At 37.3% G+C, this 95,416-nt stretch carries 88 protein-coding genes, 2 pseudogenes and 1 riboswitch (1 of these 91 only partly in view); of the genes and pseudogenes, 57 read left to right on the top strand and 33 right to left on the bottom strand.

Going from position 1 to position 95,416, the window contains the following annotated elements:
- The 10 genes and pseudogenes from BR30_RS0132020 to BR30_RS0131980 form a co-directional block, all read left to right on the top strand.
- A partial coding sequence (locus BR30_RS0132020) for an amino acid permease (RefSeq protein WP_026568613.1) occupies positions 1-639 on the top strand: 639 nt, incomplete at its 5' end.
- 138 nt (positions 640-777) lie between these two features.
- Entirely contained in the window at positions 778-1,227 is a 450-nt protein-coding gene (gene hutP, locus BR30_RS0132015) for a hut operon transcriptional regulator HutP (protein ID WP_026568612.1), read from the top strand.
- Positions 1,228-1,339: 112 nt separating this feature from the next.
- Complete coding sequence (hutH, locus tag BR30_RS0132010; RefSeq protein WP_026568611.1) at positions 1,340-2,872, top strand: histidine ammonia-lyase; 1,533 nt, start codon at positions 1,340-1,342, stop codon at positions 2,870-2,872.
- A gap of 234 nt (positions 2,873-3,106) precedes the next feature.
- Complete coding sequence (locus tag BR30_RS0132005) at positions 3,107-3,289, top strand: YolD-like family protein (RefSeq protein WP_026568610.1); 183 nt, start codon at positions 3,107-3,109, stop codon at positions 3,287-3,289.
- A 73-nt stretch (positions 3,290-3,362) separates the two neighbouring features.
- Positions 3,363-4,661 carry a Glu/Leu/Phe/Val family dehydrogenase gene (locus tag BR30_RS0132000; protein ID WP_051633873.1) on the top strand — a complete coding sequence of 433 codons (1,299 nt, stop codon included), beginning with the start codon at positions 3,363-3,365 and terminating at the stop codon, positions 4,659-4,661.
- Positions 4,662-4,708: 47 nt separating this feature from the next.
- Entirely contained in the window at positions 4,709-4,840 is a 132-nt protein-coding gene (locus tag BR30_RS38635) for a hypothetical protein (protein ID WP_269320669.1), read from the top strand.
- A gap of 314 nt (positions 4,841-5,154) precedes the next feature.
- A complete protein-coding gene (gene hutU / locus BR30_RS0131990; RefSeq protein ID WP_026568608.1) occupies positions 5,155-6,828 on the top strand; it encodes a urocanate hydratase in 1,674 nt (557 codons plus the stop codon).
- A 26-nt stretch (positions 6,829-6,854) separates the two neighbouring features.
- Positions 6,855-8,153, top strand: coding sequence for an imidazolonepropionase (hutI, locus tag BR30_RS0131985; protein ID WP_026568607.1), 1,299 nt, complete (start codon positions 6,855-6,857; stop codon positions 8,151-8,153).
- 65 nt (positions 8,154-8,218) lie between these two features.
- Positions 8,219-8,331: pseudogene (locus BR30_RS37175) on the top strand (aromatic amino acid lyase); the annotation flags it as partial.
- 38 nt (positions 8,332-8,369) lie between these two features.
- Entirely contained in the window at positions 8,370-8,987 is a 618-nt protein-coding gene (locus BR30_RS0131980; RefSeq protein WP_081825660.1) for a HutD/Ves family protein, read from the top strand.
- A gap of 234 nt (positions 8,988-9,221) precedes the next feature.
- Here the strand turns inward: BR30_RS0131980 and BR30_RS0131975 are convergent, their stop codons facing one another.
- On the bottom strand, positions 9,222-11,267 hold the full coding sequence (locus BR30_RS0131975) for a sigma-54 interaction domain-containing protein (RefSeq protein ID WP_026568605.1): 2,046 nt from the start codon (positions 11,265-11,267) through the stop codon (positions 9,222-9,224).
- Positions 11,268-11,541: 274 nt separating this feature from the next.
- On the opposite strand from BR30_RS0131975, the gene BR30_RS0131970 reads away from it, so the two are divergent.
- The 3 genes from BR30_RS0131970 (at position 11,542) to BR30_RS38310 (ending at position 14,877) form a co-directional block, all read left to right on the top strand.
- Positions 11,542-12,954 (top strand): YfcC family protein, encoded by a 1,413-nt coding sequence (locus tag BR30_RS0131970; RefSeq protein ID WP_026568604.1) that lies wholly within the window; start codon positions 11,542-11,544, stop codon positions 12,952-12,954.
- A gap of 36 nt (positions 12,955-12,990) precedes the next feature.
- Positions 12,991-14,163, top strand: coding sequence for a beta-aspartyl-peptidase (gene iadA / locus BR30_RS0131965; RefSeq protein ID WP_026568603.1), 1,173 nt, complete (start codon positions 12,991-12,993; stop codon positions 14,161-14,163).
- 441 nt (positions 14,164-14,604) lie between these two features.
- The gene (locus BR30_RS38310; protein ID WP_155929008.1) at positions 14,605-14,877 is read left to right on the top strand and encodes a hypothetical protein; all 273 of its coding nucleotides are present in this window, start codon (positions 14,605-14,607) and stop codon (positions 14,875-14,877) included.
- Positions 14,878-15,191: 314 nt separating this feature from the next.
- Here the strand turns inward: BR30_RS38310 and BR30_RS0131955 are convergent, their stop codons facing one another.
- Positions 15,192-16,607 carry an FMN-binding glutamate synthase family protein gene (locus tag BR30_RS0131955; RefSeq protein WP_026568601.1) on the bottom strand — a complete coding sequence of 472 codons (1,416 nt, stop codon included), beginning with the start codon at positions 16,605-16,607 and terminating at the stop codon, positions 15,192-15,194.
- Between the two features lie 2 nt (positions 16,608-16,609).
- Positions 16,610-18,022 (bottom strand): FMN-binding glutamate synthase family protein, encoded by a 1,413-nt coding sequence (locus BR30_RS0131950; protein WP_026568600.1) that lies wholly within the window; start codon positions 18,020-18,022, stop codon positions 16,610-16,612.
- A gap of 183 nt (positions 18,023-18,205) precedes the next feature.
- Here BR30_RS0131950 and BR30_RS0131945 point away from each other — a divergent pair, with 183 nt between their 5' ends.
- Positions 18,206-18,952 (top strand): YqjF family protein, encoded by a 747-nt coding sequence (locus BR30_RS0131945; protein WP_026568599.1) that lies wholly within the window; start codon positions 18,206-18,208, stop codon positions 18,950-18,952.
- Positions 18,953-19,065: 113 nt separating this feature from the next.
- Positions 19,066-19,572 carry a hypothetical protein gene (locus BR30_RS0131940; protein WP_026568598.1) on the top strand — a complete coding sequence of 169 codons (507 nt, stop codon included), beginning with the start codon at positions 19,066-19,068 and terminating at the stop codon, positions 19,570-19,572.
- A gap of 199 nt (positions 19,573-19,771) precedes the next feature.
- Positions 19,772-19,852: riboswitch (glycine riboswitch) on the top strand.
- Between the two features lie 284 nt (positions 19,853-20,136).
- Here BR30_RS0131940 and BR30_RS0131935 read toward each other — a convergent pair.
- From BR30_RS0131935 to BR30_RS0131910, 6 genes are all read right to left on the bottom strand, one after another.
- Complete coding sequence (locus tag BR30_RS0131935) at positions 20,137-21,087, bottom strand: isopenicillin N synthase family dioxygenase (RefSeq protein WP_026568597.1); 951 nt, start codon at positions 21,085-21,087, stop codon at positions 20,137-20,139.
- Between the two features lie 200 nt (positions 21,088-21,287).
- Positions 21,288-22,247 carry a DUF4822 domain-containing protein gene (locus BR30_RS0131930; RefSeq protein WP_026568596.1) on the bottom strand — a complete coding sequence of 320 codons (960 nt, stop codon included), beginning with the start codon at positions 22,245-22,247 and terminating at the stop codon, positions 21,288-21,290.
- Between the two features lie 106 nt (positions 22,248-22,353).
- Positions 22,354-23,061, bottom strand: a complete 708-nt coding sequence (locus tag BR30_RS0131925; RefSeq protein ID WP_026568595.1) for an ankyrin repeat domain-containing protein — start codon at positions 23,059-23,061, stop codon at positions 22,354-22,356.
- Between the two features lie 169 nt (positions 23,062-23,230).
- Positions 23,231-23,917, bottom strand: coding sequence for a response regulator transcription factor (locus tag BR30_RS0131920; RefSeq protein WP_026568594.1), 687 nt, complete (start codon positions 23,915-23,917; stop codon positions 23,231-23,233).
- Complete coding sequence (locus BR30_RS0131915) at positions 23,914-25,365, bottom strand: sensor histidine kinase (RefSeq protein ID WP_026568593.1); 1,452 nt, start codon at positions 25,363-25,365, stop codon at positions 23,914-23,916. Before BR30_RS0131915 ends, BR30_RS0131920 begins: the two co-directional genes overlap by 4 nt.
- Positions 25,366-25,759: 394 nt before the next feature.
- Entirely contained in the window at positions 25,760-27,136 is a 1,377-nt protein-coding gene (locus BR30_RS0131910; protein WP_026568592.1) for a M28 family peptidase, read from the bottom strand.
- 667 nt (positions 27,137-27,803) lie between these two features.
- Here BR30_RS0131910 and BR30_RS0131905 point away from each other — a divergent pair.
- From BR30_RS0131905 to BR30_RS0131895, 4 genes are all read left to right on the top strand, one after another.
- Positions 27,804-28,031, top strand: a complete 228-nt coding sequence (locus tag BR30_RS0131905; protein WP_026568591.1) for an HTH-like domain-containing protein — start codon at positions 27,804-27,806, stop codon at positions 28,029-28,031.
- A gap of 133 nt (positions 28,032-28,164) precedes the next feature.
- A complete protein-coding gene (locus BR30_RS38970; protein WP_442853014.1) occupies positions 28,165-28,422 on the top strand; it encodes a hypothetical protein in 258 nt (85 codons plus the stop codon).
- Positions 28,423-28,426: 4 nt separating this feature from the next.
- The gene (locus BR30_RS37585) at positions 28,427-30,253 is read left to right on the top strand and encodes an AAA family ATPase (RefSeq protein ID WP_051633872.1); all 1,827 of its coding nucleotides are present in this window, start codon (positions 28,427-28,429) and stop codon (positions 30,251-30,253) included.
- Positions 30,225-32,690 carry a restriction endonuclease-like protein gene (locus BR30_RS0131895; protein ID WP_026568590.1) on the top strand — a complete coding sequence of 822 codons (2,466 nt, stop codon included), beginning with the start codon at positions 30,225-30,227 and terminating at the stop codon, positions 32,688-32,690. The genes BR30_RS37585 and BR30_RS0131895 overlap by 29 nt, the downstream gene beginning before the upstream one ends.
- Positions 32,691-32,817: 127 nt before the next feature.
- Here the strand turns inward: BR30_RS0131895 and BR30_RS35025 are convergent, their stop codons facing one another.
- Entirely contained in the window at positions 32,818-33,063 is a 246-nt protein-coding gene (locus BR30_RS35025) for a signal peptidase II (protein ID WP_269320670.1), read from the bottom strand.
- Positions 33,064-33,095: 32 nt separating this feature from the next.
- Positions 33,096-33,704 carry a TetR/AcrR family transcriptional regulator gene (locus BR30_RS0131885; protein ID WP_026568589.1) on the bottom strand — a complete coding sequence of 203 codons (609 nt, stop codon included), beginning with the start codon at positions 33,702-33,704 and terminating at the stop codon, positions 33,096-33,098.
- Positions 33,705-33,901: 197 nt separating this feature from the next.
- Between BR30_RS0131885 and BR30_RS0131880 the strand changes: the two genes are divergently transcribed.
- The 3 genes from BR30_RS0131880 (at position 33,902) to BR30_RS0131870 (ending at position 36,330) form a co-directional block, all read left to right on the top strand.
- Positions 33,902-34,639 carry an SDR family NAD(P)-dependent oxidoreductase gene (locus BR30_RS0131880; RefSeq protein WP_026568588.1) on the top strand — a complete coding sequence of 246 codons (738 nt, stop codon included), beginning with the start codon at positions 33,902-33,904 and terminating at the stop codon, positions 34,637-34,639.
- A gap of 137 nt (positions 34,640-34,776) precedes the next feature.
- Positions 34,777-35,562 carry an SDR family oxidoreductase gene (locus BR30_RS0131875; RefSeq protein ID WP_026568587.1) on the top strand — a complete coding sequence of 262 codons (786 nt, stop codon included), beginning with the start codon at positions 34,777-34,779 and terminating at the stop codon, positions 35,560-35,562.
- Between the two features lie 321 nt (positions 35,563-35,883).
- Positions 35,884-36,330 (top strand): carboxymuconolactone decarboxylase family protein, encoded by a 447-nt coding sequence (locus BR30_RS0131870; RefSeq protein WP_026568586.1) that lies wholly within the window; start codon positions 35,884-35,886, stop codon positions 36,328-36,330.
- A gap of 217 nt (positions 36,331-36,547) precedes the next feature.
- Here BR30_RS0131870 and BR30_RS0131860 read toward each other — a convergent pair whose 3' ends face one another.
- From BR30_RS0131860 to BR30_RS0131835, 6 genes are all read right to left on the bottom strand, one after another.
- Entirely contained in the window at positions 36,548-37,051 is a 504-nt protein-coding gene (locus tag BR30_RS0131860) for an Rrf2 family transcriptional regulator (RefSeq protein ID WP_026568585.1), read from the bottom strand.
- A gap of 345 nt (positions 37,052-37,396) precedes the next feature.
- Positions 37,397-38,395, bottom strand: coding sequence for an NADP-dependent oxidoreductase (locus tag BR30_RS0131855; RefSeq protein WP_026568584.1), 999 nt, complete (start codon positions 38,393-38,395; stop codon positions 37,397-37,399).
- Between the two features lie 41 nt (positions 38,396-38,436).
- Positions 38,437-38,772, bottom strand: coding sequence for an ArsR/SmtB family transcription factor (locus BR30_RS0131850; RefSeq protein ID WP_026568583.1), 336 nt, complete (start codon positions 38,770-38,772; stop codon positions 38,437-38,439).
- Between the two features lie 356 nt (positions 38,773-39,128).
- Positions 39,129-40,490 (bottom strand): MFS transporter, encoded by a 1,362-nt coding sequence (locus BR30_RS0131845; protein ID WP_026568582.1) that lies wholly within the window; start codon positions 40,488-40,490, stop codon positions 39,129-39,131.
- Between the two features lie 36 nt (positions 40,491-40,526).
- A complete protein-coding gene (locus BR30_RS0131840) occupies positions 40,527-42,056 on the bottom strand; it encodes an FGGY-family carbohydrate kinase (RefSeq protein WP_026568581.1) in 1,530 nt (509 codons plus the stop codon).
- A 30-nt stretch (positions 42,057-42,086) separates the two neighbouring features.
- Positions 42,087-42,863 (bottom strand): SDR family oxidoreductase, encoded by a 777-nt coding sequence (locus BR30_RS0131835; protein WP_026568580.1) that lies wholly within the window; start codon positions 42,861-42,863, stop codon positions 42,087-42,089.
- A 219-nt stretch (positions 42,864-43,082) separates the two neighbouring features.
- Here BR30_RS0131835 and BR30_RS0131830 point away from each other — a divergent pair, with 219 nt between their 5' ends.
- Together BR30_RS0131830 and BR30_RS0131825 are read left to right on the top strand one after the other, a co-directional pair.
- Complete coding sequence (locus tag BR30_RS0131830; protein WP_026568579.1) at positions 43,083-44,207, top strand: ROK family transcriptional regulator; 1,125 nt, start codon at positions 43,083-43,085, stop codon at positions 44,205-44,207.
- 207 nt (positions 44,208-44,414) lie between these two features.
- Positions 44,415-45,647: an aminopeptidase gene (locus BR30_RS0131825; protein WP_026568578.1), complete on the top strand. Its 1,233-nt coding sequence runs from the start codon at positions 44,415-44,417 to the stop codon at positions 45,645-45,647.
- Positions 45,648-45,712: 65 nt separating this feature from the next.
- Here BR30_RS0131825 and BR30_RS0131820 read toward each other — a convergent pair whose 3' ends face one another.
- On the bottom strand, positions 45,713-46,585 hold the full coding sequence (locus tag BR30_RS0131820; protein ID WP_026568577.1) for an AraC family transcriptional regulator: 873 nt from the start codon (positions 46,583-46,585) through the stop codon (positions 45,713-45,715).
- 176 nt (positions 46,586-46,761) lie between these two features.
- Between BR30_RS0131820 and BR30_RS0131815 the strand changes: the two genes are divergently transcribed.
- A complete protein-coding gene (locus BR30_RS0131815) occupies positions 46,762-47,733 on the top strand; it encodes an NAD(P)-dependent alcohol dehydrogenase (RefSeq protein WP_026568576.1) in 972 nt (323 codons plus the stop codon).
- A gap of 394 nt (positions 47,734-48,127) precedes the next feature.
- Here BR30_RS0131815 and BR30_RS0131810 read toward each other — a convergent pair whose 3' ends face one another.
- Positions 48,128-48,625: a hypothetical protein gene (locus tag BR30_RS0131810; protein ID WP_026568575.1), complete on the bottom strand. Its 498-nt coding sequence runs from the start codon at positions 48,623-48,625 to the stop codon at positions 48,128-48,130.
- The gene (locus tag BR30_RS0131805) at positions 48,626-49,096 is read right to left on the bottom strand and encodes a hypothetical protein (protein ID WP_026568574.1); all 471 of its coding nucleotides are present in this window, start codon (positions 49,094-49,096) and stop codon (positions 48,626-48,628) included.
- A 308-nt stretch (positions 49,097-49,404) separates the two neighbouring features.
- Here BR30_RS0131805 and BR30_RS0131800 point away from each other — a divergent pair, with 308 nt between their 5' ends.
- Complete coding sequence (locus BR30_RS0131800; protein ID WP_051633871.1) at positions 49,405-49,776, top strand: hypothetical protein; 372 nt, start codon at positions 49,405-49,407, stop codon at positions 49,774-49,776.
- Between the two features lie 66 nt (positions 49,777-49,842).
- Here the strand turns inward: BR30_RS0131800 and BR30_RS38305 are convergent, their stop codons facing one another.
- From BR30_RS38305 to BR30_RS38630, 6 genes and pseudogenes are all read right to left on the bottom strand, one after another.
- A complete protein-coding gene (locus tag BR30_RS38305; RefSeq protein WP_035446459.1) occupies positions 49,843-50,310 on the bottom strand; it encodes a hypothetical protein in 468 nt (155 codons plus the stop codon).
- A 149-nt stretch (positions 50,311-50,459) separates the two neighbouring features.
- Positions 50,460-50,825: pseudogene (locus BR30_RS37580) on the bottom strand (CPBP family glutamic-type intramembrane protease); the annotation flags it as partial.
- Positions 50,826-50,852: 27 nt separating this feature from the next.
- On the bottom strand, positions 50,853-51,290 hold the full coding sequence (locus BR30_RS37575; protein WP_197032451.1) for a hypothetical protein: 438 nt from the start codon (positions 51,288-51,290) through the stop codon (positions 50,853-50,855).
- A gap of 203 nt (positions 51,291-51,493) precedes the next feature.
- Positions 51,494-52,024, bottom strand: a complete 531-nt coding sequence (locus tag BR30_RS0131785) for a YfiT family bacillithiol transferase (RefSeq protein ID WP_026568571.1) — start codon at positions 52,022-52,024, stop codon at positions 51,494-51,496.
- A gap of 179 nt (positions 52,025-52,203) precedes the next feature.
- Positions 52,204-52,659, bottom strand: coding sequence for a GNAT family N-acetyltransferase (locus tag BR30_RS0131780; protein ID WP_035446478.1), 456 nt, complete (start codon positions 52,657-52,659; stop codon positions 52,204-52,206).
- A 355-nt stretch (positions 52,660-53,014) separates the two neighbouring features.
- Positions 53,015-53,137, bottom strand: coding sequence for a hypothetical protein (locus BR30_RS38630; protein ID WP_269320668.1), 123 nt, complete (start codon positions 53,135-53,137; stop codon positions 53,015-53,017).
- A gap of 334 nt (positions 53,138-53,471) precedes the next feature.
- Here BR30_RS38630 and BR30_RS0131770 point away from each other — a divergent pair, with 334 nt between their 5' ends.
- The gene (locus tag BR30_RS0131770) at positions 53,472-53,963 is read left to right on the top strand and encodes a CBO0543 family protein (RefSeq protein ID WP_035446458.1); all 492 of its coding nucleotides are present in this window, start codon (positions 53,472-53,474) and stop codon (positions 53,961-53,963) included.
- A 10-nt stretch (positions 53,964-53,973) separates the two neighbouring features.
- On the opposite strand, the gene BR30_RS0131765 is transcribed toward BR30_RS0131770, so the two are convergent.
- Entirely contained in the window at positions 53,974-54,813 is an 840-nt protein-coding gene (locus BR30_RS0131765; protein ID WP_197032450.1) for a MerR family transcriptional regulator, read from the bottom strand.
- A 130-nt stretch (positions 54,814-54,943) separates the two neighbouring features.
- Here BR30_RS0131765 and BR30_RS0131760 point away from each other — a divergent pair, with 130 nt between their 5' ends.
- The 4 genes from BR30_RS0131760 to speB all read left to right on the top strand — a co-directional run bounded on the left by BR30_RS0131760 (position 54,944) and on the right by speB (position 60,186).
- Positions 54,944-56,332 (top strand): APC family permease, encoded by a 1,389-nt coding sequence (locus BR30_RS0131760; RefSeq protein ID WP_026568567.1) that lies wholly within the window; start codon positions 54,944-54,946, stop codon positions 56,330-56,332.
- A gap of 26 nt (positions 56,333-56,358) precedes the next feature.
- Complete coding sequence (locus BR30_RS0131755) at positions 56,359-57,831, top strand: aldehyde dehydrogenase family protein (RefSeq protein WP_026568566.1); 1,473 nt, start codon at positions 56,359-56,361, stop codon at positions 57,829-57,831.
- A gap of 56 nt (positions 57,832-57,887) precedes the next feature.
- A complete protein-coding gene (locus tag BR30_RS0131750) occupies positions 57,888-59,072 on the top strand; it encodes an iron-containing alcohol dehydrogenase (RefSeq protein ID WP_026568565.1) in 1,185 nt (394 codons plus the stop codon).
- 115 nt (positions 59,073-59,187) lie between these two features.
- Positions 59,188-60,186, top strand: a complete 999-nt coding sequence (gene speB, locus BR30_RS0131745) for an agmatinase (RefSeq protein WP_026568564.1) — start codon at positions 59,188-59,190, stop codon at positions 60,184-60,186.
- A 143-nt stretch (positions 60,187-60,329) separates the two neighbouring features.
- Here speB and BR30_RS0131740 read toward each other — a convergent pair whose 3' ends face one another.
- Positions 60,330-60,875: a cupin domain-containing protein gene (locus BR30_RS0131740; RefSeq protein WP_026568563.1), complete on the bottom strand. Its 546-nt coding sequence runs from the start codon at positions 60,873-60,875 to the stop codon at positions 60,330-60,332.
- Between the two features lie 162 nt (positions 60,876-61,037).
- Here BR30_RS0131740 and BR30_RS0131735 point away from each other — a divergent pair, with 162 nt between their 5' ends.
- Positions 61,038-62,393, top strand: coding sequence for a D-serine ammonia-lyase (locus BR30_RS0131735; protein ID WP_026568562.1), 1,356 nt, complete (start codon positions 61,038-61,040; stop codon positions 62,391-62,393).
- Positions 62,394-62,615: 222 nt separating this feature from the next.
- Here BR30_RS0131735 and BR30_RS0131730 read toward each other — a convergent pair whose 3' ends face one another.
- The gene (locus BR30_RS0131730; protein WP_026568561.1) at positions 62,616-63,227 is read right to left on the bottom strand and encodes an FMN-binding negative transcriptional regulator; all 612 of its coding nucleotides are present in this window, start codon (positions 63,225-63,227) and stop codon (positions 62,616-62,618) included.
- Between the two features lie 124 nt (positions 63,228-63,351).
- Here BR30_RS0131730 and pdxR point away from each other — a divergent pair, with 124 nt between their 5' ends.
- From pdxR to BR30_RS0131710, 4 genes are all read left to right on the top strand, one after another.
- A complete protein-coding gene (pdxR, locus tag BR30_RS0131725) occupies positions 63,352-64,731 on the top strand; it encodes a MocR-like pyridoxine biosynthesis transcription factor PdxR (protein ID WP_026568560.1) in 1,380 nt (459 codons plus the stop codon).
- A gap of 87 nt (positions 64,732-64,818) precedes the next feature.
- The gene (locus tag BR30_RS0131720; protein ID WP_026568559.1) at positions 64,819-65,451 is read left to right on the top strand and encodes an MOSC domain-containing protein; all 633 of its coding nucleotides are present in this window, start codon (positions 64,819-64,821) and stop codon (positions 65,449-65,451) included.
- A 207-nt stretch (positions 65,452-65,658) separates the two neighbouring features.
- Entirely contained in the window at positions 65,659-66,222 is a 564-nt protein-coding gene (locus BR30_RS0131715; RefSeq protein ID WP_026568558.1) for a CBO0543 family protein, read from the top strand.
- A gap of 247 nt (positions 66,223-66,469) precedes the next feature.
- The gene (locus BR30_RS0131710; protein ID WP_231507882.1) at positions 66,470-67,114 is read left to right on the top strand and encodes a TerC family protein; all 645 of its coding nucleotides are present in this window, start codon (positions 66,470-66,472) and stop codon (positions 67,112-67,114) included.
- 107 nt (positions 67,115-67,221) lie between these two features.
- Here the strand turns inward: BR30_RS0131710 and BR30_RS0131705 are convergent, their stop codons facing one another.
- Positions 67,222-68,229 carry a DUF3231 family protein gene (locus tag BR30_RS0131705; protein ID WP_026568556.1) on the bottom strand — a complete coding sequence of 336 codons (1,008 nt, stop codon included), beginning with the start codon at positions 68,227-68,229 and terminating at the stop codon, positions 67,222-67,224.
- A 213-nt stretch (positions 68,230-68,442) separates the two neighbouring features.
- Between BR30_RS0131705 and BR30_RS0131700 the strand changes: the two genes are divergently transcribed.
- Both BR30_RS0131700 and BR30_RS35010 read left to right on the top strand, forming a co-directional pair.
- Positions 68,443-69,660 (top strand): eIF2A family protein, encoded by a 1,218-nt coding sequence (locus BR30_RS0131700; RefSeq protein ID WP_155929006.1) that lies wholly within the window; start codon positions 68,443-68,445, stop codon positions 69,658-69,660.
- A gap of 113 nt (positions 69,661-69,773) precedes the next feature.
- Positions 69,774-70,526, top strand: a complete 753-nt coding sequence (locus BR30_RS35010) for a GntR family transcriptional regulator (protein WP_231507881.1) — start codon at positions 69,774-69,776, stop codon at positions 70,524-70,526.
- Positions 70,527-70,586: 60 nt separating this feature from the next.
- On the opposite strand, the gene BR30_RS38765 is transcribed toward BR30_RS35010, so the two are convergent.
- Positions 70,587-70,685 (bottom strand): hypothetical protein, encoded by a 99-nt coding sequence (locus tag BR30_RS38765; protein ID WP_331280821.1) that lies wholly within the window; start codon positions 70,683-70,685, stop codon positions 70,587-70,589.
- 131 nt (positions 70,686-70,816) lie between these two features.
- Between BR30_RS38765 and BR30_RS0131690 the strand changes: the two genes are divergently transcribed.
- The 19 genes from BR30_RS0131690 to BR30_RS0131590 all read left to right on the top strand — a co-directional run bounded on the left by BR30_RS0131690 (position 70,817) and on the right by BR30_RS0131590 (position 94,352).
- Complete coding sequence (locus BR30_RS0131690; RefSeq protein ID WP_026568554.1) at positions 70,817-71,572, top strand: DeoR/GlpR family DNA-binding transcription regulator; 756 nt, start codon at positions 70,817-70,819, stop codon at positions 71,570-71,572.
- A gap of 125 nt (positions 71,573-71,697) precedes the next feature.
- Positions 71,698-72,453 carry a DeoR/GlpR family DNA-binding transcription regulator gene (locus BR30_RS0131685; protein ID WP_026568553.1) on the top strand — a complete coding sequence of 252 codons (756 nt, stop codon included), beginning with the start codon at positions 71,698-71,700 and terminating at the stop codon, positions 72,451-72,453.
- Between the two features lie 376 nt (positions 72,454-72,829).
- A complete protein-coding gene (locus tag BR30_RS0131680) occupies positions 72,830-73,693 on the top strand; it encodes a sugar phosphate isomerase/epimerase family protein (RefSeq protein WP_026568552.1) in 864 nt (287 codons plus the stop codon).
- 299 nt (positions 73,694-73,992) lie between these two features.
- The gene (locus BR30_RS0131675; protein ID WP_026568551.1) at positions 73,993-74,382 is read left to right on the top strand and encodes a tautomerase family protein; all 390 of its coding nucleotides are present in this window, start codon (positions 73,993-73,995) and stop codon (positions 74,380-74,382) included.
- A gap of 223 nt (positions 74,383-74,605) precedes the next feature.
- Positions 74,606-76,081, top strand: coding sequence for a CoA-acylating methylmalonate-semialdehyde dehydrogenase (locus BR30_RS0131670; RefSeq protein ID WP_026568550.1), 1,476 nt, complete (start codon positions 74,606-74,608; stop codon positions 76,079-76,081).
- 81 nt (positions 76,082-76,162) lie between these two features.
- Positions 76,163-76,981 carry a 5-deoxy-glucuronate isomerase gene (gene iolB / locus BR30_RS0131665; RefSeq protein WP_026568549.1) on the top strand — a complete coding sequence of 273 codons (819 nt, stop codon included), beginning with the start codon at positions 76,163-76,165 and terminating at the stop codon, positions 76,979-76,981.
- Between the two features lie 17 nt (positions 76,982-76,998).
- Positions 76,999-77,997 carry a 5-dehydro-2-deoxygluconokinase gene (gene iolC / locus BR30_RS0131660; protein ID WP_026568548.1) on the top strand — a complete coding sequence of 333 codons (999 nt, stop codon included), beginning with the start codon at positions 76,999-77,001 and terminating at the stop codon, positions 77,995-77,997.
- Between the two features lie 14 nt (positions 77,998-78,011).
- The gene (iolD, locus tag BR30_RS0131655) at positions 78,012-79,922 is read left to right on the top strand and encodes a 3D-(3,5/4)-trihydroxycyclohexane-1,2-dione acylhydrolase (decyclizing) (protein WP_026568547.1); all 1,911 of its coding nucleotides are present in this window, start codon (positions 78,012-78,014) and stop codon (positions 79,920-79,922) included.
- A 93-nt stretch (positions 79,923-80,015) separates the two neighbouring features.
- Positions 80,016-80,882: a class II fructose-1,6-bisphosphate aldolase gene (gene fba / locus BR30_RS0131650; protein ID WP_035446476.1), complete on the top strand. Its 867-nt coding sequence runs from the start codon at positions 80,016-80,018 to the stop codon at positions 80,880-80,882.
- Between the two features lie 663 nt (positions 80,883-81,545).
- On the top strand, positions 81,546-82,751 hold the full coding sequence (locus BR30_RS0131645; protein ID WP_026568545.1) for an MFS transporter: 1,206 nt from the start codon (positions 81,546-81,548) through the stop codon (positions 82,749-82,751).
- Between the two features lie 371 nt (positions 82,752-83,122).
- Positions 83,123-84,031, top strand: coding sequence for an AraC family transcriptional regulator (locus BR30_RS0131635; protein WP_026568544.1), 909 nt, complete (start codon positions 83,123-83,125; stop codon positions 84,029-84,031).
- A gap of 321 nt (positions 84,032-84,352) precedes the next feature.
- Positions 84,353-85,294, top strand: coding sequence for a sugar phosphate isomerase/epimerase family protein (locus BR30_RS0131625; RefSeq protein WP_026568543.1), 942 nt, complete (start codon positions 84,353-84,355; stop codon positions 85,292-85,294).
- Positions 85,295-85,352: 58 nt separating this feature from the next.
- The gene (locus tag BR30_RS0131620) at positions 85,353-86,552 is read left to right on the top strand and encodes a Gfo/Idh/MocA family protein (RefSeq protein WP_026568542.1); all 1,200 of its coding nucleotides are present in this window, start codon (positions 85,353-85,355) and stop codon (positions 86,550-86,552) included.
- Positions 86,553-86,773: 221 nt separating this feature from the next.
- A complete protein-coding gene (locus BR30_RS0131615; RefSeq protein ID WP_026568541.1) occupies positions 86,774-88,195 on the top strand; it encodes a sugar porter family MFS transporter in 1,422 nt (473 codons plus the stop codon).
- A gap of 370 nt (positions 88,196-88,565) precedes the next feature.
- Positions 88,566-89,594 (top strand): LacI family DNA-binding transcriptional regulator, encoded by a 1,029-nt coding sequence (locus BR30_RS0131610; protein WP_026568540.1) that lies wholly within the window; start codon positions 88,566-88,568, stop codon positions 89,592-89,594.
- A gap of 293 nt (positions 89,595-89,887) precedes the next feature.
- The gene (locus BR30_RS0131605) at positions 89,888-91,318 is read left to right on the top strand and encodes a sugar porter family MFS transporter (RefSeq protein ID WP_026568539.1); all 1,431 of its coding nucleotides are present in this window, start codon (positions 89,888-89,890) and stop codon (positions 91,316-91,318) included.
- Positions 91,319-91,352: 34 nt separating this feature from the next.
- Positions 91,353-92,375 carry a Gfo/Idh/MocA family protein gene (locus BR30_RS0131600; protein ID WP_026568538.1) on the top strand — a complete coding sequence of 341 codons (1,023 nt, stop codon included), beginning with the start codon at positions 91,353-91,355 and terminating at the stop codon, positions 92,373-92,375.
- 30 nt (positions 92,376-92,405) lie between these two features.
- A complete protein-coding gene (locus BR30_RS0131595) occupies positions 92,406-93,347 on the top strand; it encodes a sugar phosphate isomerase/epimerase family protein (protein WP_026568537.1) in 942 nt (313 codons plus the stop codon).
- A 96-nt stretch (positions 93,348-93,443) separates the two neighbouring features.
- Complete coding sequence (locus tag BR30_RS0131590; RefSeq protein ID WP_026568536.1) at positions 93,444-94,352, top strand: AraC family transcriptional regulator; 909 nt, start codon at positions 93,444-93,446, stop codon at positions 94,350-94,352.
- 76 nt (positions 94,353-94,428) lie between these two features.
- Here BR30_RS0131590 and BR30_RS37165 read toward each other — a convergent pair whose 3' ends face one another.
- Together BR30_RS37165 and BR30_RS0131580 are read right to left on the bottom strand one after the other, a co-directional pair.
- Positions 94,429-94,599, bottom strand: a complete 171-nt coding sequence (locus BR30_RS37165; RefSeq protein ID WP_155929004.1) for a hypothetical protein — start codon at positions 94,597-94,599, stop codon at positions 94,429-94,431.
- A 254-nt stretch (positions 94,600-94,853) separates the two neighbouring features.
- Positions 94,854-95,416, bottom strand: the 3' portion of a protein-coding gene (locus BR30_RS0131580; RefSeq protein WP_026568535.1) for a sugar phosphate isomerase/epimerase family protein. The gene runs 301 nt beyond the window's last position; only the last 563 of its 864 coding nucleotides appear in the window; the start codon falls outside the window, past its right edge — the gene reads right to left on this strand; its stop codon occupies positions 94,854-94,856.

The following is a 95,416-nucleotide window of genomic DNA, read 5'->3' as shown; positions in this document are numbered from 1 at the left end:
GATTTACAGAATATTGCAGTGAGTCCGTTTACTTTAGTATTTGAAAATGCAGGTCTTGCCTTTGCGGCTGCTGCCATGAATGCAGTAATCCTTACTTCCGTTCTGTCAGCAGGAAATTCCACTTTATACGCCGCTTCGCGCGTCCTTTGGGTATTGGCGGAAGAAGGAAAAGCTCCGTCATTCTTGAAAAAAGTAAATAAAGGTGGCGTTCCGATAAACGCATTATACATATCAACCCTTGTTGGGATGCTGTGCTTTCTTACCTCCCTTTTTGGTGATGGAACTGTATATTCTTGGTTATTAAACGCTGCTGGCTTAGCTGGTTATATCTCTTGGTTAAGTATTTCGGTTACACATTATCGATTCCGTAAAGCTTATGTTGCACAAGGAAGAGATTTCAAAGACCTGCCCTATAAAGCAAAGTGGTTCCCATTAGGTCCAATTTTAGCGACAGTATTATGTTTAATCGCCATGCTTGGAACAAATTACGGGGCATTTATTGGCTCAAAGGTTGACTGGTATGGTGTATTGGTTTCTTATATTGGACTACCTCTATTCCTAATAGGTTATTTAGGCTATAAAAGTATTAACAAAACAAAAATGGTTCCATTAAAAGAGGCGGATTTCCGCAGAGATTAAGTATTTATTATTGATCTATTTTTTGGAAGAATATATAAATAAAATATGAGAAAAATTTTATTGACTCAACTATATGAATACGTTTAAGATAGAACCAAGTTATTAGTTGATTTAGAAAATTAAAAAAGAGGTAACAGCATGACTAAGGAGTTCGACAGAAGAATCGGGCAACAGGCAATCATGTACGCGTTTGCAGAAGCAGAGGAAGAGGCCTCATTAGCAAGTAAGTTAGCGCTAATGAATTGGCGTTATGGAAAAGGAAAGGTCGGATCAATGGAGTTGCAAAAAATCGTAGCAGCCATTGAGACATCAGCGAAAAGGCAAGAAATAGTCAACCCTGATCTTTATCGAGAAATTCATGCGCTGTATCATGCGATTATTGAAGCGCTTCAGGGAGTGACACGTGGTCAAGTAGAGCTTGGCGGTATGCTGAGAACAGCAGGGCTTCGGTTTGCAATACTTCGAGGCCAGCCGTTTGAAAACAAGGCAGAAGGCGAATGGATTGCTGTTGCAGTGTATGGAACAATTGGAGCACCGGTTCGTGGGCTTGAACATGAAGCGATTGGATTGGGTATTAACCACATTTAAATAATTAAAAGCCTATAGTTATTAGTTAAACAGGGGGCTGTATTGACGACGGGATACGTCTATCAATACAGCCCCCTTTTGGTTGTAAAAAAAATTATAAGGGGTGTAAGAAATGATTGTATTAACAGGTCAAAGTTTAACATTAAAACAAATGAAGGACGTTTTATACGGTAATCAGGAGGTAAGCGCTTCAGAAAACAGTTTGGAGGCTGCCAGAAAGAGCCGGGAAGCAGTTGAAAGAATTGTTTCAGAATCAAAAGTAGTCTATGGGATTACAACTGGTTTTGGAAAATTTAGTGATGTCCTTATAAATAAAGAACATGTTCAAGATCTTCAGCTTAATTTAATTCGTTCCCATGCTTGCGGAGTAGGTGAGCCCTTCCCAGAGATTGTCTCAAAAGCAATGGTTCTTCTTCGCGCTAACGCACTTTTAAAAGGCTATTCCGGAATTAGGCCGCTTGTTATCGAAAGGTTACTAGACCTAGTAAATAAAGATATTATTCCTGTGATACCGCAGCAAGGTTCCCTTGGCGCAAGTGGAGATTTGGCACCGCTTTCCCACTTAGCGTTAGTGCTTATCGGGGAAGGGGAAGTATTTTATAAAGGAAATCGAATGGATTCACTTGAAGCCTTTCAACAAGAAGGGATTTTCCCTGTAATACTTGAAGCAAAAGAAGGCCTTGCCCTTATCAATGGAACCCAAGCAATGACAGCAATGGGAGTTGTAGGCTATCTAGAGGCAGAACAACTTGCATTCCAAAGTGAGTTAATTTCCTCTATGACCATTGAAGGTTTAACTGGAATTATTGATGCCTTTGCAGAAGAAGTTCATATCGCTAGAGGTTATCAACAGCAAATTGATGTAGCAGCACGAATCCGCGGTTACTTAAGTGATAGTTTATTGACGACGATGCAAGGTGAATTGAGGGTACAGGATGCTTATTCACTCCGTTGTATCCCGCAAGTACATGGGGCATCATGGCAGACACTTGATTATGTAAAAGAAAAATTAGAGATTGAGATGAATGCAGCAACGGATAATCCATTAATTTTTGATGATGGAGAAAAAGTAATTTCCGGTGGTAACTTTCATGGTCAGCCAATCGCTTTTGCAATGGATTTTATGAAAATTGCTGTTGCAGAAATGGCCAGTATATCTGAAAGACGGATTGAACGATTAATCAATCCACAGTTAAATGATTTACCGCCATTCTTAAGCCCTGAGCAAGGCTTGCAATCAGGGGCTATGATCATGCAATATGTTGCAGCTTCTCTGGTTTCAGAAAACAAAACGTTGGCACATCCAGCAAGTGTTGATTCAATCCCATCATCCGCAAATCAAGAAGACCATGTAAGCATGGGAACAATCGCTTCAAGGCATGCACATCAAATTATTCAAAATACAAGAAGAGTTCTGGCCATTGAGATGATTTGTGCGATGCAGGCGGTTGAATACCGTGGAACGGATAAGATGGCTTCATTTACAAAAGCTTTATATTCGAAAGCAAGAAAGCTTATCCCAAGCATTACGCAAGATCGTGTGTTCTCAAAAGATATTGAGGCGGCAGCAAGCTGGTTATATCAAATCGACTGGAAATCATTTGTAGAAAAAACTTACATGTTAGATAAAGAGGAAATTTCTTAACAGTAAACAAGTTGATAGAGTTGTTTTCAGACCAACATCTCTCAAAATCATCCATATTTAGGATATGGAGTGAATAGCTATAGTGGTTACTAAGCTCTCCTCCTGTTCAAATTTTTAATGTCATTCCGGAGCATTGTTTGCTCCGGTGACTATTTTCTTACTGGAAATTACAGAACTTATAAGACCTAAGGATCAAATTATTTTTATTTATGCTTCGGTGAGAGGGTATAACAGATGTTTTTAAAAGAGTTAACAAAAAAAGAATATATTACAATTACTTACTATGAGAATAGTTCATTACTAACATGCAATGGCCGTGTATGTCTAATTGATATACAGAAACAAGCGCTTTTATTAAAAGACAGACAGCAAAAAAATCTCTCCATTCGTTTATCCGATATTAGAAAAATTCATTAAACATTACCTTTTTTTGCACTAAATAATACATTGGTACAATCAATTCAAACAACTTATATAAGAGGTGTATCGAATGAAAGTGGCAGTTGATATAAATAGCGAACGAGTTCAAAAACAAGATGGCTCGCAAAGTGATACATTGGGTTTATTAAGTTCCACTCAATCTATTATAAAAAAGGCAGTTGGAAAATTAGGGTATAGCGAGGAAATGTATGAGTTATTAAAAGAACCGCTTAGAATCCTCACGGTACGTATCCCCGTCCGAATGGATGACGGTTCCACTAAAATTTTTATTGGATACCGTTCTCAACATAACGACGCTGTTGGTCCTACAAAAGGGGGAATACGTTTTCATCCGGAGGTAAGTGAAGAGGAAGTAAAAGCATTGTCCATGTGGATGAGTTTAAAATGCGGTATTGTTGATCTTCCATACGGTGGTGGGAAAGGCGGAATTATATGTGACCCGCGTAGCATGTCGTTTCTTGAATTAGAACGTTTAAGTCGAGGATACGTGCGTGCTATTAGCCAAATTGTCGGGCCAACGAAAGATATTCCTGCACCAGATGTCTATACAAATCCGCAAATTATGGCATGGATGATGGATGAGTATAGCCGAATTCAAGAATTTGATTCACCAGGATTTATTACAGGAAAACCGATTGTGCTTGGAGGTTCTCAAGGACGTGAAACGGCAACGGCTGCAGGAGTAACGATTTGCATCGAAGAGGCAGCAAAACGAAGAGGGATTCCAATAAAGGGTGCACGCGTTATTATCCAAGGGTTTGGGAATGCAGGAAGTTATCTGGCAAAATTTATGAAAGATGCAGGAGCAAAAGTGATTGGTATTTCGGATGCATATGGTGCGCTTTATGATCCGGAAGGGCTTGATATTGATTATTTACTTGATCGGCGCGATAGTTTTGGTACAGTAACAAATTTATTTACAAACGTTATTACGAATCAGGAGTTACTTGAAAAAGAATGTGAAATTCTTGTTCCTGCAGCGATTTCTAATCAAATTACAGGCGAGAATGCAAATGAGATTAAGGCTAAAATTATTGTTGAAGCCGCGAATGGACCAACATCACTTGAGGCCACACACATATTAACAAATCGTAACGTATTACTTGTACCGGACGTACTTGCAAGCTCTGGTGGTGTAACTGTTTCATATTTTGAATGGGTACAAAACAACCAAGGTTTTTATTGGTCAGAAGAAGAAGTAGCCCAAAAGTTACGTGATAAAATTGTCGATTCCTTTGAAAAGGTTTTCTCCACGGCCCAACAATACCAAGTAGATATGCGCTTGGCTGCATATATGGTTGGAATAAGAAAAATTGCAGAAGCATCCCAATATCGTGGATGGGTCTAAATATATGATCTATTATTTAATAACAGAATTAATTGGAGGAAATTTTTATGTGGGTCATTACTCTCTATTCAAAAACAAATATTACTATGTTTGAATTTGAAACAGAAGTTGAAGCAAGAGGAGCTTTCGAAAATATGGAAGGTTCCAGGATTCTTTCTGAGATTGTTTATCTTTACTAATCATGGTATAGCCTCTGGGTGTTTTTTTATCGATTGAAGCCATACTTCAGCCCCTAAGGCTAAAAAGAAATCACAAGTTTTTTCCCTATGAAGTTTTAATTTAAAGGGAATGAAGGATTCTTTTCAAAAGTCTTTTTATTTGAAATATAAAAAAAATGAACATATCTAAAAATACTGCTATTTTAGATAAAGATATTTTATATGAACACCCCCAATTTCAAAAAAATTTATACGTTTTCTACTTTTTCATTTGTATTTTTCAGAAGATTATATTTTTATAATTAAGTCATAGTTAAGCAAAGGGAGTGGAAACAATGGAAACAAAAACATCTGAAAAAAGAATCATTAAAAATTATAAAGGCACTGAACTACATGCAAAAGGCTGGATACAAGAGGCTGCACTTCGTATGCTTTATAACAACCTTGACCAAGAAGTAGCAGAAAGACCAGAAGATCTTGTTGTCTACGGCGGAATTGGAAAAGCAGCTCGTAACTGGGAATCTTTTGATGCAATTGTGAAAACGCTTTTAGAACTAGAAGATGATGAAACACTTTTAGTTCAATCAGGCAAGCCAGTGGTCGTTTGGAAATCTCACAAAGATGCACCGCGCGTATTGCTTGCTAACTCAAATCTCGTACCAGCTTGGGCAAACTGGGAGCACTTCCACGAGCTTGATAAAAAAGGCTTGATGATGTACGGGCAAATGACAGCAGGAAGCTGGATCTACATCGGCAGCCAAGGTATTGTTCAAGGTACGTATGAAACATTTGCTGAGCTTGCTCGTCAAGAGTTTGGCGGTTCATTAAAACACACCATCACATTAACAGCTGGTCTTGGCGGAATGGGCGGCGCGCAGCCACTTGCCGTTACCATGAATGACGGTGTATGCATTGCCATCGATGTAGATGAGTGGAGAATTGACCGTCGGATCGAAACAAGATACCTTGATGTAAAAACAAAAGATCTTGATGAAGCGTTAAAATTAGCGTTCGAAGCGAAAAAAGAAGGAAAAGCACTTTCAATTGGACTTCTTGGCAATGCGGCAGAAATTTTACCATTAATGATTGAAAAAGGCTTCAACCCTGATGTGTTAACAGACCAAACTTCAGCACATGACCCACTTAACGGATATGTACCAGTTGGTTATTCATTAGAGGAAGCTGCGAAATTAAGAGAAGAAGATCCAACATTATATGTGAAGCTTTCTAAACAAAGCATGGCAACACATGTAAAAGCAATGTTAACCATGCAGCAAAAAGGTGCTATTACATTTGACTACGGTAACAATATCCGTCAGGTAGCAAAAGACGAAGGCGTAGAAAATGCATTTGATTTCCCTGGATTCGTTCCTGCTTATATCCGTCCATTATTCTGTGAAGGTAAAGGACCTTTCCGCTGGGCAGCATTATCCGGAGATCCAGAAGATATCCGCAAAATTGATGAAGCATTACTTCGTGTTTATAAAGATGATGAGCATCTTTGCAAATGGGTTCGTATGGCACAAGAAAGAATTGCGTTCCAAGGTCTTCCTGCACGTATTTGCTGGCTGGGGTATGGTGAGAGAGCCCGCTTTGGTAAAATCATTAACGACATGGTTGCTTCAGGTGAAGTTTCAGCGCCAATCGTTATTGGCCGTGACCACTTAGACGCTGGTTCTGTTGCTTCTCCAAACCGTGAAACAGAAAGCATGAAAGACGGCAGTGATGCAGTTTCTGACTGGCCAATTCTTAATGCTATGATCAACGCAGTAGGCGGCGCAAGCTGGATTTCCTTACACCATGGTGGCGGAGTAGGTATGGGATATTCTCAACACTCTGGTATGGTAATCGTTGCCGATGGTACGAAAGAAGCGGAAGCACGTTTAGAGCGCGTATTAACAACTGACCCTGGTATGGGTGTAGTTCGTCATGCTGATGCAGGTTATGACATTGCAATTAAGACTGCAAAAGAAAAAGGCATCAAAATGCCAATGCTAAAGGAAGACTAAGACCAGATTGAAAGGATTTGAAACGAATGAGTAAAGCACTTTTTATTAGAAATGCTGCTCAGCTCGTTACTTTACAGGGGAGCTCAACAGCTCCCCTTGTTAAGGGTGCGATGTCTGAGCTGAATATAATTGAGAACGGCAGCGTTTGGATTGAAGATGGAGTGATTCAAGCGGTTGGAACGGATGCAGAATTAGCGGCAAAGTATGCAGCGGGTTTGGGAGAAGCAGAGGTTGTAGATGCAACCGGCAAACTAGTGACACCAGGCCTTGTTGATCCACATACACATGTTGTGTTTGCCGGAAGCCGTGAAAACGAATTTAATATGCGTCTTCAAGGTGCTACTTATATGGAAATCATGAATGCCGGCGGCGGGATTCATGCTACAACAAGAGCAACGCAGGCAGCCAGCCATGAACAGCTTTTTGCAGAAAGCTATATGCGCTTAAATCAATTCTTGCGTCACGGCGTTACAACAGTAGAAGCAAAAAGCGGATACGGGATGGAATGGGAAACAGAATTAAAGCAGCTTGAAGTGGCAAAAGAATTGAATGAAAAACATGTAATTGATCTTGTTCCAACATTTATGGGCGCGCATGCGGTACCAAAAGAATATAAGGAAAATCCGGAAGAATTTGTTGATTTATTAATTAATGAAATGATTCCAAAAGTAGCTGAACTTGGGCTTGCGGAATTCAATGATGTTTTTTGTGAATATGGCGTATTTACTCCTGAACAATCTCGGAGAATTCTTGAAGCAGGTAAGCGTCATGGTTTACTTGCAAAAATTCACGCAGATGAAATTGAACCATATGAAGGTGCAGAATTAGCAGCTGAGGTAGGAGCAGTATCTGCCGATCACTTATTAAAGGCATCAGAAAAAGGCATGAAAGCTATGGCAGAAAAAGGCGTTGTAGGTGTGTTACTTCCAGGAACAGCTTACTTTTTAATGGCTGAGTCTGCCAATGGCCGTAAAATGATTGATTTAGGTGTGCCTGTGGCCTTGTCAACGGATTGTAATCCGGGTTCCTCGCCGACAGTGTCACTTCCGTTTATTATGAGCCTTGGCTGTTTGAAAATGGGGATGACTCCCGCCGAGGTTATTACGGCAACAACGATTAATGCGGCGCATGCGATCAATCGCGGCAAAGAAATCGGCAGCTTGGAAGTGGGCAAAAAAGGGGATATCACCATCTTTAATGTTCCAAATTATATGAAGCTCCAATACTCTTATGGTGTCAATCATGTGGATACTGTTGTGAAAAACGGTGCTGTGGTTGTCAAGGGTAATCAGTTACATGAAGAGCTTTCTTTATCCAACCATTAATCCTCCAAGTTTTACGTGGGAAGGCCGGAACCTGGTATAAAGATGGAAAAATTTAAGCCGAGCAAGGCTTGCAATCAGGGGCTATCATCATGCAGTTGTATCTCTTGTATCAGAAAACAAAACTTTGGCACACTCGGCAAGTGCAGATTCAATTCCATCCTCAGCGAACAAAGAAGATAGGTTCCAGGTACCTTCGACTTAATTAAATTGGTAGATATGTGGAGTGGAAATATGACTTATTCAATAAAATTTGCAAAAAAAAATGAACAACCTACGAATTTATGGTCCGGTGGAAAAACAACACAACTGGCCATTTATCCTGAAGATGCGGATTATAGTAAACGGAATTTCCAATGGCGCATTAGTACTGCTGATGTCGAAGTAGAAGAATCCCTATTTACGCATCTACCAGGAATCCAAAGAGTAATAATGATAATTGATGGTGAAATGTATCTTGAGCATGAAGGAAAGCATTCGGTGGTTTTGAAGCCTTTTGAGCAAGATCGCTTTGATGGTGGATGGACAACAAGAAGCAAAGGGATGGTTAAGGATTTTAATTTAATGTTATCAGAGGGGTGCGATGGAGGGCTTACCTGTATTCAGTTTAATAAGGATATTCAGGATTTAATGGTGGATGCGACAGGAACGACCGAGGTTTTTTATTGTGTTGAAGGAATGGTAAAAGTTGAAATAGATAAAGAAGAGCCTTTATTTTTCGAAAAAGGTGATACATTGATTATTATGAGGGAGAATTTATCTGAAGAAATGAGTATTAAGTTTTGTAATAAAATTAAAAAAGAGGTTTCTATTATTAGAGCAAGTATTGTTAATTAATACCAGGAAGCCTAATTCTCAGGACGGTAGCTTATCTAGAATAAGGATAGCGTCTTTCTTAATGTGAAGGGCTAGATTGTTGAACAAGGCATAATGCACTAAAGGGAGCTATTGTGAAGTGAAAAAAGCTCAATTTCTCGTTTATAACACTGAGAAATTGGGCTTTTAATATTGGATAATTTCCGTGCTAATTATATCATTTTCATTCAAAAGCAAAATGCAGGAATGATTTCTTTAGGAATACACTGCATGCTTTGACTTAAGAAAATATAAATACTCTATTCCGGCAACTGTTATCTTCGTGCCGCCCCGTCCTCTGCCTTTGACGACAAATCCTTCACTTTCTAAAATATCCAAGCGGAGGCGAATCTGCTGAGGGGACAAGACAAAGTCTGTTTCTTTGCTTTGACTTGAAATCAACTCTCTGCTTGCTACTTTTCCCTTTTCATTGCATTGCTTGATTACTTCTAAGATGAAAGCGCGCTCCTTCATTTCCAGCATACTTTCACATGTAGAATATTCGGACAATACACCGTCTTTCGCTTGTCCCAACAAGGATGGAAGATCTCTTTTCGTCACGACATTTCCTTCACAAACCGTCAACATGTAATCAAGTGTGCTTTTTAGTTCTCGTATATTTCCAGGCCATTCATATTGCATGAAATACTCCAGAACGTCTTGTTCAGTCTTTACCCACTTCCCGCTTTTTGTGATGAAATGTTTAATCAAAAGTGGAATATCCGTTCTTCTCTCAATGAGTGGTGGAATGCGGAGATTAAGTACATTCAGCCGGTAAAATAAGTCTGATCTGAATGAACTGTCCCGTATCTTTCCTTGAAGATCTTTATTCGTTGCGGTAATCACTCGAACATTAATAGGTATAATTCTTCCACCACCGATTCTGCGAATTTCCCCCTCCTGTAGAACGCGCAGCAAATGTGATTGAACTGTAAGACTTATGTCACCAATTTCATCTAAAAAGATAGTCCCGTTGTCCGCCAATTCAAATAAACCTTTCTTGCCTCCCCTTTGTGCTCCTGTAAATGTCCCTTCTTCGTAGCCGAACAATTCGCTTTCAAGCAGGCTTTCTGTTAATGCGCTGCAGTTTACAGCCAGAAACGGCCCGTTTTTCCGCAATGAATGCTCATGAATCGCATGCGCAAACAGTTCTTTTCCTGTTCCTGTCTCTCCCTGAATTAAAATCGGATGCTCCGACAAGGCAAGTTTCTTGGCGATCCTCTTCCGATCTTTCATTACATCATGCTCGCCGATAATATCATCAAATCCGTATTTTGTATGAAATCCTTTATTACGCATTTCTCTTTGCGCTGTCTTTTCAATTTCAAAAGCTTGATGCACACTCTTGAAAGTTGCGATAATTGTATTTTCTTTCATCATTTGCACTCGAAAAATTACGACACCTACGCCATCTATGTCAAAGAACTTGCTTTCATCCTTACCGTTCATGATGAAATCGGTGATATCCCGGCAATTTATCACATGTTCTATATCCTTATTAACTGTATTTTGCGCTACAACATGAAACAATGCAGCAAGCCGATGATTGAATACTGTAATCCGACCTTCCTGGTTGACGACCAATATTCCATCATCGATAGTTCCTACCACATTTTGGATGTGTTCGCTCATTTGCCTCGCATCACGCTCTGCATATAGCAGTTTACGTTGTAATTCAATAATATTGCTAATATATCTTTCTGAAATCTTCGAGGATATATCCTTGTTCAAACCGCAGCATTCTACAACTTCCAGAATTGTTGTCATATCAAAAAGACGCACACCTATGTCAATTACTTCTTTTATATAAGAGGGACAAAGATGTGTTTCTCCTGGTGAAACGGCAATTTCAACATTCTCATAAAACAAGTTACCTTTCCGAAAAGGGATAAATTGAACATGATTGATACCAAGTTGATATAAGGATTCAATAAGCATGGTAGTTGTATCATCATCATCATTCACCAGCAGAACTGCTGAACCTTCTGGTATACTTAAAAGTTTGTCAATATGGTCATGATGAACTGTTCTCTTTCCTACAATTATTTTCTTGGCATTCACGTTAGAAATCCTGTTTGTTCTATTATAAGAAATATCTGATGAATACAAGATAATTGTATCTTCCAGATACTGCGGTAATCCATCATCAACAGCATGGCTTCTAATATGAATATAGTCTCCAATTAATTGTTCCATTTGTTCCTGCAAGGCTTGCCTTGTTTTTGCACTTCCCGCTATAAGTGTAAGTGAGGATTTTGACATAAAAACACCTACTCGCCTTTAAATTGGTTCTATTATATCACCAAAAAAGACCGATAAAAACCAAAAATCTAATCTAACCATAAAAATTTACTTATACATCAATATACTCATTTTGGCACAGTTCTTGCATATTTAAATCAATGAATGCCTCGAGGATTAGAAAAGGAGGGAAACAGCAGAATACGAGAAAAAAAGAAAATAGTCTATATGAGGTATTTATTTTGTAAGCGTTTTAGTTTTATCCATTTATATTAAATACAAAGGAGAGACATACATGAGCCAGCTACAAGAAAAGGTTGTTTCGCTTGGAAAAAAAGAGAGAAAAATCAATATTTTTGTATTGCTATTCGCCATTCTTGCAATATCAACTCTATTAACTTATATTTTGCCGGCAGGAGACTATACACGAATTGAAGCAGATGGACGGACAACTGTAGACCCCAATTCTTTTAAATGGATAAAATCGGCACCGGTCGGATTGTTCGATATGATAAAAGCTGTTCATACAGGAATGGTAGATGCCGGCAATATTATCTTTTTCTTATTAATTATTGGAGGATTTTTCGGTGTTTTAAGAGCAACCGGTACGGTTGACGGGCTGATTGCCACAATGGCTCGAAAGTTGTCGACGCGTGAAAAGCTTTTAATTCCTGTCGTGATGCTGGTTTTCGCCGCAGGTGGTTCATTAATGGGGATGGCGGAAGAAACGCTGGCTTATGTTCCTCTTGTTATTCCGCTAGCGTTGGCACTGGGATTTGATACAATTACAGGAACTGCCATCGTCATAGTAGGAGCATTGTCAGGGTTTACGACTGCCATAATGAATCCCTTCACAGTAGGAATCGCCCAAGGGGTCGCAGAATTACCGTTGTTCTCAGGGATGGGGTACCGCCTTGTTTTATTTGTTATCGTCTATCTTGTTTCTGTTTTATTTGTCTATCGTCACGCAATGAAGGTAAAGAACAATCCTTCTATAGGCATCTACGGAAAATATACAAAAGAAGAAGCAAGCCATCTACTGCAATCAAGTGCGAAGTTAACAACTAGACATAAGCTTATCCTGGGTGCTTTTTTAATTAACTACATCGTCTTGGCGTTTGGTGTCATCAAGTTCCAATGGTACATTACAGAAATTGCAGCCTTATTCGTTATATTAACAATCGTAATTGGAATCATCGGAAAACTGTCAGCAAATCATATTGTCAACTCCTTTACCAAAGGCTCTGCTTCCTTGATTAGCGGAGCTTTGATAATCGGCGTATCACGCGCCATTCTTGTTATATTGAATGAGGGACATATCGTTGACCCTCTCCTGCATCTAGTATCTGAATCTATCAAGCATATTCCGGCTTATTTAAGCGTTGCCGGCATGTACAACTTCCAGGCTCTTATCCATTTTGTTCTAGCGTCCGGTACCGGTCATGCGATGCTAACAATGCCGATTATGGTTCCGCTAGCAGACTTATTAGATATTACACGCCAAACTGCAGTGTTGTCTTTCTCTTTTGCAGACGGAATCGGAAATATGATTTTCCCGACCGCTACCACCTTAATGGCGAGCTTGGCCATTGCAGGCATTCCTTGGACAAAGTGGGCGAAGTGGATTCTGCCGCTGGTGCTCATTCAATATCTCATCGGATTAATAGCTGTTATCACAGCTCACTTCATCGGATATGGTCCATTCTAATAGATGACAAAAAGTATTGACAGGAGGAAAAACGAATTGCTTACCTTAATCAAAAATGGCGAAGTATATGCACCCAATTACCTAGGACGGAAAGACATATTAATTGCAGACGATAAAATCGCATTCATAGATGACAGAATCGCGATTCCTGACCACTTTGCTCCTATTCAAATCATTGATGCGGCAAATCTTTTGGTTGTTCCGGGATTTATAGATTCACATGTCCATATTATTGGTGGAGGCGGCGAGGGCGGATTCAAAACCCGCACTCCCGAGCTGATGCTCACTGATATTACAACTGCAGGTATTACAACACTAGTCGGCTTGCTTGGTACGGACGGGACAACTCGTAAAATGGAAAGTCTGCTTGCCAAGGCGAGGGCGCTTGAAGAAGAGGGTGTTTCCTGCTTCATTCATACAGGCTCCTATCAAGTGCCAGTAAAAACACTGACGGGTAAAATCGAAGACGATATTATTTTAATCGACAAAATTATCGGTGTTGGAGAGATTGCAATCTCCGACCATAGATCATCAGAACCCACATTTGAGGAACTGGCTAAAGTCGCAGCTGCGGCACGCAATGGCGGTATCCTGTCAGGAAAAGCTGGCATATTAGAAGTTCATGTAGGGGACGGAGATGAAAAGCTTTCATTACTGCATGAAATTGCAGAAAAAACCAACATTCCGATTCGGCAGCTCCATCCTACACATATCAACCGAAATGAAGAATTATTCAGGGCAGGTATTGATTATGCGAAACGAGGAGGATACGTAGACTTTACTACAAGTACCATTCCTCAGTTTTTGGAAGAAGGCGAAGTGAAGTGCAGCAAGGCATTAAGTATGATGCTTAAAGAAGGGGTTCCAATTGGACGCATCACCTTCTCTTCAGACGGGCAGGCCAGCCTTCCCTGCTTTGACAGCAATGGGGAGTGTGTAGGCCTTCAAGTCGGAAAAGTATCATCTCTATATCACGAAGTACGCGATTCTGTTTTAGAGGAAGACATCCCGCTGGAAACGGCATTGGAGGTCATCACCACGAATCCTGCACATGTGCTAAAGCTTTCAAGAAAAGGCAGCATCCAAACCGGGAAGGATGCTGATATAGTATTGTTGGAAAAAGAAACGTTGGACATTCACAGTGTCATTGCAAAAGGTAAGCTTATGGTAGAAAACAAAGTTCCAATAATGAAGGGAACATTTGAATAAAGGAAGGTTCCGGTGCAAAGAAAATGATACTAAAAACTAGCCTCTTGAATTTCTTGTGGGATTCAAAGGTCATCATATATCTTCAAAGAAGAAGGTGCCTGTTTTGTCCATGATGAATACCATTCAATGTAATATACGAATAAAAAAGACTTTTAGGAGAAAGCGAGCTTCCTATTAATGCGTATTATGGTATTTAAATATGATAGCAATGGAAAATTTCCCGAAGTCCATATTTGAATATTATAATACGATACAAGTTACTTAAGAAAAGTACGCGTTTCTGCATAAGTGGAGACGCTTTTTCTTCCTCAAATAAAGTGAAACAATAGCAAGTGTGTTTAAGATTTTTAAGGATAAGTCAAGTAAGATTTAAAGGACGGTTCTTGATGAAAAATCATTTAAAGGTAAATGGAAAGCTTCTTCAAACAAGTTTTTTCACAATTGAAGGAGAGTCAAAAAGACTGGATCACGACGGAACTTTATAAACTTTACCACGATAAGATGAAAGAAAGACGTAAAACAAGGAAACTCGCTCCTGACTACCGCGATACAGTTAAATCGTCTCTATATGAACATATTCAGAATAAAGAAATATGGATTCTTTATGGCGAGAAAAAAAATGCATTTAGTAAAACCACAAAGATAGTAAAATCTTTTAAGAAACAATTTCCTAAGTTGAGTGAGGAAATTGGAACCGAGCACGCTAAAAAATAAAATGCAAGTCATTATTAAGCAAAAGGGCGCGATTATGTAATAACTCTTAGATTTAAACGACTTTATTTTTATATTTTTAAGTACATTGAAGTTTTTTACATCAAAAATTAAACAAATTTGTTATAACCCTGTCCTAACTCAGAACGGGGGTTATAAGTATTTGGAGTTTTAAAATTAAATAACTTTATTGTCACATTACACAATGTTTAAAAGGATTTTTTCAAAATAAAAACGGACTGCTGAGCAGCTCATTTTTATTTGTTTTGTTTCCATCTACAGAAATGATAAATTTTAACAATGAACTTGAATCGAGCCTATTTCTCAAGTTGTTTGTCTTCCCATGGTCTAAAGGAAAACGGAATTCCAACCATTTTAGCCGTTAATTCATCATAGGAAACTAAATCCTTTTTTGACAACTCTTTTAATGAGCGTTTTCCTATTGCTCTTAATGCCATTTTCATTTCTTCTACACTAGCTGTTAAGAATTTTTCCGCTGTTTTTTCCCCTTTTTCAGTTTTAAATTGATCCTTGAACTTGCCATCATACCATATAGCTTGTGTAGGAGGCTCAAATGGGAGGGCATTCAATACTTGATCATGAGCGAGAGCAAATAACATGGCAGAGCCTAAATATACAGCGTCAGCTCCGAGTGCAAGCACTTTTAAAAAATGACCGGGTACTAAAAGTCCTCCTGAAACGATTAAACTAATCTTTCCCTTCATCTTTCTTTTTTCTAGATGATTCACAGCTCTAACTACCGCATGTAATGTGGGGATTCCAAAGTCATCAAATAATATTGGCGGTGCACCGTGCATGGCTGCTTGGCCGCCGTCAATGGCTATAAAATCAATTCCCATAATGATTAAATGGTCAATATCTTCTTCGATTTTTCCACCTGCGCCAATTTTGGCTCCAATAGGAACTCCGCCTGATCTTACGCGAAGCTCCTCCACAAGTAGTTTTATGTCTATTAACGTTTGATTTTCATAAAAGTTTTCATAAATGACCGCTTCCTCATTTTCCTTAAGTCCCATTATTTCGCGGGCACGACCTGTTAAATTTTGTGGAGGGATTTTCTTTCCCATTCCCGCTAATGCACCTTGGCCTAATTTAATTTCTATCATGTCTGCACGTTTAAATAAATGTTCTTCCTTTGCCCAGTCTGTTTTAGAAAATTGTAAAATATACTTTCCAGCAGCGTCTAATTCTTCGGGTAAGATTCCACCTTGCCCTGAATTAATCGCCGTTCCGGTCTTTTTAGCTGCTTTTGCTAAAGATAGCCTTGCTTGTTCACTAAGTGAAATCCCGTAACCCATGCCACTAATCATAAGAGGAATTTTTATATTCATTGGTTTTTTTGCTTTTGGCCCAATGGTAACAGATATATCTACATCTTCCTCACCATTGACCGGAAATGGTGAGGTCTGTGCAGGGATAAAGGTAATGGGATCCAAATTCGGCCATTTTTTAGAAGAGCCGCCAAGAGGACGATCCAGGACAGTCCCTGTTTCTGCCCGCAGGCTATTTTCTAGCATATTCTGAATGCCCATATGCCGAAGACCTGGGATCAGTTCGATAATATTTTCTTGATAACTGTCAGATAAAATAATTTTTCCGGTCTTTTTCACCATGAGTTTCATCATCCAGCGCCAGCAGACGAGCATAAATATCAACACGACAAATAAAAGGGTCACCATTGTAAAAGTCAGATAAAATAATATGTTCGGCATAGTCATTTCTCCAATTGTTTGTCTTCCCATGGTTCAAAGGAAAATGGAATTCCAACCATTTTGGCGGTCAATTCATCGTAGGAAACCAAATCCTTTTTAGATAACTCTTTTAAAGAGCGTTTTCCCATTGCCCTTAATGCCATTTTTATTTCTTCTATACTTGCAGTTAGAAATTTCTCCGCCGATTTTACTCCTTCTTCAATCTTAAATTGATCCTTGAATTTCCCTTGATTCCAAACAACTTGTGTGGGTGGTTCAAACGGCATGGCATTTAATGATTGAGGGTGTGAGACGGTAAATAACATAGCGGATCCTACATAGACTGCATCGGCTCCGAGGGCGAGCACTTTTAAAAAATGGCCGGGTACTAGTAGCCCGCCAGAGGCAATTAAACTAATTTTTCCCTTCATGCCTCTCATTTCTAAATGATTAGCAGCCCTGACAATCGCATGCAGAGTTGGGATTCCAACGTCATCAGATAAAATAGGAGCGGCACCGAGTGTTGCTGCTTGTCCTCCATCAACCGCAATATAATCAACACCTATGTAGATTAAATGATCAATATCTTCTTCAATTTTTCCGCCAGCCCCTATTTTTGCCCCAATGGGAACTCCACCTGTAATTCTCCGAAGCTCATCAGCAAGTTCTTTCAAATCATCAAGCGTTTGGTCTTCAACAAAATTATCATAAATCACGGCATCTTCATTTTCCTCTAACCCCATCAATTCACGGGCACGACCCGTTAAATTTTTAGGAGAAATTTTCCCACCTGTCCCAAATAAGGCTCCCTGGCCAAGCTTTATTTCAATCATATCGGCCCGCTTAATTAAATCTTCTTCCTTTGCCCAGTTTGTTTTGGAGAACTGTAAAATATATTTTCCGCCTATATTTATTTCCTCAGGTAAGACGGCCCCTTCACCAGAATTAATGGCGGTTCCAACATTATTAGCAGCATTAGCTAAGGAGAGTCTCACTTCTTCACTGAGTGCGATTCCATAGGCCATTCCGCTGATCATTAACGGGATTTTTATTTTCATTGGTTTTTTTGCATTTGGACCAATGGTTACCTGTACATCTACATCTTCTTCACCGTCAATCGGAAAAGGTGTTGTTTGGGCAGGGATAAAAGTGATCGGATCTAAATGCGGCCATTTTTTTGAAGATCCCATCGGGCGGTGGAGGACGTCGCCTGTTTCTGCACGCAGGCTATTTTCAAGCATATTTTGAATGCCCATATGCCTGAGTCCCGGCATCAGCTCCATCACATTTTCTTGATAACTGTCAGATAAAATAATTTTTCCCATATGCTTCACCATCAGTTTCATGAACCAACGCCATCCAAAAAGCATGAATATAAAAGTGGTGAAAATAATTGCTACCATTCCAAAAGTTAAGTAATAAAAAATATTCTCCATAGTTATTGCTCCACATTCCGCATAGTTAATAATAAAACCAACTAATCTTAGTATAGTCAAAAAAAGGAAAATATTATAAATCAAGATAGTATTTTTAAAATGTTGAGATTTTATGTATATAAAATTGTATTAAATTATCAATTTGCTCCAAACTATATACATATAAAAACAGGGGGATTTTTTATGAATGTAATGAATGATATTGGTCATCGAACTTGGCCATTACCATCAAAATACTGGATTATGCGACAAACTTGGAGAAATGTATTGTTTTTACATTGGCCAATTCCACTTAATTTACTACGGCCGCATATTCCTTCTTCTTTACAAATTGATACATTTAATGGCTCCGCATGGTTAGGTGTCATTGTATTTGTTTTAGAGGGAATCTTTCCCCGTGGATTATCTTCCATTTCTCTTACACCCAAATTTCCAGAAATAAATGTAAGGACTTATGTTACATGCGATGGAAAACCCGGTATTTATTTTTTATCTATTGATGTTGAGAACTGGGCTTCATTAAAGATTGCAAAAAGATGGTTTCATTTACCCTATTATTCGGCACAAATTTCTTTTCGAAAAGAAGGACAATCCTTTCATTTTCATACCAGTCGGAATGGTAATTTTAATACTCCTATATCATTTAAGGGGAAATACGTTCCGGTATCGGAGATTTATTTTCCAAAGGAAGGAACGCTAGACCATTGGCTCACTGAGCGGTATTGCCTCTATAGTTCGAATAATGGAGTCAACATTTATTGCGGTGAAATACACCATCTGCCTTGGCCCTTGCAAAAAGCAGAAATAGAGATAGTCGAAAATACTCTTTTTTCTCCATTTCATTTTGAACTTTCTCAAGTTAATCCGATCGCTCATTTCTCCACCGGGGTTGATTCGCTAGTGTGGAATATTAAGAAAAAACGAATCTAGTAAAACACAAGTCAAGTGGAAAAGTATTCACTCATGTATATTTCGGTTAGTCAGGATAAATTATATATTTATGGAAATTATTACTGTGAAATATCAATTTGAGGGGGAACTCAATGGTTAAGTATAAAACGAAAGTCGCATTCTCTTTAGCCACATTAATTCTACCTTGGCTAACCGTCCCTTTTATGGGGAAACGAAATTTTTTTAGGTTTTTGCCTGTTGCAAGTTTTACCAATTTGTTTTTAAGTGTATTTAGTCTTATCTGTTATAGAAAAAAATGGTGGATAACTAAAAATCCACTATCACCTGGACCAATAGATTTTACATATATATTAGGGCCTTATTTTGTAGCAACGCTTTGGATATTTAAATTAACATTTGGGAATTTCCCAAAGTACTTAATGACAAATATGGTATTGGATCTTATTAACGCTTTTCCTATGCCTTACATTGGGAATAAAGTTGGAGTTGTCAAATTTTTAAAGATGAAAAACTCTGCTTGGTATTTTATATGTGTATTTTTGGCGATTATTATCTATGGCTTTCAGTACGTTGTGGAACAATCAATTAAGAAAGCAGCTAGTTTGAAAAACACAGAGTTATCAAGTAATAAAAATTAAGATGAGGTCTAAAGAGCTACTTTAGATAAAGTTTCAAGATCATCCCTGAAAAGGAATGCAGCAAATAAGTGATTTTATTTTTGTTTTCGTTGTTGACACAGAATACTATTAAAATTAGAAATTATTCGACAATAGTTAAACTCAATCAAAAAAATAAATAATTTAGCAAGCTATGATGGCTATGGATCCCACTAAAGCAGGAGCAGCTTCTGGAGAGACCGAAGGAATACCGCGGCGCCGAAGGGTTCTCAATCTCAGGCAAAAGGACAGAAGAGTACTGAATATTTATTTGTTATGCTGGCAATCGTTAGCGTAACAGATATTATTTGTTATTCTTATGACCTAAGAGATTGGAGGACATCCAATCTCTTTTTTTATGGAGCTTACTATTTTGCTCATCGTTTCACATGGAACATTTTTAATTGATTTGAGGGGTATTTGGATCAAAAAGAATTAAAGAGGAATTTGGAAAATCGACACGTTCAACTGTTCGCCATTGGAAAAGGATGCTTGAATGCATCCTTTTTTGTGGAGTGTGTAAGTTAAGTCAGTGCCAATGGGTTCTTATTTCTTAATTAAGCCGATTTCAACCAATCTCTCATACAAGAAATCACCAGCAGTAATGGCTGGATATTTTTCTGGATTATCTTCTGAAATGCAAGATGGAATCGTTTCTAGTAAGCAAGTGCTGTATGGATGAACGAAGAATGGCATAGAATAACGAGCTGTATTTTCTCCTTCAGGATTCACTACACGATGTGTTGTAGCTGGAATCACTTCATTGGTAATGCGAGATAACATATCCCCCGCATCGACAATAATTTGCCCAGGCTTAGCTTTGACGGGCATCCATTCTCCTTCACGTGTTAACAGTTCTAATCCAGATGCAGTGGATTCCACTAATAAAGTAATCAGGTTAATATCCTCATGCTCAGCTGCACGAATGGCATTTGGATCCATTGATTCCTCTAATGCAGGATAATGAATGGTACGTAGGATGCTATTTCCATCCTTAATCATATCTGAAAAGAAATTAGGCCGAAGATCAAAGTGCATGGAAAGAGCTTCTAGCATATTACGTGCCACTCGTTCTAATTCACGATAGAAGTTTACGGCGTGTTGCTTAAGTTCCGGAACTTCTTCTGGCCAAATATTAGTAGAATACTGGCTAGTAAGTGGATGTCCAACAGGTAATTCTTGCCCAACATGCCAGAACTCTTTTAAATCACCAACTGTACGATTTTTCGCATGTTCTTTACCAAAACCTGTATAGCCTCGTTGACCACCATTAATTCCTTCATATTGCTGCTTCGTTTCAGTATCTAGGCTAAATAATTTTTGCCATAATTCATAGTTTTTATCGATTAGCTTAGGGTCAACCCCATGGCCTTCTAAAATAATAAAACCCGTTTCTTTCAAACCTGCAGCAAATTCTTCTGCGAATGCGGCACGTTGTACTGAATTCCCGTACGTGAAATGCTTTAAGTCTAAGGTACGAATGATTGGATTTGTCATATGTGTATGTCTCCCATCTGTTGTGTAAGCGTTACCAAACTATTAAAAGGTAACATATTAAACATGACAATACAATAGAAAAAATTAGAGAACTAAGGTGGTCCTGGTTATTATTTCCTTACTTTTAAAGAAAACAAAAAGGGAACGGTGAAAACCATTCCCTTTTTGACTACATGCTGATTCCTGCTTAAAGTACTTAATTACTTAGAGAATTTTAGTTTAATATTACCATTATAAGGTATATGCTCAACAGTTATGGTAATATCTTTACCATCTTTATCTTTACCTTTTCTTTTGTAGGTGAATTTATTTTCATTAAGCTCTGTTAATTCAAGAACGGCACCATACTTCATCCCTAGGGAAACATGGGCTCTTATCTTATTTCCATGTACGACATCGAAATAGCCGTAATCACCGCGGCTTTCACCAGTCTTAGCATCAAAAAATTCATATTTATTTGTCTTATCATCGTATTTGGCAAGACCTAAATAATTAGAATTATAACTGGATACATCGTTGCCATTTTCATCTAATGCCACTGTTCCTTGCCATAGGGTGCCTGCTAAAATTTTATCCCCATCAATGTTTGTCACTACTTCTCCTGTAGTCGATTCCAACTTCTTATCCGGATCAGTAAAGGAAAGTTCTGTTTCTTTATAAGGAATATGATCAACAAATACCTCTACATCGTTACCATTAGCATCTTTACCCATTCTTTTATAGGTAAACATATCTTTATTTAGCTCTGTTATTTTAACAACAGCTTGGTAACCCATCGATTCTGAAATTAATACTCTAACCTTCCCATCGTTGGTGATAAAGAAAGTTCCTTTATCGCCACGACTTACTTTTGTGGCTTTATCAAAAAATTCATATCTCGATGTTTCATCGTCATATTTCGCGAGACCAATAAAGTTTGCGTTATATTTTGTTAAGTCATGATTATCTTTATCATATACCTTTGTTCCTTGCCAGTTTGTATTGCTTAGTATACTAGCCATTTCCTGCCCTTTGGTTACCTTATTTTCTTTTTTACTGTGTTTAGCTTTTTGTTCTTGCTTCTGTTCACTTTGATTTGCTTGTGCAATGGTGTTACAACCTGTTAGTAATAATGTGAACCCGAGTAGTATTGATGAAAAAGTTTTTACTTTTTTGTTCATTTTGTAGTCTCCTTATTTCATTATTGTAGTGTAATTAATAGTAGTATCTATTATTTTATAGTATAAATACGGCTTATTTTTACTTATTGAGGCTTATCCGATCTTGTTATTTCGCTCGTGCTTTTAACAAAATTCGTTCAATCTCTTTAAATCCTTTTGCTCGTGCGTGTTGTAAAGGTGTCACATTCTTATTATCAGGAATGTTGACATCTGCCCCATGATCTATTAGCAATTGCACTGTTTGCTGCTGTTTTTCGTCACCATTACCCAAAATAATCGCTTCTAGTAAAGCTGTCCAACCTAGATTATTTACATGATTAATATCAATATCAGTACTGGTAAGAAGTTCTTTAATAACATCCACATATCCATGTTCAGAGGCAGGGATTAAAGCAGTTCCTCCATACCGGTTAGTCACAGATGGGTCGGCACCTGCTACAATCGTAAGTTTAAGAATATCTATATATCCTTCTGCACCAGCATACAGGAAGGGGTTATTTTTCATGTTGTCCTGGATGTTGACATCTGCCCCAGCGTCAATTAGGATTTTTGCATTCTCTACATCATGGTTATAAGTCGCAATCATCGTGGCAGTTCGCCCTTGGGAGTCCTGTGAATTAATATCAATACCTTCCTCAATTAATCTTCTTATGGTGTCCGTTTCTTTGTGTTCTGCAGCTTGAAATAGTTGTTGATTCACTTCTATCTCTCCTTTTCTCTCATTTTGCTGTTTATTTGGATCTCCAGCGTTTTCAGAGACACATCCCTGAAGAATGAAGATACATCCAATGAATATCGTCAGCCACCTCCACATCACAAGCTCACCAGCCTATCGTTAATCTTTACTTAAGTTATGTTAATGCTTAATCTTAAACTCCCTCTAAATAATTTCTTAAAAAAAGATAAACTTTTTAAGAAAATTTCTTAATATCCATAAAAAATACCGCCACCTATGTGACGGTTACTAATACAGCTTATTTAATTTACACATTAAATCGATACCCGGCTCCCCAAACAGTTTCCAAGAATTTCGGATGTGAAGGATCCCTTTCAATTTTCCCTCGTATTTTCCTGATATGAACTGTCACTGTTGAAACATCTGCTGCCGATTCTAACTCCCATATATTTTCATATAGCTGTTCTTTGCTTAATACTTGATTTGGATGCATTACAAGAAACACAAACAAATCGAATTCTTTAGTTGTGAACGGAATTTCTTCTCCGTTCATATGAACTTTGCGCGCTGACTTATCAATGGATATTCCATGAACGAAAATGGTAGTTGATTTAGCTTGATTTCCTGCTAATCGTTCAAAGCGCTCTAAATGTGCTTTCACCCTAGCTACCAGTTCACTTGGACTAAAAGGTTTGGTAATATAATCGTCTGCCCCTAAACCGAGACCTCGAATTTTATCAATCTCGTCTTTTTTAGCGGATACAAACAAAATAGGAATATTTTTAACAGCGCGTATTTGTTTACATATCTCAAACCCATTTACACCTGGGAGCATGACATCCAAAATAATTAAATCATAATGATTTTGAAGAGCTTGTAGGAGACCTGAATCACCATCATGATGAATTTCAACATTAAAATGATTAATTTCTAGATAGTCTCTTTGCAGTTCTGAAATACTAACATCGTCTTCAATAAGCAATATCTTTTTCACAATACATCTCCTTTCTTCTTTAAGGAAAAGAAGATACTTGTACCTTTACCTAGCTCGCTTGTAGCCCACATTTCTCCGCCATGCTCTTGAATTATATGTTTTGTGATTGCAAGTCCTAAGCCACTTCCGCCGGTCTGAGAATTTCTAGATTGTTCTGCCCGGTAAAAACGATCAAAAATGTATGGTAAAGCAGCAGGCTCTATCCCTTGTCCATTATCCTTTACTTGAACAGTTACGTCATAAATTCCTTCATTTAGAGAAATGGTAATGTTCTTTTGGTCCTTATTCATATATTTTACACAATTGCTAATTAGGTTGGCCAATACGCGTTTTAATTTCTCCCTATCTGCTATTACATTTATCGGTTTGTCCATAAGATGAAGATCAATTTCGATCCCTTGTTGGAGTAAATCAAGATTAAGGTCTTCTACGTAGTCTCTCATATATTTATCCAATTCGACGGTTTCAAAAGTAAAGGGCTCTTTTTTTAGATCCAGCTTGGAAAATAAGAACAGTTCATCTATCAATGAATCCATATATCTAGCTTTTTGGTACACAGTTGATAAGTACTTGTCCATCTTCTGTGGAGTATTAGCTACGCCATCTTTTATCCCCTCAACATATCCAATAATTGAAGTAATAGGAGTCTTCAAATCATGCGAAATATTGGACAATAGTTCTTTTCGATTTTCCTCATACTGAATCTGGAGATTTACGGACTCTTTTAATTTAATTCTCATATCCTCAAACGTTTTATTTAATTGTCCGATTTCATCATTCGAAGCGGCTTTGATTTCAAAATTTAGATCTCCTGACTTTATTCTCTCTGCACCTTCTCTAAGAATTGAAATAGGCTTGATGATGCTTCGTGAAACTAGATAGTTCAAAAGTCCAATAATCATTATAAACAGAACTAGCAATAGGCCGAATAAAATTGGAAACAACTCCCGCGTCAATTCGGCATAGGAGCTTACTTTTCTTAAGACAAAGATACTTCCTTTACTATTATCCGGAAAATAGAAATCAAACTTCACATACGTAAAAAAGAAATCTTCAATTTTAATCGTATCTCGTGTGTTAATATTCGTTGCTTCAAATCCGGGAAGAGATTTAAGTAATGCATGCTGATCAAGAGTGGGGGAAGCGTACTCTATGTTTTGATTTTTTCTTACGACAATTTTGATGCCTTGTTGGTCAATCTTTTTCAGGTTCTCTTGAATTAGAAGCTGCGTAGGGTTATTCTTAGCCAACAGCTTTAAATCAAGAAACACACTTTCCTCTATTGGAGTTAATGGCTTTTGAACATAGGATTTTTTGTAAAAATGCTCGATGGATTTAACATCACCTGTTATCGAAAAAATAAGTAAAAAACCGGCTGCTAAAAATAAAATGATGGAAACAAGAATGACTCCTACGTAGGAAAGCAGAAACCTCATTTTAATTGACACCCAATTCACCCCCAAATGCTAACTCTCGCTCACACGTAAACAGAATTTTTAACCTATGTGTGAGAAAATCCTCTAACAAGTGAACCATACCACGAAATTCTTAAAACTTTCTAAAATTTTTCTAAAATATCCTTAAACATTATTCTGCCCAAAAGAGGATAATCGATAGGGAATGGGTTATTCATTAAGCTGTAAAGTTGGAAAATTTCTGCATCCTCAAGTTCAAATTGATTAATAATAAAACAAAATTATTAATTCATGGAGGATTGGAACACATTGACTTTCAATGGATTAAATCAAACCTACCTAATAATGAGTGACAGGCACTTTACTTACGCCTATAGAAAAAACGCTTGAATCCTTTTTTGATTCAAGCGTTTTTTCTATTTTTTTATTAATCTACTGGGCGGTTTTCGAAATCATAGTTTACTGATGCTGGAGCCACATGTGCTCGATCGAGAGCTGGTGTATCCGGGCGAACAATTTGATAGGCTGATGCTCCAACGATTGATGCAGCTTGTTGCAGCTTTTCTTTACTGATATGTTCAATCGTATCTGTTGGCTGGTGATACTGAGGTTCAACAGGTGAATGAATAAATAGAGCAGAAGGAATGCCCACATCATGGAATGGCTGATGGTCACTTCTTCCTAATTGCCCATACGGCAGTGCCACATCATACATTCTAGATCCGGATGCTGCTCCTAAGTCCGTCACAAGATTCTTCTTACCGTCAATTGTATACATGATTAGTCCACCTAATGGATGATCTTCTCCTGCTTCTGCCCCGCCAATCATATCCATTTGGAAGTGGGCAACCATGCGGTTTATATCACTTTTTGGAAGTTGCGAAACGTAGAAAGACGAGCCCACCATCCCTCTTTCTTCAGAACCGAATGTAAGGAAGCGGACTTCTGTATCAATCGGAGTATTCACGAAAATTCTTGCTAGCTCCAATACGGCTGAGACTCCGGAAGCATCGTCATTTGCACCAGGTCCAAGATGAACAGAGTCATGGTGTGCACCAATCGTGACAATCTGGCCTGTGTCTTTGTTCTTGTTTGGCTTTAATTTAGCCTCAACTACATAGGATGTTTTCTCGATTTTTTCGATATCAACATCTAGTGTGGCCCCTACAGGGCCGTTCTTTAATTTTTCGACCAATTCAAGACCTTGTTCATGAGTAATGGCTACAGCAGGAACTTGTCCCTCCGCTTGGCCGAAGTTATTACCAATATTAGTGCTGCTGTTATACATAAGGACCCCAGCTGCACCTTTAGCAACCACATTTTTCACTTTTTGAACAAATGTTATACCACCGCGTTCCACCAAGGCTATTTTACCAGTCAAATCAACCTGAACATCATTTGCTAACCCTACATCGACAAGATTTGCTGTCACCTTCCCGCTTCCACTGCCGCTAAAGGCATGACCTTTTAAATCAACTCCGTCAACTTCAGCCAGTTCACGGTTTGTCTTGAAATCATAGATTGGGAACGGTATTCTTTTAGTTTCGAGTCCTAAGCTCTTAAACTGGCTTTCTATGTACTCAACTCCACGAACCTCTCCCTCGGTGCCCGCTTCCCTAGGCACTGCCGATAGATACTTAATAGTATTATACATATTCTCTGAACTGATTTTTTTGATAACCTTGTTGTCAAAAGCTGTGTCTGATTGTGCATTTTGGGTACCATTTGCTTGAGCATACACCACCCCTGAAGATAAAAGCATGCTTGCTGCTAGAACCGTGATAATCGATTTACGACGAAACATGAAACTCCCCCTTTGAAAAAGTGATACTCTACCATTATTCCAATTTTGGGAATTATAGTAAACAAGAATCGTTTTACAAAATCTTAGAAATTCCGATAAAATCCGCTAATTGCTATACACCAATTCTATTCATTATTTTGTAAGTGCTGCTATATTTATCTATATTAGTAGGATAATTAATAGTAACTCAAATTAACAATAACAAATATTTTCATATCAAAAAGCTAGATTACTATATTAATTCTATCTTCTATTATCACATTCAAGTAAAAAGGGCATTCCTTGCGAGATCCTTATAATATTTCATTTTTCTTTAAAAAAAGACAAAAAATTACAATTTTGGGATTAAGTTAATAGTTGCTCTTAAAAGAGACTTAAGTTTTTCATAATTAATTTTCTTAGGGATATTTAAAGTAATCCTCTGATTAGAATATCCTGCCACAATTGTTGTTTTCGTTTTTTCTCTTCCCTCGAATCTTAGGTGTCCGTCCCCCGATGCGTTAAAGCTTTAATACGCCGGGGGTCAGGCACACTAGCCATTAAATTAGCCGGTGCTAAAATAAAGAATTACTTGAATTTTAAAATATAGTAAAATATAACTATGCAAGTTAATGCTTTCGACTAAAGGATTAATAGATTAATTACAATTTTAAGGGTGGAGACAACAATGAATGTTAATGAATTAGGTGGGATATTGAATAGGATGTATAATAGTGCGCCCAAAGGCTATCAAGTGGCAAACATTCATTTTTTTGGAGTAAAATACGCCTCTATTATTCTGAAAAATAACTATAAAGTGAGTGATATTATTCATGCTTCAGGATTAAATCCATCCTACGCAACGGAAGTGAGTAAGGGGATTAAATTATCAAAATATGTGGTGCCAAAGTACTAATCTAAGTACATTAGGATTTTGAAATAAAAGGGAGGGGGCCATTTGGAGGAATTCATTCAACTAGCAGGATGAATGAAACACTAGAATGAAGTTGAATCAAACATAACAAAAATTTAGTAAGTGCCTAGCACTTATTGGGCATACAGGTGAATACATAGCGTCAAAGATATTTGAAATTGAATTGGTGGAATCTACATCCAATAAAGGAATTGATGGATTTTTTAGCGGGTTACTTAGTGGGAAGTCAGTCAATATTAAATTCTATACAAAGCAAGAATGTCTTCTCGATATTACACCAAACTTTCACGGAATATATAAATTGATTACGCTAATCAATTTAAATAATCAGTGTTATATACATATAAATATTAGCAACAAAGAGGTGTTTTAAATAAATGACTAGCGCATATACAATAGCTGTTACTGACTTACCAAAAGCCGATTTAAAAATAGGGGCTATATATGAAGGTGGAACGAAAGGGAATGCGGGTGATGACCCTTTATCGAAATTAATGGGATGCGAAAACCAAGGGGGATTTAGACCCGTAGGTGCCCGTAATGGAGTAAATACAAAATATTGTGTACTCTATTCTGATCTTTCACATGATGAATGGTCGAATCGAATTGAACTTGAAACAGGAAAATTTTATTACTATGGAGACAATCGGAAAGCGGGCCGTGGTATACATGAGACCGCGAAAAAAGGAAATTTAATCCTCCGTTATTCTTTTGATGAATTTCTTGATGGAAATCGAAAAAATGTTCCTCCATTTTTTGTGTTTGCGAAAGGGAAGAGAGGAAGAGATGTCATTTTTCGTGGTCTAGCTGTACCTGGGGCAGTAGATGAAAACGATTCTGATATTCTAAAAATCATTTCGCACGAAAGCACAGAGGGGTCCATCCCAAATTACCTATCAATTTTCACCATTTTAGATGTCAAAACGATAAAAAGGGCATGGATTGAAGACCTTCACAAAGGGGAGCCTTTTACGGAAAACGCACCTGACCCTTGGCTGGAGTGGATCAATACTGGCAAATATATCCCGCTAAAGGAGAAGAGCACAATAGATTATATAATTGATAATAAGCCGGACGATATGGTAATAGAAAAGCCAGAGATTTTGTTATCCAATAAAGACCTAATTGACCATATTCACTCCTACATAAAATCAAAAGGCTTCCATTATTCAAGAGAAGAAGTAATTAACTTATTTTTATCGATTAAGACCAAGCCATTTGTCATTCTCTCTGGTATCTCAGGGACCGGTAAGACAAAAATCGTCCAATGGTTTGCTGAGAGTGTTGGAGCGACGGAAGAAAATGGCCGATTTAAGTTAATTCCTGTCCGACCGGACTGGAGTGATAGTTCGGATTTGCTTGGATATGTTGATATTAAAGATGATTTTAAGCCTGGTCCGCTTACAAAGGTAATAGAAAAAGCTGAGAAAAATCCTGACCACCCATATTTTGTGTTACTGGATGAGATGAATCTAGCAAGGGTGGAGCATTATTTTAGTGACATCTTAAGTGTAATGGAGAGCCGAAAAAAGCAGGGCGAGGAGATTGTAACATCCACTCTTTTATCAGCCGAAACGGCAAAACGAGATATCAAACTTCCAACCAATCTTTATATTATCGGTACAGTCAATATGGATGAGACGACACATCCATTTAGCAAAAAGGTGTTAGATCGTGCCAACACCATTGAGTTTAATCGTGTGGAATTAACTAATTTATCTTTCCTTGAGGAAGGGGAAGAGGTGCAACCCATTGCTGTTACAGATATTAAATTCCGTGCAAACTATCTGCATTTAAAGGATTTATATGGTTCAAATAAAGCACTAGTAGAAAAAGTGACTGTAGAATTGGAAACCTTGAATAAATCATTACAGGTAATCAATGCACATGTCGGTTATCGTGTACGGGATGAAATCTGTTTTTATCTAGATTACAACGAGAATAGCAATCTTATGGATTTTAAAGTTGCTTTTGACCATTGTATTCTCCAAAAGATTCTTCCACGGATTTCTGGGAGTGACAAACGGGTTGAGCGGTTATTAAGCGAACTTTATCACTTATTCACTGGCAGAAAATATATAGAAAATCTAGAGAGTTATGAAGAAGAACTGAAACAGGCTAAGTATCGGAATAGTGCAACCAAGGTATTAGAGATGCTTAGGAGGTTAAAAGACGATGGGTTCACTTCCTTCTGGATCTCGTGATGATGTTGTATTAGTCAAAATAGAAGCCACAGAATTCGCTTTGGTTATCAAGGGCAAGCCATACCATCATCGCTATGAAGGTCTCAAGCAGTATCGGAAGCTGGATCGCCATGATGAAATGTTTTTTTCTACAAAGGGGCATTCTGTAGAGTCCGTTCTGGTTTATGATATTGAACGTGGTGAACTTTCTCCGAAGCAGAATGTTCGGCCAATTTTTTTCGAGAATGGAATTTACCAGGTCTTTGTTGTTCCGAAACAGAAGCAACAGTTGGAATTTTATCATGAATATCCTTTGTTTCGTGAGGCAATTTCATTAGAGGATGCGGCAGGGATGCCTGTTCTAATGGGGAATCTCCAATTCCAAAATGAAGTGGGGTATTCGACATTTGAAATTCGCTCCAAAGGCGAAAGTATTTTAGAGGTTACGCTTGAAATTTTCCCGTCTAAGTTAGACTATCGAAACGATTATAATAAATTAATCGAAGAAGTGAATGATGAAATCTACAATCTAGCTTTCCATTTTATTCGGAAAACGTATTTAGGAGCCAATATCAAACTGGATGGCAATCCGAGTCGTGCGGAGTTTTACCGATTAATCACGAAGCATTTTCAACAGTTTATTCAAGCTATTAATAGGATTGAACGTCAGCCGCATCATAAACTAGAAACGACGTATGTGAAAGTAAGGGGAGACCAGCTTAGTAAAACGGATTCTTATACACGGAAATATCTCCAAAAGCGGGGTCAGCAGTTTGTAGATGTTGATCGTGGGATTGAAATTCATAGTAAAACCGTCATGCCGCGTGAAGGAGTAAAGGCAAAGAAGGAGCTACTGTATGATACCTTAGAGAACCGTTATGTAAAATGGATGATGCAGCGGCTTGAGGATAAATTGGGGGATTTAATCAGAGCCTTGAAAAATCCAAATAATCGGTGGAAGGTTGAGCCTGATCAAGAGTTAATGGGGCATTTAACGGAAATGAGGGAAACACTTGTAACTCGAAGAAAGAGCCATTTTTGGCAGAAAATCGGCAGGTTAGATCGTTCGGTGATGAGCCTAGTGCTGCAAATGGCTCCAGGCTATCATGATGCATTTCAAATTTTTCTAACCGTCTCGAAAGGGTTAATGCTTCAATCCAAGATGTATCAAATGTCGGTGAAGGATGTCGCGACTTTATATGAATATTGGACATTCCTGAAGCTTGGCCAAATTCTGAGCCGCAAATATACGATATTAAGTCAGGACATTATCAAAGTGAATCGGGACGGACTATTTGTCAATTTAGAAAAGAATCAAAAAGCGGAGCGTAGATTCGAGCATCCCATTACAAAGGAGGAGATTACCTTAGTCTATCAGAAATTTGAAAGAGACTTACCAACTATTTTGCAAAAACCAGATTCAATGCTAACGATTTCTAAAAAGGGTAGGGATTACACCTTTAACTATGTATTTGATGCAAAATATCGAGTGGATTACGCCCAAGATGATAGTTCCTACAAGACACGTTATCAATCACCGGGACCTATGGAAGAGGATATCAACACCATGCACCGGTATCGAGACTCATTAGTTGCCATGAATAATGGACCATATGAGCGAACCGCGTTTGGGGCCTATGTTTTATTTCCATGGGCTGACGAAGCTGGATATCAGAATCATTTGCTTTATAATAGTATAAATTCAGTGAATATAGGAGGCCTTCCATTTTTGCCCCAGGCTACGGATCTAGTGGAACGATTCGTGGAGCACTTGATTGAAAAAAGCCCTGAGGAAATTCAGCGTGAAGGTATTTTGCCACGTGGTGCAAAAGGGGAATGGGAATCCAGCCTGGTAGACAAGGTACTGGTTGGGACTGTTTCAACTCCCAATGACTATGATACTTTTATTCGAAATAGATTCTTTAAGGTTCCTGAAACAAAATTAAATAAAGGCTGGCAAGAAGCGAAGTATGTTGCCCTATATACAACAGTTGATGTAAAGGATCATAATGGCATTGGTGAATATGGAAAAATTGATCGAGTTTCAACGGAAAATCGCGAAGTTATTTTTCATATACGAGAATGGCAGTCAATGAAACAACTGATTAAACCAGTAAAGTATGGAATTGCCATCTATATGATGACAACTTTAAACCAACTGAATGAGGCAAAGGAGTTACCGGAGCTCTATATGAAAAATGAACAAGAGACCACGCTTTGGAAGATGTTGCGCCGAGTTTCTGATAGAGTAGCCATTACACTTAATGACCATAACCTTGATGAAGCTTCAAAGGTTGAAATATTTTCGTTTAAGGAAATGGAGATTCATTTTAATACTGAGAATCACACGATTTGTATTAGGCAGAATGAAAAAGAACAGATTGTAAATTCTGATTTACTAATTCAGCACCCATCAGTTGTCTTTAGGAAGGTTTTATCTTTTATTAATGAATTGTGAAAAGGTAATAAAATTAGCGGTAAATATAAAATTATCATTGAACCTTGCTGATTATCCCAGCAAGGTTTTTGCTATAAATTATGCCTTTTGTGGTATTGTTTAATCGCCAAAGCATTTGTGGGAGAATCTAGTGCTTATTTTTTAACCATCTAACGACCAAGTAAATAATAAGCAGTAACCCACCCATCTCGATAGCATGGTCGGTCAAGTTAAGAATTCCGCCAGAGCGAATGATAAAATCTGTCACCTGCCCAAACAAAAGTCTATCGGTACCATTTCCAATTGCTCCTCCGACTAGGAATCCAAAACTACAATCGATGAGAGCACTCTTCATTTTCCCGGTTCTCCGAAAATATAAAACACCTACAAAAATATTCTATATTTTCTCCATGCTGGTGCAGATAGTTATTTGTTTTGTCCAATAAATTGAAATGAGTGAATATGAGTTTTAGTAAGATCAATGACTTCTTGGATAAAATCTTCTGGCGTTTCTTTGAAGCCATTTTGGATCCAAGTATGAAGGAGACCGTAAAAGCCATAGGCTGTATAACGTTTAAAATAATCCATATTTACTGGGATATTGTTGATGGTTTCGAAAATAAATTGTTCCTTATAGATTTTTAAGATTGTTTGAGGGAACCGTGTATGCAATCCTGGTAGCGTGTCATCGTAGTTTATTAATGTAAAAAAACTCTGGTTTTTATAGATATAAGAAACGATATTAAAAGAAGGTGCATTTAGCTTGGCTGAATAAACCTTTTGACCAGGTACATAGGCCTTGCCTACAGAATCTTCTAATTCCTGAAGCATGGAAACAAGTAAATCCTCAGCCAATTCCAGTTTATCTATGTAATGGATATAAAAAGTACTGCGATTATAAGCGGCGTAATCGACAATGTCTTTTACAGTAACGGAATGGTACCCCTTCTCTTTTATGAGTTCAGTCAATGCTTGCTTTAAATGAGCTTTTGTCCGGTTTTGTCGTTGAGACGTTGTATTTTGTTCATTATTCATGAAAAAACCTTCCTCAATATAGACAGATTTAGCATAAGTGTCTAACCAGTAGACACTTAATGATATCTTAATGATTGTTAATTGTGAACAAAATAGTACAATTAAATTGTGAACAATATAGCACAGATAATAGATATATCTATTATTTTTCTCTAGAATGTGCTAAAGAATTCTTGATACTACGAGGAGGATTTAGGATGGGAAAATTACAAGACAAAGTAGCTGTGATTACAGGTGGAGCATCTGGTATTGGGGCAGCAACAGCACGTTTATTTGTTTCAGAAGGAGCCAAAGTGGTTCTTGTTGATTTAAATGAGGAAAAAGGGAAAGCATTTGAGGCAGAGTTGAAAGCGCTTAATGCCGAAGCTCTTTTTATAAAAGCAAATATTACGAATGAAGAAGAAGTCGCAAATATCTTTCAACAAACCGTTGAAACGTTCGGCAAAGTGGATGTAGTCTTCAACAATGCGGGGATTGGCCGTGTTCATCCTTCACATGAGTTAGAGTACTCAGAATGGCGCAACACCGTAAATGTTGACTTAGATGGCGTTTTCTTAGTAGCACGTGAATCCATCCGAGAAATGTTAAAAACAGGTGGCGGCACGATTATTAATACGGCATCTATGTACGGTTGGGTTGGATCACCAGGTTCAGCAGCCTATAACGCGGCAAAAGGCGGCGTGATTAACTTAACTCGTTCTCTTGCACTTGAATATGCAGAACAAAATATTCGTATTAACTCATTATGCCCTGGTTTTATTGACACACCAATTATTCCGGAAGAAAGCAAGCAAGCTTTAGCTGCCGTAACCCCGATGAAACGTCTTGGTAAAGCAGAAGAAATGGCAAAAGCAGTATTATTCATGGCTTCTGATGATTCTTCATTCATGACTGGTAATAGTTTGATTGTGGATGGCGGATATACAGCACAATAATAAATCATGGGAACTAAGTAAAGTAAAAGAATGACATTTCACCAGTATATATCTTTAGTATGAGATATTTCAATTAAAAATAATTTTTAAAAATACGCTTTAAACCTTGAAACAAAAACAAAGGGAGGAAATTTCCAATGAGTAATCGTTTTGATGGAAAAGTGGTTTTAATTACAGGTGCAGGTTCTGGTTTAGGACAAGCCTCTGCTTTACAAGTAGCAAAAGAAGGAGCGAAACTTTCACTTGTTGATTTAAACGCTGCTTCATTAGAAGAAACAAAAAGCAAAGTGTTAGAAGTGGCACCAAACGCAGAAATGCTGCTGATCACTGCAAATGTGGCAGATGAACAAGCCGTTGAAAGCTATGTAAATGAAACAGTTGAGAAATTTGGGAAAATCCATGGTTTCTTCAACAACGCAGGAATCGAAGGAAAACAAAACCTAACAGAGGATTTTGGCATTGAGGAATTCCAAAAAGTTGTTAGTGTTAATTTAAATGGTGTGTTTTATGGTATGAAACACGTATTGAAAGTCATGAGAGAACAAGGTTTTGGCTCTATTGTTAATACTGCTTCTGTTGGTGGTATTCGCGGGGTAGGAAATCAATCTGGTTATGCAGCAAGTAAACACGGCGTGGTCGGATTAACAAGAAACTCTGGAATTGAATACGGTCAATATGGAATCAGCATCAAAGCCATTGCACCTGGAGCAATCATGACACCGATGGTCGAAGGTTCATTAAAACAAATGGATCCAGATAACTGGGAAGAGGTAGGAAAACAATTTGTTCAGCCAAACCCAATGAAACGTTTCGGTAAACCAGAAGAAGTGGGTTATTTGGTAGCGTTCCTACTATCTAATCAAGCAAATTTCATCAACGCAACTGTTATTCCAATTGATGGTGGACAATCTTATAAATATTAAGAGGTGAGGAGAGAGTTCTCCTTATTAAACTAATCTAACCGTCAATTCCTATTCCACTAGATATACAAAACAAATGAGCACGGGAATCGTCCCGTGCTCATTTTATACCTCGATGAACCTTGTTGAATAAAGCAAGGTTCTTTTTTACCTGGCGGAAACTGTTAATAATAGATTAGCAGTAATACATATCTAGGCTTAGTTTTTAAAGTTCTATTCTAAGGACAACCATAATCCTGGTTTGACAAAAGCTAATTATAGGTGTAGATTATAGATACAGTTAATCGACGATTAACTGTATCTATAATCGTAGGGGGAATGGAAATGGAACTACGTATTAATTATTATGATATAGCACCTGAAGCACTTAATATAATGATGGAAATGGAGAAGTACACTAAATCTACTGGAATAGACCGTAAACTCCGTGAACTAATTAAAATCCGTGCTTCTCAAATTAATGGCTGTGCTTTTTGTCTTAATATGCATACCGCTGATGCTCGAAAAATGGGTGAAACGGAACAGCGATTATACTGCGTTGGCACATGGGAAGATTGTGACTTCTACACGGATGCTGAGAAAGTAGCATTAGAATTAACTGAACATGTGACGTTAGTACCAACTAAGCGAGTACCTGATGAGCTTTATAATCGAGTACGTATTCATTTTAGTGAAAAGGACTATGTAGATCTTGTTATTTTGATCAATCAAATTAATAGTTGGAATCGAATCTCGATTTCAATGGGAAATTTCGCAACTGCGGCAAAATAGAATTTTTATGTCTATACATTAATCGGGCGCTAATCTTGAAAAGGAATTAGCGCTTGATTTGTAATATAGGGATTATCAAAAGATAAGAGAAATTGGTTTTAGGAGGGGAAATGAATCGGGATAGGATGTTTGTTTTCGGTGCCGTTTTTTTGAAATTTTTCGGTAATTGGGTAAAGACCCCCTTAACTTGCAGGATAGAGGGGGAAGGGGTGTCTGATTAACTGTTGCTCTTCTCAAAATATGCACGTGTATCTTGACGTGTTTGTTTCGATAAAACATGATCAAGCTCTTCATTTAGCCATGAAAGGGTCTTTTTACGTAAAAAATTGCGCATATTTTCTTCTGCCTCAAGCATAACTAGATTAATGGTGCAAGTCGAAGTTTCTGAGCAGCAGCTGGAGTTTTGGTTATCTCGAACCAGAAGGCCATTATCTTTTATGTTTTTGCATTGAAAAATGGGCCTTTTCCCTTCAATCGCTTCAATTACATCCCAAAAAGAAATTTCTTCTGGGGACCTTGCTAATCTATAGCCGCCCTTAACTCCAGGTACTGAATTTACGATACCTGCCTTGGCTAATTTGGCAAAAATTTTTGAGAGATATGTCTCTGAAATGCCTTGAAAGGCAGAAAGGTCTTTTATTCCTATGCTTGAATCTGGAGGGATATCAATTAAATAAACAAGGCAATGCAGGCCATATTCAACTCCAATACTATACTGCATGCAAACACCTGCTTCCTATTTGAGTAAAGAGATTAATATTTATATTAGGTATATTTAATTTTTTTGTCAAACTTGCTAATTTGCCTTCTGTGGCATTATTAACAGACTCTGTTGAGTAGAGATAAATATGAAATTTTGGGATTAATGTTGGTTTTTAGAAGTTATGCTTAAAATCTTGTATATAAAGCCTTATTTAATAATAAATACTTATTTTATTAAAGGGCCTGTTCGTTGAATATCATTTGTAGCTTTAGAATAAAGATTGATTAAAAGGAAATGACTTTTATAGAATCATTAAAAAGAAAAAATGGAAAGTTAGCATATATTTTTTGCTTCTTTTAACAACTATCTGATTTTTAATATTATTTTCCCTTTCGCCCTTCCTGACTCCGCATATTCCATCGCTTTTTGAGCATCTTCAAAAGGAAAAACTCTATCAATTATAGGTTTGATTTTACCAGCCTCAATAAAGTTTGAGATTATACGTAATTGCTCTCCACTTGGCTTCATAAACAAAAACGTATATTGAACATTATGCTTTTTTTCAAGCTCAGTAAGTTTATGACTTGCTGCTGAAAACAACAACGTTTTAAAAAATCCGGAACCATATTCTTTACCAAAACGAGCATTCGGTAATCCCGAAACGGAAACCACTTTTCCTCCGCTTTTTATCACTTCGAATGATTTTTCGAGTATCTCGCCCCCAAGGGTATCAAATACGGCATCATAGTTTTTCAGTATCTCTTCAAATTTTTCTGTCTTGTAATTTATTATTTCATCTGCACCAAGAGATTTTACTAAATTCGCACCAGCATCGCTGGCAGTCGTTGCAACAGTGGCACCCATTAATTTGGCCAGTTGAATAGCAAAGGTACCGACACCTCCAGCCCCAGCGTGAATTAAAATCTTTTGGCCCTTTTGTAATTGCAAAATGTCTGTTAGGGCTTGATAGGAGGTTAACCCAACCAGCGGGATCGATGCTGCTTCTTCAAAGCTCAAATTTTTAGGGTTTAGTGCGATGTCATCTTCATGAATTGCGATATATTCAGCAAAAGTACCGATTTTACTCTTACGTGGACGTGCATATATTTCGTCACCAACTTTAAAACGAGTCACTTTTGCGCCAACCTTTGCAACCACACCAGAAAAGTCATTCCCTAAGATAAGAGGCATTTTATATTTAACTAACAATTTCACTTTCCCATCGCGTATTTTAAAATCAACAGGATTAATACTAGCTGCATGAATTTCTGCGAGTACCTCATATTCATCAATTTCAGGTGTGGGCATTTCTGCCAAACGCATTGGAACTTTCCCATACATATCAATAACCATTGCTCTCATAGACTATACCCCCACATAATGTGTGTTTAAATTCCATCCTTTCAATAAAAGTTCTGCATGAACTTATCAATATCCAACACAAGCGTTCTTAATAAACCTAATTCTGTACGTACATTAATATAATAAAAGTTTTTTGTCCCTTCTTTACGCATTAAAATAACACCGGCATCTCGTAAAACCTTAAGATGATGGGACACAGCAGGTCGAGAAAGATGTGTTTGTTCAGTGATTTCACCCACACGTAATCCTGTTTGACAATCCGTCCCCATTAGAACTAACAAGATCGATTGACGTGTTTCATCACCAATTGCCAATAGTACTTTTTGACAATTAATAAAATCCTCTTTGATCATATTTAGTTGGTCCTGTTTATTCATTCAGTAAAATACCTCCAATAATCAGTTTAATGGTTTAAGTTGATGAACCATATAACTGAATACAACAATATACTAATGTTAGGTTAGGTGCAATATTGAGAAAGAAAATCGAGACGAATACATCTTAGAGGGGAGGCATCATTAACTATTAATGTTCAGCAACATAAAAAAAGGGGACTATGCTCTAAGAATTCAAGCCACTGTAGTATTCCACTTGATCCGTTAAAAAGAATAAACACTAGATAAGTAAACTTTAAATAAAATAGCAATATAATAGTCCTTCTTTCTTGCAGAATGCACCGTCACTGTTCGTAACATAAGAAAAGAGCCTCTCTATTCAGAAAGGCTCTAATTCATTAGAGGTTTACGATACTTTGGCTTTCAACCTTTTGGTTTACCAATGCACGTCGACGGTCGAGTTCTACATCCATTTCGGCCCGTTTATCATCTAGTTTATAGAACCATATCGTGATTCCAATCAGTAAACAAATGACCAATGGCACCCAGATAAAACTTATTTCAATATATGATAAAGCTTTAGCGGTTTGTGTGGCATTTGGAACATATCCGCCCATTTTCAAAATAACTCCAACGAGTGCACTCCCAAGACCCAAGCTTACTTTTACAGAAAAACCTTGAAAGGCTGCAATCATCCCAGCAATACTTCTGTTGTTTTTGTACTCTGAATAATCAATAACATCTGGCTGAATCGCAAAGGTAGTGCCGAAGATGCCATAAATCCCTAGCCCGGTAATCGTCAACCCGGCAATCAGTAAGACAGGTGATGACTTTCCGAAATACATCACTAAATCTCCGACAATATAAATGACCGTACTTAAAAGCAATACATTTTTCTTCGGCATTTTCTTTTGAAGCCAAGGCAAGAGCAGGAGCATTGGCAGTCCAGAGAGAATGCCGAATAGTCCCACAAACGTCAGCCAATCCGTACGTCCCAGATTATAGGTGAAATAGTAGATCACTGTTGTATTTCGAATGACAAAAAGACCAAAATAGAGAAAGTTCAAGATAAAGAAAATAACAGCAGGGCCCGTCAATCCTTTAAAATCGTCTTTAAAAGAGGACTTCCCAGGTTGAACGGTAGGCGGAACCACCTCTTTTGTGTTCATAAAGGTAAACACAAACACGAACACCGCGGCGATGCCATAAATGGTCATTGTAATCAAATAGCCTTTTTGGTTATCACCTTGTCCAAAGAAAGTGACAAGAGGCGTCGTAATCGTCATAACTAAAGCGGTTCCAATTAATGCACAAATCATCCTAGTCGATACTAACCAGTTCCGCTCATGGTTATCAGACGTTAACCTTGGTACAATCGTATTTAATGGGATATTGACCACTGTATAAGCAATGTTCAACAAGCAATAAGTGATATAAGCCCAGAGAACCTTTCCAGACATACTGAAATCCGGAATAACAAAGGTCATGATGGTAAAAACAGCAAACGGAATTGCTCCGATTATGAAGTAAGGTCTTCCTTGTCCCCATCTTGTACTAGTCCGATCGACCAATAATCCCATACCCGTATCGGCAAATGCATCGATGATTTTGGTTACTAACATTAAAGTACCGGCAACGGTTGCGGTGATTCCAAAGACATCGGTATAAAAAAACAACAAATAAGACGCCATTGTACTAAATACGAGGTTGCAGGCGAAGTCGCCAGCCCCGTATCCAATTCTTTTTTTCCATCTGTTCATCTGCATCACCTATCCTTTATTTTGCTTATGCACAAATTATCTTGCAGAAAGTCTTGTCAACGTTTTCATATCAGACTTTAAATTTTGATAGATAGATTTATAAACTTGGTAATACTCAGTATATTTCTGATGATTCTCTTTATTAGGCATGATCTTCTGGTCTAGAACCTGCCATTTCTTCACATCTTCATAAGAGAGAAGACCTGTGCCAATTCCAGCTAGCATGACATCACCCATATTCGCTTCTACATCATGAATGGGACAGACCACTGGATAGCCCGTGACATCGGCAAAGATTTGTCTCCATAATTTTGACTTGGTGACTCCACCGGCAAGGAGGATATATTCTCCGAGATCTTCTCCTGTCGCTTCGATTGCATCCCGTAAAGAGAACGCAACCGCTTCCAGGAAGGCACGATAAATATGCGCTTTAGTATGTGCTAATGAAAGTCCCACGATCGTACCTTTTGCATAGGAATCCCAAATTGGACTTCTTTCTCCCATAAAGTATGGAAGGACAATCAACCCATCGCTTCCAGCTGGTATTTCTGCAGCTTGTTCATTTAATAGATCATAGGCATTTTTCCCGCCCGCTTTTTCTGCTTCCAATTCATATTGACACATCGTTTGACGAAACCATTTCACGATTGCTCCAGCTGTCGCTCCACCAGCAAAATTATAGGAAAGTCTTTTGGCATCAAATAAGTAGGGCCATACAATCAAATCTTTTCCTTTCACTGGTTTATCGGAAATGAAGGCTGCGCACATAGAAGTTCCAATGGCTGCTGCATAAATCCCTGATTCAAATACACCGAGACCGATATTGGCAGCACCACAGTCAATGCCACTGGCGATAACTGGCATTCCTTCAGAAAGCCCCAACTCGGCTGCGGCTTCTTTTGCCAAACCACCTACAATATCAGTTGATTCCACCATCGTTTCTGGCATCATCGAAAGAGGAATTCCCATCGCATCCATCATTTCTTTTGACCAGGTCCTGTTATTCATATCAAAAATTCCACCGATATTTCCTGCAGAAGAATAATCAATGGCAATTTCTCCAGTCAGCTTATAAATGACATAATCATTTGGAGGGAGAAAAAGCTTGGTTTTATTCCAATTTTCCGGTTCATGATTTTTCATCCATAACATTTTGGTAAAGCCATAATAAGGGTCGGCTCCATTATGGGTAATGTCGAGTAGTTTTTCTTCTCCAATCGTATCGATTACCCATTTTGTTTCGGCTTCTGCTCTTCGATCCATCCAAATCATGCACGGCCTAACAGGCTCCATGTTTCCGTCCAAGGGAATTCCTGAACCCCCATATAGACCGCTTATAGCGATACCCTTTATGTTCTCCGATGGAATTCCTGACTTTTGTACCGTGTTTCTAATTGATGTTTTTGCTGCATCAAGCCATACATCTGGCCACTGCTCTGCCCATAAAGGCTTTGGGGTCAAAACATCGTATTCCTGTAAATCTTGAGCAATCAAATTGCCTTCTGTGTCCATTAGGATGGTTTTGGTGCCGGATGTTCCGATATCTGTACCAAGTAAGTACTTCATAGCTAGTCCTCCTAAGAATCTTTTAGTCTATTAAATACAAGTAAAGGCACCATCGATGACAAAGTCAGATCCTGTAGTGAAGCTGCTAGTATCTCCTGCAAGATAGACACAGACGGACTGAAGTTCTTCCGGTCTCCCCATTCGGTGAAGCGGTGCCATTTCATTCCACTGTTGAATCAATGGCTGTAAGCTCGGAGAATTTAATGTAAGTTCGGTTCCAATATATCCAGGACTAATAGAATTTACGCGGACATTTCTAGTCGCCCATTCTACCGCGAGGGATTTTGTCAATTGGATCACTCCGGCTTTTGAGGCATTGTAGGAAGATTGCGGTTGTGGCACATTCACAATATGCCCTGACATCGATGCCGTATTTATAATAGAACCACCGCCTTGTTTTAACATGACTTTACCTGCTGCCTGCGCTGTAAGAAAAACGCCTGAGAGATTAATATCAATCACTTTCTTCCACTGTTCATACGTCATTTCCTCTGCTGGAACATTCATACAGATTCCGGCATTACAGAAGGCAACATCTAAACGGCCGAAAGCATCCAGTACTTTTTCAATCATGGCATTTACATCTTCTGGGTTTGTAACATCTGCCTTGATGGCAATGGATTGAATCCCATTATTTTCTTCTAGTTCTTTTGCTGTTTTTCTTGCTTCCTCGATATCCAGGTCAATAATGGCAACATCTGCTCCTGCTTCAGCAAAAGCAGTTGCAACACTTTTACCAATTCCTCTTGCACCACCTGTGACAAAAATTTTCTTTCCGTCTAGTCTCATTTTTTCAATAATACCCATGTTTTTTCCCCATTCCTTTTTTATGAAATGAATTTTATAAAATTGTTTTATAAAATGTATTTACATAATAAAACGTTTTCTTATTGATGTCAATAAGGACAAAATATTAAAATGGCAGACGCTTGATGACAAAGTTGTGATTGTATGTATTTATGTGATATATTTAAACAAAATTTAAAAAATCCTTTTATAAAATCATTTTGTAAAATGAGGTATTTCATGGACAATGGCATCACATTTAAAGATATAAAAAGAGGTAATTACTCCTCGATTTATCATCTCATTTACCAAAATCAGAAACTTTCTAAACAAGAAATTGCGAATCAACTAAATTTGAGTTTACCAACTGTGACCCAAAATCTCGTTCGCTTGGAAAAAGAAAAATTGATTGAGAAGAGTGGACAGTTTGAATCTTCGGTTGGCAGGCGTGCCACAGCTTATGCAATATGTCCTCAGGCTCGTATCAGCATTGGAATAGAAATTCAGAAAAGGACCGTACGAATTTTAGCCATTAATTTACGTGGCCATGCTTTTCAGCAACAGATACTTGCGATGGATTATTCCAATGTGGAAAGGTATTATAAAGAGCTAAGCTATGCTGTACAGTCTTTCATCACATCTCTTAATGTGGAAGAGGATCAAATTCTCGGGATTGGTTTTGCCGTACAAGGATTAACATCAAATGACGGGAAAAAAATAACATATGGAAAAATATTAATCCCAACAGGATTAGAGATTGGGGTTTTTTTACAATTTCTCCATTATCCTTGTATGTTTTTACATGATGCAAAGTGTGCAGCAACAACTGAGTTGTGGGTAGGAAATGATATTGGAGATGCTGTTTATCTCTCGATTGGTCCCCACCTTGGCGGAGCCATTATTATCAATAATCAAATTTATATGGGAAAACAAGGACATGGCGGAACGATCGAGCATATGACGATTAATCCTGACGGGCCTTCCTGTTACTGCGGAAAAAAAGGATGCATGGAAACGTATAGCTCTATTAATGCCCTTCTGGATGAAGATGAGTCATTAGATTTTTTCTTCCAACAGGTTCGTACGGGTATCCCTTCGTATACTGAGAGGTGGAATTCCTTTTTAGATCAATTGGCATTTTCAATCAACAATATCCATCTTGTCCTTAACAGAGAATTTATACTAGGTGGACATCTATCTCCATACTTAAAAAAAGAAGACATTGACATTCTTCATGAAAAAATTAATGAAAAATCTGCATTTCCAAGCAACGAGCCTTTTATTCATATAAGCCGTTCATCCGTAAATGGGGTACCTGTAGGTGCTGCTATCCCATTTATTCAATCCTTTTTGAATTCTATTTAATGATTTTTTTACAATAGATAAACCCCTCTCAAATAATGAGAGGGGCTATTTTCAATAGACACCTTGAATAAAAGATGAGTTAACTTTTTTAATTACAGAAGAAACCAAATCCGTATTATTCCGTCTAAGAATTGAAGGTATTTATACTTCTTAAAAGACCTTTATTTATTTGTATTTGCAAGAAATTTAATACAAAGGGGAAATGATATGAGAACTTTTCAAGAAAAATTAGAGAAATACGCTGCTCTGGCAGTTGAAATCGGAGCAAATGTTCAAAAGGGGCAAATTTTATTTATTTCAGCTTCTATTGAAAGTTATGAATTTGTTAAATTAATTACAAAAAGATCCTATGAAATCGGTGCAAGCGAAGTCATCTATGAATGGAATGATGACGTTTTAACCCGAATGAAATATGAATCAGCAGCCGATGAAGTTTTTACCGATTTCCCAACCTACCGTGTCATGCAGCGTGAAGAGCTAGCTGAAAAGAATGCTGCCTTTATCCTGATTGACTCAAGAAATCCAGATCTATTAAATGGAATTGAACAAGAGCGAATCTCGAATTTTAATAAAGCATCAGGTACAGCACTTACCAAGTTTCGAACCTATATGTTGAGTGATAAAATTGCCTGGACGATTGTCGCGTATCCTAATCAGGCTTGGGCTGATAAAGTGTTCCCGAATATTGATAAAACGGAACGAATCAATGCGCTTTGGGATGCTATTTTTTCTGCAACGAGAATCGACCATGAGGATACAATTGGTGCATGGAAAGAACACATAGCAGCTCTAGATAGTAAAGCTAATTATTTAAATGGACGTAAATACAAATCACTACATTACCGTGCCCCAGGCACTGATTTAACCGTGGAACTGCCAGAAAAACATAAATGGATGAGTGCAGGAAATCATAATGAAAAAGGGACACTTTTCATAGCGAATATGCCTACAGAAGAAGTGTTCACTTCTCCTAATAAATACGGGGTAAACGGCATCGTTACTAGTACAAAACCGTTAAGTTACTCAGGAAACCTTATCGAAAACTTTACCTTAACATTTAAAGAAGGAAAAATCGTAGATTTCACCTGTGAGAACGGGTATGACACACTTAAACAATTGATTGAAACAGATGATGGCAGCAGGTATCTTGGGGAAATAGCTCTCGTTCCGCATCAGTCGCCTATTTCAAAATCAAACACCATTTTTTATAACACACTTTTCGACGAAAATGCGTCAAATCACTTAGCAATTGGCGAAGGATTTCCGTTTTGTTTAGACGAAGGAAAAACGATGTCTAAAGAAGAACTTGCGAAAATCGGTTTGAATGAAAGTATGACACACGTAGATTTTATGATTGGCTCTCGTGATATGGATATTGACGGTATGCTTCCAGACGGAAGAATCGAACCCATTTTCCGAAATGGGAACTGGGCATTTTAATTCCCCTTTTTTGAAAAAAATCCAATGAGTTATTAATCAGTTCATTGGATTTTTTCATAACTGATTTACTTTTTCAAAATTGGAATCCAAATTTCACTTTTTACAGTTGGTGATTTTAAATCGCTACTTTTGATTGATAAAATTTCAGGTCCTTCGGTCTGCTGATAGCTTGAGGAAGGAAACCATTCAGAATATATTCTTCCCCAAGTTTCCTGTAGTGTTTGAGGAAATGGCCCCTCTGATTCGAAAACTGCCCAGGTAGAGGCAGGAACCTCAAGTTTTGAAAAGACTTCTGGACCTTCATGAGTTGTCACCACACCTATATAATGATCAAGCTCACCTTTTTCTTCCATCCGTCCTTCCGAAAAATTTAAGGATGCTTGAATCAGCCCTTTTGGCTCAATATTAGATAGTTCTTTAAGTTTATTAATGGTCTCCATACTCAATGACTTCCACATAGCAGTGATTTCAGGGTTTTCACCTTGGAAAACAATAGGCACTCTTTTCATGTAACCAACTATATGAAATGCTTCTTTTACTTCTATTCGGTAGTTCATTTCACTACCTCCTTTAATTGATAACTGGAAGGTCATTCGTGGATAGGCCTTTAATGCGTGTCCATTAATTCTGGCATCTGACGGTGTGACACCATGTAGACTTTGAAAGGCTCTGGTAAAAGAATCTGATGAACTGTATCCGTATTTAATAGCGACATCAATAATTCTTAAGTTACGATTACGTAGTTCAAATGCGGCAAGAGTAAGTCGTCTCCGGCGAATATATTCTGATAACGTAATTCCTGCAAGAAAGGAAAACATCCTTTTAAAGTGATATTCAGAACTAAAAGCCAGCCTTGCTACCTCTTTAAAGTCAATCTCTTCGGTAAGTTTCTCCTCAATATACTGTATGGCAAGATTCATGTTCTTTAGCAAATCCATTTGATGACCTCCTTGAATAAAAGAATAACAGGAGTGGGATGTGTACATCCGACATTTTGTGCACCAATATGTAGGGTTTTCGCCCACTATGAGCAATTTCACTCCAACAATAAGACGATGTTCTATTTATTCCTAAATATAGATATTAATAAATATAACAAAACGGAGGAAAAAACATGAGAGCCATTGTGTACACTAAGTACGGACCACCGGAAGTTCTTCAACTGAAAGAGGTAGAAAAACCTGTTCCTAAAGATAATGAAATACTGGTAAAAATAAAAGCGACAACCGTAACAGTTGCAGATATCCGGTCCCGGAGTTTTACCGTTCCTCCCGCTTTTTGGCTGCCAGCCCGAATCACACTTGGTTTCAGACAGCCCAAGAAAGAGATCTTAGGGATGGAATTAGCGGGTGAAGTGGAGTCAGCAGGGAAGGATGTCAAAAGGTTTAAGGAAGGCGACCAGGTTTTTGCCGCATCTCTGACGAGTTTTGGAGCCTATGCCGAGTATAAGTGTCTGCCGGAAGATGGTCCTGTAACAATTAAACCTTCGAACACAACTTATGAGGAAGCCGCAGCCATTCCAATTGGAGCGCGCACAGCCTTGTATTTTCTTAGGAAAGCTAATATTCAGAACGGCCAAAAGGTTCTAGTCTATGGTGCTTCAGGAAGTGTTGGAAGTTATGCCGTGCAGCTTGCCAAGTATTTTGGAGCAAACGTTACAGGGGTATGCAGTACCACGAATTTGGAATGGGTAAAATCTTTGGGTGCCGACAAAGTCATTGATTATACGGCAGAAGATTTTTCTAGGACAGACTACACATATGATGTCATCTTTGAAGCGGTAAACAAGAGTTCCTTTTCAGCATGTATGAAATTGCTAAAGAAGGACGGTACCTATATCAATATCACTGAACCGCTGCCGAGTGTACCGATGCTATGGACTAAATTGTCTAGCAGCAAGAAATTATTATTGAGTCGAAATTCTCCCGAAACTCCAGAAGCACTAGACTTCCTTAAAGAACTTGTGGAGGCAGGGAAGTTAAAAGTGGTCATAGACAAATCTTATGCGTTTGAAGAAATCGTTGAAGCTCATAGATATGTCGAGAAAGGACATAAGAAGGGAAATGTCGTCATAACTGTGGAATAAAGTAACAAATCACTATAAATGCGACACTATGCTATCACACTTCTAATTTTATACAAATAGAGATAGATAAGTTTCTAGCATTGCAGGAATTTAGGGTGAAAAAGGCAGAAAGTTACCTAACGGGTTCCGTTTCCTATCACAAAACTTGAATTTTACAGCTATAAATATTAAGTAAAATGCATAACCATTCGCACCGTATTTTGCGGTGCTTTTTGTTTGAAAAAGGGATGATAATGAGAATTATTTTTTTGTATAATGAAGCATAGCAAATTGCCCTATTTTCTCCACTTTTTTAATGTGTATTTTTTGAGTTATATCATCTCCGTATATAGGGAGATACCTTTCCTTAGCACCTGTATTCTAAGTATAGTTCTTCACAAACTATTTGATATTCTTAGGTCAGTTTTCTACTGTTATCTCTAGTAATGAAAACGTAATAGAGCCCTGTCAATGTTTGAGTTAGTAAGAATATAGGAAAAGAGTACGATAATTGATAGTTATTTTGATAAGTAAGGATATGAAGAAGTGTAAATATCCATTGAACTGTAATACCAATAATAGACCAAGAAGTAATGTAAAAGATAAATGTGATTTTATTAATCCGTAACACATGATAAAAATACATGAAAAAATAACCAAACGGTGCAAATAACGAATAATAGAACAAATCAAATAGTTCATAGTGATTAGAATCATTTTGCTTGTAAAAATCCAGGAGACCTCCACCAAGTGTAAAATCAAACATCATACCTGTTGCTACACCTGTAAGCACACTTATAAAAGTTACTTCCCTGCTTAGTTTTTTTGGTAAGAAGAACATTAATGAGTAGCCGATAATATTCATTATAATTAGTGATATCTCATTTAGGCTAAAGTTGCCGATCCAAATCATTTATCTTTTAGCTCCTTTTAAAACTAATGAGTTGTAATAATATAGAATAAAGTATCCTAACAAATGTAATAAGACATAGTATAGAAAATCATAAATCAAATTCCATTGATGGAAATAGACAATATCAAATTTTAGTAAAACAATTTTAATTAATACTAAAACAAAGGAAGAAATAAGTATTGTTATAATTTTCTTTAACACTGTCGAGTTTCTAGGAATACTACTCATACCAAGTACTATAAACAATGGGGTAATAAAGGTACGATGAATAATATATGCTGTATAATTTAATGGAACTTTAGAATATGTAATATATTTTAGTTCATCATTTGTTATCCAACCCCGGTTAATATCAATAATAAATATGAAAAAAATGATGGCGGAAATTTCTATTTTTGATAATGGTTTTTTCATAGCATAAAATATCGAAATACCTAGCCACGCTATATAAACAATGATTGATAATGCCATCGTAAGTTCACCTCTATTTTTATCATATTTATACTTTGAATAAATAAAAGGATTTATACATAATAAGGAATAAGATTTAACACTATATAAGCATCTCAAGATAGCGTTGCTTTATTTCACTCTTTCTACTCGTTAGTTAAAAAAGAACCCTTCAATCACTGACATTTCCAATTAGAGTAATCTGGAATTATTTTCATAGTTATCTGTGATTCTTTCTTTTTTATAATTAAGGAGAGAAAGGGGGAAATCCTATTACTAGATGGATTATAGGTGTTCTTATAATACTTTTAGTTGGAGGAACTATTTATTTGTTCACAAACAAAAATGATTATAAAGAAGCACCACATGCAGCTGGAATGAATTTTGACCTTGAAAAGGTAGAACCATTTTTAAAACATTTATCATCCTCTGTATTGGAGTCAGGTTTTAGTCAAGATGAAATCAATACCATTCATTCCGAAATCGATAAAATGAAACACAATGAAGTTAAAGAGTTTGGAACCTTTGATGTTATTTATAAAGGAAAGCCAACTAAGATACGAATTGAAGGCGAAGTTCATATTCAAGACGGTCCTAAAGGAACCGTTATAAAAGAGGTTGTTCTATATATGTACAGTATTCAAGAATTAGTTGACATCATAGATGAAGAAATGTTGAAAACTGAAGAGGAAGAGGAGTAAAAAGAGATGTTACAATTAAACATCTCTTTTTTGAACTAACCTGCACCTAGTTGAACAAGAAAAAGGCTAATTATTTTTTTCTTCCCAAACTTTTATTAAATTATTGTGAAATTCCTTTGGATTTTCGATTAAAATCCTATCAATTGAATGTGCAGGTGTTGGCAGTAACTTCTTACGACGCATTCTTATTTTTTCGTGATTTGTATAGTGAGGGTAAATTACAGTAGCCTTTGAAAAACTGTTGGTGCTATTTTTATAAAATTGAATGTCTTCAATTTCATCCCAATAAACCTTATTTCCTTTTATGTCGATTACAATTCCTTCATCATCCCAATAAAATCCCTTACCTTCATTTCTCTTTCGCCATAGATAAATTGAAGAACCTATCGTGAAAGTTGAAAAAATAATCATCAAAATTGACACGATGGGGGCAGCCCTTAAAGCCACAATGGACAATATAAACAATAATATTCCTGCAACCATAAAAACTAATATTAATTGCAGAGATATTCTGTACAATCTTACTTGTCCCACAAAATAACAACACCTTTAAAAAATTGATTTATAGCTATTTATTTTATCAGTTGTTCCTCTTCAATTAAACGGCACTGTTAGTAAAAAAGCGACTGTTCATCTTGAACAATCGCATCGGTTACTTTAAGTGCAATCCTTCACAAATTATATCATTTTTCGTGATATTCTAACTTGAAAAAGAAACTCCGATTTTTTATTACTATTACAGTAGTTAAAATAAGCAAAAGAACGGTTTGTATGACTTTACTCATTGGATGTGTTAAAAATACTTCATTGAAAAGCCCCGCTGAAATATGAAAAACGATTGCAACAATAATATTTCTTCCTGTTTTATAGTATAACCAGTTCATCAATAGAACAAAGGGAATGAGACTAACCACAAAATTTATCGAATATAGTACCCCTGTTTCGACTAGATTGCTTTGATAGTAACCTTTAATAAAAGAAAGAGGGAAATGCCAAAATGCCCAGAAAATAGCAAAAATCATAGAAACAGTGAAAAGATTAAATCGTTTTCGTAAGCTGTCTGTGCCATATGAGTGTCAGGCCAATTCTTCTAGTATAGGAGCAAAAAAGAGCAAAAACCAGGCTGGAAAAAAACCTGCTGAAAATGAAGACTTTCCTGAGAGTGCAAATTGAGAAGCACTATATCCGAAAAGCAAAGAAATTCCCTGTGCAAGAAGAATACTCGTGATCATAAGAAAACATGTTACAATAATGTAAAATGGTTTTATGGTATTGAAATTAACAAACCTGTTCAAAAAATCCTTTCGTAAGTAAGGATCTGGGAGCATTAAAACACAAGCAATGACCAATGGACTCGATAAGCCAATAATCCCCAAAATGCTTACTAAGATAACATATAGATTTCTACTGGGTTCAATATGACTGATATATGCTGCAATAAACCACAATATCCACGGAACTACAATGGATAATCCATAGAACAAAATTGGATGCCGATATTTCTCGATTACCATTTCTTTTCCTCCTTTTTTCTTTTTATCTTACTTTAATCCTATTAAGATTTAATATTTTAAACATTAAGTTAATGTTTATTTTTGGTGAGTATTCTAACAGGTGATTTTTTATATTAAATTGACCCAATGAGCTTAATAAGTTCTAATAAAAAAAGCGTTAATCCTTCTTGGATTAACGCCACCGTTTCTTTAAGTGTAATCGTTCACAAAGTCCTTTGCCAACCCTTACGATTACATAAGGAAGTAATATGTGCAAGATGATGTCTACCGTGCCAGGCATAGATTCCTATATTTTTACCTACTGAAACTTCACCTGAATCTGGATGAATAAATGTCTTTTCCATATCAGCAAGAGTTAGACTACGTAAAAGGTTGGTCCAGCGTTTGTGTAATGTTTCGAGAAGTAAAAGTGAAGTATCAATTGGCAATTTATAATCAGATAGTTCCGCCCATTTCGTTTCGTCATATGGCTTAATTACAGGATTTTCTTCCGTAAGAGCCAATTTAAAACGAACGTAGGCATTCATATGACTATCTGCAAGGTGATGTATTACTTGTCGAACAGTCCACCCTCCAGAACGATAAGCTGTATCAAGCTGTTCATTATCTAAGTCTTCTACAGCATCTCGTAATAATCTTGGTAAATCTTCAATCTCATTTATCCAAAGACTTGTAACACTGCTAGAAATTTCACCATCAAATTGAAAAGTGCCAATTGGGTATTTCATATCCATCTACTATTCCCCCTAAAAATTCCTTGGTTTTTGTGGCTAACTAAATGAATCGTTTAAATAGCTCTCACCATTTTTTACCACAGGGTCGAAGATTTTGTTTTACTATTCTGCCCAAGTGAAACAAGAAATGCCGCTAATGGCAGCTGGATCTTGAACTCTTGCAATCGTTAAAAGAGTTTTTATTGTTGATATGGATTTTTAAGTACCTTTTGCATAAATAGTTCTGGATTAACAATCTGTTCAAAACCGTATTGGTTATATAATGATTGTGCATCATTAGTAGCTAACATAAATCTACGAACTCCCTGTAATTCGGAATGGTTTGTGATAATACCCATTAACCATTTTGATAACCCTAATTTCCGATAATTTGGCAATATAAACACATCACTTAGATAGGCATAAGTTGCTAAATCAGAAATTACCCTTGCAAAACCAACTTGTTCAATAACGTCTTTACCTACTTCACCTTTATAAACTCCAAAACTTAACGGAGAATTTTCAATTGCCTTTTTTACTATTTGCTTGGGTATCCCCTTTGACCAATAGGCCTCTTGACTCAAGAAGGTATGTATTAATGTTAAATCTAAATACTCTTTATTTGTAGAAATTGAAAATCCTTTATTAACCCACATTTCCAAATTAAGTCCCCCCTATTTTTTTGAATGTTCTGCAATAAATTAAACTACAGATTTAAATTTTGTTCAACTAAACTGCGACGTTTGTTCAACAAGAAAAAGCTGCCTTAATGACAGCTCTAATCTATAACTCAAGCACCCTTTAGTTTTAGTACTTTGGTTCACATATTATTTTAACTAATGAACTAATTATTTGGCGGCTTAAAGCATTTCTACAGGTTAGAGAACTGCTTTAATTAAAACTATTATTAAAAAATAGCAATACACAGTCCACCTAAATTCATTAATCTCAAATGACATAAATGTGGATTATTTCTAGGTTCCAATATTTAAAGGCATTAGCAATTGATATTCAACTTTCACTTCCTTCTAATTGAACATCCCAATCATCTGTTTGATCGTCTGTTTCACAATCATCAACTTCTGAATAAAGGATGGAATCGACTGCAATTCTTTTTATTTTCATTCGCTCCAATTACCTAACACCCCCTTTTAACTTAGTCATTTTACAAGTGGTTCATTAGTAAGTGGAATGTGCTTACGAAATTTATTTTATTTCTTTCTTTAATATATTCTCATTCAAACAAGTTCGATTGTTCATTCTACCTTTTTATAACAAAAAAAGGACTGCCGCAGCATTCCTAATTACGTAATTTTTTCCATTTGTAGTTACCTTTAGAAATAATACCAGTTCATTAGAACTGTTCTTGATAAATTCCTTTTAATCCACCGGAATAGGGAAAAATGCTTGCCAAACTTTTTAATAACACTTATTTGAGAAGGAAATACTCCTTCTTAGAGGTGTTATTATGAAAAAGCAATCAATAGAGATGAATATATTAAGGTTTTTGTTAGTATTCAGTATCATTTCCATTATTAATTTAATTCTAAAACCACCTGTAAAAGATTGGTTGATTATATTTCTTTTGAAGGGAGTTCTTTCTTCAGTATTAGATACAATAGTTGTAAAAAAGGGTTACATCAAATATCCAGTTACTCTTTTGAAATCTGTTAATATCAGCTTTGGATTTGATTATTTGCTTTATCCAATAGCGTGTGTTTACTATAACCAAATCACTAAAAGTTCAAATATCTTGGGTATTCTTATTAAGGCTTTATATTTCAGCATTCCTATGGCAGCAATAGAACACTTTTTAGAAAAGAAAACTGACTTAATCGAATTTAAAAAAGGGTGGACTTCATTTACAAGTTTTTGGACATTGACCGTTACTTTTTTATTTTCACGTTTGATTATAGCCTTAGTAAGGAAAGCGGATAACAATCCTGTTCCCGAAAATTAATTTATTGAATTCACTGACAAATTTGAACTGGAACTTGAATTTCGAATGTAATCTCATTTGGTTTATCTGTGATTGTAATATCGACGTGCATAATTTGCAGCGCATCGCCGGTTATGTGATATCCGGTTTCATCAAGATATTCCAATATCTTACTCAAACTTTCGCTTCGATTCCATAATAATTCCCCGTTATAACGAATACACGCAAATAACCCAGCAGGAACCGTCATTTGACACTGTTTTGGTATTTTTTCTTTATTTTTTGCCACTACAAAAATAATGGATGGTTCTTCAAATCGTTTCGCTCTAAGATCCGCTTCCTGGATGATGATGCCTAGTCTATTACTAGCCAGAATTGGTGTCTTCTCGGTGAGCATATTCTCTAACCTTATAACACCATAACTGAGTTCCAAATTATTATTTATTTTTTCATTTAAGGTAATTAACTTCCTTCTTCCTATTTCGCGGAAAAACACCGATTGAAGTTCTTTTTCTTTCGCTACATGCTCCAAGTATCCAATTTTCCCCCGAATATTTTCCTCCAAGTCATGTAACTCGTTCAGTTTTGACACAAGTTCCGTATGCTTGGTTTTCAGAATATCCAAGGACTTATTAAAATTACGTTCATTAAAATAATCCTTTATTTCGTCCGTACTCATCCCAAGTTGCCGCAACTCTTTAATCGTCCCTAAAACTTCATATTGAAAAATAGAATAGTAGCGATACCCTGAATCGGGATCGACATATTGAGGTTTGAATAGGTCAATCCGATCATAGTGGCGTAAAGTCTCCGTTGTTACCCCTCTTAACCTCGCCATTTCACCAATGGTTAATTTTTCCTTTATTTTCAATGAAATCATCCCCTCTAAAAAAATATAATACACCTATTGACCTTTGTGTAACAACAAGGTTTACAATAAAAATACCAAATCTTCTAAATCATCTAAGAATTAAATTTATTAACACGGAGGGAGTTGAGTTATGAAACAGAAAGCGCTTGCAAGAACACTTACTTTGTCACAGGTTGTTTTTTTAGGGATTGCATGGAATAACCCCATGGTGTTTTTTAATACCTATGGAATTGCTGCCGTTACCTCAAGAGGTGTTATTACGACTGCATACATTATTGCTTTTCTAGCAATACTTTTTACAGCTCTCAGCTATGGCAAGATGGCGAAAGCCTACCCGATCTCAGGGTCAGCCTATTCCTTTACGCAAAAATCTATTAATTCTGAGGTTGGGTTCATTGTAGGTTGGACGATTATGCTTGATTATATATTAACGCCTATGGTTACCTGCTTGATGTCCACTGTCTTTTTAAGTGCTGTATTTCCTGGAATCCCGCATTATGTGTGGGTAATTGTGTTGACTGCAAGCATCGTATCTCCGAGCATACTAGGTGTGGAGATATCAGCAATAACGAGTAAAATTTTTGTTATTGCTCAAGTCATTTTTGTTTGCCTTTTCTGGATATTAACCTTCAAAAGTTTATCAGATGGAGTAGGGACGGGTAGTCTTTTCTCCATTAAGCCATTGTTTGATGCAGATGTTTCCTTGTCCGTTATCTTGGCAGGTGCTACCATTCTTTGCTTTAGTTTTCTTGGTTTTGACTCACTCACCACTTTATCAGAGGAAACAATCAATCCTGAAAAAACGATCCCAAGAGCCATTATTATCATGCTATTGTTTATCGGAGTTTTGTATATTGGCTCTTCTTACTTAGCACAATTGGTGCATCCGGGCATTTCATTCAAACATGCTGATTCTGCAGCCCTTGAAATTGCAGTGCTGATCGGAGGAAATTTATTTAAGTCCATTTTTATTACAGCAGTGATTATTGGTAATTTCTCTTCAGGAATCGCTTCAATCACAAGCGCATCGCGAGTGTTATATGCGATGGGACGAGATTCTGTATTACCCAAAAATATATTTGGATACATTCATCCTAAATTTAAAACACCGTCACTTGGCATCATTGTGATTGGCGTAGTTTCTTTACTCGCAATTCCATTAACCCTAGAACAAGTTATTAAGTTTATCAATTTTGGAGCGTTAATTGCCTTTACATCTGTAAATCTGTCTGTTATCGCCCATTATTTTATCAGAAATCATAAGCGTTCTTTTCTGGATTGCATTCGGTACCTATTATTACCACTCATTGGCGCAGCGTTTACGATATGGTTATGGTCGCATTTAGAAAGGGATGCGTTGATTCTCGGGGGGATCTGGATGGCATGCGGCTTGATTTATCTTGTCTATATGACGAAATGGTTCCGCCAACCACTTCCTGAGTTTCATTTTGATAAAGAATTGATTCCACAAAATGTACAAGACATTGATCGAGAGGTTATCCCTCAACAGGTAAGGTAAAAATAATATACTGGAGGTTTGTAAAAATGCTGAAGTTGAAAATGTTTATTAATGGTGAATGGATGGATTCATTAAGTGGAGAAAAGAGCCATGTTGTGAATCCTGCAAACGGTAAAATTATGGCTGAGGCTCCGCAAGGAAGTAGAGAAGAGGCCAAAATGGCGATTAATACTGCACGAACAGCTTTTGACTCCGGAATTTGGTCAGACTTACCGGCATCTGAACGTGCAACCTACTTATTTAAAATAGCGGATAAGATTGAAGAAAAGGCAGACGAGCTTAGCAAACTTGAAACTGAGAATACGGGAAAACCCCTTAAAGAATCAGAGTTTGATATTGCTGATACCGTGAATTGCTTTCGATACTATGCTGGGTTAGTGACAAAGCCAAATGGTCAAACGTATTCTGTTGCCGATCCTGTGCAAGCCATGGTTATTCGGGAACCTGTAGGTGTATGCGGACTTATCGCTCCATGGAATTTTCCATTGTTGACGGGAGCTTGGAAAATAGCCCCTGCGCTTGCTGCGGGAAATACGCTTGTATTTAAACCAGCTGAAATCACTCCAGTCACCACTTACAAATTATTTGAGATCATGGAAGAAGTGGGGATACCAGCTGGTGTTGCAAACCTAGTTTTGGGAGGTGGTTCAAAAGTAGGAAATGAAATAGCAGAAAGCCAAAAGGTGGATTTGATTTCTTTTACAGGTAGTACAGCAACGGGTAGAAGCATCATGAATTCAGCAACAGGAAATATTAAAAACCTTTCACTCGAACTAGGCGGCAAGTCGCCAAATATTGTTTTCGCTGACGCAGATTTTGAGACAGCCATCGATTATGCTTTGAATGGAATTTTTACCAATGCCGGCCAAGTATGTAATGCGGGATCCCGTTTACTGTTAGAAGAGAGCATTCATGATAAATTCATTGCTAGATTGGTAGAAAGAGCGAAAAAGATTCAGGTTGGCCCTGGGGACGATTCGTCTACAGAGATGGGTCCGCTTGTAAGTGAAGACCATATGAAGAATATCCTTGAATATATTCAAATTGGCTTAGCCGAAGGGGCTACGTTAGCGTGCGGTGGCAACCGTATCACAAGCAATGGGCTTGAAAATGGTTATTTCTTTGAGCCAACAATATTTGTTGACACCAAACCAGATATGAGAATTGTTCAGGAAGAAATCTTTGGTCCAGTTCTTGTCGTTCAAAAGTTTAAAGATGAGGCGGAAGCAATCCAGCTGGCAAATGATACTTCGTACGGGCTTGCAGCAGGTGTTTTTTCACAAGATGGAGCCAAAGCTTTGAGGGTTATTAAAAAAGTAAGAGCTGGAATTACTTATGTTAATGCTTATAACCTCGCCTATAATGAAGCACCGTGGGGAGGTTACAAGCAGAGCGGGATTGGCCGCGGGTTAGGAACCTTTGGCTTGGATACGTTTACTGAGGTAAAACAAATCAATATTAATTTAGATGTTAAGCCAACTGAATGGTTTAGCAATTAATTAAAAATATAAAAATCGAATTCGAAATATTCAAAAAATAAAGGAGGAAATTAATTATGTTATGGGATTTTCATTTTAATCTGCCTACTTCTATAGAGTTTGGGAATGGGAAAGTAAAGAATATTGGGAAAAGGGCGAAAGAATTAGGTGGAAATAAAGCGCTTATTATTACAGATAAAGGACTTGCACAAACAGGAATTTTGGAAAAAATCACACAGTCATTAGATCAAGAAGGTGTCAATTATATTGTTTATGATGAAATATCACCTAATCCAAAAGATGTAGATTGCGAGAGTGCTTATCAACAGTTTAAAAACGAGAATATCGATCTCTTAATTGGTCTTGGCGGCGGAAGCTCAATGGATACAGCTAAAGCAATTGGGACACTTTTTACACATGGGGGAGAACTAAGAGAACGTTACGGCGTAAATTTACTAGAACGGGAAATCCCACCACTAATTTGTATTCCGACAACTTCAGGTACCGGTAGTGAAGTTACGAGAGGTTCTGTCATTACGGATACCGTGACGAAACAGAAGGAGGCGATACTAGATTTGAAAATCGCTCCTAAACTGGCACTTGTTGATCCTGAATTGACGTTAACATTGCCTAAATCGATTACCGCAGCTACAGGAATGGATGCACTTACACATGCAATTGAAGCTTATACCTGCAAAGTTGCTCAACCACTTTCAGATGCTTTGGGACTATATGCTATTGAATTAATAGCCAAATACCTTCCATTAGCAGTAGAAAATGGTCGTGATTTAGATGCTAGGAAAAATCTGCTTTTGGGTAGTTTAGTTGCAGGTATCGCCTTTGATAACACGGATCTTGGGGCTGTACATGCGATGGCCGAACCACTTGGAGGACTCTATGATACTCCACATGGAGTGGCGAATTCTATTTTTCTTCCACATGTATTTGAATTTAATATTCCTTCAAATCCAGAAAAGCACGCCATGGTAGGAATCAAGCTTGGGGCAAATCCTAAAGGAAAAACAATTGAAGAAACGGCGTACGAAGGTGTTGTGCTGTTAAAAGAACTGGCAAATAAAATCGGCATTCCTAGCTTCCGAGATTTAGGCAATGTAAATCCAAAAGACTTCCCTTTCCTAGCCGAAGGAGCCTTTAAACATTTGTGTACTCAGGCGAATTCAAGAGATCTGACAAAAGAAGACTATCTGAACTTATTTCAAAAGACTTATGATGTGAAAACTACAACTTTAATTGAAAATTAATAGTTTAAAAAGTATAGAAGTAAAATTTAAAATCCTTGGTTAAGAACTTGCCCACCGGCAGAAAACCTTGCAGTAGGAAAAAGCGAGGATGATAATCTAGAAGGAGGCAGCATGAATGTCTAATCGTGATGAAAAACAGTTTTTAAATTTACCTTTTACAGGCATTTGTACTTTTGGAAAATACCCAATTTGTGCGAACCTGAACCAGCTTGACGCAGATGTGGCGGTCATTGGGGTGCCAAATGACATGGGTACACAATGGAAATCAGGAGCAAGAATGGGCCCTAGAGGAATCCGCGAAGGATCTACATTATATAGTTTCGGTCTTGATGGTGCTTATGATATTGAAAACGATATTATGTACCTTGGGCCTGAATGGAAAGTTGTCGACTGTGGGGATGTAGACATGGTACACGGGGATATTATGCAGTGCCATGAGAATACAGAAGAAGCAATCCGAAAAATTATTTCCAAAGGTGCAATGCCGGTTGTATTAGGCGGCGATCATTCCATCACAGCAGCAGTTGGAAAAGGACTAAAAGACATAGGTCCGTTTCATGTGATACAAATTGATGCCCATTTAGACTGGGCGGATCACCGCTCAGGAATGCGGTATGGTCACGGAAATTGCATTCGCCGCTTATCTGAGCTGGATCATGTTCAAAAAATATTTCAGTTTGGCATTCGCGGGATCAGCAGCAGCAAAAAAGAAGACGTCGAAGCAGCAAAAACATATGGCAGTGTGATCCTATCACCGCGTCAGATGAGAAAGATGGGACTAAAGGAAGTGCTGGAGCTAATTCCTGCCGGCGAAAAATATTATGTAACGATTGATATCGATGGAATCGATCCGTCAATTGCGCCTGGAACAGGTACACCTTCTCCAGGCGGCCTCCTCTACGATGAGGTTAATGAATTGCTTAAAGGGATTTCCAAAAGAGGAGAAGTCATCGGGTTTGATTTAGTAGAAGTTGCCCCTCCATATGATCCAACGGGCATGACAGGACAAGTAGCAGCCCGTATTGTACTAGACTTACTAAGCTATGTATTAAAAGAAAAAGAGAAAAAAGTGAATAAAAAATACGAGAAAGAAAAAGAAGAAATGCTTTTTTAACTGGGATTGGTTCCTGCGGGAGGAATAAATGTTAATTAAAAGAGAGGTACGCAAAAAGCGTTCCTCTCCTTATTTATTACTCCACCTTGGCAATATGATTAGCTATCGAAAAAATCCAGTCTTTAAACTACCGGTATTAGAAATTAAAAAATTGGTGGAGTCACCGAAAAAAGTATGGCAGCATGTTCATTAAAATTATTTTCCCATTTATGCTTCATTTGTGCTGGTATTTTTACACTATCACCAGATTCCAATATGTATTCTTCATCATCTAAAAACACTTTAATTTTTCCCTCTAATACATAAGCAACTTCTACTCCTTTATGCTCCAACTGTTTCTCAGAGGAAGCAGTCTTCGGTGGAAAATTCATAATGGCTGTTGCCAGGTTTCCAGTAAAATCAGGTGAAACTAGCTCATAGGATAAGTTGTCAATGATCATTTTCTTTCGGTGACTAGACCTAACAACTAAATCAACCGTGTTTGTTTCTTCAATGAAAAAACTAAATGTAGGAACGTCTAGGGATTTCGCTAAAACTTTAAGAGTCTGAATAGAAGGGTTTGCTAATCCACGTTCGATTTGACTCAGCATTGAAGGCGTTATTTCAGCTAATTTTGCTAATTCTCTAATGCTTAAGTCTTGAGCTTTTCTATATTTTTCAACCTTCTTACCAATATCTATATTTTCCATTACGATGCACTCCTTGATAATAAATCGTTAATTTAAATTTAACGTTTTTAAATAATACTTAACAACTAAAAATATCTATGTTAAACTGCATTTAACACTCTTTAAATTATATTTTACATTGTTTTGATGACTATAATCAAGTCAATGAGGAGGACTATCAAAATGAAAGAGATTGAATTCAGCGATCTACAAACATGGAAAGAAAACTATCCTTTACTAAACAAACTCATTTCGATGAATGAAATATTGTGGTTAAATCCTAAAGTTGAAAAGTTTAAAACAGGAATTAAAAAATCCCCCCTTACTCAAGATGATGTAAAGGATGCAGAGGAAAGATTGAAACGTTTTGCTCCATATATTGCAAAAGTTTTCCCGGAAACAAAAAAGATGAATGGGATAATAGAATCTCCTTTGGTGAGAATTCCTTCCATGAAACAATCCTTAGAGCAGGAATATCGACAACCTATATTAGGTGAATTATTGCTTAAGTGTGATAGTCACCTTCCGATATCAGGGTCTATTAAAGCAAGGGGCGGGATTTATGAAGTTCTCAAACATGCAGAAGAATTAGCTCTTCAACATCAATTGTTGACGATTCAAGATGACTATTCCATTTTAGATAGTGATAGGTTTCGAACATTCTTCTCCCAGTACTCAATCGCAGTAGGTTCGACTGGAAATTTAGGACTTAGTATAGGAATCATAAGTGCAAAGTTAGGTTTTAATGTGACCGTTCATATGTCGGCTGATGCAAAACAATGGAAAAAAGACTTACTTCGAAGCAAAAATGTTAATGTAATTGAATATGAATCGGATTATAGTAAAGCTGTAGAGGAAGGTCGACTCCAAGCAGATGGCGATCCTACATGTTATTTTGTAGATGATGAAAATTCTTATGACCTATTTTTAGGATACGCAGTAGCAGCATCTCGATTACAAAAACAATTAGAAGATTTAGAGATAACAATTGATGAAAATCATCCATTGTTTGTTTACCTTCCATGTGGAGTAGGCGGTGGTCCTGGCGGAATAGCTTTTGGTTTGAAGTTATTTTATCAAGACCATGTTCACTGTTTCTTTGCAGAGCCTAGCCACTCTCCATGTATGTTACTTGGTTTAATGACAGGACTTCATGATAAAATTTCTGTGCAAGATATTGGTATTGATAATGTAACAGACGCTGATGGACTTGCTGTAGGAAGACCATCTGGATTTGTAGGTAAAACTATAGAACCGTTTCTAAGTGGTAATTATACGGTTAGCGATGAACAGTTGTATAAGCTATTAAAGGAACTAGTTGATACAGAGGGGATTCATTTAGAACCTTCAGCACTAGCAGGCATGATAGGACCAATTAAATTATCTAAAGAAGGAACCGATTATTTACTGAAGCATAATTTAACGAAAAAAATGAGTAAAGGTACACATATTATTTGGGGGACTGGTGGAAATATGGTTCCTGAAGAAATGATGAAGCAATATTATCAAAAAGGATTGAATTTATCGTTAGAGAACTAAAGGTAATTCAACACGGGGGTTAGTTGACCCCTGTGTTTTTATTGGAAAAATTTTTTCTTGTTAAACTAACCTCCCGTTACTTGAAGAAGAATAAAGCTTTGCTCCTTTATCGAAGCAAAGCACCCTTTTACTATAAGTAAATTATTTCATAAACTTCGTTATTACAAGCCAGCTCTTTAAGGAAAGCCCACGTTAGCTCAACAAACCAGATGTAAATAACTTTTATTTTTGTAGATTTTTCTTCATAAGAGATGCCACTTGTATATTATCTTGTTGGGAAGTTCTTTCTAGTTGGTTAATAATTAACTCTTGTCGTTCCGCGGGATGATTTTGACTTAATTTAGCTTTTGCTTCAATTTTTGAGATGTTTATTCTGAATGCTGCAATCCCTTTGCTCATTCCTTCGATAAATTGAGAATCTACATCATTTAAATTGTATAAGCTATCTGGGTCTTCATATTTTGTTACCATATCATTTAAAGAGTCAAATATTACTTTTGGCTCCTCGACCATTTCCATCTTTCCATATATATGAATAGACACATAATTCCAAGTAGGTACTGCTTTCATTGTTTCGTACCAAGAAGGTGAAATATAACAGTGAGGACCTTGGAAAACAACAAGAATTTGTTGGTTTTCAATATCCTTCCATTGTTCATTTGGGCGAGCAAAATGACCATATAAGGCACGCTCAGCTTTATTTAATGTGAGTGGTAGATGGGTAGCATATGGCTCTCCGTTGTGCTGAGAAAATAAAGTGGCAAAGCTGTATTTTTCGATAAAATCATAAATCACCTCTTCGTCCTCTAGTTTAAAATGTTTAGGAATATACATGATTAGCTCCTCCTTCATTAAGCCTTTGTAATTGGGGGTATCCATATAAGATATTTTATAATGCAAACTGACATATAAAAAGGTACAATTATGAACAAAAGAACATGTCAAAGGTGTATAGGAAATGAAAAATACCATTTTTGCTTTTAAGGATGATTCGCCCAAATACAAACAAATCTACGAGCAGTTTAAATTATTTATTGAGAGTGGCGACTTACCAGCTGGTGATCCACTGCCCTCCATTCGTCAGCTCGCAGACTCCCTTCAAGTAAGCCGCAATACGACATTAATGGCATATGAGCAGCTTGTAGCTGAAGGTTATATCCGTGGTGAGGGTCGAAAAGGGTATTTTGTAAATGAATTAGATCCACTTTTATTTCAAAATGACTTAGTTCTTCCCAATAAAAAGCAAACAAAGCTGGTGACACCAATCCTAATTGATTTCCGGGCAGGAGCCGTAGATCAAACAAATTTCCCCCTGAAAATTTGGAGGAGAATCTCAAATCAAGTGCTAACAATACAAGAAAGCTTTCGATACGGGGAACCCTTTGGTGAACTGTGCTTGCGTAAACAAATCGCCACCTATTTACTCCAATCCCGTGGGGTGAAAACAGATCCAAATGCGATTATAATCGGCAGTAGTACCCAACAAATGTTGATTTATCTCGGACAAATCATGAAGGATGATTTCACTAGCATTATTGTAGAGAACCCAGGTTATGATGGAGCTAGGGAAGCTTTTCAATTCCATCGTTTCACGCTTGAGACTTTACCAGTTTATGAATCAGGTGCTGATTTTTCAAAATTAGAACAAATGATTTCAAGGTTAATCTATGTAACACCCTCCCATCAAAGTCCAATAGGAGTAAGCATGTCCATTCAACAAAGGCAAATGCTTATTCATTGGGCTAACAAGATGCATGGATATATTATCGAAGATGATTATGATAGTGAATTTCGCTATACACAGCAGCCATTTCCAGCACTTGCTTCTATTGATTCATCAAGAGTTATTTACCTGGGGAATTTCTCAAAGTCATTTCTTCCGGGAATCCGTCTAAGTTATATGGTGCTGCCACAGATACTTTTAAACCGTTATAAACAACAATTTCTTCATTTCGAGAGTACCACTTCCCTTCTTAGCCAGCTTACAATGGCTAAATTTATGGAAGAGGGGGAATGGAATCGCCATATTAAACGGATGCGACTTGTCTATAAGAGAAAAATGCAGTGCTTAGTTTCAGAATTAAAAAAACACTTCAACCAAAATATATCCATTATTGGGGAACAGTCGGGTTTGTACGTTTTAGTTAAGGTACATCTAAATCGTTCAGAAGAATGGTTAATTGAGCGTGCTTCCATTTATGGGGTTAACGTGTATCCTACCTCCATCTATTTCATAAAAAATCATTCTGATGAAGCAATGATTAAGCTCGGATTCAGTAATCTTACTTGTGAGGAGATACAATTAGGTGTAGAGTCTTTAAAAAAGGCATGGACATAAAAAAACCGTCATAATCAGTTGCATCTAACAATTGCGGGGGATTCGCATATTGATTAAAGAGTTTTGTAGAAGTGAGGTAAATTCAAATTGAATCGAAAAATTATTAATTTAGCTGTGGGAAAACCGAAGGAATTTAATTGGAACAATAAAAAAGAGCTTTCCGCCATAGGAAAATCATCTGTACAAGCTGTTGAGTTGGAAAAATCTGGCTTTGTTGGTGATGATGTTGCAAACCATAAGTTTCACGGCGGTCCAGATCGTGCAGTATGTTTATATCCATTTGAGCATTACTCATATTGGGAAGAGATATTTCAAAGAAAGCTTATTCTACCTGCTTTTGGGGAAAATATTACTGCAACAGGAATGGTAGAAGAACAAGTTTGTATTGGTGATATATATAAAATAGGGGATACCATTGTTCAAGTTACACAAGGAAGGGTACCTTGTGCAACTATCTCCAAATTTAATCAGGAAAATCAATTTTTAAAGAAAGTGGTTGAAACGACCCTAACTGGTTACTTTTTTCGGGTATTGGAAGAGGGGACTATTAAGTTCGATTCGGAAATAACTCTTGTTGAAAAACACTCAAAAGAAATATCCGTTTTTTTTGCTACACAAATTCTTTTCCATCAACAACAAGATAAAACCTCCATTGAAAAAATATTGACGGTTGATGCTCTTGCAGAAGACTGGAGAAATAGATTTCTAAAATTGTTATGATTTTTTTCGAAAATTGATGAAACACAAAAAACCTAGCCTAAAAAGCTAGGTTTTTTGTGCTGATATAACGTAAAGCTATTTATCACTTATGATTAGAGGATCTAAGAAACTGTTCCCCTTTGAAAATTCTTAAACAGGCAACAGTGAATAAAAGACTGGTTAACTGAAAAAAATGTAATAACTATGTTTTAAGGAGATGTTATGGAAATGGCATTTGAGGAAGGGCTCACTCAATCAGAAAAGGCTTATAACCAGTTCACTGAGGTAAGTTCTTTATTTGCTAAAACAGTGACAGAAGATTTTCTCTCGACATGGCAATGGTGGTTTGGACTAGCCCTATTTATTGTTCCATGGATTGTTTGGATGATATTTAGGAAAAAAGATAGCACAGGACGCCTTCTTTTAGGAGGCTTATTGACCATCATATTGTCACTTACAATAGATCTTGCTGCCTTATCTCTAGGGTTGTGGTCTTACCCAATGGTAATCATTCCTGTAGCCTCCTTTCTATTTTTACCGTACCACTTCTCTTTAGCACCAGTTGGGGTCATGCTCGCTCTACAAATAAAGCCAAAAATGAATACCTTGTTAAAAGGAGTCATATTCGCTGCAATTGCTGCTTTTGGAGGAATGAATTTCTTTAATGCAATTGACTTTTATAACCCTAAAAATTGGTCCACGTTATATGATTTTATTATTTTTTTAACTCTTTACTTTGTCGCTTATGGGGTTACTAAGATTGAGACCTATACTAAATTAGATAAGGGATAAACTTTACGTGTAACGGCATAAAGGCGTTGATGAATTAAGGAGTCTTAAGCTTAAGAAGCATAATGAGAAATTACCTATTCTAGCTTATAATCAAATACTCGATTGTTGGAAGCAAATATTTTGCTTCTTTTTTAATTCTTTTTAACTTTTCCCCTTATTTACTTTATAAAGTTCTATTTTTTATATCAAATTAATATAATGGCAAAGTTAAACTTGTCCAGAGGTGAATATTTTGGAGATTTTTGGTTTGTCATTTTCAGTATTATTGAAAGTTATATTAATCAATATTGTATTAAGTGGAGATAACGCAGTTGTGATTGCAATGGCGTCACGTAATGTTCCCAGGAAACAGCAAAAGAAAGCGATCTTTTGGGGAACCTTAGGAGCGATTATTTTACGTTTACTATTTGCAGTAGCCATTGTTTACCTACTTGATGTACCGTTCGTTACCTTTATTGGCGGTCTTCTTCTAGTATACATTGCCATTAAACTATTAATTGGTGAGGAGGAGGAACATCTGAAAGAGGGAGGGGCAAGTTTATTTTCAGCTGTCAAAACAATCATTATTGCTGATGCAGTCATGTCTCTTGATAATGTACTAGCTATTGCGGGGGCAGTGGGTGGGAATTTGGCCGGTATTGTAATCGGTGTGATTGTTAGTATTCCTATTGTTGTTTTTGGAAGCCAATTAATATTAAAAGCAATGGAGAAGTACCCGATTATCTCTTATGCAGGTGCTGGAATCTTATCTTGGACTGCAGGGGAAATGATCGTCGGGGAACCCAAATTTGTACCTTTTCTCACTCGTGATTTACAGTTATTGATTCCTACTGCAATTACAGTTTTTGTTATTGGTTTTGGGTATTTACTAGCAAGGAAAAAACTAGTATAGAAGTGGAAAGGGCGATGTATAAATTTGCATCGCTCTTTCCTTGAATATGCACAACATATTCGCTTACCCGTTTTATTTGTCACGAAAATATTAAAAAAAAAGCTAATTCATGAGTTATTAATGATTTGATTTCTGTCTTCTGTTTGAGGAGGTTCCTCAAACCATTTATGCTTGATCATAATTTCAATCCCTTCTTGACCATAAAAATAGATATCTTTGGCAAGGAGGGCTAATTTTAAGGAGATATCATTTCTTAATGTGAAAAATGTACCAAAGCTATTTCCAACGATGCAAAATCCATTTAGAAAGGTAATACAATGCATCATCAGTTTGTCTGAAAATGGGGCAATGGTTGACGTAGTTACCGTGCTTCCAGAAGTGGCAGAGAACTGAATATCGCTTTCCAAAAGAATTTCTTGGAATGTTGTAATTTGTTTTTTCGCAAGTTCTTTCCCTTTTTCGAAATACTTTCTAACTTCTTTGTTCTGTGCGCATTGAGCAAATCCTGTAATAAGCTGCATTCCAATATTATTAGTCTCTATTCCATGATGAAGAATACCAAGTTCAATGTCGTTTAAAGCACGTTTAGAATTAAATGGGTGAAAACCGCTCATATAACTTTTATCTTTAATAAACTCTGTTGTTTTTGGCATAGTCACTTTTGGTGGAAGTGTTAGGATTCCTTTTTCTAGTAAATATAGCGTGGACAACTTATAAATTTTTTGGGTAACATTGGTAAGTCCTTCATAAATCTTTATCACATCATCGTTATATGCCATATTCATGTTAATGGTGTACATACCCATGCTGACTTCTTTTAATACTCGTAAAAACATAACGTCAAATCCATTGTCAAATAACTTGGGGGCTTCTAAAATCACATCTTCTTTTCTAAAACCAATAGGAATAACGACCCCTTGTTGGCTAAATATTTTCTCAATTTCTAAAACGTAATAATTTAAGTCCTGCCATAATCCCCCTAAGATATTCCTAGATTCCTCGTCATCCGCTTTTTTCATGAAATATTCTAATACTCTCATAATAAGAGTTTTTTCTTGATATGTAAGCCAAAGGGTTCCTACCTCTGATGAGCTTATCGGATTTGTTAAAATCAAAAGGATCCCACCTTCATATAATTTAAATAAATTATTCCCAAGATAGTGGCAAATCATTCGAAAATCAGTTACTTCATAACAATATAAGAAGTTTTCCTTACGTGGTTATTATTTTAGATTCAAAAAAAATGGCATGGATTGAAACTTTTCTTTCGTTTAAAACGACGATGAGAAGCTTCATTTACGGACACCCTATAAGCAGGAGGGATGTTCTTGGGATTACGGATTGTATTATTTCTAATATTAATCAGTTTTAATATATCGACAGTTGTCAGTGCAGAAACCCCGCTCACTGCTGCATTTATCCGTGACAATCAGCTATGGATTAAAAAGGGAGATCAAGAAATACAAATCACAAAAAATCGATATGTGTATTCTCAGAAATGGTCATATGATGGTCGATTTATTGGATATATTGATGGTGATGAAAAAGGTGAAAAATCTAATCTATTTATTTATGATTCGAAGGAAAAGGAAAGCTACCAGCCTTACGTAAGGGTCGTAACCTCCGACTTTAAATGGTCGCCGAACAAAAATCAGTTGGCCTACAATGATCAAGGTTTATTAAACGTGACGAAAACAAAGAATGACCGCCCACAAGGATTTGAAAATGTCTCACTTGGGGTTAGTGGTTTTGAATGGTTTCCAAATGGGAAGGAATTTATCGTTGCCTCACAATCCAAGTTGCGTCCAACGGGATGGGGTCCCATTCCACTTTATCAAATTCCAGTAGATGCCAATCTCGCGAAAGAAAAAATGAAGCATTTTTACACCATACACACAAAAGAACCTGAGCTGTTTGCGATTGATGCAGATTATTTTAAGTGGAGTGCAGACGGGAAGTGGGTTAGTTTTTTAGCAACTGCTACTGCTTCTTGGTCGATGGATAGCAATACTTTATGTGTTTTATCATCAAAAGGAGAACACTTTCAAGCCGTAGGTAAAATGTTAGGATTCAGAGATTGGTTCAAGTGGGCTCCATCTGCCAATCAATTAGCCTATATTTCAGGAGAAGGAAGATTTTTTGTTGAAAACAAGAAAACCACCATTGCCGATATGCCAACTTACAAGCAACAAAAGGAATACACACCCAAAGGATTTGTGGACCTTGATTTGGAATGGTTCTCACCGGACAAAGTGATTGTCGCCCGAGCAAAAGAAAACAAGGAGTGGAAAGAAGGTCCCGTTCCAACTATGTTCACAACACTTCATGAGATCAATATTAAAACAAAAGAACAAAAACAAATCTCGTTTCCGAAAAATAATGAACTGGATGAAGTACCTCAAGTTGTTGATTCCTATCTTACTTGGGTTCGCAAACAGGGAGATGGATCTAAAGGTGATGTCTGGGTGAAGGACGGTTTAAATGGCCAAGAGCATAGATGGCTTAAGAATGTTGATGCTGCTCCAATCTTTTTTACTCCGAATTGAAATGGTTTGCAGGATGGATTTGTCAAGCGCAATGATTTATTGATTATCGCTTTTCTGGTATGATTTCTTTGGAATGTTATCTTTAATCAAATATTGGGAAGTGTGTTTTTCATATGAATACGCCAGATGAACTTGCAATGGGTGATGTTAATTTGAAGGGATTAGACCATTCTGCCCTTTCTCAAAACATTCATTCATTTTTATATCGTTTAGATAAAAATGGGGAATCCCGCTTGCCGCAACGTGCTTTTCTTGCAACGCGGCATGCCATACGGCAACTGCAACTCCCTCCAGGACAAACCGTATTAGAGAGGGAAATGGCTGACATCCTGGGTATGAGTAGAACTCCGGTTCGTGAAGCACTCGTGCGTTTAGAGATGGAGGGATGGGTACGGCTCATCCCGCGTCGTGGGTTTGTTGTGGCACCCATTGTAGCGGATGATCTCCAACATATTTATGAAGTGGTAGAAGCGCTTGATGGAATTGCTGGCAGTCTGGCTGCCAAGCGTGCCACAAGTGTAGAATTGGACAAACTTGATTATTTGATAGAGGAGCAGGAAAAAGCACTAGAAGAGGAAGATCTGCTAGCATGGACTGAGCTTGATGAACAATTTCATCAGCTCATTGTCGATGTAGCCCGTAATCCCCGTCTAAGAGGGGTGATGGATAGTCAGTCTGATCAACTATATCGTGCCCGTTTATATACGATTAAGCTTCGGCCAGACCCAACACGCTCCATTATGGACCACAAGGCCATAGTTAGTGTTTTGCGGGCAGCAGAACCAGATGCGGCTCGATCCATGTTACAGTCCCACCGTTATAGAGCCCGTAGTGAAATATTACAAATTATCCGATCTATGACTTAATAAGTGAACCAAAAAGAAAAGGGCTGCAGAGATTCTCAAGAAATCCGCTGCAGCCCTGGTTTATAAAATGCTAAATAGTTCCCCGATATTCTCTACTTCCACAGAAACAACGTCACCTGACTTCATAGTACAACTGCCAGAAGGAGAACCAGTAGCCAATACATCACCCTTTTATCACTTTTTCGAAAAAACTTAACCAAGTTTTGATTAAGTATTGGTTATATTTATGTTATATTATATAATAAAATCAATATTATGATACTATAAAGCCAGAACTAGGGTGAACTAAAATGATGAAAGAGAAGCGTATCAAAAAAATTCAGGAATATGTTATTGAGCATCAATCAGCGTCATTAGACGAACTGGTTACAGTTTTTGATGTATCTAAAAATACTATTAGACGAGATATCCAAGAATTAGTTGACCGTGGAGACCTGAAGAAAGTTTATGGCGGGGTTACTACCGTTCGTAAAAAACTTGAATCCTTTCAAGATAGAAAGATACGTAACAAAGGGCAAAAAGAATCAATTGTGAAAAGAGCCTCAAGTTATGTGGAAGATGGCGATATTATTTTCATTGATTCAGGGACCACTACCATTGGATTGTTTGATTATTTAAAGGAAAGACACCTGACCATTTTTACGAATAGTATTGATTTTATTCTTCGTGCCATTCCATTTGAACATTTAAATGTCATCTCAATCGGAGGGATGCTTGATTCTAAAACCAATTCGTTTAGCAACCCACGAAGTTTGGACTTACTAAAAGATTACAATATTAAGAAAGCATTTATGGCATCTACAGGGATCTCACTATCAAACGGTGTAACGAATGCATCCCCTCTAGAAAGTGAATTGAAAAAGACAATTGTTGACAGAAGTTCCGAGATTTATTTATTGGTAGACCATGACAAGTTTGATAAATATGGATTAATGACATATTGCAGTTTATCTGATATCGATTATCTAGTTACTGATAAGCTCCCAAATAATTCCTATCAAGAATACGCTAAGAATAATGGCATACAACTTATCATAGCCAATTAGAACCCAATGAATGACTTCACATTTTTTAAAAATATAACCAAGGTTTTGGTTAGTTGTTGGTAATATATATGTTATAATTGTAAACGATAACAATTTATGATGCAGAAAACTAGGGTGAAACGGATATGATTAAAGAAAAACGCTTAAAAAAAATTCAAGAATATGTTAATGAGCATCAATCAGCGTCATTAGACGAATTAGTTACAGTTTTTGATGTATCTAAAAATACGATAAGACGCGATGTCCAAGAATTGGTGGATCGCGGGGAACTTAAAAAAGTTTATGGCGGGGTATCCGTCGTTCAAAGTAAGCTCGAATCTTTCCAAGTAAGACAAGTGCGTAACCAAGAAAGGAAAGAATTAATAGCTAAAAAAGCAGCAAGTTATGTGGAAGATGGGGATTTTATTTTTATTGATTCAGGCACGACTACAATTGAAATGCTTGAATATTTAAAGGACAAACAATTGACCGTTTTTACAAATAACATTGATTTTATTGTTGATTCACTTCCATATGAAAAAATAAATGTTATCACAATCGGTGGTATGCTTGAACGTAAAACCAAATCATTTGTAAACCCGCGAAATATGGATTTGCTAAAAGATTATAATATTAAGAAAGCCTTTATGGCTTCCACTGGTATTTCCTTAACAAACGGTGTAACCAATGCATCACCACTAGAAAGTGAATTGAAAAAGATCGTTGTGAATAGAAGTGCAGAGGTCTATTTATTGGTAGACCACGATAAATTTGATAAATATGGTTTAATGACCTATTGCGGTTTTGATGAAATTGACTATATTGTTACCGATGCGCTTCCGAATGAAACTTATCAAGAATATGCTAAGAAAAATGGCATACATCTTGTTATTGCTGACTAGCGGAATCTTTCAAAATCCTCTTCTATTGTGGCTAACGCCACGAAAGAAGGGGATTTTTTGTAACCTTTAGAGGGAATATTTATGGATCTCACATATTCTCATAAAAAAATAATAAAAAAATATTGATTGTAGTTACTTTTAGTATTAATATGTACTTATAGATAACCAAAAGTTACCCAATACATTATAAAAAGTTGAGTATATGAAGCTTATCAATAATCAAAGCGCTTTGGGATTTGTATTCTGCTAAAAATATTGTGAAATGGGTAGAGAATGACATTACATATTAGGAGTAATAAGGAGTATTTACTTTTTAATAGTAATATAAAACATAATAGATATGTTATTTGCCTACAAAAGAAAGGGGAAAATGAGAATGCGTTTAGCTTACGATCCGTCACATTATCGTGACAATACTAATTTAAAAGATACTATCGATGCAGTTGCCAGATTAGGGTATGACTGGGTGGAGTTATCTCCACGTAAAGATTTTATTTGGTTTAATCAATATCCAAAGGTTGATAAGCAGCTAATAAAAGATTTGAAAAAATATTGTTCAGATGCCGGCGTTCAAATCTCTTCCGTGCTTCCTGTTCAACAATGGTCTTCGCCAAACGAAGAAGTACGCCAGGCTGCAGTAAGAAATTGGAAACGTTGTATTGAAATCACTTCTGAATTAGGAGTTGATTTAATGAACAGCGAATTTGCCGGCGACAAAAGTCGTCCAGTTGAAAGTGAAGCTGCTTTTGTAAAATCAATGGACGAGCTAATGCCAATCTTTGAAAAAGAAGGTATTAAACTAAATTTACAATCTCATCCTCATGATTTTATTGAGTTAAACACGGAAGCAATTCAAATGATTCGTGCACTTGATAAAGATTGGATTAAGTTGGTATATTCGGTAGCACATGCTTTCTTTTATGATGATGGTATTGGTGATGTAGCCAAACACTTAGATGAAGCAGGAGATTTACTCGCACATGTCCTAATTGCTGATACGCTTAATCATAAAGCGGCATTTGGATTACGTTATATCATTAATCCGCCTGATGCAAATGTAACCATCCATCAACATTTGAATCCTGGTCAAGGGGAAGTAAACTTTGATGCATTATATCGGAAATTAAGAGAAATGAAATTTGATGGAATTGTAACAAATTCAGTATTCGCGTTTCCTGATAAACCAGAGTGGTCAAATGAAGTAACGTTGAAATCCATTAGAGAGGGATTATATATTTAATCGTACGAAATTAGCGTTTTAGAATATAATAGAACCTCTATTCTAGGTCGAAAAATCTCATAAATTAAAAGCCTTTCCTCAGTGTTTGATGAGGAAAGGCTTTTTTAGATTCTATCTCTTTAAATAATTCATTAAGTCAGTCAGTGCATTTGGATTGTCCAATACAAGTGGAAGAAAAAGTATTGACGGAATCGCTGATTAATACTATGATATAACCATAATATAATCAATATATACTCAAAATATTATAGTAAGTTGATATATTGATTGAAATCTTACTTATTACTGGGGTGAAAAATATGCCATTAGTTCGATTTGATTTAATACAGGGCCGAGATGATAAAGCTTTAAAACAATTATTGGATGCTTCCCACCGAGCAGTTGTTAAGGCTTTTGGTGTACCTGAAAGAGATCGTTACCAAATAATAAATCAACATCCTGTCAATGAATTAATCATTGAAGATACTGGTTTAGGATTCGAGAGGAGCCGGGATTTAGTCATTGTGAGTGTAACAAGTACCCAAAGAAGTGACCAGCAAAAGAAATCCTTTTATAAACTCTTGGTACAAGAGCTTGGTGAAAGCTGTGGAATTGCCCCAAATGATATTATGGTTTCTATTGTTACCAACGGGGCGTCTGACTGGAGCTTTGGATTTGGAGAAGCACAGTTTTTAACTGGTAAATTGTAATGAGCCTAGGGCCGAAATTATGTTAATTCGATACTTAAAAAATATTAAAAAATAGTTGACTGAAAGCGTTTATAGTATTAATATGTAATCAAAGATAACCAAAACATAACCAACAGGTAACAAATAGTTAAGAATATTTTACCAGTTAACTAGAGTCTAGATTGTTTCGAAATGAAAAATTACTCAAAAAATGATAAGAAGTTTTTCTTAAGGAGGAAAAAAGATGTCTAAAGTATTAACACAGGTAGAGAAACTAAAAAATTACATAAATGGTGAATGGGTTGAAAGTAAAGCGACTCAATTCGAAGATGTGTACGATCCTGCGAAAAAAGAAGTCATTGCCCAGGTTCCCCTTTCAACAAAAGAAGAAGTTGATTATGCCATAGAAGTAGCAGCAAAAGCATTTGAAAGTTGGAAAAATGTACCTGTGCTAAAACGTACGAAAGTTCTGTTCAACTTCCAGCAACTACTAGAAAAAAACAAGCAAGAATTGGCTAAAATCATTACAATAGAAAATGGTAAGAATCTCACTGAAGCACTGGGGGAAGTAGGACGCGGAATTGAAAATGTGGAATTTGCATCAGGTGCTCCTACACTGATGATGGGGGATTCACTTTCAACGATTGCAACAGATGTTGAGGTCACAAATTTTCGTTATCCAATAGGTGTTGTTGGCGGAATTACACCATTTAACTTCCCAATGATGGTACCATGCTGGATGTTCCCAACCGCCATTGCCGTTGGAAATACATTCGTTCTTAAACCATCTGAAAGAACACCATTATTAGCTAATAGATTAGCAGAACTATTAGAAGAAGCTGGTCTTCCTAAGGGCGTATTTAATGTGGTTCATGGTGCACATGATGTAGTAAACGGACTGTTAGACCATCCAGAAGTAAAAGCTATTTCATTCGTAGGTTCAAAGCCAGTTGGAGAATATGTTTATAAGCGTGGAAGCCAAAACCTAAAACGTGTTCAAGCCTTAACAGGTGCAAAAAACCACTCCATCGTATTAAACGATGCAGATTTAGAACTTGCGACAACAAACGTTATCGCTTCAGCGTTTGGTTCTGCTGGCGAACGTTGCATGGCTTGCGCAGTTGTAACTGTAGAAGAAGGAATTGCAGATGAATTTCTTGAGAAATTAGTCGAGAAAGCAAAAGCAGTTAAAATCGGACATGGCCTTGATGAGGGTGTATTCTTAGGACCAGTTATTCGCGAACAAAATCAGCAGCGTACATTAGGATATATTCAAACAGGTATTGATGAAGGTGCTAAACTAGTATGTGATGGACGGGAAAATGCCCCTGAAGAAGGATATTTTGTCGGACCAACTATTTTCGACGATGTGACAACTGATATGACCATCTGGAAAGATGAAATTTTCGCACCAGTCCTTTCAATCGTTCGTGTTAAACATCTAAAAGAAGCTGTTGAAACCGCAAATAAATCTGAGTTTGCAAATGGTGCATGTATCTATACATCAAACGCTTCGGCCATTCGTTACTTCCGTGAAAATATCGATGCAGGAATGCTGGGAGTTAACTTAGGCGTTCCAGCACCAATCGCTTTCTTCCCGTTCTCAGGATGGAAATCTTCCTTCTATGGAACATTACCTGCCAACGGAAAAGACGGCGTTGAATTCTATACACATAAAAAAGTTGTTACGGCTAATTATAAAACACCTAAATTTGAATAAGTGATAGCAACAAAAAATGCTATTATCCTGTCCTTTACAGTCAGGATAATAGCTATTACATAGATAGGAGAGGATTACAAGGTGAGTAAATTGCTCCGAAAACCCAACACAATCGAAACCGCACCAGGAATCACAATCGTTCAAGATGTAACTAGTGAAAATTCCCCTTTAGAATATGTTGGTTTCAAAGTAGTAGATTTAGCCCCAGGTGCTAAGTATACAGAAAGCTTAAGCAAAGTGGAATGCTGCATAGTAGCCTTAACAGGCAAAATAAATGTGTTGGCTGGCGAAGAAGTTTTTGAGAATATTGGCACAAGAGAAAGCGTTTTCGAAAAGAAACCAACCGACAGTGTCTATGTTTCAAATAATCGTTCTTTTGAGGTAGAGGGTGTTACACAAGCTCGTGTGGCTCTATGCTACTCTCCTTCAAACAATCAAATCCCAACAAAGTTTATAAAGGCTGAAGAGAATGGAATTGAAAATAGAGGGAAATACAGCAATAAGCGTTTAGTGCATAACATCTTACCTGATTCAGACCCGTCTGCAAATAGTTTGCTTGTTGTAGAAGTATTCACAGAAAGTGGAAACTGGTCAAGCTATCCGCCTCATAAGCATGATCAGGATAACTTGCCACATGAATCATTTTTAGAAGAGAGCTACTATCATGAAATGAACCCGCGGCAAGGATTTGTATTCCAACGTGTGTATACAGACGATCGTTCACTTGATGAAACAATGGCAGTTGAGAATGGCGATGTCGTAGTAGTACCGGCCGGATACCATCCAGTTGGGGTTCCTGATGGTTATGAATCCTATTATTTAAATGTAATGGCAGGACCAACACGTATCTGGAAGTTCTACAACGAACCAGCCCATGAATGGATTTTAAACCGTAAATAAAGGAGTGGCATTTAATCATGAAAATTCAATTTCATTCTGATAGAGAGTTTGATCTTATTGCAATTGGACGTGCTTGCATGGATTTGAACGCAGTGGAATACAATCGTCCAATGGAAGAAACGATGACATTTAAAAAGTATGTAGGCGGTTCACCAGCAAATATCGCGATCGGTTCATCAAAGCTTGGTTTAAAAGCAGGATTCATTGGGAAACTCGCCGATGATCAGCATGGTCGGTTTATTGAGCAATATATGAGCGGTGTGGGTGTTGATACATCCAACATGGTGGTGGATCAAGAAGGTCATAAGACAGGCTTGGCTTTTACAGAGATTAAGAGTCCGGAAGAATGCAGTATTCTGATGTATCGTGATGAGGTAGCGGATCTCTATTTACAGCCATCAGAAGTAGATGAAAACTATATTAAAAAGGCGAAGGTTCTGCTAGTTTCAGGAACCGCTCTTGCCAAAAGTCCTTCCCGTGAAGCAGTTTTAAAAGCAATCCATTTTGCAAAGAAAAATGATGTGAAAGTTGTTTTTGAATTGGATTATCGCGGATATACATGGGCATCACCTGAAGAAACATCCGTTTATTATTCATTAGTAGCAGAACAGTCAGATGTTGTGGTCGGTACACGTGATGAATTCGATGTGATGGAAAACGTTGCAGATGGCAGCAACTCTGAGACTATTCATCATTTGTTTAAATACTCTCCAGAACTAGTTGTGATTAAGCACGGTGTAGAAGGATCGTATGCGTATTCGAAATCGGGCGAAACATTCAGAGGCCATGCTTATCTAACAAAAGTGTTAAAAACGTTTGGCGCAGGCGACTCTTACGCATCTGCCTTCTTATACGCTTTAATCACAGGCAAGGATATTGAAACCGCTCTTAAATTCGGCAGTGCCTCTGCAGCTATTGTAGTAAGTAAACACAGTTCTTCAGAAGCAATGCCAACCGTTGCAGAAATTGAACAATTGATTGAAGAAAGAACGGAAAAAGCAGAACAATTAAGCTAGAGGTGAAAATAGCCATGGGGAAAATTAGATTAACAACGGCACAAGCTTTAATCAAATTTTTAAATCAGCAATATATCCATGTGGATGGTAAAGAATCTTTATTTGTTGAAGGAATCTTTAATGTATTTGGACATGGGAATGTTTTGGGGATTGGGCAAGCACTTGAGCAATACTCAGGACATTTAAAAGTGATTCAAGGGAAAAATGAACAAGGGATGGCGCATGCAGCGATTGCCTACAGTAAACAAATGCTTCGTCAAAAGATCTATGCAGTCACGACATCTGTTGGACCAGGTTCAGCCAACTTGGCCGCAGCGGCTGGGACAGCCTTGGCCAACAACATCCCTGTATTGTTTATCCCGGGTGATACCTTTGCATCCAGACAGCCTGATCCTGTTTTACAACAAGTAGAACAAGAATATAGCTTAGCTGTCACGACAAATGATGCCTTAAAGCCGGTCTCTAGATATTGGGATCGGATTACACGCCCAGAACAGTTAATGCCAAGCTTGCTTCGTGCCTTTGAAGTGATGACCGACCCGGGAAAAGCAGGTCCGGCAACGATTTGTATTGCGCAGGATGTCGAAGGGGAAGCGTATGACTATGATGAAAAATTCTTTGAAAAACGCGTCCATTATGTTGATCGTAAACCACCGGTAGAGCGCGAACTTAAGGGAGCTGCTGAACGGATCCGCGCAAGTAAAAAACCGGTCATTTTAGTGGGCGGTGGCGCAAAATACTCCCAAGCACGTGATATTTTGATTTCGCTTTCAGAAAAACATAATATCCCATTAGTAGAAACACAGGCCGGTAAAGCAACGGTAGAGTCCGATTTTAAAAATAATCTAGGCGGAATGGGTATTACCGGTACACTGGCAGCCAATAAAGCAGCACGTCAAGCCGATCTATTTATTGGAATTGGAACACGATATACCGATTTTGCGACTTCTTCCAAAACGGCCTTTGACTTTGACCAAACCAAGTTTTTAAACATCAATGTCAGCCGTCTGCAGGCATATAAGATGGATGCCTTCCAAGTTGTCGCAGATGCAAAAACAACATTAGAGCAATTGGCTCCATTACTAGAAGGATATGAAAGTGATTTTGGCAGTGAAATTGCTGAATTGAAAGCGGAATGGAATGCCGAACGCAACCGTTTGAGTCAAGTAACATTCCAACGTGAAAATTTCCTTCCGGAAGTAAAAAATCATTTTTCGCAAGAAGTACTAAATGAATATGCGGACGCACTTAACACAGAGCTTGCTCAGACGACCGCATTACTAGCTGTGAATGAGACCATTTCACCTGATAGCGTGATTATCACCGCAGCTGGGTCCCTACCAGGAGATGTACAAAGGATATGGAATACATCTGAACCAAATACGTACAATGTCGAGTACGGGTACTCGTGCATGGGGTATGAAGTTTCTGGTGCATTAGGGGTAAAATTAGCGGAGCCAACGAAAGAGGTATATTCACTTGTAGGGGATGGCAGCTTCCTATTGTTGCATTCTGAATTCATTACTTCCATTCAATATGGACAAAAAATCAATATTGTCCTTTTTGATAATTCAGGGTTTGGATGTATCAACAATTTACAAATGGATCATGGCGGCGGCAGTTACTTCTGTGAATTTAGAACCCATGATAATAAAATCTTAAATATTGATTATGCAAAAGTGGCGGAAGGATATGGTGCAAAAACCTACCGCGTCAATACAGTCGAGGAATTGAAAGCAGCTTTAGAAGATGCCAAGAAACAGGAAGGCTCAACTCTAATCGATATTAAAGTTCTTCCTAAAACCATGACTGACGGTTATGAGAGCTGGTGGAATGTCGGTGTTGCAGAAGTATCTGATAAAGAAAGCATTCAAAAGGCATTTGAGTTAAGAAAGCAAAAATTAGAAACTGCAAAACAATACTAATAAGCGAAAAACAACGTGAGGTTGGATCAAATTCACATGAATTTGATCTAACTTAATTAGTTTGAAAATTCAGATAAGAGGGGTGGGATGGAAATGATCGCAACATCAAGATTAGTTCCAATGAAAGAAATGCTTGAGAAAGCGAAAAAAGAAAAGTACGCAGTAGGGCAATTTAATATCAACAGCTTTCAATGGGCAGAAGCAATGCTAGAAGCGGCTGAGGAGGAACGGTCCCCTATCATTGTGGCCTCATCCGATAGATTAGTAGATTATTTGGGCGGATTTAAGACTATTGCTACGATGGTAAATAGAATTGTAGAGGAAAAGAAGATTACGGTACCAGTTGCCCTGCATCTTGATCATGGAAAAAGTGTGGAAAGATGTAAGGAAGCCATTGATGCTGGATATACTTCCGTTATGATTGACGGTTCGCACTATTCCATTGAAGAAAACATTGCCATGACAAAGCAAGTGACGGATTATGCCCGACTTCACGGTGTGACAGTTGAAGCTGAGGTCGGGACCGTGGGCGGTAACGAAGATGGTCTCATCGGCGGCATTAATTACGCGGATTCACAGGAATGTTTGCGGCTTGTTCAAGAAACAGAAATAGATGCATTGGCAGCGGCCCTTGGCTCTGTGCATGGCCCCTACCAAGGAGAACCACAATTAGGGTTCGCTGAAATGAAAGAGATTTCAGAATTAACCAATGTGCCACTTGTATTACATGGCGGTTCAGGCATCCCATTACACCAAATCCATCAAGCAATTGAACTGGGGCATGCCAAAATTAATGTGAATACGGAATGCTTGCAGGCATGGACGAAAGCTGTCCGAAATGTACTAGAGAACGATAAAGAAGTGTATGACGCCCGGGCAATCCTTACACCAGGTAAGGAAGCTGTGAAAGAAACAGTCAAAGAGAAGATTAGAGAGTTTAGTTCAAGCAATAAAGCATAAAATCAACCGGGTGATGCTTGTAACGGGTTCGGTTACATATCACAAAAAATAAAAAATGACTATCAAAATGTATGCTAATTTGATAGTCATTTTTTATTGGGATATAGCCATTCCTTCAAATATATACTGTAATTTGAACAAGAAAATGTACATCCAATTGTGTTGGTACAATGGCTAGTGTACTTGTACATTTTACTTACGGAGTTTAATACAACTTGGTAATTGGCGACCCCGTTTAACTATTTATTAGGTTCCCGGTCGTCTATAAGCTTTCTTGGCTACTTCTCTGATTCAATTTCTTAGCTTCCAGTCGTCAATAAGGTTTATTGGCGACCTTGTTGAATCATTTACTTGGCTTTCGGTCGTCAATAAGGTCTATTGGCGACCTTGTTGAATCATTTACTTGGCTTCCGGTCGTCAATAAGGTCTATTGGCGACCCTGTTGAATCATTTACTTGGCTTCCGGTCGTCAATAAGGTCTATTGCCTACCTTGCTGAATCATTTTTCTTGTCTCCGGTCGTCTATAAAATCTGTTGGCGATCATACTAAATCATTTAATATTACATTTCTAAGTGTGATTTAAAGTTTTGTGATAGGTAACAGGACCCGTGATGATCCTTGCTTGTTTTTTCTTAACTATTATTGAATTGGAAGTGGTAGCCCTGAGTACATTACGAACGAATAGAAACAAATATCTTTTTATTGCTGTTTCCTTTCTATTGTGGTTTCCGCAATTTCTCTATGTTCCTATTTTTTCGCCTTATATGGAATCATTGGGCGGAAAGTATACATTTATTGGGATTGTATTGAGCAGCTACGGGATATTGCAGCTTTTATGCAGACTTCCGATTGGGATATTTTCTGATGTAAAGAAAGTTAGAAAACCATTTATCATTTTTGGTATGTTGGCCAGCATGTTAAGTTGTATGATTTTTTTACTAACAGATAGTTTAGACTGGATTCTAGTAGCCCGCGCAATTGCAGGTATTTCAGCAGCTACGTGGGTTGCATTTACAGTCTTATATCCAAGTTATTTTGCTGATCATGAAGTACATCGAGCAATGGGGAGTATTTCATTTATTGTCGTTCTTGCCCAGTTTTTAGGAATGAGTTTCAGTGGTTCCATCGTAAGTGAATGGGGTTGGAAAGCCCCATTTTGGATAGCTGGAATTTTCAGCATCCTCGGTGTGATCCTATCCCTTTTTATTTTTGAATCAAAAAATCAAATAGAGAGGGAACCACTAAAGGTGACGGAATTAGCGACTGTTATAAAAGAACCATCATTGTTGAAGGTGGCTCTCTTATCGATTTTGGCACATAGTATTATTTTTTCAACGATGTTTGGCTTTACATCCAACTATGCTCTCCATATTGGTTTTACGGAAAGTGAGCTGACTTGGATCGTGTTTGCGTTTATGATCCCTCATGCCACCGCGACACTTTTTATGGGGAGAGTCCTCGTTCCGCTTTTGGGTGAATGGAATGCCCTAAAAACGGCCTTTTTCTTTGCTTCTGTCTTTACGCTTCTAATTCCGTTTGTTCAGAGTAAAGAGTTATTTTTGGCAGTTCAGATTTTTTGCGGATTTTCACTGGGCTTAATTTTCCCGCTGCTGTTAGGATTGGCGATTGAAAAAATTGCACTAGAAAAAAGAGCGACCGCGATGGGGGCATACCAGGCGATTTATGCTGTAGGTATCTTTGCAGGGCCATTCTTTGCGGGAATCTTTAATTCACTTCTGGGAATTAAAGCAGGTTTTTATTTTGTCGGAGTACTGGGATTATTGGCTACGCTCCTCATCATCATTTGGGGGAAAGATCATGCAGAAATGGCAGAACAATCTTCCGAAAAAAACAAAGCTGGTGCCTAGGAAATGACGATGTGTCCGTACCGGCAAATTTCTAAACTTTGATTAGGGAAATCGTGGTAAATATAAAATGAGGATGGAGAGTTTATGAAATATATGGATGTCATTTATGGAGGAAAAGAGTATTTATTATTATTCGAATACGCTTCTGATTATTGTGAAATACAAGACAAAAACAATCAATATACTATTAAATTAGTACATGATTCCGAATTAGAACAACAATCCTGATAATTGATGAACAATCTGTTTTGTCATCCTTGTAATCTTGTTAATGCAACCGTTTTCTCTTATAATTACTGAAATAGATTATTTAATACTTTACTTGAATGAAAGATTAAAATAGGCAGCTACTTGGACAAGGAGTGCTAACATTGGATTTAAATAAATATCTATCCGGAAAAACTTCTTTGAATGATTATGTCCATCGTTTAAACCAAAATGGCGCTTCTTTTCAAATTCATTATTGGGGAGTCATGCCAAAGCATTATGACAATCAATTACATAAACATTCTTTTTTCGAAGTTTGTTATGTAGTGGAGGGGGAAGGAACTTACCTAGATGATCAAAATACCTTTACTCTTCAAGAGAATACACTTTTTTTATCGAGACCTGAAATTTTACATCAAATAAAAAGCGAAAAGGGGCTGTCTCTCCTATACGTTGCCTTTGACCTTCTCGAATCAGAGTCGAATGAAAGCTGGGTCAGAATCATGGAGACTGCCAAACAATGCACCGAAGTAATTTTACATGATGAAGATGAAATGGAAACAGCATTATTATGGAAATCACTGCTTATCCAGGCAACAAAGCGCCAAAATGAGTTTTTTGAAGAAATGCTTTCAAATATTGCCTATTCTCTTATTCTCTCGATCTTGCAAGATTTCGTCCCTGCTTTGAATAAAAGTAATCATAAACATGATTCCGAACAGCATTCCGTCCTCCTTACGCAGGCTCAGCTATATATTAATGACAATCTATCAAATTCCTTGAAACTTACGGAAGTAGCCAAACATTTACACATATCTGGAAGACATTTGTCTCGGGTTTTTGTATCTGAATTAGGAGTAAGTTTTTCAAAGTACGTTCAAGACGAACGAATAAAAAAGGCAATGATTTTACTCAAAACATCGAATTTATCGTTAAAAGAAATTGCTGAGGAAACGGGTTTTATGAATGTTCAGTATTTTACCCGTGTTTTTACTTCCATGATGCAAATATCACCAGGAAAGTTTCGCTCTCTGTTTGTAGATAAAAATACAACTACATTTTCGCATAGTTGACACTCCCGCTATTAATGTTGGGGGTGTTTTTTACTATGAAAATAAAATTATTTGAAAAAAAGATGTCCTTAAAGTATAAAAACGTGTCTTTAAAATTTAATTACTATTCTGAATTCTTTTTATATAATTAGCTATGTAAACAAGGTCATGACAAGATCATAGAAGGTGATTCATTGGAAAATACAGACATGGAAAAATGAAAGCGAATTCTCCAAAAACAGGTTGATTTGCAAGATGTCCTTAAATGTAAAAAACTAAACACTTTTATGCAATAAAGGATTCAGAAATACACAGTGGTGAAAACGAGGAGGAAAGAAATCTATGAAATTATCATATGTAACAGATAGCTTAGGCCACTTGCCGTTTGAAAAAATGTTGGATACGGTGGCTGAAATGGGGATTGATACCATTGAGATGACAACAGGAGGATGGTCACCGGCTCCACATTTGCGTTTAAATGAATTGCTGGAAAGTGAAGCAAAAAGAAGTGAATTTTTAGGTGAATTAGAGAAGCGGAATATTAAACTTTGCGCACTGAATTGTTCAGGGAATCCTTTAGATCCAGGTGAACTCGGAAAAGAGCACAGAGAAGTAACAGAAAAAACAATGGAACTAGCTGGTCTACTTGGTGTTAAGAAGGTCATTATGATGAGTGGTCTACCGGCAGGAAGCCCTGATGATAAAATCCCGAACTGGATTACATATACAGTAAGCTGGCCTCCAGTATTAAAAGATATTTTGGATTATCAATGGAATGAAGTAGCTATTCCGTATTGGAAAGAGTTAGTGAAAAAGGCTGAAGCATGCGGTGTCGAAAAAATCGCCCTTGAAAATTTCAGTTCAATGTTAGTTTATAATCCGGAAACATTATTTAGATTGCGGAATGCAGTTGGACCAATGGTTGGTTTGAATTTAGACCCAAGCCATTTAATCTGGATGGGGGCAGATCCCATTTTGTCAGCTAGAGAATTAGGAGCAGCGATTCACCATGTTCATGGTAAAGATGTAAGAATTGAAAGACATTTATCAGCTGTTAATGGTGTATTGGAAACAAAAGAGGTTACAGATACAGCAAATAGAGCATGGAATTATGTGGCTGTCGGCTGCGGTCAAGATTTGCAATGGTGGAAAGAATTCTTTTCTGTTGTTCGCATGATGGGATATAACGGTGAAGTTTCACTAGAAATGGAAGATCTGACAATGTCCGTTGAGGCAGGAATCAGAACGTCGATAGATGCTTTAAAACAAACACTTAGCTTTTAATTTTACAGAAATTTCTGAAAAAATACTGGAAATTATTCAATTGAGAGGAGTTTTTACGATGTTAAATGGAGAGAAAAAGATTGCAAGACCACTACGTTGGGCTATGATTGGAGGCGGGCGAACTGGCCAGGTTGGTTATAAACACCGCATTGGTGCACTAAGAGATAATACCGCTTTTCAATTAGTCGCAGGTGCATTTGATATTGATGCTGAAAGAGGGAAGGACTTTGGTGTCAATATTGGGGTAGATGAAAACCGCTGTTACCCTGATTATAAAACATTGTTTACGGAAGAAGCTAAACGTGCGGATGGTATCGAGGTTGTCTCCATTGCCACTCCTAACGGAACACATTATGAAATTACGAAAGCAGCACTGGAAGCTGGATTGCATGTCATCTGTGAAAAACCACTGTTTTTCACGGTTTCAGAGGGTGAGGAGATTAAAGCTCTGGCAGAAAAACATGGGAAAATTGTAGGAGTAACGTATGGTTTTTCCGGGAATCAGTTGCTGCTTCAAATGCGAGCCATGATTGAACAAGGTAAGATCGGTGATATTCGTGTGGTTGATTTACAATACACACATGGTTTTAGTGCAACCGAACAAGGTGACAAAACAAATGCTGCCCAAAAATGGCGTGTAGATCCTAAGGTTGCTGGTCCAAGCTTTGTTTTGGGAGATCTTTCAACCCATACTTACTATATGTCCGAGCTGATTATGCCAAACATGAAAATTAATAAATTATTATGTGACCGACAAAGTTTTGTTGGCTCCCGTGCTCCTTTAGAGGATAATGCTTTTGTTCTGATGCAATATGAAAATGGAGCAGTAGGAAGACTATGGACATCTTCTATTAATGCAGGATGTATGGACGGCCAAAGAATTCGCATTGTCGGATCTAAAGCAAGCCTAGAATGGTGGGATAGCAAACCAAATGAACTTAGGTTTGAAGTACAAGGAGAACCTATTCAAACCTTAATTCGTGCAATGCCTTACTTGGATGAAACATGTAATGCTGATGAGCGTTTGGGAGCATTGCATCAAGAAGGATTAACCGAATCTTGGGCAAATATTTATCTGAAATTTGCCATTGCCATTGATGCCAAAAATCGCGGTGATGAGGAGACATTGAAAAATCTAGTATACCCTGATATTAATGCTGGAATTGAAGGGATTCGCTGGATTGAAAACTGTGTTCGTTCTGCAGAAAACGGATCTGTTTGGGTAAAATATGAGAGCAAAAAACCACAGCTAGTGTAAAGTAAATAGCATCGTTATAAAAGATTGTGCCCGGGGACAATGATCATTGATTGTTCCTCGGTTAGATAAAATATTTTTTAAAAAAGCGAAATGAAAGCGTTTTAGATTAATCGAAGTAGCAAGAATCTACATGGGAGTCTTTAATTTTTCCATTCTGACTTAATCAAGGAATCTGGCAGAAGAAAATGTTATCAAGCCATTAGACAAAGGGGAAATGTAACATGCAAAATCTCAATGTTTCTGAGAGTACAGTTCAACTGGAACATGTCCAGCAAAAGAACCCAAAAAAGTTCTTAAAATTAATTACGACTGTATCAACATTCGGGGGGCTATTATTTGGATATGATACAGGAGTCATTAATGGGGCACTTCCATTTATGGCTAAACCAGACCAATTAAATCTTACTGCTTTTACAGAAGGGTTAGTAGCGAGTTCATTAATCCTAGGTGCGGCTTTTGGTTCAATAACGGGAGGTCGGTTATCTGATAAAAAAGGGCGCAGAAGCCTAATCATGTATCTAGCAATCTTATTTTTATTTTCAACAATAGGCTGCGTTCTTGCACCAAATGCATCCATCATGATTATATTCCGATTTTTGCTCGGACTTGCTGTTGGTGGTTCTTCCGTGATCATACCATCGTATCTTGCAGAAATGTCTCCTTCGGACCGGCGGGGCATGATGGTTACTCGAAATGAATTGATGATCGTAACTGGACAGTTTCTAGCTTATATCTTTAATGCAGTCATCGGAAATACCTTCGGTGATACAGGCCATGTTTGGCGTTATATGTTAGTCATTGCAACATTACCAGCTGTGGCTTTATGGATTGGAGTGGTTATTTTACCAGAAAGTCCTCGCTGGTTAGCATCAAAAGGAAGAATGGCCGAAGCACTAAAAGTGCTTCAAATGATTCGTAATGAGAGTACAGCACAACAAGAATTAAATGAAATAAAAGCACGTATCCAAGCAGAGCAAAAAATGGAAAAGGCAACACTAAAAGATTTAAGAATACCTTGGATTCGAAAGATGGTATTAATAGGGGTTATAATTGGATCAATATCTCAGTTAGTCGGTATAAACTCCATTATGTATTATGGAACACAAATTCTTGAAAGTTCCGGTTTTGGAACAAAAACTGCTTTGATTGCAAACGTGGCAAATGGATTAATCGCCGTTATAGCTGTAATCGTTGGTATGTCTCTCACGAACAAAATTAACAGACGAACCATGCTGCTTACAGGTTTAACGGGTGTAACAGTTGTTCTTATTACGATTGGTATCTCTACTTTCGCACTTGCTGGTTCATCTGTCTTGCCATTTGCAGTATTATCGCTGACAGTCCTATATTTAGCCTTCTTCCAAGGGGCAATTGGTCCTTTAGGATGGCTGATTATTGCTGAAGTTTCTCCTGCGCGCATACGTGGTGTTGGTATGGGAATTGCAACATTGTTCTTATGGCTTTGCAATTTTATAGTAGGTCTATTTTTCCCTACGCTTTTAGAGGTTGTCGGGCTTTCAGGAACATTTTTCTTATTTGCTGTGTTTGGATTCATTGGGGTAGTGTTTGTAGCGAAAAACTTGCCAGAGACTAGAGGCCTTTCGCTTGAACAAATAGAAGAGAATTTTAAAATGAAGGCATAGAATAGTAGTGTTGGAGCATGGAATCTTATTAATCTCAAAATTAAAAGTATAGATGTTCATTTGAGATTGTCCCTTTTGTGCAGACAGTAAAATTGTCTCACAAAAAGGGGCTTTTTAAAATTTTTGATAAATTTTGAAAACAACTGTTGACTGAAAGCGTTTTTAATATTAATATTTACCCATAGATTATTCAACAGTTAACCAAAAAATAAATTGTTGAATAACTTTTCTTTAAAATAGCTAAAAAGGGGGGGGGATAAAGTGACCTCTTTATTGATTTTATAGACTGAATATTATAAACTATAATTCAAATCGCATACGTATGCGTAGTCTAATAATAAATAGATCATAAAGAGGCGAAAAAGCTATTATGGCAATCACCACGAAAGATATTGCAAAAATGGCGAATGTGAGTCAATCTACTGTCTCCAGATGTTTAAATGACAGTCCAATGATTTCAGAGAAAACCAAGAGAAAAGTTTGGAAAATCGCACAAGAGCATGGTTTTCAATTTAATGCTAATGCAAGAAGCTTAAGTGCGAATAAAACCAATACAATAGGTGTCATTTTACCTAAAAGTTTATTTGGACAGGGGATAGAAGTGTACTTTAGCTCATGGCAGAATGAAATTATCGAAAGTCTTGAACAGATGCAAATGGATGTTATTAGCTCATTTTTTGAGAATAGGTTTACAGAACAAAATAATATCGAAAGATTCATTGCTGCAAAGAAAGTAGATGGACTGATTATTATGGAGCCGTCTTTAGATGATAAATCCATAGAAGCACTAGAAAAAACGGAAGTCCCTTTTATCTTCTGTAAGTATTTACCGCCATTTTATAAAACAAAGGATGTAGATTTTGTTTGTGTAGACCAGCACAAAGGCGGGTATATTGCCGGTGACCACTTAATTAAACTAGGTCATAGGAACATCATGTGTTTGTCAGCTAATATCAGCGGCAACGAGTTTCAACAAAGGACTGAAGGCTTTAAAGCTGCGTTTAAGGATCATCATCTCCAGTATGATAGTGATAAATTATTTTATGGAGACACGACTTTCCAGTCGGGTTACCGCTTGATAAAGGATAATATGGATATTTTAAAAGACGTGACGGCCATCTTTGCACAGAATGATTTAATGGCACTGGGGGCGATCTCGGCATTGAAGGAACTGGATATAAAGGTTCCTAATGAGATAGCCGTGATAGGATTTGATGATATTGAGTTATGTACTTTCTATAAACCATATCTATCAACCATCCATCAACCGATAAAAGAAATTGCAACCCTAACATGTAAACGGTTAATAGAGAGATTAAATTCAACATCAACTATGAAACAAAAACTAGAAATTAGTCCTACATTAGTTATAAGAGAATCTTGCGGAGGAAAAGTCTAACTTACTCCTTTTTCTCCCATTAATGCAAGCGTATGCATGAATTCTAAGATTCTTTCAAAGATGAAAATTGGTCACTAACTATTTTTTTAGGAACAAATGCAAGCGTATGCATAAAACGATGGTAATTAAAAGGATATCTATGGAAACTAGTAAAAAGGCGTGACTAGATGAACCGTTTTTTTTAAAACAATAATGCAAGCGTATGCGTAATTGAGCCTAAAGAGACCCTATGAAACATACATTAATGGCTCGGAAGTTCATATAAAACATTAAAATGTGGGGGAGAAATACTTATGGCAAATCAGGTAACTGAGAAGGGGCGTACTCCAAAGGCATTTTTACGGATCATTACTTTAGTATCGACATTCGGGGGACTGCTGTTTGGATATGATACCGGTGTAATCAACGGTGCACTTCCTTATATGGCGAAACCCGACCAGCTCAATCTTAATCCGTTAACAGAAGGACTTGTTACGAGTTCACTTCTTTTCGGAGCTGCGCTTGGGGCAGTATTTGGCGGTAGGCTGTCAGATCGTAACGGCCGACGAAAGAATATTCTTAGTCTGGCATTATTATTCTTTATTGCAGCGCTAGGATGTACCCTTTCACCAAATGCAGGTATTATGCTTGTTTTTCGTTTTCTACTTGGTCTGGCTGTCGGTGGGGCCTCAGTTACAGTTCCAACCTTTTTAGCAGAAATGGCACCAGTCGAACGGCGGGGCAGGTTGGTTACTCAGAACGAGTTAATGATTGTTACTGGACAATTTCTAGCTTTCGCGCTTAATGCCACCATTGCATCAACATTGGGTGAAAATGATCACGTTTGGCGTTACATGCTAGTTGTAGCAACACTTCCAGCCGTTGTCCTTTGGTTTGGAATGCTAATAGTACCTGAAAGCCCGCGCTGGCTGGCATCACAAGGAAAAATGGGGGAAGCTTTACGTGTTCTCCAACAAGTACGCGATGAAAACAGGGCCCAAGCAGAATTGCAAGAAATTAAAGCTGCAATTGCTTCAGAATCTGAAATTGAGAAAGCAACAATGAAAGATTTGGGCGTGCCTTGGGTGCGACGCATCGTTGTTCTTGGGATTGGAATTGCCATGTCGTCACAGCTTACAGGTGTTAACTCGATTATGTACTATGGTTCTGAAATTCTGAAAGAAGCTGGATTTGCTACTAAAGCCGCTCTTATTGGTAATGTTGCTAATGGGGTGATCTCGGTATTGGCAACCTTCGTCGGAATTTGGCTTCTTGGAAAAGTTGGACGTCGTTCCATGATGTTATGGGGTTTAACAGGAACAACAACGGTACTTTTACTTATTGGAGTGTTTTCTTCCCTTCTGAAAGGGAATGCATCCCTTCCATATGTAATACTTTCCCTTACAGTCACGTTTCTAGCGATCATGCAGGGAGCCATTGGGCCGGTATTATGGGTCTCGCTCTCAGAGATATTCCCGTTAAGACTGAGAGGACTTGGCATGGGGATTAGCGTCTTCTTCCTCTGGATAACAAATTTTGTGATTGGCTTCTTTTTCCCAATATTAATCGACAAAGTTGGCTTATCAGGAACATTCTTTGCTTTCGCGGCAGTAGGGTTGGTATCTATCACTTTTATTTGGAAGATGATGCCTGAAACAAAGGGCCGCTCTCTTGAGGAGATTGAAAGTTACTTCCGCACCTATGATGAAGTTCATGTTGATCAGAAAGCTGCAGCATCAAAATAATAACTGGAAAAATTATAAATAAGGAGTGTTTATTGTGGAATTAAAGATTGGTGTTATTGGTACGGGTGCAATTGGGATGGATCATATTCAAAGACTTACATATAAAACTAAGGGAGCAAAGGTGGTTGCAGTCTCTGATATAAATGTGGAAAGAGCGCAACAAATTGCTCAAGAAGTTGGTGCTAAATTTGTAGAATCTGGAGAAGAGCTAATTCAATTGCCTGAGGTTGATGCAGTTGTCGTTACCTCTTGGGATCCAACACATGAAGGTTATGTCTTAGAAGCTATAAAAAATAAAAAATATGTATTTTGTGAAAAACCTTTAGCTGTAGAAGCGGAGGGCTGTAAAAGAATTATTGATGAAGAAATAAAACTGGGTAAAAAATTAGTTCAAGTAGGATATATGAGGAGATACGATAGAGGATACGAAGAAATAAAAGAAATGCTTGATAGCAGAAAACTTGGAGAAGTACTAATGCTTCACTGTGCTCACCGAAATCCAGGAGTAGATGAAAGCTATACTACCCCTATGGCTGTTGAGAATTCAGTTGTTCATGAAATTGATGTATTAAGATGGTTACTGAAAGAGAACTATGTGTCGGCACAAGTTATTTTGCCAAAAAGAACATCAAGTGCACATAAGGAGCTACATGATCCTCAGATTGTCATTTTAGAAACAGAGTCGGGCATTCATATTGATATTGAAATCTTTGTAAATTGCCATTACGGATATGATATAAAATGTGAAGTATTGTGTGAAGAAGGAATGGTATCTTTAACGGATCCAGCTTTTTCAAGTGTTCGTACGGAGGGTAAAGATTTTACAAAAGTATCATCTGATTGGAAGGATCGCTTTGTAAAGGCATATGATAGAGAATTTCAGCTTTGGGTTGATTCCGTGAAGGCAGATGAATTAAATGGACCTAATGCTTGGGATGGATATGTAGCGGCGATTACTTCTACGGCTTGTTCAAAGGCAAGAGATACTGGGGAACGTGTTCAAATTCAACTTGATGAATGTCCAGCTTTATATAAAAATAGCTTAGTTTTGGCATAAAAATAAACTAGATTGAGAGAGGTTTTTAATATGAGATTGTCATATGTAACGGATAGCTTAGGCCATTTGCCTTTTGAAAAAATGTTGGATGCTGTTGCTGAAATGGGGATTGATACCATTGAGATGACAACAGGAGGATGGTCACCGGCTCCACATTTACGTTTAAATGAATTGCTGGAAAGTGAAGCAAAAAGAAGTGAATTTTTAGGTGAATTAGAAAAGCGAAATATTAAGCTTTGCGCATTGAATTGTTCCGGGAATCCTTTAGATCCAGGTGAACTTGGAAAAGAGCACAGAGACGTAACAGAAAAAACCATGGAATTAGCCGGTTTACTTGGTGTTAAGAAGGTCATTATGATGAGTGGTCTGCCGGCAGGAAGCCCGGAAGATAAAATTCCTAACTGGATTACTTATACAGTCAGCTGGCCCCCTGTATTAAAAGAGATTTTGGATTATCAATGGAATGAGGTAGCCATACCTTATTGGAAAGAGTTAGTGAAAAAGGCTGAATCATGCGGTGTCGAAAAAATTGCTCTTGAAAATTTCAGTTCGCAATTAGTCTATAATCCAGAAACATTATTTAGATTGCGGAATGCCGTCGGACCTATTGTTGGTTTGAATTTAGACCCAAGCCATTTAATCTGGATGGGTGCAGATCCAATTATTGCAGCAAGAGAATTAGGAGCTGCTATTCACCATGTTCACGGTAAAGATGTAAGACTTGAAAGACATTTATCTGCTATTAATGGCGTATTGGAAACAAAAGAGGTTACGGATACAGCAAATAGAGCATGGAATTATGTGGCTGTCGGCTGCGGTCGAGATTTGCAATGGTGGAAAGAATTCTTCTCTGTTGTTCGTATGATGGGATATAACGGTGAAGTTTCACTTGAAATGGAGGATCTTACCATGTCTGTTGAGGCGGGTATCAGAACTTCAGTTGATGCTTTAAAACAAACTCTTAGTTTTTGAGAGTAACATTTAATTCATTTGCACCTAAAAAAGTAGAGATGGTTATGACATCTCTACTTTTTTTAGATGAGGTTTAATTGAAGGGGAGTGCCTTTGTTGGATTTAAATAAATTTGTATCTGGAAAAAGTTCTTTGAATGAATATGTTCACCGTTTAAATCAAAATGGTGCGTCTTTTCAAGTGCATTATTGGGGAGTAATGCCCAAGCATTATGACAATCAATTACATAAACATTCCTTTTTTGAAGTATGCTTTGTGGTTGATGGGGAAGGAACGTATATTGAATATAATAATAGTTATCCGCTCCATAAGAACACACTTTTTTTATCACGGCCGGAAGTTTTGCATCAAATAAAAAGCGAGAACGGTCTGTTCTTACTATATGTTGCATTTGAATTAATTGAATCTGAATCAAGTGAAGAATGGATAAGGATCATAGAAGCGATTAAACAACAACAGGTGGTAGTATTACATCATAGTGATGATACACCCACTACTTTACTTTGGAAATCTTTGCTGATCCAAGCAACAATGAAAGAACATGCTTTTTTTGTAGAAATGCTATCAAGCATGGCTCATTCCCTCATTCTCTCTATAATAGAAAATTTTGTTCCACCATTAAATCACAGTAAACAACGAATGGTTTCAGAGAGTTTTTCTGTCCTCCTTACTCAAGCGAAATTATATATACATGATAATTTATCAAGTCCCTTAAAACTTACTGAAGTGGCTAAACATTTGCACATATCAGGAAGGCATTTATCACGAATATTTATGTCAGAATTAGGAGTAAGTTATTCAAAATATGTTTTGGATGAAAGAATAAAAAAAGCGGTCACCTTACTTAAAAAGTCAAATTTATCATTAAAAGAAATTTCTGAGGAAACTGGTTTTATTTCTGTCCAATATTTTACTCGTGTTTTTACTTCAATGATGCAAATTTCACCTGGTCGTTTTCGGTCTGTGTTTGTAGATAAAAAAAACACGATTTTTTTGGCTAACTGACTCCACTTTTTATGGGTAAGAAAAATTCTGTTGCTGAACCTTAAAAATAAATGAATAACTGTATCGCGGAGATGGTCTAGAGGGCCGCTCCGCGTTTTTTTGTATAGGCTTCGTTAAATGAGGTTATTTTTCTTTCGCTTAAAGCAGACATACTTTCATAAAAAACAATTCGTGCTTCTCCATATTGGTCCATTGAATTTCTAAAAGATTGCATTGTATGTTGAATGAATTCCATTATTCTTTTCATCATGATTCCTCCCTAGGAATAAATTGGTTAATTTAATATTGTACCTTGTGAGTCCCTTTAGCAATCGTGATGAAAACGAAAACATGCATGAAAAAAACGCTAACATTTATAATGAAAGCGTGTAAATATGAATTATTCTCAATATTTCTCTTTTTTTACATGTACGTTAACGGATCTGTGAGTTTTATAGAATGAATGGTAATTAAAAAAGGCATAAAGGACTTTTTCTACAAAAGATCCTTTATGCCTTTCGATTAATTATAAATAGCTTGATTAAAGTAGTACTTTTCCAATACTTCCAAGGTTGTTTCTTTTGCTTTTTTTATGACTTCTTCAGGATCCATTTGATAATATTCTGGTCTGAATAATTCAACGGATACGACAAAATCATAATTCAATTCTTTTAATCTTTTCAAATGCGCTTCTAAATCAATAACACCGTGCCCAGGCCATACTCTGTCACTATCACGCATTTGGCCAATCGGATAATCTTCAACATCATTGATATGGAAGATAAACAATTTATCAGCTGTTTCATCTGTTACATCTTCTAATCTTGACCCCATTCCAGTAAATTGGAAAGTATCATACACGAGACCCACATTATTTCGATCAACCGCTTTTACAATACTGTATGCTTGTGCGAATGTGTTAACTGTATTTTCCTGAATGCCGATAAACTCAATCGCAATCTTTACTCCGTATGGTTCAGCTAAATTAGATAGATGAGTTAAAACTCGAATACAACTTGCATTTACTTCTTCCGTCAATGTTTTTCCTTTTTCCGTCACATCGATATTAGATGGTACCACGCAAA

Source organism: Bacillus sp. UNC41MFS5 (assembly GCF_000686805.1).
This window is presented reverse-complemented; position numbering and strand designations above follow the sequence as displayed.

Bases quoted from the DNA above. Each gene is read 5' to 3' on its own strand.
- BR30_RS0131675 (WP_026568551.1), top strand. From the start codon at position 73,993: ATGCCATTAGTTCGATTTGATTTAATACAGGGCCGAGATGATAAAGCT.
- BR30_RS0131780 (WP_035446478.1), bottom strand. From the start codon at position 52,659: ATGTGGGTTAATAAAGGATTTTCAATTTCTACAAATAAAGAGTATTTA.
- BR30_RS0131620 (WP_026568542.1), top strand. From the start codon at position 85,353: ATGTTAAATGGAGAGAAAAAGATTGCAAGACCACTACGTTGGGCTATG.
- BR30_RS0131785 (WP_026568571.1), bottom strand. From the start codon at position 52,024: ATGGATATGAAATACCCAATTGGCACTTTTCAATTTGATGGTGAAATT.
- hutU (WP_026568608.1), top strand. From the start codon at position 5,155: ATGGAAACAAAAACATCTGAAAAAAGAATCATTAAAAATTATAAAGGC.
- BR30_RS0131950 (WP_026568600.1), bottom strand. From the start codon at position 18,022: ATGGAGAATATTTTTTATTACTTAACTTTTGGAATGGTAGCAATTATT.
- BR30_RS37575 (WP_197032451.1), bottom strand. From the start codon at position 51,290: ATGGTAATCGAGAAATATCGGCATCCAATTTTGTTCTATGGATTATCC.
- BR30_RS0131980 (WP_081825660.1), top strand. From the start codon at position 8,370: ATGTGGAGTGGAAATATGACTTATTCAATAAAATTTGCAAAAAAAAAT.
- BR30_RS0131870 (WP_026568586.1), top strand. From the start codon at position 35,884: ATGGAACTACGTATTAATTATTATGATATAGCACCTGAAGCACTTAAT.
- BR30_RS0131670 (WP_026568550.1), top strand. From the start codon at position 74,606: ATGTCTAAAGTATTAACACAGGTAGAGAAACTAAAAAATTACATAAAT.
- BR30_RS0131805 (WP_026568574.1), bottom strand. From the start codon at position 49,096: ATGGCATTATCAATCATTGTTTATATAGCGTGGCTAGGTATTTCGATA.
- BR30_RS0131730 (WP_026568561.1), bottom strand. From the start codon at position 63,227: ATGTATATTCCTAAACATTTTAAACTAGAGGACGAAGAGGTGATTTAT.
- BR30_RS0131690 (WP_026568554.1), top strand. From the start codon at position 70,817: ATGATGAAAGAGAAGCGTATCAAAAAAATTCAGGAATATGTTATTGAG.
- BR30_RS0131940 (WP_026568598.1), top strand. From the start codon at position 19,066: ATGGTTAAGTATAAAACGAAAGTCGCATTCTCTTTAGCCACATTAATT.
- BR30_RS0131605 (WP_026568539.1), top strand. From the start codon at position 89,888: ATGGCAAATCAGGTAACTGAGAAGGGGCGTACTCCAAAGGCATTTTTA.
- BR30_RS0131685 (WP_026568553.1), top strand. From the start codon at position 71,698: ATGATTAAAGAAAAACGCTTAAAAAAAATTCAAGAATATGTTAATGAG.
- BR30_RS0131885 (WP_026568589.1), bottom strand. From the start codon at position 33,704: ATGAATAATGAACAAAATACAACGTCTCAACGACAAAACCGGACAAAA.
- BR30_RS0131970 (WP_026568604.1), top strand. From the start codon at position 11,542: ATGAGCCAGCTACAAGAAAAGGTTGTTTCGCTTGGAAAAAAAGAGAGA.
- BR30_RS0131820 (WP_026568577.1), bottom strand. From the start codon at position 46,585: ATGGATTTGCTAAAGAACATGAATCTTGCCATACAGTATATTGAGGAG.
- BR30_RS0131875 (WP_026568587.1), top strand. From the start codon at position 34,777: ATGAGTAATCGTTTTGATGGAAAAGTGGTTTTAATTACAGGTGCAGGT.
- hutH (WP_026568611.1), top strand. From the start codon at position 1,340: ATGATTGTATTAACAGGTCAAAGTTTAACATTAAAACAAATGAAGGAC.
- BR30_RS0131680 (WP_026568552.1), top strand. From the start codon at position 72,830: ATGCGTTTAGCTTACGATCCGTCACATTATCGTGACAATACTAATTTA.
- BR30_RS0131855 (WP_026568584.1), bottom strand. From the start codon at position 38,395: ATGAGAGCAATGGTTATTGATATGTATGGGAAAGTTCCAATGCGTTTG.
- BR30_RS0132000 (WP_051633873.1), top strand. From the start codon at position 3,363: ATGAAAGTGGCAGTTGATATAAATAGCGAACGAGTTCAAAAACAAGAT.
- BR30_RS0131835 (WP_026568580.1), bottom strand. From the start codon at position 42,863: ATGGGTATTATTGAAAAAATGAGACTAGACGGAAAGAAAATTTTTGTC.
- BR30_RS0131815 (WP_026568576.1), top strand. From the start codon at position 46,762: ATGAGAGCCATTGTGTACACTAAGTACGGACCACCGGAAGTTCTTCAA.
- BR30_RS0131750 (WP_026568565.1), top strand. From the start codon at position 57,888: ATGTTATGGGATTTTCATTTTAATCTGCCTACTTCTATAGAGTTTGGG.
- BR30_RS0131975 (WP_026568605.1), bottom strand. From the start codon at position 11,267: ATGTCAAAATCCTCACTTACACTTATAGCGGGAAGTGCAAAAACAAGG.
- hutI (WP_026568607.1), top strand. From the start codon at position 6,855: ATGAGTAAAGCACTTTTTATTAGAAATGCTGCTCAGCTCGTTACTTTA.
- BR30_RS0131905 (WP_026568591.1), top strand. From the start codon at position 27,804: ATGAATGTTAATGAATTAGGTGGGATATTGAATAGGATGTATAATAGT.
- BR30_RS0131810 (WP_026568575.1), bottom strand. From the start codon at position 48,625: ATGATTTGGATCGGCAACTTTAGCCTAAATGAGATATCACTAATTATA.
- BR30_RS0131955 (WP_026568601.1), bottom strand. From the start codon at position 16,607: ATGCCGAACATATTATTTTATCTGACTTTTACAATGGTGACCCTTTTA.
- BR30_RS37585 (WP_051633872.1), top strand. From the start codon at position 28,427: ATGACTAGCGCATATACAATAGCTGTTACTGACTTACCAAAAGCCGAT.
- BR30_RS0131860 (WP_026568585.1), bottom strand. From the start codon at position 37,051: ATGCAGTATAGTATTGGAGTTGAATATGGCCTGCATTGCCTTGTTTAT.
- BR30_RS0131830 (WP_026568579.1), top strand. From the start codon at position 43,083: ATGGACAATGGCATCACATTTAAAGATATAAAAAGAGGTAATTACTCC.
- BR30_RS38635 (WP_269320669.1), top strand. From the start codon at position 4,709: ATGTGGGTCATTACTCTCTATTCAAAAACAAATATTACTATGTTTGAA.
- BR30_RS0131610 (WP_026568540.1), top strand. From the start codon at position 88,566: ATGGCAATCACCACGAAAGATATTGCAAAAATGGCGAATGTGAGTCAA.
- BR30_RS0131595 (WP_026568537.1), top strand. From the start codon at position 92,406: ATGAGATTGTCATATGTAACGGATAGCTTAGGCCATTTGCCTTTTGAA.
- hutP (WP_026568612.1), top strand. From the start codon at position 778: ATGACTAAGGAGTTCGACAGAAGAATCGGGCAACAGGCAATCATGTAC.
- BR30_RS0132005 (WP_026568610.1), top strand. From the start codon at position 3,107: ATGTTTTTAAAAGAGTTAACAAAAAAAGAATATATTACAATTACTTAC.
- BR30_RS0131715 (WP_026568558.1), top strand. From the start codon at position 65,659: ATGGCATTTGAGGAAGGGCTCACTCAATCAGAAAAGGCTTATAACCAG.
- BR30_RS0131625 (WP_026568543.1), top strand. From the start codon at position 84,353: ATGAAATTATCATATGTAACAGATAGCTTAGGCCACTTGCCGTTTGAA.
- BR30_RS0131840 (WP_026568581.1), bottom strand. From the start codon at position 42,056: ATGAAGTACTTACTTGGTACAGATATCGGAACATCCGGCACCAAAACC.
- BR30_RS0131760 (WP_026568567.1), top strand. From the start codon at position 54,944: ATGAAACAGAAAGCGCTTGCAAGAACACTTACTTTGTCACAGGTTGTT.
- BR30_RS0131935 (WP_026568597.1), bottom strand. From the start codon at position 21,087: ATGACAAATCCAATCATTCGTACCTTAGACTTAAAGCATTTCACGTAC.
- BR30_RS0131945 (WP_026568599.1), top strand. From the start codon at position 18,206: ATGAATGTAATGAATGATATTGGTCATCGAACTTGGCCATTACCATCA.
- BR30_RS0131850 (WP_026568583.1), bottom strand. From the start codon at position 38,772: ATGAATAAACAGGACCAACTAAATATGATCAAAGAGGATTTTATTAAT.
- BR30_RS0131845 (WP_026568582.1), bottom strand. From the start codon at position 40,490: ATGAACAGATGGAAAAAAAGAATTGGATACGGGGCTGGCGACTTCGCC.
- BR30_RS0131615 (WP_026568541.1), top strand. From the start codon at position 86,774: ATGCAAAATCTCAATGTTTCTGAGAGTACAGTTCAACTGGAACATGTC.
- BR30_RS0131910 (WP_026568592.1), bottom strand. From the start codon at position 27,136: ATGTTTCGTCGTAAATCGATTATCACGGTTCTAGCAGCAAGCATGCTT.
- BR30_RS35010 (WP_231507881.1), top strand. From the start codon at position 69,774: ATGAATACGCCAGATGAACTTGCAATGGGTGATGTTAATTTGAAGGGA.
- BR30_RS0131740 (WP_026568563.1), bottom strand. From the start codon at position 60,875: ATGGAAAATATAGATATTGGTAAGAAGGTTGAAAAATATAGAAAAGCT.
- BR30_RS37165 (WP_155929004.1), bottom strand. From the start codon at position 94,599: ATGAAAAGAATAATGGAATTCATTCAACATACAATGCAATCTTTTAGA.
- BR30_RS0131755 (WP_026568566.1), top strand. From the start codon at position 56,359: ATGCTGAAGTTGAAAATGTTTATTAATGGTGAATGGATGGATTCATTA.
- BR30_RS0131930 (WP_026568596.1), bottom strand. From the start codon at position 22,247: ATGAACAAAAAAGTAAAAACTTTTTCATCAATACTACTCGGGTTCACA.
- BR30_RS0131895 (WP_026568590.1), top strand. From the start codon at position 30,225: ATGGGTTCACTTCCTTCTGGATCTCGTGATGATGTTGTATTAGTCAAA.
- BR30_RS0131880 (WP_026568588.1), top strand. From the start codon at position 33,902: ATGGGAAAATTACAAGACAAAGTAGCTGTGATTACAGGTGGAGCATCT.
- speB (WP_026568564.1), top strand. From the start codon at position 59,188: ATGTCTAATCGTGATGAAAAACAGTTTTTAAATTTACCTTTTACAGGC.
- BR30_RS0131735 (WP_026568562.1), top strand. From the start codon at position 61,038: ATGAAAGAGATTGAATTCAGCGATCTACAAACATGGAAAGAAAACTAT.
- iolD (WP_026568547.1), top strand. From the start codon at position 78,012: ATGGGGAAAATTAGATTAACAACGGCACAAGCTTTAATCAAATTTTTA.
- iolC (WP_026568548.1), top strand. From the start codon at position 76,999: ATGAAAATTCAATTTCATTCTGATAGAGAGTTTGATCTTATTGCAATT.
- fba (WP_035446476.1), top strand. From the start codon at position 80,016: ATGATCGCAACATCAAGATTAGTTCCAATGAAAGAAATGCTTGAGAAA.
- BR30_RS0131925 (WP_026568595.1), bottom strand. From the start codon at position 23,061: ATGTGGAGGTGGCTGACGATATTCATTGGATGTATCTTCATTCTTCAG.
- pdxR (WP_026568560.1), top strand. From the start codon at position 63,352: ATGAAAAATACCATTTTTGCTTTTAAGGATGATTCGCCCAAATACAAA.
- BR30_RS0131825 (WP_026568578.1), top strand. From the start codon at position 44,415: ATGAGAACTTTTCAAGAAAAATTAGAGAAATACGCTGCTCTGGCAGTT.
- BR30_RS0131770 (WP_035446458.1), top strand. From the start codon at position 53,472: ATGAAAAAGCAATCAATAGAGATGAATATATTAAGGTTTTTGTTAGTA.